We start from the raw sequence: 114,045 nt of genomic DNA, 5'->3' as shown, positions 1-114,045 counted from the left end.
CGCTCGCCCTCAAACGTCTCGGCCTCACCACCCGCAAGCGCCCGGCGGCCGAGCACGCCTGACCCGTCCTCCCACCCCTGCCCATACGGAAAGGAACTGGTAAGGCAATGGAAACTGGTATAGGACGCCGAGCGTTTCTGACGGCCGGCGCCGCCGCTGTCGGCGTCGCCCTGCTGCCCAAGCCCTTTGCTGTGGCGGCTGCCGGCGACGGCAAAAAAGGCGTGATGCTGATCAACCGGATCGGGCCGTCGTCGTCGAATCTGTACATCTCCACCATCGATGGTTCGAACGAGCGCCCGCTGCTGGGAAACGCGGGGTTCGACTACCACGCCAGCCTCGCCGCCGACGGCAGGTCAGTGCTCTTCACATCAGAACGGAATGGCGACGGCAATTCCAGCATCTACCGGGCCCGAATCGACGGAACAGGCATCCAGCCCTTAGTGGTCGGCCCGGCAATGGACGACTCCGCCGTCCTGTCACCGGACGGAACCAGACTGGCCTTCGTCTCCACCCGCGGCGACCACAGAGCCCACATCTGGGTGCTCGACCTGCGCACCAACAAGCTCAAAAACCTGACCGACAGTTCGGTGGTCGCCGGCGACCTGGACGGCCCCGACTGCCACTTCCGCCCTTCCTGGTCGCCAGACGGCCGGTGGATCGCCTTCTCCAGCGACCGCAACACGCAATGGCGGGGGCACAACGAAGGCCGCGGCTGGGAGCACACGCAGGAGCTCAGCATCTACGTCATCCGGCCCGACGGCACCGGCTTCCGCCAGATCGCCTCCAAGGAGGGCTACTGCCTCGGCTCGCCGAAGTGGTCACCGGACGGCCGCCGGATCGTCTTCTACGAGATCACCACCGAGGGAACCTGGGGCGCCCACCGCCCCGAGTACATCGGCAGGGTCGAATCCCAGATCGTCTCGGTCGACGTCACGACCGGCGAGCGCATCGAGCACACCTCCGGCCCGAATCTGAAGGTCTCGCCCCAGTTCGTGAACGCCACCGAGATCGGTTATCTCATCAAGGGCGGAGCCGACGAAGGCCTGGCCTACACCTCGGGCACGCTGCCGGCCGTCAAGCGGGCGCTGCGCTCGCCGGTCTGGTCGCCGGACGGGACGTCGGTGATCTACCAGAAGTTCGGCTACGCGGTGCGCCCGCTCGACAAGCCGCTCTACAGCTGGGACTCGGACTGGGAGTATCGCTTCTGCGACGTGTTCCCCGTCCTGTCCCGGCAGGGCCGCCTCGCGATCACGGACAAGCAGCTCGGCACGTCCTCGATCGTCACCATGCGCCCGGACGGCTCGGACTGGCGCGTCGTCTTCGACACCGCCGGAAAGGGCCTCGACCCGGCGCTGGTGGCCAGGGGCATGGCCGGCGCGTTCCGCCCCGCGTGGTCACCGGACGGCGCATGGATCGCGTTCGGCCTGGGCGGCTGGTTCCAGGAGCGCGCGGTGAGCACGGCCGTGGTGGCGCGGGTGCGCAGCGACGGCTCGGCCTGGGAGGCGCTGACGGACGGCACGACCAACGCCGGCTTCCCGAGCTATTCGGCCGCCGGCGACGAGATCGTCTATCGCGTGTGGGGTGCGGAGAACAAGGGCCTGCGCATCCTCAACCTCACCACCGGGGTGACCCGCGTCCTCACCGGCGAGTACGACAACCTGCCCGACTGGTCCCCGGACGGCAAACTCATCCTCTTCACCCGCAAAACGAGCGCCACCAACTTCGACGTGTGCACCATCCGTCCCGACGGAACCAACCTCCGCCGCCTCACCAGCAGCGGCTCGAACGACGGCCACGCCGTCTGGAACGACGACGGGCGCATCCTGTACAACAGCGGCATGTACGGCTTCCGGCAAGAAGCAGCGTTGTACGACAACACCTTCCAGCCGTACGGCCAGATTTTCATCATGAACGCGGACGGCTCCGACAAGAGACTGCTGACCGACAGCCAGTGGGAGGATTCCATGCCCCTCTACCTCCCGCGGAGCGTCCTTTCCCAGTGACGCGAGATGGCCTCCTTGTTCTCCTTCGTGACGCGAGACGAAGGAGAACAAGGAGGCCATCGGCATGCCCGGCACGTGCCGGCATCGAGACCGGCCGTGCCGCCGCCGTCGGCATCTCCACGAGGCCCAGAGCTCGGAGCCTTTGCCGCACGAGCTGACGCCTACAGGGCATTGACGGGCCACGCTCGCGCGGTTACGGTCGGGACCGTAATCGAGCACAAACGAACACACCGTGGAGGTGGCGCTGTGCAGATTCCCGAGGAGGGCCCCTTAGCGTGGCGGATCCGGCCGCACGCTCAACGGCGGCCTGCCCGCAGGAGAGGCGGAGTCGCGTGAGGCGCGCCCTGCGCGGGGCGGTGGCGGCGGCGTTCCTCGTGACGCTGCTCGCGGCGCCGTTCGCGCCGGCCTCCGCGGCCGACCTGCGGATCGCCAACGGAGGCTTCGACGATGGACTCACCGGCTGGAGCGGCTCGCACAGCCCCGGCGGTGTCGACGCCGTGGCCTGGGACGGCCGCACCACCGCGCGCGTCACCGACACCGACCCGGCCGCCGCCTACGGCAGGGAGAGCCTGCCCGGCCTGCCCGCCGCGGCGGGGACGCGCTACACCCTGAACGCCGTCGTCTGGGCCGACAGCGGCACCGCGCAGCTGTACCTGCGCTTCAGGGACGCCTCCGGCAAGCTCCTGTCGAGCGGCGCGAACGCGTCGGTGACGGGCCGGCGCTGGAACCGCGTCACGGCCTCGGGAGTCGCGCCCACCGGCACGGCCACGGTCTCGGCCCTCATCTACTCGGGGGTGGCCGACGTGGGCACCGCCTACTGGGACGAGGTGCTGATCACGAAGGACGTGACCGACCTGGGCGTGCAGATCGAGAGCAGTGTGCCCAACGCCACCACGTTCGCGGGCGGAAGCGCGTACGCCCTCTACACCGGCACCGCCGACGCCAACCCGCAGCTCGCCGTGATCGACGTGGCCACCGAGAAGGTGACCCGGAAGATCACCATTCCCGACTCGGCGGACGCGCCCACCGTCGGCGGCTGGGCGGCGGCCACGGCCACCGACGGCAGCGTCTACCTCGGCACCTATCCCAACTCCAAGCTCTACCGGCACGTCCCCGGCACGTCCACGGTCACCGACCTCGGGCGGGCGGAAGGCGGTTACTCGTTCATCTGGGACCTGGAGCCGGGAGCGGGCGGGAAGGTGTACGGCGGCACGTACAACGACGGCCGCTACTTCAAGTACGACAACGGCGCCTTCACCACGATCGGCAGCGTGCCCATCGTGACCGGCGCCCAGTACGTGCGCAGCATCGCCCACGACCCGGCCGCCAACGCCACGTACCTGGGCACCGGCACGAACGCCGCCCTGGTCAGGTTCGACAACGTCACGGGGCGGGTGGACAGCCTGCTTCCGGCGGCCTACGCGCACAACTCCATGGTGGGCGGACTCACCTGGACGGGAGGCAGGCTGTTCGCCTGGATCGACCGCACACTGCTCGTCCTGCGCGTCGTCCGCAACACCGACGGCTCGTACGCCGCCACCACCGACGCCGCGATCGACGACGTGGACCTGCACCACTCGCCGGCCCGCGACGGCAAGGTGTGGTTCGTCAAGGACGGCCTGCTGCACTCCTACGACGTGGGCACCGGATCGGTGCAGGCGACCTCCGTCCGGCCCGGACTCGACGTCACCGGCTACACCTGGGCCGACGGCACCCTGGTCGGCCTCGGCGCGGCCTCGGACGGCACCAGGATCTTCAAGTACGACACCGCGAGCGGCGACTGGACCAGCAGAGTCGTCGCCGGCACCCCCGTCCTGCCCGCCGCGATCAACGCGCTCGGCGCGGGGCCCGACGGCCGCATCTACACCGGCGGCTACCTGACCGGCGGCACCGGGATCTACGACCCGCTGCGGGGCGACGGCGACGACGGCCGGCCGGACACGAAGACCCTCAACGGGCTCAGCCAGACCGACAGCCTGCTGGCGCACAACGGCCTGCTCTATATCGGCGCCTACCCCTCGGCCAAGCTCTACAGCTACAACCCCGCGGGTCCCTGGCCGCCCACGCTCAGGTACACCGGCGGCGAGGCGGGCGACAAAGCCGACGACTGCGAGCCGGGCAAGGGACCGCCGCCGCAGGACCGGCCGTACGCGCTGGCCGGTGGGCCGGACGGCACCGTCTACATGGGCACGGTGCCGAAGTACGGCAAGCGCAGCGGCGCCCTGACCATATGGAAGGAGGGCACGGCCGGGCGGACGCTCTGCGTGGTGCCGGACCAGTCCGTCGTCTCGCTGGCCTACGCGGGAGGAAAGGTGTTCGGCGGCACCTCCACACGCGGCGCCCTGGGCGTCGACCCCGTCTACGCGCCGGGGGCCTCGGCCACGCTGTTCTCCTTCGACCCGGCCACCGGTGCCGTGCGCCCGTATCCGCTCCCGTTGACGGCGCCCAAGGCCGTCACGGCCCTCACCGAGGTGGACGGCGACCTCTGGGGCCTGGCGGGCGGCTCGCTGTTCACTCTCGATCCTGCACACCCCGAGGCGATCACGGCGACGCGGCTGTTCCCCGACCCCGACTACGACGCCAAGTCCAGCTTGGCCTGGCGTGACGGGGATCTGCTGACCGTGGCCCAGGATCCCGGCCACGTGTACGGCACGGCCGGCGACCAGATCTTCAAGATCGACAAGTCGACCAAGGCACTGACCGTGCTGCTGACGGTCTCCGGGGCGGAAGGGCTGACGTCCGACGGCTTCGGCAACCTGTACTACAAGATCAATGAGCGGCTGTACCGGCTCGCCATCCACTAGCCCTGAACATTTCGGCCTGAACCGATATCCCGCAAGGAAGCATGCCCGTGCGAAGAATGATCAGCGCGTTACTCACGATCCTGACGGGAGCGGTGCTCGCGGTAATCACCGTCCCCGCGCTCCCCGCACAGGCGGGAATCTGGCACGAATACCCGACCACGTGGAACACGACCTGCAGCGACACCCGCGTCTACAACGGCACCGCCTACCAGGTGTGCCTCGAGTTCAACGGCAACCGCACCCAGGTCCGCGCCGTCGCCTTCATCAATCCGGGCGCGTACACCAATTTCCAGGTCAACCTGCGGCTCTGGTTCGGCGGGGACGGCCCGGACATCGCCGACTCGTGCCCGACGATGACCACGAACGCCAGCAGGGCCTGCTACACCGCGTTCACCGACCTCAGGCGCCCTTACGTCGTCACCGAGGCCAAGTTCGGCATCGCGGGGACGTGGCAGCTCCCGGTCCGGGCCCTGGACATGAGGCTCTCCGCCAAGCAGCAGGAGCGCCAGAACTGGTGCGGCCCGGGCGCCGTGCAGACCACGCTCGCCACCATCGGCATCTCGGCACCGCCGCAGTCGGAGCTGGCCGACAAGCTGCAGACGGACGAGACGCTGTTCGGTGCCACCATGCCGGGCAGGATCCCCGCCGTCATCAACTCCTACATCCCGGCCTCCGACTGGCAGTACAAATGGGAGGAGATAGCGGTATCCAACGGCCAGATGTATGAGGCGGGCATCAGCCGGATCGTCACCTCCCTGTCGCGCGGCAGACCGGTGATGGTCCTCGTGATCCCCGGCAAACTGCCGTGGTGGAACAGCTCTACGCCCACCCTCCGGCACTATGTGACCATCACCGGTTACGGCGGTGTGGTCCACGCCGACGGCTCCGTTCATCCCACGACGTTCAAGGTCGCCGACCCGGCGGACGCCAGCGAGCACTCCATCGACGTGGACAAGCTCCTGCTGGACAATGCCAACCTCGCGTGGAACGGGATCGACTCCGCCGTCATCGTGCGAACCTGACCTCCGGCTGGAACACGAACGGACGGGGCGGCCCTTACGCGGGCCGCCCCGTCCGCTGGTCAGGCGATCGCCGGTTCGCCGGAGCGGCGCGGCGCGCTCGCCGGAGCCTCGTCGAGCGGCTGCGGCGGAGCGTTGAGCACCGCCTCGTCGATCCGGCCCTCGCCGCGGGCCACGAGGACCGGCACCACGATCTGTCCCGCGACGTTGGTCGCGGTGCGGATCATGTCGAGGATCGGGTCGATGGCCAGCAGCAGGCCGACGCCCTCCAGCGGCAGGCCCAGCGTGCTCAGCGTCAGCGTGAGCATGACGATCGCACCGGTCAGACCGGCCGTCGCGGCCGAGCCGACGACGGAGACGAACGCGATGAGCAGGTACTCGCCGACGCCCAGCGGGACGTTGAACACCTGCGCCACGAAGATCGCCGCCAGCGCCGGGTAGATCGAGGCGCAGCCGTCCATCTTGGTGGTCGCACCGAACGGCACGGCGAAGGAGGCGTAGTCGCGGTCGACGCCCAGACGCTCGATCGTGACCTTCTGCGTCAGCGGCAGCGTGCCGACCGAGGAGCGCGAGACGAAGGCCAGCTCGATCGCGGGCCATGCGTTGCGGAAGAACGTGATCGGGTTGACCTTGCCGACCAGCGAGAGCAGCGTCGGGTAGACGACCAGCAGGACGATGAAGCAGCCGACGTAGACGCCGAGGCCGAACTTGGCCAGCGGCGCGAGCAGGTCCCATCCGTACGTGGCGACCGACTTGCCGATCAGGCCGGCGGTCCCGATGGGCGCCAGGCGGATGACCCACCACAGCGCCTTCTGGACCAGTTCGAGGATCGAGCGGCTGAAGGTGAGGAACGGCTCGGCCTTCTCGCCGATCGCGATGGCCGCCGCGCCGAGGACGATCCCCAGGAAGACGATCTGGAGGACGTTGAGCTCGGTGAAGGCCGTGACGATGTTCGTCGGGATGATGCCGGTGATGAAGTCGACCCACGATCCGACGTGCTCGGGCGCCTTCGCGCCCGCCGTGCTCAGGGTGACGCCCTGACCGGGGTTGATGATCAGGCCGAGGCCGATGCCGACGATGACGGCGATCAACCCGGTGGCCAGGAACCAGAACAGCGTCTTGCCCGCCAGCCGGGCCGCGCCGTTGACGTTGCGGAGGTTGGCGACGCTGACCACCACGGCGGTGAACACCAGCGGCGGCACTGCCAGCTTGAGCAACTGGACGAAGGTTGATCCGACTTGGGTCAGGGTGGTGGCCAGCCAGGCGAGGTCCCAGACGCGGGCGGCGAAGCCGAGGGCCACTCCCACGACCAGGCCCAGCAGCAACTGCAGGGAGAAAGAGAATCTCTTCACGATGAGGAAGGCTCCGAAAAACGGCATGCCTGAGAGGGCATGCGAAAAGGGGGTGATAAGGGGTCGGGATCGAGCGCTACGTCAGAGCGCGATCAGCGACAGAGGGAGCCGGTCACACGGCAGAGATCGATGTGCAGCCGCTCAACAAGCCACACCGACAGGACAGAGAACCTCACAAGGTGTGTAAGTCGCATGAATGGTGCAGCATTCCGATCATTAGAGTGATCTACTTCACAAATTTCGATGTTTCCGATCGGGAGTGGGGGTCATTGCGGCCGAGGGCTGTGACCTGGGTAGCCGACGGTGCGGCGGCCCCGGAGGACGGCACGCGGGCGCTGCGCTTCGGCACGCTCGTGCTCTACGGTCTGCTGAGCGACTACTGACCGAAAGGACCCTTTGCGGATGGAACACCAGTACGCCACCGGCGACGGCCTGCGCGCAGGCGCAGCGGGACGCACCCGGTGAGCGGCGGCGAGGAACTGACCGAGCGCGTGCACGCCCTGTTGGCGGCGCCCCGGCCCTGGTCCATCACCCAGGTCGGCGACCCCGTGCTACGCCGCACGACCGAGCCGTACGACGGCCAGCTCTCCGACGGCCTGCTGCGCGAGCTGCTCGATGCGATGTTCCGGCACCTGCCGGGCGTCGGGGTAGGGCTCGCCGCGCCGCAGATCGGCATCCCGCTGGCACTGGCCGTCATCGAGGACCCCGCCGACGTGCCGCCGGAGATCGCCGCGGCGCGGGAGCGCGTGCCCCAGCCGCCGCTGGAACTCGTCAACCCCGTCGTCACTCCCCTGGAGCCCCGGTACCACGCGTACTACGAGGGGTGTCTGAGCGTCGAAGGGCTCACCGCCGTCGTCCCCCGCCACGCGCGGGTCCGGCTGTCGGCCCTCGACGGTGGCGGGCGCGCGTACGACGTAGAGCTGTCCGGATGGCCGGCGCGGATCGCCCAGCACGAGACCGACCACCTGAACGGCGTCCTGTACCTCGATCGGGCCGAGCCGCGCTCGCTGTCGACCGTCGGCAACTACGAGCGCTTCTGGACTCCGGCGCAGGCCGAGCGCTCCCCGGGCTGACGGCCTGGGTGGCGAATCCGCCGGCGGCGCACACCACGAGCACGCACCGCCCGGTGACGCCGAAACGGGGCGTCTCCGGGCGGGTCCTGGATCGTTACCTCTTCGGGCGGAAGTAATGCCCGACCATGTAGGCGGTGACCTGACCGCCGATCTTCGCGCCCTGGACGTCGGCCGTGCGGGTATGGATGCCGCCCCAGACGCGGGCGTTGACGACCTCGGCGAGCGCCTGCGAGAAGCCGCCGAAGTGCCGGGTGGTGCCCGAGTCGGCGCTGTATCCGCTGAAGGAGATGTCGTCCCGGCCGAAGAAGTACGCCAACGCCGACATGCTCGCGGCGGTGAAACAGGCGTGTCCGGACGTGAAGTCGGGGTGCGGCGGCGTAACGAGCAACGGCAGCCAACCGGGGTCGGCCACCGTATCCGGGTTACCGTCGGTGTCGGCCAGTTGGATCGCGGTGACCGGCCGCCAGAAGCTCCACGCCGCCTTCTCGTTGAAGCAGGCGATCGTGGCATCGGCTTCGGCCAGATCCACCATCGCGAACATCCGCGCCGTCTGGAGCGGGTTCAGTCGCTGCGTCGTCGCAAGCTGGCGCTTGATCTCCCATTCGACCAGATGCCGGTCATGCCACCAGATCGCGGCTTGCGTCTGGTCGGCCGTTCTGAGTGTGCTGGTTGCCGAGCCGACCGTCTTGACCTCGTTGAAGTCCCGGGCGTACCGGCGGCTGGTGAGCGATGGCGGGCCGGACGTGCGGAACATGGACGCGCTGGGGAGGAGGAACGGTTTGACGTGACCGACCCATGCTCCGTCGGAGGCGAAGGCGGGAGGCGTGGGCCGCCACTGACCGGGCTGGGTGCCGACGGTCCAGGTCTGGCTGCCGAACGCCCCGTCGTTCTCCCGCGCGGCGATCATCGCATCGGCCGCCTGCGTGCCCACGGTGATCCCGCGCCGCTTCGCGGCGCCATCGGGAATCGCGGCCAGCGACTCGTCGTACTGCGCCGTCAACCTCTCCCGCTGAGCCGGGAACAGCGCGTCCAGCACGCGGAAGGCCGCGGTCGCGACGGCCGCGTTCGTCGACTCGGCGCCGTTGGCGGCCGGTGCGATCAGGTAGGGCTGGTAGGGAGTGCCGGCGATCGCGTTCACCGCGTCGTAAATGGCTCCGTGCACCATCGCGAAGCTGCGCGCCTGGACTTGCGGCTGCTGACCGGCGATGTCCCAGATCGCTGTCTGGGCGTTGCTGTCCCAGACAATGACGGCATTGGCGGGGATGCGGGAATCCGCGGCGTACGCGAATGACGGGCCGAGTCCGACCGGCGACCCGGCGGCGATGACCAGGGCGACGGCTAACCAAACGACCTTGCGTCGTAGGCATGATTTCAGCACTGAAGCAAACTACTATGTCGGCCGCGGCCGCTACAGTGGCCGAGCGGTCGAAAGGTCGATAACGACGTAGCCGAAAACAGCCCCCGCCGATACAAGAACCGAGCGCGGCCATCTGGGCATTGACCGGGCGAAAAACGCGATTCATAGTCACGATATCCGGTTCGATCAGTGAGGACGGTGAGAAAGTCGTGCGACTGCTGCGTCATGTGGCTGCCCGCCTTGTCGGCAAGGTTCGAGTCAGCGGCCGATACATCTACTGGCCCTACCACCACGGCAAATAAAAGCCCCCCGCCAGTTGGACACAGCACGCCCACCAGGGCCTCGCGGCCACTGGCTGCTGGGTAACGTCCTCGAGTACGACAAGGACCGCATCTCTTTTCTACGCCGCCACCATCGTGACTACGGCGACGTGTTCTCCTTCGACGACCGGGTCGTCTTCACCATCGACCCGCGGCTCACCCACCAGGTTCTGACCGCCACCAACCACGACTACGTCACGGAACTGGCGCCGTTCGCCGGCTCGTCGGCGCTGCACGCGGCCGGCGAGATGATCGGCCCGTGGATGCGGGCGCGCCGCGTGGTGCGCCCCGCCCTCGGCGATGCCGCGGCCTCGGGCCTGGACGGCCGGATCGTCGCGATTCTGGACGCCGTGCTCGACCGGACGGCGGGCCGGGACGTCGACGTGCTGCCGGTGATGCTCGACTTCGCCGGGCAGGCCGTGGCCGAACTCTGCCTCGGCGAGGACGCGGCGGGCATCCCCGAGTTGCTCGCGGCCAACCACGCGGCGCTGCTGCCGTTCGAGGACGCCGACTACCAGCTCCCCGCGTGGGTTCCGTCGCCACGCAACCGTCGATTCGTCCGTGTCCACCGCCGCACGGTGGAGACGCTGACCCGGCTGGTCTCCGCCAGACGCGCCGAGCCCACCCGGCGACCACACCGCGACCTGCTCGACGTACTGCTCAGCGCGCATCCGGCGATGACCGACAAGTCGGTGACCTCCACGTTGTGGAGCGTCCTGGTCGGCGGGCACGGCATTCCCGCCGCGGCGTTGACCTCCATCGTCCGCGAACTCGCGATCCGCCCGCGCCTGGCCTCCGACCTCGCGGCCGAGGCCGGCCCACCGGCCGGGACCGAGCCGTACGCGCGGCTTCCGCTGGCCGAGGCCGTGGTCAAGGAGACCCTCCGGCTGTCTCCTCCGGCCTGGATGATGACGCGGGTCGCGTGCACCGCCGTCACGCTCGGCGAGTGGCGGTTACGGCCGGGAGACGAGGTGCTGTGCACCCCGTACCTGATCCACCGCGACCCTCGCTGGTGGTCTCAGCCGGACGTGTTCGACCCGGCTCGATGGGAGACGGCGCGGCCGGCGCCAGGCACGTACCTGCCGTTCGGCTCCGGCTCTCGCTACTGCCTCGGCGCCGCGGTGGCGATGCGCCAGCTCACCCTCGCCACATCCCGGATCGCCCAGCGCTTTCACCTGCACGCGCCGAACGCGGTCGCCGCGGAACCCGCGTTCTGCGGGCGCCTGGCACCGGCGGGCCTGCGCGCCGAGTTCCGTTCAGTCCCGTTCGGACTTTGAATATCACCGCCGTCGGCGGGGAGTGACTGGTATGGCTGGAACCATGATCTTCTTGAGGCGGACGGTCCAAGTCGCCGCACTCACCCTTCTGACCGTCCCGATCGCCGCTGTCACCGCTCCCCCGAGGGCCTCCGCCGACGCCGGCAAGCGACCACAGGCCGATGCCGAGGCGGTGACTGCCCACAGCATGCTGGCCCGGCTGAAAGTCGCCAAGCCCCTGTCGATCCGCGGCTACAGCCACCGGCGCTTCCAGCCCCGATGGGCGCACCACAGGGGCAGGTGCGGCACCCGAGAAGTGGTCCTGGCCCGCGACGGGCGACACGTACGCAGGAACGCGGCCTGCCAACCGGTCAAGGGCGTCTGGTACAGCCCGTACGACGGCAAACGGCTGAAGAGCGAAAAGCAGGTCGACGTCGACCATGTCGTACCACTGTCGTACGCCTGGCGCTCAGGCGCCAGCAAATGGAGCCAGGCGCGGCGGCGCGCCTTCGCCAACGACCTCACCCGCCCCGAACTGGTTGTGGTCAGCCATTCCGTCAACATCGCCAAGGGCGGCCAGGGGCCGCAGAGCTGGCGTCCGCCGCGCCGCGGCTATTGGTGCCGGTATGCCACCTCTTGGATCACCGTGAAGCATCACTACCGGCTCTTCGTGACGCGGAAGGAGAAGGTGAGCTTGCTCAACATGCTCCGCACCTGTCGATGACGGTTCAACCGGCACGGCGAAAGCGCGGACCAGAAAAAAGTGACTGACATCACATGCTCCCAATGTATCTAATTAAGCCCGCAAAATGTCCAGGCACTTGTTCACGTCTTATATCCGTCGCTTTACGCGGTGAAAGCGTTGCCGCCAATGCATTCTTCAAGGGTGAAAGGGCCGCGGAAGGGCCGCGCCCAAGAACCCGAAGGAAAACAGTTATGCGTAACACGACAGCTCGCCGGCGACTGCTGGGCCTCGGCGCCGCCGCGATCGCCACCGGAGCCATCCTCGCCGGCCCAGCCGGCCCCGCCCAGGCGGCCACCTCGGATGTCGAGGTCAAGCTGACCTTGTGCGTGGTCGATCTGGTCACTCCCCGGATCGATTGCAAGGTGGACGCGCGGGTGCCGGTCACGGTGCCGGAGAACGCGCTGTTCGCCCGGAACTTCACGACGACTTTCCAGCCGTCGGGGAGCCCGCTGGAGGCCACGTACAAGGTGCGGGTCACCAGAGCCGCGGCCGGAGCGCCCGTGATCGCGCAGGCGACCCAGGTCCTCCTGCGCAACAAGGTGACCTCTCAGCAGCTCGGCACCACGGCCGGGGCACAGGTCCAGCTCCAGCCCAACCAGCTGGCCGACAACAGCACGACCGTGGTCGACACGGTCAATTTCCCTGCTGGCACTCCCAGCTCACAGGCCAATAACGCGACCGGCAACTTCAAGGTCACCTGGCACTCGAGCTGAGCATTCTCGATCCAGGCCCCGTTCCCGTTGGGGAGCGGGGCCTGTTTGCCGGGAGACTTCCAGGCGGAGACGCAAGCCACCCGGCTGCGGTCAGCCGATGCGGATCGGGAGGGTACGCGGTCCGCGGACCTGGCCCGCGGCCCAGGTCACGGCCGCCGGGTCGGCCAGGCTGAAGTCCGGGATCCGCGCCAGCCAGACCTCGAGGGCGACCCGCAGCTCCATGCGCGCCAGATGCGAGCCCACGCAGCGGTGGATGCCCAGCCCGAAGGCGACGTGCCGGTTCACCTCACGGTCGATGACGACTTCACCCGCCCGTTCGAACTGCGCGGGATCGCGATTGGCCGCCGGGAACGACAGCAGGATCCAGTCGTCGGCCTTCATGTCGCCACCGCGCCAATGCATGTCCTCCTTGACCAGCCGCGCCATCGTGACCGGGGCGTAGGCCCGGAGGAACTCCTCCATCGCGGTCGGCAGCAGTTCAGGCTCGGCGACCAGGCGCGCCCGGTCTGCGGGGGTCTTGGCCAGGTGCCACAGCGACGCGCCGATCGCGCTCCACGTCGTGTCGATGCCGGCGATGAGCAGCAGCGCCATCGTGCCCGCCACGTGGGACGGATCCAGCTTGTGGCCACCGAGCTCGGCGTTGATCAGATAGGTGGTGAGGTCGTCACGCGGGTGGTCGATGTGGTCGCGGATCTGCGTGAGCAGGTAGTCGAACAATTTCTGCGCCCGAGCGAGCCGTTCCTCCGGCGGCAGATTGACCCCTTCGAGCGCGTTCTCGATGAACACCCGGAAACGCGCCCCGTCCTCGGGCGGAAAGCCGAGCATCTCAGCGATGACCCGCATCGGAATGTGCTGGGCATAGTCACGGGCGGCGTCGACGACGTCCTGCCCCTCCAGCTCGTCGATCAGCGTGTGGCAGAACGCCCTGGTGGCCGCCTCCCGCTTGGCGACCGCGGACTTGGTGAACGCCGGCAGCAGCAACTTGCGCGCGTGGTGGTGGAAGGGCGGATCTGAGGAGATCGGCGGCGAAGCCCCCACGGGCGCCATCTCGGGGGGCGGCCGGAAGTTGCTCATGATGATCGCCCGGGACGAGAAGTGCTCGGTGTCGTAGGCGATGGCCGCGACGTCCTCGTAGCGGGTCGGCAGCCACCCGCCGCCGAACCGCTCGGTGTGCGCGATCGGGCAGCGCTCGCGCAGCTCGTCCTGGATGGGGTACGGGTCGGCCGCCCATTCAGGCTCAGCGTGGGAGAAGTCGGTCGCCCAGTCCGAGACCGGGCCGGTGATGATCTCGTTGCGGGCACCGTGGGACCGCTCTTCCAGCGTCTCCCGGTAGTCCTGGCCGAAGCGGTCGTCGACGGTCATGCGAGCCTCCTAGAGGATCTCGATCGCTCGTTCGGGACAGTTGGACACCGCCAGGCCCGCCGCGCGCTCCTTGTCCGGCGGCACGACGCCTTCGCCGACGACCTGCCCGTAGCCCTCGTCGTCCTCGCCGAACAGGTCGGGGGCGAGGTCGTAGCAGCGACCGTGCCCCTGGCATCGCTCGGAGCTGATCCGCACTTTCACTGTGGTGCTCCCCTTCGTGCTGTGCTCTCGGTGGGCGCGAGAGCAGCGACGACACGGGTGAGCAACGCGGTCCACTCCTCGTCGTTCACCGCGTGCAGATCCGGGCTGATGAGCGCGCTGCCCATCGCGATCAGGAGGCAGAAGTGGGCGAGCGCGTCGGGCGACAGCGCCGGGTCGAGCTCGCCGCTACTCTCGCCGACGCCCACGAGCCCCGCGAGCCAGTCAGCGCGCTCGCCTACGTAGTCCCGCATCGGCCGGGCGACCTCCTCGTCACGGCGGGCCGCGACCAACGCCTCGACGATGAGATAACCGCAGGCCTCGCGACGGCGAGGCAGCCGACGTCCGACGACGACGAGCAACTCCGCGATCGACCGGTCGGGATCGGCGGCGAACAGATCCGCCATCAAACGAGGCCCGTGCGCGCGCAGCGCGGCCACCATCAGCTCGGCCTTCGAGCCGAAGTGCGCATACAACGCGCCGTTGCTCACTCCCGCGGCCGCGGCGATGTCGGCTACGCGCGTACCTTCGTACCCGCGTTCGGCGAACACCTCGGCGGCGGCTTGCAGCAGCCGTACCCGCGTCTCAGCGGCGGTGACGCCAGCTATACGCCCCATGAATGAATTAAAAGACCATTCATTTGATTCGTCAACGGCCCGGCAGACGCTGTCTGGATGTCTGTCTGACGCGCTTGCAGATGTCAGCACGGGACAGGAGATGTCAGCGGACTTGGCAGTAGGCCATCGGGGACGTCAGTAGGCGCGTGTACGGCAGGAGGCTCAACCGGGATGGTGATGCTCCCGCTACGGCGGTTGGCGCTGGTGACCGCTCCTGCGCCCGGCGAGTCGTTCGCGTCCTGGGTAGATCGGTTGGCGGTTCGGAACGGATGCCCACCGTGGACGATCGTTGAGTCGCTGGGACTCGACATGCGGGCGGTATCTGGGGATGTCCGCACGCTGGCGTACGGCATAGTTGCGCCCCTGGAGCTCCGTGAGGCGATCAAGGCTGCCACTGGAGTGGGTGCCGAGATGGTGCGCGCTATGCACCTGGAGGTGTTCAACGGCTCGGCCTTGGACCTGGCAGGCGTCCGCGCAGGAGACAAAGAGTCCGTCCGCCGTGCAGAAGCTCGTGCCTGGGTGCAGTTCTTCGGCAGCCGGGCATGTCCGAAGTGCCTGGTCACTTCAGGGGGAGCATGGCAGATGTGGTGGAAGCTGGGCTGGGCCGCAGTCTGCCCCATCCATCGGATGCTGCTCGTGGATCACTGCCCACAGTGCCGTGTCAGCCGGCCACGTGGCCTGTCACGCACACAGTTACCCGAGGTGTTGCGATGTGGCGCAATCCTGAGCGGGACTGTCTGTGATCAGCCGATCGCGAAGATCAGAACGATGGCGGCGAGCAACGAGCTCGCCGAGCGGCAACACCTGATGTTGGAGGTTGCGATGCGCCGCCGCCCTGCACTGATCGCGGCCCTACGATCGCCATGCGGTGGCTGGCGTCGGAACATGGAGGCCGCCGCCGACCTGCTGGCGCTGTCCTTCCACCGTACGCATGGGCTTGACGTGCGGGTGACCCGCTGTTCCAACAACTACGGGCACCACCATTACCCCGAGAAAATCATCCCACTTTTCATCACGAACCTCCCGGACGGGCTCCCCGTGCCCCTGTACGGGACGGGCGGCAACATACGCGACGGGCTGCACATCGACATCCACGTGGCGGGCATCGAACTGGTGCGGCTCGGCGGGCGGCCGGGCGAGGTCTACCACATCGGCGGCGGGCGGGAGCAGACCAACAAGGAGCTGACCGGGCTGCTGCTGGAGGCGTGCGGACGCGACTGGAACATGGTCACGTACGTGGAGGACCGCAAGGCCCACGACACCCGGTACTCACTGGACCACAGCAAGATCACCGCCGAGCTGGGCTACATGCCAGGCAAGGACTTCACCACCGGCCTGGCGGAGAAAGTGTGGTACCGCGACAACCGCTTGTGGTGGGAACCATTGGCGGACCGCCACTGCTGACCCCGCCAATACGTCAGGAACGCTCAGCCCCCAGCAGAGTCAGCGATCCGGTCCGCGCCGCGCTCGTTCTCGTCCATTTCGAACACCGGCAGGTCAGCTGAAATTCAGCGAGAAAACGTTATTGGGTCAGAATGAATGATCGTCTGGCCAATATCGGGACACTGGCGCTCGATGGCCGTCTTCCGTGACGAATTCTCCTCGCATATGGTCGGCGACGGACCAGCCGACCACCTTACGCGTACACCTATCGATAATGGGCGCGCCAGTGGGGCACCCCTAGGGCCCCCTATGATTCTTCCAGGGCCCCTATGCATTCCCTAGGCCGTGTGCGCGGCTGACCGGCGATGGTACGAAAGCGTTCGTGACCAAGCGAAAAATATTATCCCTGACATCCAGCAGAATTCTCGGCGCGGTCGCGCTCACCGCGGGCCTGGCGACCACGAGCCTGGCGACCGCGGCCCCGGCGGGCGCGACACTTGCGCCGGTCTGGGACCACCTGTCCTTTCCCTACGGGTACACCGAATCCGAGAAGCAACTCAAGGAACTCAACGATGTCGCCGCGCTGAGCGGCACCCAAGCTTGGGCTGTGGGGCAGGTGCGGATGGAGGGCTGGCCGTACCCGCCGCCGGGTGTGGTCTGCCCCGACCTGTTCCGCTGGAACGGTCAGAAATGGGTGAACGACCGGCCGGATATCACCTGCCGGGGCGCGCTGACCTCGGTGTCGGCCGCCGCGGAGAACGACGTGTGGGCCACCGGTTCGACCATCGCCTACCACTGGAACGGTATGGCCTGGACCCTCACTCCGTACCCGACCGAACAGAACAACCCTTTCTACCTTGATGATGTCGCCGCGGTGGGCGGCACCGCCTTCGCGGTCGGCAGGTCCGACCAGTCGAGCGGTGAGGTTTCCACGGCGGGCGTGATCCGCTGGGACGGCACCGCCTGGCAGAAGATGAGCCTCCCGCCGTTCGCGGGCAACACCGACCTGAGCGCGGTGCATGCTCTGGCGCCGGACGACGTCTGGGCGGTCGGCACCACCAACCGCTACGGGCCGAGCGCCGACGCGCACACCCTGGTGCTGCATTGGGACGGCCATACCTGGTCCCGGCTGCCGGATCCGCCGAAGGAAGCGCTGGTCGAGACCACCCTGGACGCGGTGGCCGCGCGGCCCGGCGAGGTGTGGGCGGCCGGTCAGCGGACCACCTACGAGGCCAACGGCTTTTCGGTCAAGAAGCGCGAGGCGTTCGCCATGCGTTGGAACGGTAGCGAGTGGACGGTGACGCCGACCCCGGCGACCACCGGCTGGTACGGATCCTCCATCACCTCGCTGGCCTGGAAAGGCACCGAGGTGTGGGCCGGAGGCAGCGGGCAGGACGACGACACCGCGCGCAGCGTCGGTGTGCTGCTGCGCTGGAACGGCACCGCCTGGCAGCAGGCACCGAAACCGCCGCTGCTCGACGACTACCGGATCAAGCAGCTCGGCGCTGTACCGGGCGGCGACCTGTGGGCCACCGGCTACGGCACCCGGGAGACCGACGAGCACGCCAAGGGCCAGTTCCTGGCCCGGGTCACCGGCTGAACCTTCCTCCTTGCGATGGAGTGGGTGATGTGCGCGAGCTGACCGCTGCGCCGGACGCCCTGCCGCTACCGCGCTGTGGCGGGCTGGGGGCGATCGGCGCCGCAGGGCCTCCTTCGTCGGCCCACGGCATCGAGCACGGTCTCCCCGGACCTCGCGACGCGGAGCCAGGCCGCGCCGACGAGCGCATCGGACCTATCCCGGTACGGGAGTCGGCCCTCGGGAGACGAGTCCGGCCGCCGGGGCTTTCTGATGACCGCTAACACCGGTCCGTGGGCGGAGGGTGAGAAGCGGCGAGGTCTGGGCGTTTTGACCACTCGCGATACTTGTCACCTGCAAGCCGTTTCTGTCACCAAGGTCAACTCACCGGGCGCTCCGCTTGGTGAAGTCGGTCAGAGGCGCGGTCCCGCTCTTTCGACCGGCCCGTCTCCTCGGACCGACTTCGCCACTGGACTCAGAGGGAAGCCTGAAGAGATCAGTCCGCTGTGGTGGCCTGAGACCACACGGCCTGCCAGCGTCCCTCGCGCAGCTCATAGCAATCGGTATGCCAGCAGGTAAGGGACAGCAGGTCTCCGTGATCCGCGGAAACGTCGATCCGTGCGCGGTACCGCAGGATGGCCATCTGGTCGCTGCTGCGTACGACGATGTCCGAGACAGCCTCGAACACCTGGTAGCGAAGTTGTCCCGAAGCGATTTCGCCCAGGTACTCCGCCTTCGACAGAGCAATGCCGCGCGGAGTGATCAGCTGATAGTCATCCGCGTGCAGGACGTCCGCGGCTTCCATGTCTCCCGTGACCAGTGAACGCAGGCGCTGCCGCTCGATGTCACGCATCGCCTCGGCTTGTGGCCTCATCCCGCCTCGTTTCTCCGCCTTGTCGGCGTCCTCCGCGCCGAACGATCAAAATTCTATGGTCATGCGGCAGATCGCTGTCAGTCGCTGGAGTTGTACCGCTTTGCCGGGCAGACCGGGCCGCTCGAATGCCGCACCAAGCCCGCTCGCCCTCCTAACCGTGCATCCCGAAGGTGACAACAAGGCTTGCAAACTGCACCTGGTGACAGATAGCTCGAGCAAGGAGTGACAACTGTCGAGGGTTGAACACCCTTCCTGCCAAGCTCACGCTAACCAGCCGGTGACAACTCACGCGAGCGGTCACAAGCGTTCACCGATGGCACTTGATCTTCGACCGGGCACTGCCAACTTCGATGACGCAGCCGCTGGTACTTCGATATCCATCGAACTGACAGTGCCCAGGTCGAGGGCAGGGCTCGCTGCCATCTTCGCCGCGTCCAGACACCACTTGTCCGAGGCACTGGCAGACGTCATACGGCACGCGAGTTGTCAGTGGACTTTGCAGCAGGCCATCGGGATATCAGTAGCGAGCCTCTTATCCCGTCTCGTTGATCATGGCGTGCGCCTCCCACCTTGACCTGGTGGTACGCCAAGTCATCGAGCTCGGATGCGTGATGTCGTCAGCGTGGCGGAGACGAGGCCGGTGCCGATGAGGCGGCCATCCAGCACGTCGGGGCGGGGGGTTCGCCCCCTTGGTCCCCGCCCGGACGACCACATCGCCGCCCGCGCACCTCAAGCAGGAACCGCTACTCCTCCAGGTACCCGAGAACCCCGCACTCGGCGTCCAGGTTGACGGGGAGCGCGGTGATAAGGCCGGTGGGGTGCAGCACGAGAAATGCGCCGTTGTAGGTGTTCGCGTTGTAGGAGTAGAACCACATCGGCCCGTTGACGAAGGAGGGCGACGCGATGATCAGCGGAATCCACTCGTCAGTGAGATTCATCGGCAAAGCCGGCCAGTTCTTGATGTAGGCGAAGGCGTTCTGCCGCGACATGGGAGTACGGACTACGAGAACTCGGCCACTCGGGGTCGCACCGTCACCATGGATGATCTTCTCCTGCTCGTCCTGCATGGTCATTGCAAAATCTCCCGTTCCTGTCAGGAGCGCACACCTTGCACACCCGAACTCCGGATTGTGATATTCCCACTACCAATAGTGACAAACGATGGATTCGTCCCAGGTCACAGCAGGTGATCGGGGCGCAGCTTAGACGCGGTTTCTGTCGGGACAGTGGGATGGATTCCGGCGTTCGCCACGCGACGACGCTGTGCGACATGTTTCCCAGGTCGGCGTGCTCGGTGAGTGTCAGGACGGCCTCTTCGAAGCCCCCGAAGCCATAGCCTCAGCCCACGCACGCTAATGACACTTGATCTTCGGCCGACTACTGCCAACTTCGATGACGCGAGCACCGGTATTTCGACGCCCGTCAAAGTGACAGTTCCCAGGTCAGGAGCAGGTCCCACTGCCATCATCGCTGCGTCCAGACAATGTCTGTCTGGCGGCCTTGAAGACGACAGTGCGTCACGCAAGGTGGAAGTGGACTTGGCAGTGGGCCATCGGAGATGGCAATAGGAGCGTGTACGGCAGGAGGTTCGGCCCCGGCTGTCCGTTCTCACTGGTCCCTTCAGCGTCTCACTGTGTTGCGCGCAGATCTGGCGAATTCTCAGGCGGCGGCCTAGCTGACGGCCTGGTTCGCCTGGTTTGCACCAGTCTGGGCTGATGTGAGCGTCATCGGAGTTGGCGTTTCTCATCAATGTCTGCCGAGGCCGAGGCGATCATGACCATGCCCGTCGCACGCACATGCCGAGTTCAGGGTGTTTGCGGAAGCGTGGACGCGATTTCGGGCGTGCCGATGAGTTTTGTGCGGATCCGTGGTCGATACGGCTGACACACCGACAGCGGTGGGCCTGTGCTGGGAACGTCCCAGCGCGGGAGGAAGCACATGGAGGCAGTGATGAGCGTCGACGACTCCAAGCAGGAGCACACCATCCGGACTGGCGAGCAGGGGACGCGGGTGAGCGGTCCCAGGGTGTTGGTGGCGGGGGCGAGCATCGCGGGACCCGCGCTGGCCCACTGGTTGCGCCGGCGGGGGGCCGAGGTGACCGTGGTGGAGCGGGCTCCCGAGCTGCGTCCCGGCGGGCAGGCGGTGGACGCGCGCGGGGTCGCCAAGGAGGTCATCGGGCGCATGGGGCTGGACGCGGCGGTGCGCGCGGCGTGCACCGACACCGCCGGCGCGCACACCGTGGACGCGGACGGGCAAGTGCTGGAGACCTTCCGTGCCGACGACGACGGTGGCGACGGGTTCATCGCGGACATCGAGATCCTGCGCGGGGACCTGTCCCGATTGCTCTACGACGACACCCGGGACGGTGTCGAGTACGTCTTCGGTGACCGGATCGCCGAGCTCAGCCAGGACGCGGACGGGGTTGACGTGGTCTTCGCCGGCGGCGACCGGCGGCGCTTTGACCTGGTGATCGGGGCCGACGGGCTGCACTCGCAGTTGCGAGCGATGGTCTTCGGGCCGCGCGAGCACTTCATCCGCCATCTCGGGCTCGTGCTGGCCTTCTACAGCGTGCCCAACGAGTTCGGAGTGGACCGCTGGATGATCGACTATCAGGAGGCCGGACGGTCCGCCGGCCTGCGGCCCATCCCGGACGCCACCCGGGCGATGGCCATGTTCTCCTTCCCCGCGGCCGACTTCGACGTCGATTACCGCGACGTCGCGGCGCAGAAGCGCCTGCTGTGCGAGCGGATGGACGGTTTCGGCTGGTTGACCCAGCGCATCCTCGCGCACGTGGACGACACCCCCGACTTCTATCTGGACCAGGTCGCTCAGGTGGTGATGGACCGCTGGTCGAGCGGACGGGTGGGGCTGCTCGGGGACGCGGCGTTCAGCGCGTCGCCGATGTCCGGGGCGGGCACCGGGCTGGCCCTGGTCGGCGCCTACCTGCTGGCCGGAGAACTGGCCGCCGCCGGGTGGGACCCGGAGGCCGGGTTCGCCGGCTACGAGGCTCGGATGCGCTCGTTCGTGGAGGCCAACCAGGAGATCGGCCGGTTGCACGTACACAGCCTCGAGGTCCCGGGGCCGGACGCCGAGCCGAGCCCCGATTTCGCCAGCGAATGGTTCACCGAACTGGTCGAGCGTGCGATCAACGGCGTCGAGCTGCCCGACTACGCAGGGGTGCCGGACTCCGGGGCGTCGGCCGGACTACCGATGATCTCGTCGGCCAAGCCGTAGGTGTCACATAATGTGTCGAAAGGGACCACGCTTCGGTAGGACACCGCCGGACGACCTCCGCTCATGCCGCGTAGTGCGCGTTGGTGCGCCCGTTCGGCGGCCACGCCACCCAGCTGGATTGCTCGCCCGTCTTGTCTCAAGGCAGTTGTCTGTGCGCAGCTCGCCGACATGGCTCCCTGACACGATGGATGAGAACGGACACCGGCGGCTGGCGTTGGTGGTGGCACCGGCGTACGGCGAGTCGTTCGCGTCGTGGGTTGATCGGATGACCCTGCGGAACGGATGTACGCCGTGGACGATGGTCGAGGCGTTAGGGCTGGATGTACGCGCGTCAATGACGTCCGTTCACTGGCGTACGGCATCGTGGGCAGAGGGCCGTGAGTGGGTGCAGTTCTTCGGCAGCCGGGTATGCCCGAAGTGCCGAGCGGCTTCGGCGGGAGGGTAGCCGGTCGGGTGGAAGCTGGGCTGGGCTGCGGATTGTCCCGCGCATCGGATGCTGCTGGTGGATCTCTGCCCGAGATGCCGCGTTTCCGTGCGACGGGGCCCGGCTGGCCGGCGGCGACGCACCGTCAGCCTGCGCTGATCGCGGGCCAGGTGGTGAGTGCCGGTCAGCGGTGGAACCGGGCGGGGCCAGTGGGCCGCTTCGCGATGGCTTCGCGGACGGCGCGTCGTGGGGGTTCAGAACTCGATGAACCCGTACAGCGCGAGATGGTCTGACTTCGTACTGCCGACCGTGTGATCAATGCTCGACGGCCGCACGGCGCCCTTGACGAAGAGGTAGTCGATCTTCCTGGACCCGGCGGTTGCTTTTGCTCCATAGCCGGTCATGCCGAAACCGCCGAGTGTTGCGGAGGCGATGTTCGCGCGATTCGCGTCAATCCCGATCACACGGATCGTTGACGCGTTCATCAGGCTGGTGGCGTCCGCGCCGACGTGGATGCCGGAGTTGGCGATACCCGTGTAGCCCGCGCCCGCGCAGGCGTTCCCTCCGTTCTGTTCCGGGAGATGCATGGTCGCGGCGAAGACGGTTGTCCCCGTTTCTTTGATCGTGAACCTTGCCGCGAGGGCGCTGGTGCGCTTCCATTTGTCTTCGTTGGTGGCGGCGTCGTCGTTGTCCGGCGGCTTGTACAGCGTGCACCCGGCCCCGCCGTTATACGGTGTTCCAGGCTTCAACCAGCCCGCGCTCCAGTATTTGGAGATGTCGGCCGCCGCGAGGCTCAACGTTCTGGTGTTGTAGATGATCCCGTTGGTCTGCTTCTTCTTCAGGTCGCCGAGCGCCTGCTGGCTACAGTTGTGCGAACTGCCCCACTCTTCGGGGTCATCCCAGGCCACGAGCGCCTTGTAGATGCCCGCCGGATAGCCGAACTTGGCCCCGAGCTGGTCGGCGTATGCGGTGGCCTGTCCAGTGCCACGCACCTGTTGCACGATCAGGAGATCGGGAGCCTGCACGTCAGAGGTGCCCGTCTTGCCATTGTCGTCGACGAGCATCGACGTGAGGTGGTCCGGGCCTGAGATTCGGGTGCACGTGCCGTCGGCGTTGTTTCTCACCAGGTTCTCGATGTTGTTGTTGTAGACCCGTAAGACTCGATCCTCCGCGACTGTGGGCGCTTCGTGCGCCTGTGCGATCGAGGGTGTGGTGAGCAAAGCAGCTGTTGCGAGCGCTACCGCGCCAAGGGACCGGTAATGAAATGACATTGTCGAATGATAGTGATGATCGTCGGGCCTGTCGCGAGTCGATGATGTTGACCCGCGGACGTGGCAGCCTGAGCTGGAAGAGTGTTGGCGCACCGGTTGACGGCTGGTCCCCGCCATCAAGCGTTAGTGACGCCGGACAGCCCGCTCATAGATCGCCGAAGAACATCCGCGCCCGTGCCTGCCCACCAGTTCCTGGTCATCGGCAATGCGATCGCCTTCGTCGCGAGGGCGACGGCCGCTCGACGCTGACGTACGTACCTCTTCCGCTCACCCCTGATGAGGGCTGACTCCGGCTGTGGCCAGGCCGAGTAGTCGGCCTGCCTCGGCGGCGGGGTCCGGGTGGTGTTCCGTGGCCAGGGCGATGCCAGTGATCAGGGTGAGCAAGTCGGTGATGGTCACGCCCGGTGTCAGCGCGCCATCGTGCGCGGCGCGACGCACCAGTGGGTCGCCTGCCTCGGTGAGCTGGGCCGTGCAGCAGTGCTCATGCGCCGCGTCGGGGCCGGCCTCTCGGGTCAGTGCGATGGCCAGCCCTCGGATGGTGGCGACGTCCGCGGTGACGGCGCTCAGCCACTCCAGCAGCGCGGCCCGGCTGTCGGTCCCGCCGGTCAGGTCGCGGGCGTGGGCGCACAGGGTCTCGATCCGTTCGCGGAAGACCGCCTCCAGCAGTGCTTGGCGGCTGGGAAAGTGCCGGCGCACGGTGGCGGATCCGACTCCCGCGGTGCGGGCGATCTCCTCCAGGGACGCGTCAGCACCCTGCGCGGCGATCGCCTTCTCGGCCACGGCGAGCAGGCGTGCGTAGTTGCGCCGGGCGTCCGCACGCTGGACGGGCATGGCGTCACCTCACATTTGCTAAGTGGCGGGGTCCGCCGTATCGTACCAAAACATAAACGGCGGGGTCCGCCGTTTAATCTCAGGAGATGCCTCATGTCCACCGATCCCGCACCCGTCCTGGTCACCGGCGCCACCGGACAGCAGGGCGGCGCCACCGCCCGCGCCCTGCTCGCGACCGGCGTTCCCGTCCGAGCTCTGGTCCGCGACCCCGCGACCGACCGAGCGAGGGCGCTCCAGACGCTCGGCGCCGAACTGGTCACCGGCGACCTCCACGACCGCGACTCCGTGATCAGGGCCGCGGACGGAGCCCGAGCCGTCTTCTCGGTGCAGATGCCCGCGATGAAGGACGGTGCCTTCGACTTCGTAGGCGAGCTGGCCCAGGCCGTCAACCTGATCGAAGGCGCGCGGGCCGCGGGCGTGCCGCAGTTCGTGCACACATCCGTCTCCGGCGCGGGGCAGCACACCGAGGCCCCCGGCTGGGCCGAAGGCCGCTGGGCATCGATGGAGCCCGTCTACGCCGCCAAGGCCGGCGCCCAGGACCGTGTGCGCGCGGCGGGCTTCACGCACTGGTCGATCATCAAACCGGGCTTCTTCATGGAGAACTTCCTCCCGTCCGTGGCATACCTGCTGCCCCGCGGCATCAAGGGTGGCCTGGTGACCGTACTGAAGCCCGACACCCGGCTCGCCCTCGTCGCGGTCCACGACATCGGTACGGCGGCCGCCGCGGCCATCGCCGCACCGGAGCGGTTCCACGAGGTCGAACTGCAATTGGCCGGCGACCACCTGGCGATGACCGACATCGCCAAGGTCCTCTCCCGCGCTTGGCGAACCGAGCTGACCGCGCCCGACATGACCATGGACGAGGCCATCGCAGCGGGAGCGCCAGGGCCGGGCGTCACTTCACACGAATTCATCAACGTGGTCGGCCAACCCGCCCGCCCTGAGTACGCGCGGGCCCTCGGCATCCCGCTCACGACCTTCGAGGAATGGGCGCACGAACACCTACCGGCCACAGCCTGACACTGGCCAGTTCCACGGCGACCCCGACACGGACCCGAGTGAAGGGCCTACATCGACGCCGATGCCCTGGAACGCGTCCGCACCTGACGGTTCGACTTGCTGGTGAGAGCTCGAAGGCCATCAGTTCAGTCGAGGATCGCGGTGGCTTCGATCTCGACCAGGTGGTCGGGGACGTCCAGTGCCGCAACGCCGATCAGCGTGGCCGGCGGGGCCGAGGTGACCCCCAGCTTCGCGGCTGCCCGGGAGATGCCTTCCAGGAGCGGGGTCATCTTGTCGGGGGTCCAGTCGACGACGTAGAAGTTCAGTTTCGCCACATCGTCGAAGGAGCCGCCGGCCTCGGCCAGGGCGATGCCGACGTTGAGGTAGCTCTGCTCGACCTGTGCGGCGAGGTCTCCTTCGCCGATCGTGACTCCCTCGGCGTCCCAGGCGACCTGTCCGGCGATGAAGACCAGCTTCGACCCGGATGCGATCGACACCTGCCGGTAGACATCGATCTTGGGCAATCCGCTGGGGTTGAGAAAGGTGATGGCCATGGTGCCTGTCTCCTCGTTCTGAGCGTCTGTGGGCTCGCGTATGCGCCGGCCAAGACGCTCTTGCTCTCTTGTGGTTACTCAGGAACTATAAGAGACTGGCCGCTGACGTGGAAGAACGCACTTTTTCGTGACTGGAGAACCTTATGGTGACCAAGCAGTTCACAGGCTCGCCCGAGGACGCGGACCTGGCGCGTGCGGACTCCTTGGCGCGGGAGATCTTCTCGGACGTGGCCAACAAGTGGGCGTTCCTGATCGTCGAGGGTCTCGGTGATCGCACCCTGCGCTTCACCGAGCTGCGGAGCGAGGTCGAGGGCATCAGTCACAAGATGCTCACCCAGAACCTGCGCATGCTGGAGCGCAACGGCCTGGTCGAGCGCACCGTGCACCCCACCGTCCCGCCGCGGGTCGAATACACCCTCACTGAGCCGGGCCAGGCTCTGCGAGCGACGGTCGATGGGATGTGCGGCTGGACCCGCCAATACTTCGGTCACATAGAGGCCGCCCGCAGTCGCTTCGACGTCTGACTTCCGCGGTCAGCCGTCAGGGTCGCCCGCCGTACTGGGGAGGTCCCTTCCCAGGCGGGCGAGGGGGGAGCGGGCCATGAACAGGGGAGAGAGTGCCAGTGTGACGGCGGTCAGTAACAGGCTCGTGCGCAGCCCCAGCGCGCCGGCCAGATAGCCGCCGAGCAGGGAACCGAGCGGGGTCAGGCCCATGCCGACGAAGTTGAGCGTCGCGACGACGCGGCCCTGGACCGGGATGGGGGTGATGGCCTGGCGTACCGTCGTGATGGTGACGTCGACCACTTGGCTGAAGACGCCGAACAGCAGGTTGACCGCCATGAGCGCGGCGATCGTGCCGGCGGAGGAGCCACGTAGCGCGGGGACGCAGAGCATCACGCCATCGGCGATCAGCGCGGCGGACACCAGCACGACGCCGTAGCCGTATCGCGTCGGCAGCCTGGCCGCCAGCAGGGAACCCACCAGCGCGCCCGGACCCATCGCCGCCAGCACGAGCCCGACCGCGGCGCCCGGCAGGTGCAGCGTGCGCGGCAGGAAGAGCAGGTAGATGGTCATCAGGGCGGCGAAGGAGAACTGGAAGAGGGCCGAGGCGATCCCCACAGCACGCAAGAGGGGGTTGCTGACGATGAGGTGCAGGCCCTCGTGGATCTGCCGCCACACGCGGACCTGCCGTACGGCGGGGCCGGGCATCGACTCAGGACGGCGAATCCGCCGGATCGACAGAAAGGACAAGGCGAAGAACAACGCGCTCGCCACGATGGTGATCGGCGCGGTGAGGAGCGACACCAGCGCGCCACCGAGCGCGGAACCGGCGATCTGTGCGGCGGACCTGCTGCCTTCCAGCGCGCTGTTGCCCTGGGCGAGCCGGTCGCGTCTCACCAGTCGTACGAGGCAGGCCTGGTAGGCCACGTCGAAGTACACACTCAGAGCACCGACGAGCAAGGCGACCAGGACAAGCAGCGGAATGTCGAGCAGGCCGAAGAGATGGACGACGGGCACGACGGCCAGCACCAAGGCCCGGCCGAAGTCGGCCAGCACCATCACGTCGCGCGAGCGCCGGCGGTCCACCCAGGCGCCGACGAAGAGCGAGAGCAGCAGGATCGGCGCCTGCTGGACGGCGCGGAGGATGCCGACCTGCTGGGTGTCGGCGTTGAGCGCGACCACGGCGATGAGCGGCAGGACGACCTGGCTGGCCTGAGCTCCGAGTTGGGATGCGGTCTGGCCCAGCCAGAGCCTGCGGAAGTCACGGTCCTGCCACAGGCTCGACGGAGGCGGGTCGGATGGCTTCATTGACGGCCCAGCGCGAGCACGGCAGGAGAAACGAACGGCACAGGGTGTCCTTGAGTCGCTGAGAACGGTGCCCGTCCCAAAGGATCTGGGCAGGGAAGGTTCGCTGTGCCGCGGAGTGCAGCACGCGGTGACAGGTCGGGAGTGACCTAGAACGTCAGCGCGTGCTCGGTTGACCGGGCATCTCAGCTCCTCAAAAGGATCATTCGCTGTACGGACCCTAACCGCTTGCCGTCGTGACGGACAAGGCAATTAACCGCTCATGCCCTCGCGCGCCGGGGCATCCGAGCAGGCGCCTGGACAGCGACTTGAATCTATATGATCATCAACTCGCACCCTTGACTGACCGTGCGACGGGTCCTGGCGTGATCGCCGGATGGACCGGAGGATGCCATGACCGATGACAGGTCGGCCACGTGGGGATCTGTCCGGCAGCCGTGGTCCGAGCTGGTCGGGCGGGCCGGTGAGATGGCCCGGATCGAGGAGGCCATCGCCGGTGCGGCGGCCGGTGAATGCCGGCTGGTCCTCATCGACGGTGAGCCAGGAGTGGGCAAGACCCGGCTGCTCAAGTACCTGATCGAGCGGGCGCACGCGGCCGGGCGGACCGTGCTCGCCGGCAGCGCCACCGAGTTCGAGCGTCTCGTCCCGTTCGGCATGTACGTGGACGCCTTCACCCGGCTGTCCGACGAGCACGACGCACCGGACGGCGGCGCTCCGGCCACCGGTACCGGACCCGGTGAGCTCGCCGAGGCGGCGCTGCGTACCTTGCTGTCGGCGGGCGAGACAAGCACCACCTTGGATCGCTATCACACCTATCGCGGCATTCGAGCGCTCCTGACCCATCTGGCCACCGACCGCGGCGTCGTCCTGGCGCTCGACGACCTGCACTGGGCGGACGGGCCGTCGCTGGAACTGACCGAGTTCCTCCGCCGCCGCCCGCCGGCCGCCGGATTCCTGCTGGCCATCGCCTGCCGGTCGACCATGATCCCGCCGGTGGTGGGCGATGCCGTCGCCCGGCTGAGCCTGGCCCCGCTCGACGAGAACGCGGTCGCGTCGCTCATGCCGTCCGACGCGGACCCGCGCCGGCGGCGGTTGATGTACAGGGTCAGCGGCGGCAACCCCTTGTTTCTGCGCGCGTTGCTGGACGCCGACGACGACACCCTGGCCGAACTGGCCGACGGCCGGCCCGGGGCGGCGCTCGCCCTGGAGCAGACGCTGCTGGCGGTGCTGCGCGAGGAGCTGGATCGGCTCACGCCGACGGCCCGCCGGGCGGCCCACGCGGCGGCGGTCGCCGGGGAGCTGGCATCGCTCGTCGTCATCGCCCATGTCGCGGAGCTCGACGCCGTGACCGCCGCCACCGCCGTGGACGAGCTGTGCCGGCACGGTCTCGGCACGCTGGCGGGCGCGCGGTTCGCCTTCCACCATCCGCTGGTACGCGGCGCCGCCTACGACACCTGTGGCCCGGGCTGGCGCGTCGCGGCGCATGCCCGGGCCGCCGACTACCTGCGCCGCACCGACGGATCGCTGGCGTTGCTCGCCCACCACACCGAGCGGTACGCCGAGCACGGTGACGAGCAGGCCGCCCGGACGCTGGGCGACGCCGGCATCGCCTACCTGGACTCGGCGCCGGCGACCGCGGTGCGGCTGCTCCGCGACGCCCTGCGGGTGCTGCCGGAACGCGACGACCTCGTGCCGTACCGCGGCCACCTGCTCACCTGCCTGGCCAAGGGCACCGGCGTGATGGGCTCGCTGACCGAGAGCCGGCGCATCCTTCACGAGGTCATCCACCTGCCGCTCGAGGTGGCCGCGGCGGCGGTGGCCTTCTCCTCCGTGATCTCGCGGCTGCTCGGCCGGTTGGACGAGGCACGTGCCCTGTTGAGCGCGCATACCGGACGGGCCGGGCATGACCGGCGGCTACGCGCCCAGCTCTTGCTGGAGCGAGCCTCCGTGGCGGTGTTGCGGGCGCACCCGGGCGAGGCGCGCCGGCACGCGCTCGAAGCCGTCGGGCTCCTGTCGGAAACGGCCGATCCGGCGCTCGGCGCCGCGACGTACGCCGTGCTGGCCCTGGCGTGCCTGCAGGACGGCGACATCACCGAGGCGCGGGCGCACAGCGGGCGAGCCGGATGGCTGATGGACAGCGCGTCGGACAACGCCCTGATCCCGCATGTGGAACTCATCGCGCCGCTCTCCTGGGGCGAGACCTTTCTGCAGCGGCCGGGCGACGCCGCGCGCCACCTCGCCCGGGGGGTCGAGCTCGCGACGATGTCCGGCGGCAGCTACGCGATGCCGTACCTGCTCATCGCCCAGGCCCACCAGCGGGCCCGCGCCGGCCGCCTGGCGGAGGCCATCGAGACCGCGAGGCACGCCGCCGCGGCGTCGGAGTACATCCAGAGCAGCGAGACGCTGGCGATGGCCCGCTGCGTCATGCTGCTGCCGGTGCTGTGGCGGCATGGCACCCGTCCCGCCTTGAAGCTCGCCGGCCAGCTCGCCGAGGCCGCTCCCGGTTCGGCCTGGTGGCAGGCGATGGCGCAGGTGTCGGCCGCCCGGGTCCGTCTCGCCGCCGGCCGCGCCGAGCCAGGTCGCGCGCCGCCGCCGCCATCGGTTCTCACCCGTGACACCGAGGTGGAGCGGCTGGCTATGCAGTCGATCCAGGCCGGCGCCGAGGGCGACGTCGGCACCGCGCTCTACCGGTCGGCGGCCGCGGTCGCCGCCGCCGCCGACGGTCCCGCGTACCGTCTCGGGATCGCCTATGACGCCCGCGCCCGCGCGTTGTGCGGCCGCGACGACCTGGCCGGAGCCGCGGCGGCTGCCCGGATCGCCGCCGAGCGGTTCGCCGAGAGCGGCGCCGTCGGCGAACGCGGCCTGGCTCATCAGCTGCTCGCCACCATCTTCGGCCGTATGGGAGACGTGGTGTCGTCCCGCGCCGAGATCGGCTGGGCCAAGGCCGCCTACCGGGAGTCGGGGGCCGACTGGCTCGCCGGTCAACTGGCTCGGGTGGAGCGGCAGCTCGCCGCGCGCGGCCCCCGGTACGCGGCGCGGAAAGCCGTCGGCCCGCCGGCGCTGACCGCGCGCGAACGCCAGGTGGCCGAACTCGTCAGTCAGGGGCTGACCAACCGGGCGGTGGCCGAGCGTCTCCATCTCAGCCAGAAGACGGTGGAGACCCATGTGGCCCGCATTTTCAGCAAGTTCGACGTGCGCTCCCGGGTGGCGCTGGCCAGACGGATGGCCGGCCGGGGCGACCTCCCGGTCGTCTGGTGACGACGGCTAGCGGCGCTCTCCCAGCAAGGAGGAGCTGAGCCCGTGGATGGCCGTGATCAGGTTGTCGCCCAGCCGGCGCCAGGACCGCTCCGCGGCCGTGTGGTCGGCTCGGCCGTTCGCCAGGTCGGCTTCCAGCTCGGCGCTCATGTGCACGATGAGCTGCCGGATCATCGCGCCCTGCTGGACGACCAGCTCGCGATCCTTGTCCGGCCGGTACGGGTAACCGATCTCTTCGAGGCGCCGGAACGAGGGTGTGTTCAGCTGTGCCCGGATCGTGTACTCACGCAGGGTCGGCTCCACCACGGTCTGCGCGAGGAAGCGGCCGTACCAGGACGGCGTGCCCAGGTCGATGTGGTGTTCGATGCTCGGCTGGACGACGCAGGTGATCCAGTCCCGGAGGGACAGCTCGTCCGGCTCGCCGAGCGCGGCCACCATCGAGATGCGGTGCTTCTCGATGGCGACCATGTGGCGGGCCAGGATCGCGTGGATGAGCTCGTCGCGGGTGCTGAAGTGATACTGCACCACCGACTTGTTGCGCTGGCCCGCCTCCTCGCCGATCTTCCTGATCGACACGTTCGCGAACCCGTGCTCCGCGTAGAGCCGCTCCGCGGTGTGCATCAGCTTGTCCCTGGCGAGCGCGGAGCGGGGAGAGATCGTGGCGGCCGTCTCGGAGAGTGTCATCTCGCACTGACCTTCATGACCGTTCCCTGACCTCGTTCTAGTTCACCGTGCTCTTGAGGCGGCATCAGCCGCCATCGTGGCCAGGCTACCCGCATCGCGCCGACCAGGGACGAACGCGGCGATCAGGAACGCGGCCAGCGCGGCGCCGCAGCCGATGAGCATGGCGACCCGGAAGCCGTTGAGGGACGGCAGTTCGTGGGGACCGAAGCGGGTGACCATGTTGGCCAGCACGACCGAGATCACCGCACTGGAGGTGGAGGTGCCGATCGACCGCATGAGGGCGTTCAGCCCGTTGGCGGCGCCGGTCTCCGACGCGGGCACCGCCGACATGATCAGCGCGGGCATCGCGGCGTACGCGATGCCGACCCCGGCGCTGATGACGCAGGTGAACACGATGATCTGCCAGACCGCGCCGATGAGCACGACGCCCAGGCCGTACCCGATGGCGATCACCAAAGCGCCCGTCATCAGCGACACCTTCGGGCCCCGCGCGGCCGACAGGCGCGCCGCGAACGGCGCCGTGGCCATCATCACCAGCCCGCCCGGCGCCATGCACAGGCCGATCACCAGCAACGACTGGCCGAGGCCGTATCCCGTGGCCTTCGGCATCCCGAGCACCTGCGGCAGCACCAGCGACATCGCGAACATCGAGAAGCCGGCCATGACGGAGGCGAGGTTCGTCAGCAGCACCCGGCGGCCGACGGTGATCCGCAGGTCCACCAGCGGTCGCGGCGACCGCAGCTCCCACCGGCCCCACAGCAGCAGGATGACCACGGCGGCGGCGAACAGCCCCAAGACGGTGCCGCTCGTCCAGCCCCAGTCGCCGCCCTTGGAGATCGGCAGCAGCAGGCACACCAGTCCGGCCGACAACCCGACCGCCCCGAGCACGTCGAACCGGCCACCGGAGCGAAGCGGCGACTCCGGCACCACGGCCAGCACCAGGACGGCGACCACGGCGCCGAGCCCGGCCGAGACCCAGAACAACACGTGCCAGCCGATGTGCTCCGCGAGGAGCGCGGCACTGGGCAGACCCAGCGCGCCGCCCACACCCAGCGAGGAGCTCATCAGGCCGATCGCCGAGCCGAGCTTCTCGGCGGGTAGTTCGTCACGCATGATGCTGATGCCCAGCGGGATGACACCGGCCGCCGCGCCCTGCAGGGCCCGGCCCACGATCATCGGGGTCAGCGAGTCGCTGAGCGCGCAGACGACCGACCCGACCACCAGCAGCCCCAGGCAGAGCACCAGAATGCGCCGCTTGCCGTACATGTCGCCCAGCCCCCCGAACACCGGAGTGGCCACGGCGCCGGCCAGCAGGGTGGCGGTGATGGCCCACGAGGTGTTCGATGGGGAGGCGTGCAGCAGCGTGGGGAGCTGCGGGATCAGCGGTATGACCAGGGTCTGCATGAGCGCGACCACGATGCCGGCGAACGCCAGCACCGCCACTGTCAGACCGCTGCCTGGCGCCTGTTTCTGGGTCCCGGGGACCACCGTCGTCATCGACGTCCTGTCTTGATCGTTGCGGTATGGGGTGCCCTCTATGACCACTCCCCTTTGCTCGCCATGCTCACGCGGTCCACTCGGTGATCTGCGGAATCATGCGGCGGCCAGCATAACCGTAAGGCGACCGCCTCAATCGAGTCAAGCAGTTGACTTAATCGAGGCGGTCACTCTACGGTGCTGCCACTACCGTGGGAAGGTGATAGTGACCACGACCAGGCCCGATCGCGGCGGCGAGACCCGCGAGCTGCTCCTGACGACCGCCGAGCGGCTGTTCGCCGAGCACGGCGTGGCGGCCGTGTCCAGCCGGCAGATCAGCGAGGCCGCGGGGCAGGCCAACAACTCCGCGGTCGGCTACCACATCGGCACGAAGACCGACGTCGTGCTCGCGATCGTCCGCCGGCACACCGCGCCGATGGAGCGGCGGCGCGCCGAGATGCTCGCGACGCTCACCGAGACGTCCGGCCTGCACGAGTGGATCGCCTGCCTCGTACGTCCCGTCACCGACCACCTCGCCGACCTGGGCAGTCCGACCTGGTACGCCCGGTTCGCCGCCCAGATCACCACCGACCCCGCTCTCCGCCAGCTCGTCACCGACGACACGATCACGTCGCCGTCGCTGCGGCAGACCCTCGACGGGATCTCCCGGCTCGTACCCGCCCTGCCCGAGCAGGTACGACGCGAACGCAGCGACATGATCCGGCACCTGCTGGTGCACATGTGCGCCGAGCGCGAACGCGCGCTGCACGAGGGCACGGTCACTCCGCACCCGACGTGGGACGCCGCCGCGACCGGGCTGATCGACGCGATAGCCGGGCTGTGGCTGGCCCCGGTCAGCACATCGGAGTCGCCCTGAAGTCACTCCGAAAGCTGGATGGCCAAAGTAGGACACGCCGCGGCGGCGGCGCGTACCGCCTCGTGTTGGTCCAGCGGTGGCGCCTCGTCCAGCACGATGACGACGCCGTCCTCCTCTCGCTGGTCGAAGACCTGGTCGGCCTTCATCACGCACAACCCGCTGGCGCAGCACAGGTCCTGATCGACGCTGACCTTCATGACGGATCCCCCGGTCACCACGTGACCCAGACGTCCTGCAGCCCGCCGGAGATCCCTCCGGTACGCAGCTGAAGGTCGCCGGGGGCGTCCCGCAGTTGCAGGCTCGGCAGCCGCCGGGCCAGGGTGCCCAGCACGACCTGGAGTTCCATCCTGGCCAGGGGTTGGCCGAGACAGAAGTGCGGTCCAGCGCCGAAGGTGAGGTGCTGGTTGTTCTCCCGGCGCGGGTCGAACCGCTCGGGCTCGGGGAACTTGCGTGGGTCCCGGTTGGCGGCGGGCGTGTTGGGGATCAAGGTCGACCCCGCGGGCACCTCCACTCCGCTCAGGTTCACGTCCTCGGTGATGAACCGGGGCACCCCGCCGATCGCGGACAGCGTGCTGTCCAGGCGGAGGACCTCCTCGACCGTGCCCGGGATCAGCTCGGGGTCGTCGATGACCGCCTCGAAGCGCTCCCGTTCGGAGAGCAGCATCGCCACCATGATCGCGATCATGTTCGAGGTCGTCTCATGGCCGGCGAGCAGCAGCCCGCGTACGGTGGCGATGAGCTCGGCCTGGCTGAGGCGGCCGTCCTCGCTGTCGGAGATCTGCGTCAGCTCGCTGAGCAGGTCGTCTCCCGGGTTCGCCCGGTTCCGGTCGACCAGGTCTGACACGTACGTGTTGAAGCCCTGGTACGCCTCGTCGACCTCCTCCTGGGTGTTACGCGTCAGGGTCAGCATGGTGCGGGACCAGTGGGCGAACTTGTCCTGATCCTCGCTGGGCGCGCCGACCAGCGCGCAGATGACGCGCACCGGAAGCGGCAGCCCCAGCCCGGCCGACAGGTTCCCCGGGGAACCCTTGGCCACGAGGGAGTCCAGCAGTTCGTCGGTCATCGCCTGGATCCTGGGACGCCATACCTCCATCCGCCGGACCGTGAACGAGCGGCTGAGCAGCCGCCGCCACCGCAGGTGCCCCTGCCCTTCGCTGATGTCCTCGCTGCCCATCTTGCGCCGGCTGAACAGGCCGCCGTCCTTCGTGGTGGACAGCCGGGCGGCGCCGTCCCTGGCGAGGTTGCGGCTGAAGCGCGGGTCCGCCATCACCGCTCTGGCGTCGTCGTATCGGGTCACCAGGGCGGCGGTGTCCCCGCTGGGCAGCCGCACATGCGCCACAGGGCACTGCTCACGGAGCTCGGCCAGCTCCGTCGGAGGCTCCAGGGCCGTGGCCCGATCGAAGGGGAAGTCGGGGATCGCCTCAGCAGTCATCGTGTCCTCCAGCTCGGGAACTTGACCCGACTCACCCTAAGTCGCCTGCCTTATTAAGGCAACCTCCTTGAAACAGCCTGCCCTTCCAGCAGCCCAGGCAGGGTCGATCACAATGAGTGATTGTTACTAACTTTAAGTAGTGTTAGTGTGCGAGTGCCCATACACCCACCCAATGGAGGAGTGTCGTGACCTTCGCCGTACCCGACGTTCTCGCCCGGAAATTCGACAAGCGATTCGCCTTGTTCGACGCCGACGCCGACGGTGTGCTCACCAGGGACGACTTCCAGATCGTGGCCACGAGATTCCTGGCGGCGTTCGGCGTGCCGGCCGACTCCGCCAAAGGCCGGGACGTGGTGGCCGCCTACGCGAGCATGTGGAACGCCCTGATCCACAGTGCCGACAGCGACAGCGACGGGCGTCTCACTCGCGCGGAGTTCACCGCCTACCTCGCCGGCGAGGAGTTCCGCACGAGCGGCTACGCGGCGACCGCCGGTCGAATCGCCGAGTCCGTCCTCACCGTCTGCGACACCGACGGCGACGGTCTGGTCTCCTACCAGGAGTTCGCCGCCATCCCCGGCATCTCCTCCCTGCCCGACGACGAGCGCCGCGAGGTGTTCGACCGGCTCGACACCGACGGCAGCGGGCATCTCGACATCAGCGAGATCCACGCCGCACAGCGCGACTTCTACCGCAGCACCGACCCGAACGCACCCGGCAACCTGATCTTCGGCCGACTCTGAGGAGAAGACGTGGAGCACCCCCCGCAGCCGGACGGCCACTGCCGCGTCATCCGTTCCGCCCTGATGTACGAGGGCAAACAGCACCTCCAATTCTTCGCCGGCATCTCCGCCGAGACCGTGGGCGCGCGCAAGATCTGCATGCACCTGCAGACCATCCCTCCCTCCGGGAGCGGCCGAGCCCACAAGCACGACCATCACGAGACCGCCATCTACGTCATCAAAGGCGCCGTAGGCGCCTGGTACGGCGACAACCTGCAGCACTACCTCGAAGCACGCCAAGGGGAGTTCATCTACATCCCCGCCAGCACACCGCACATGCCCGTGAACCTCAGTGACAGCGAGCCCGCCGAAGTCGTCCTCGCCCGCACCGACCCGCGCGAGCAGGAGAGCACGGTGCTTCTGCCCGACCTGGAGAGCCGGCGGCCGCTCTCAACGGACTGAGACGCCGATGCGGTGAAGGCCGGTCACGCCTGACGGGTGGGCGCCTCAGAGCCGACCCGTCAGGCGCTCCCGTTGGTGCGGCGCGTTCCAACCCGCCTCGGCGGGTTCGACGGTGATCCGCTTGGGCCCTTCGTTGCGAGACCACCCCTTCCAGAGCCTTGAGCTTGCGGACGATCGCCGTGCGCGTTTATTTGTCAATGGGCGACTCCGGGCGCGGGGCCATCTCGGAGCGTCACCGGGGAGCTAGGCTCAATAGATCGGAATGTGGGAGCGAAGGGACCCGATCATCGTCAACGACTACTTTCCCTCGTCCGAGGACCCGCCGCGATCGGCGCGCCGTCGCGTGACTCAGGCGGCGATCCTGAGCAGCCACGATCAGAGCCGGGCCGACATCGCCCAGTGGACCTGCCCGCACGGGCAGCACGCCGGGCACGGGTGCGTCACGTGCTACGAGGTCTCGGCCGACGCCGATCCGGCGTTGCCGCTGTGGGAGGTCGCGGTGTGGTTCACCTCGGCGCGGCCCATCCCGATCAGGGCGCTGCACGACGTGCACCGCCATGGCCGCCGCTTCGCGCTCGACCAGCCGTCGACTCCCCTGGTCTACCTCCTGAGCGGAGAGGTACGCGCCGCTCTGGGCTCGGAGGCGGTGGCGGGAATGGTCGGCTTCCTGCTACAGAACCAGCACATCGTCGACGAGTTCACCGTCACCGAGATCCGCGCCGTCCACTCCTGACGCCGGCACCCCACCCCTGCGCGGTCTCAGGGGTGGCAGCCAGCGAAATTCACCAGCGTTCCCGCTGGTCAAAGAGGCGCCGATACGTACGGGATAAGCGGCTGGCTCTTATCCCCCATACGGCAGCGCCCGAGCCGACACCGAGCGGCAATTCCACCGAGAGCAGAACGCCGTGGAGATCGGCGCCGCCGCGCCCGGCTCCGTGCGTTTATCGCGCCGGACTTATCCCGGCGTTTTCCCGCCCGTAACCCGCGGATGAGCACCCTGTCCGATCAGGAAACCGTCCCTTTCAGGCACACCTGACCTGCACTCGCTATAGAGCTCAGCCGCAATGCCAAGGCGATGGCGACAAAAATTCACTTGACAAGCTTCGACAATCCCTGCCGATCGCCTTTCCCTATCACGTGGCGCGCACGAGGCTCATTCACCCGCAAAAATCAAGGACATTACTCTTCCCCACCGGCGGGTCCGTACGCAATATGTAAAAGTTCGTCGAATTCGCTTCCAGAAAGGAAGATCATGCAGCCACGCTCAAGGCACGCCGCAATCGTCTTAGCCACGTTGCTGGCCGTCTCGGGGATGAGCGCGACCGTCTCCACACAGGCATCCGCCGCGGCGGCGAAGCCGTCCGCCCCGGCGACGGGGGTGGCGAACAAGGCCGGCACCCAGAGCCTGCTCGACTTCTGGACCAAGGAACGCATGCGGGCGGCCACGCCGGAGCCGGTGCCGGTGATGGACGCCAAGCAGGTTCAGGAGCAGGTCGAGAACGTCCTGCCGGGCCAGGCTTCCGAGGGCTCGCTGCCCACGAGGAAGCTCAGCCCGCCGGCCGGCCCGAAGACCGGCCTGCTGGCCGGCCAGGTCGCCGAACGCTGGGGGCGGCAGGGCAGCATGCCCGCCATCACCATCGGCAAGATCTACTACACGCGCAACGACGGCACCGGTGGCTACTGCTCCGGCAGCGTCATCAACGCCAGCAACAGGGGCACGGTGTGGACGGCCGGCCACTGCATCCACGCCGGCGGCGGCGGCTCCGGCAACTACTTCAGCAACTTCATCTTCGTCCCCGACGCCGACAACAACAGCGAGCCGTGGGGCCGGTGGACCTGGAAGTACGCCAACACCACGGTCGGCTGGCAGGACAGCGGAAACCTGCACTACGACATCGCCGCCATCGCGTTCAACGCGCAAGCCGCCCATGGCAACCTGCAGGACTGGACGGGCTCGCAGGGTTACAAGTTCAACCAGGGCCAGGCGTGGAGCGGCGTCAACACCTTCGGCTTCCCGCAGGACGGCTACCAGCGCACCGACTTCACCGGCAATGACCTGTGGTACTGCTTCGGCAACACCAGCCGCGTCGGCATCTTCGACGACCTCATCAAGATCAACTGCGACATGCACCACGGCGCCAGCGGCGGCCCCTGGCTGCAGGACCTGCAGCTGAGCAGGGGCTGGGGCTACATCATCGGTGCCTACAGCCACCGCGCCTTCGCCAACAACGCCCCCACCGACATCGTCGCGAAGTCGGCGAACCACGGTGACGGCGCCATCAACGTCTTCAACGACGTCTCGGTCCGCTGATCCCGTAGTCCTGGGCGAGGAGCCGTGCGGGCTCCTCGCTCAGCCGGGACTGGCCTCGCGCATGCGTTCAGTGCTCCAGTAGGACGCGACGTCCTCGGTGGAGCGGTCGTTCCACACCCCCGGGGCCGCGCGGCCGGGATCGCCTGCGCGAATGATCACAATGGTCGCCGCCGCCACCACCAGCGCGGCGGCGACCGCCAGCGACGCGACTGCTCGTCGGCTCATGCCGCCATCGTACGTCGCTCGAAGCGCCTGGCGATCGTCCCGCCTTGACATATTGACCTCAGGTCAATTACTAATGACCTAAGGTCAATAACCGCGCACCCAGGGAGCGTAGATGTCAGAGGCGAACGACAGGGAAATGTCCGGCTTCCAGCTGATCGGCAAGCTGCTCGACCCGGCGTCGAGACCCGACCCGTACCCGATCTACGCCGATCTCCGCGGCCTCGGCCCGGTGTGGATCGAGGAGATGTCGACCGTGGTGGTGGCCCGCTACGGCGAGTGCGAGACTTTGCTCCGGGACCCGCGACTCAGCGCGGAGCGCTGGCGGCGCAACGACGGCGACCAGGCAGACCGCCTCTATCCCCCCGACGCGCCGTCTTCGGTGCACCAGCCCTGGTTCCTCTCCCAGGATCCTCCGGACCACACGCGGTTGCGGCGGCTGGTCAGCAGCGCGTTCACCGCCCGCACCATCGCCCGGATGGAGCCGTCCATCACCCAGTTGGTAGACGACCTCCTCGACCGAGCGTTAGAACGTGACACGTTCGACGTGCTCACCGACTTCGCCTACCCGCTGCCGGTGGCGGTGATCTGCCGCATGCTCGGCGTCCCGGTGGCGGACGAGCCGCTGTTCCAGCGGTGGTCCGCCCAACTCACCCGCCTGGTGGACGGCCTGTCGAACGCCACCGGCACCGATGGCGAGACGCCGGAGTGGGTGCCCGGAATGACCGAAATGCACAGGTACGTCAACGAGCTCATCGCCGAACGGCGCACAAGTCCACGCAAGGACGACCTGATCTCCGACCTCATCGCCGCCAAGGACGGCGCGGACGCGCTCAGCCACGACGAACTCGTCTCCACGATCGTGCTGCTGCTGGTGGCCGGCCACGAAACGACGGTCAACCTCATCGCCAACGGCGTGCTGGCCCTCCTACGGCACCCCCGCCACCTCGCCGCACTCGGCGCCGATCCGAACCTGGCCCCCGCGGTCGTCGAGGAGGTTCTGCGCTATGACCCGCCTGTCCAGCTCACCGCCCGCATAGCCGCCGAGGACATGCGCATCGGAGAGGTGGACGTCCCCAAACTCAGCATGATCATCCTCCTGCTGGCCGCAGCCCAGCGGGACCCGGGAGCAAACCCAGACCCGGACAGCTTCGACCCGCACCGCACCCAGGTGCGTCACCTGGCCTTCGGTTTCGGCCCGCACTTCTGCCTCGGCGCCCCGCTGGCCAGGCTCGAAGGCCGCCTGGCTCTGGCCGGATTCGCCCGACGCGTCCAGGACCCCGAACTCATCGCCGATCCGCCGCCGTACCGCGAGCACCTCAACCTGCGCGGCGTCAGCGAGCTACGCATCGCCCACACCAGCGCGAGCCGACGTCGTGGTGACTGAGAAGCAGTCTGACTTGCCCCGCACGTTCGGTTAGCCTGTCGCCGTGGTCACTTCCAGGAGTCGTCGGCGTCTTTCCCCCGAGGCCAGGCGCGGCGAGCTGATCGACGCGGCCATCCGGCTCCTGGAGTCCGGCCAGGAAGTGACCAACTGGGTCCAGGCCGTGACGGCAGAAGCGGGTTCGGCCAAGGGCACCTTCTACGTCTACTTCTCCTCCTGGGAAGAGATGCTGGTCGCCGTCCGGGACCGGGTCTTGCAGAACTATGTGGACCGGTTCCGCCAACTCGCCGAAAGCACCGACCCGATCGACTGGTGGGCCACCGTCGACGCCGAATGCGATGCCGCCATCGACGCCATCGCCCAGCCCGGCGGCCTGCACCACGCCATCTTTCACACGGCCTCCGGCGCCCCCATCGACGACCGCCTCGACATCATCACCGCCATAGCGAGGGCGCTGAGCCGCGGCATGGCAGAGGGCGTCTTCCGTCCCGTATCCCCCGAGATCGCGGCCACCTTCCTGTTCGCCATCCTGCACAGCGCCGGCGACGCGATCGCCTCCGGTGATCAACCCCAGCCATGGCGCCAAGCCGTCCGCGACCTCACCCGCCACTGGCTCGCTCCGCAACCGACCCGTGAAGGCTAGGAGCGGCCCGGTACGCGATGACTTTTCGCGCCCGCCGGAGTCTGTCCCCTCGACACTCTTGCGATGGCCCTTCCTATCCGGAGGACAGATGAACCACCTGAACGCGGCCGGGCGGACCGCTTTCGGTTTCGACCGCTACTGCGCCGAGATCCTCATGCAGACCGACCTGATGAGGTCCGCGCTCCAGGGCGCCGACCTGACCGCCCCGGTGCCCACCTGTCCAGGCTGGAACATCGGCCAGCTCGTCCGGCACCTGGGCGGCGCCCACCGCTGGATCGAGACGATCGTACGGTCGCGGGCCACCGAGCCGCCCTCCGACGAGGAGGTCCGCGACGTCTCCTGGAACGGAGCCGAGAACCCGGCCGCCCTGGACGCCTGGCTGGCCGACGGCGCCGGGCGACTGGCCGACACGCTGCGCGCGGCCGGGCCCGACGTGCGGGTGTGGACCCCGATCTTCCAGGGCTTGCGCAACCCGCTGTTCTACGCCCGCCGGATGACGCACGAGACGATCCTGCACCGGGCCGACGCGACCCTGGCCGCGGGCGGGCGGTTCGCCGTCGACGCCGAGGTGGCTCTCGACGCCATCGACGAGTGGATGGAGCTCGGTTCGCTGCCGGAGGTCCTCGATCTGCATCCGCAGCATCGCGAGCTGCTCGGTCCCGGCCGTACGCTGCGCTTCGACGCCGACGACACGGCGGCCGCGTGGGTGGTCGACCTCACCGGCGACGTGATCGCGTGGCGCCGGGCGCACGAGGAGACCGCCGTCGTCGTACGGGGACCGCTGACCGACCTGCTGCTCACCATCTACCGGAGGCAGCCCGCCCACAGCGGGCGAATCAAGATCATCGGCGACACGCAGCTCTTCGACTTCTTCCTGGAGCGGGTCGCGTTCGGCTGAACGCCCACCCTCTACCACCAAGCGGGCGTCAACCTCCGTGCAAGCGGGTGTCGTTAGCGTCGCCGGTATGTCACGACGATGGTTATTCGGTACGGGCGCGGCGACCGCGGTCGCCGCGCTGCTGGTCACATCCTCACCGGCGAGCGCGAACACGAAGGCGGCGGCCCCGGCCGCCACTCCGGCGAAGGTGTCCAACGCGTTGCTCCACGCGTGGCTGCGGCGCGACCGCGCGGCGGCCGCCAAGGTGGCCACGCCTTCGGCGGTCAAGTCGATCTTCTCTTACGCCTATCGCGCGCCCGACGAGTTCGCGGGCTGTGTGGGCAACACGTGCCGGTTCATCCACACCAGCGTCCGAGTACCGGGCGGGCTCAACGGCCTGCTCATGATCGTCTCCGGGTCGAAGGTGACCACGGTCTACCAGTCGCGCCACGTGACCAAGCCGGCGGTGGTCGCCAAGCACCTGTTCACGGCGTGGCAGAAGGGTGACCGCAGCCTCGGCCTCGAGGTCGCCACCCGGAAGGTGGTCACCAGGCTCTTCCGCACCAAGTACGACCCCAAGGGCGTGACGTACTACTTCCAGGGCTGCACGAAGGAGACGAAGGGCTATTCCTGCGCCTATTCCTACGATGGCGGCGCCATGCTGATGCACCTCAAGGGCTCGGTCAATCGGGGGTACGACGTCCAGTCGCTCAGCTACCTCGCCGACTGACACCCCGGGGGGAGGGGGCCACCGACCTCGGTGGCCCCCTGCGCGTATCGGTTACAGCGCGACCGGCAGGCTGCGATCCAGGCCGGACACGTGCAGGAGGCTGGTCATGTACGGCCGGGGCCCGGCCAGGACGAGCGTGACGCCCTGCGCCCGGGCGCGGTGCTGGATGCCGACCAGGATGCCCAGTCCGACGGTGTCGCAGAACGACACCTCCGACAGGTCGATGACGAGCGTGCTCGTGCTCGTCAGCAGAGCGGCCATCAGGCTCTGGCGCAGCGCCTTGCTGGTGAAGATGTCGATCTCGCCGGCCAGGTGGACCGTGGTCTCGGCCGATGTTCGGGCGGCCCTGGGAAGCGGGATGGTGTGGGTGATGGTCATGATGTTCTCCCCTTGGTTGTCGCTGTGGCATCCAGTAGGGCGGGGCGGCACCACGTTCCATCCACGGCGGCTCGACGATCGGGTAGGGGATCCAGGTTGAGCCGGTCCGCGCACTCGATCGTGGGAAGCGCGAAAGCGGCGGCGCTCAGCGGTGTGAGCCGAGCGAGAAGCGTTGGCGTCATGGTGGCCGGGCCTATCCAGGCCTCGAAAGAAACCCGCGAATGGTCGATCGCCGTGGGCGACGCTGACCCGAGTGCCAACGCACGAGATGTCCTCGGTCACCCCAGTTTACCGCACTTCAAGTCCGGTATCCGGAATCAGAGGTCCTGAGGCTCACCTTTCGGGAGGCACACGCCGTCAATGGCGAGGGCGAGCAGCCGGTCCGCCTCGGCCGTGCCGTCGGGTTCCCCTTCGACGGCCAGGGAGATGGCGTTGACGAGTTTGAGGAGATCGGCGATGGCGATGCCGGGGCGTACGGCGCCTGCCCGGCGAGCGCTCACGAGGAGTTCGTCGCCGGCGTTCACGATCATGGTGTGACAGGTGGCACCCCAGGTCGGGTCACCTTCGCGGGCGCCGCGGATCAGTGACGCCGCCAGCCCCCGGTTGGCGGTGGCGTGCGCGGCGACGGCACGGAGCCAGGCGACCAGCGCGGGCCCGGGGTCCTGGGCGGCGGCCAGGTCGCGCGCCTTCGCGCAGAGGCCGGCCACCCGGTCCCGGAAGACGGCCTCCAACAGCGCCTGGCGCGAGGAAAAGTGCCGGTGCAAGGTGGCCGAGCCGACCCCGGCGCGCCGGGCGATCTCCTCCAGGGAGGCCTCGGCCCCGTACTGGGCGAAGGCGGCTCCGGCCGCGGCGAGGATCCGGTCGCGGTTGCGGCGCGCGTCAGCGCGGGGCGACCGCCCGGTGCCGGCTTGGGACACAGGTTCCTCCAGCGGTTGCCAAATGGGGTGGTCCTCCATATTGTAACGCCACAGAACCGGAGGACCACCCCGTTTCAGCGTGAGGAGAGATCGTGGACACGACAGGCAAGACCATCCTGGTGGTGGGGGCGACCGGCCTGCAGGGCCGCGCTGTGACGAAACGGCTGCTCGCCGACGGCTGGCGGATCCGGGCGCTGACTCGGGACCCGGACGCCGCACCGGCCCGGGCCCTGGCGGCGGCCGGCGCGCGGACCGTACCCGGCGACATGGAGGACGTCGCCACCTTGATCGCGGCAGCCGAGGGCGCCTACGGCGTGTTCAGCGTCCAGCCCACCGTCGGCTCCCCCGGCACCGCGCCGGGCTTCACCGCGGAGGACGAGGTCCGCTGGGGCGTCAACGTCGCCGAAGCCGCGCACGCCGCCGGCGTCCGGCACACCGTCTTCACCTCGGTCGCCGGCGCGGGCCGTCACGACAGCGAGGTCCTGCCGCTGAACGTGGTAAGCAAATGGCGCATCGAACAGCACATCCACCAGCTCGGCCTGCCCGCGACGATCCTGCGGCCGGTCTCCTTCATGGAGAACTACACCGGCGGATACCACCTGCACGACGGCACCTTGGCGACCGCGTTCGACCCCGGCGTCCGGCAGCAGATCATCGCCGTGGACGACCTCGCCGGGTTCACCGCGCGGGCCTTCGCCGGGCCGCGGGAGTGGATCGGCCGCACGATCGACCTGGCCGGTGACGAACTGACCCCGATCGAGATCGCCGCGGCCATCGCCGAGGCGATCGGGCGGCCCCTGCCGAACGTTCAGCTCCCGCTCGAGATGATCCGGCAGGCCGGCGAGGATTTCGCGTACGCCTACGAGTGGCTCAACGAACGCGGCTACCGAGCCGACATCTCCCTCGCCCGCCGGCTGCACCCCGGGCTGATGGACTTCCGCACCTGGCTCGCCCGGACCGGCGCGGCGCGGATCGCGGCGTTCCTCGACGCGCCGCGCGCCGGACAAAAGTGATCGTCACTTGCCGAACCCTGCCATCAGGCCGCTGAGGAGCTGGCGGCGGCCCACCACGTACAAGGTCAGGATCGGCAGGGTGGTGAGGACGACCGAGGCGAGCACCGCCGGCACGTTGATGCTGTACTGGCCTTGGAAGGACCACAGAGCCAGCGGCAGGGTCCGCTTGTCCGGGCTCTGCGTGAGGATCAGCGGCAGCAGGAAGTTGTTCCAGATCGTCAGCGCGTTGTAGATCGTCACCGTCACCACGGCTGGCCGGGACAGAGGGAACGCCAAGCGCCAGAGTGTCCCCCACTCGGTGGCGCCGTCCAGCCGCATCGACTCGAACAACTCCTTGGGGACGTCGCGGATGAAGTTGGACAGGACCAGCACCGACAGCGGGATCGCGAAGGCTATCGACGGCAGGATCATCGCCAGCAGGGTGTCATAGAGGTGCAGCCGGATGATGATCAGGTAGATCGGGATGACCGTCGCCTGCAGGGGGATGGCCAAACCCATGAGGAACAGGGAGTTCACCGACCGCAGGAACCGGCCGGAGCCGCCCCGCACGATCGCGAAGGCCGCCATGAAGGAGACGGTGACCGCGGGGACCACCGCGCCGATGGTGACGATGAGGCTGTTGACGAAGTACTGCACGAAGTCGGACTCGATGACCATCCGGTAGCTGGCCAGGGTCGGCTCCCCCGGCGGCACCAGCGGGTTCGTCGCGTAGTAGTTGCTCTGTGTCTTGAAGCTGGTGATGACGATCCAGTAGATGGGCACCACCACGATCACCAGCCAGAGCCACCCGCTCACGCCGCCCAGCCAGTTCCAGTGACGGGCGACCACGCGGCGTTCGTGCCGGGGCTGCTGGGCGCGGGTCCGCGCAGGGCGTGTCGTCAGGGTCGTCCCCATGTCAGGCCCCTTCCAACTGGCTGGTGTCGGACTTGCCGCCGCCGAGCCGGCGGAGCAGCAGCGAGAGGGCGAGGCCCACGAAGACGAGGATGAGGGCGATCGCGCTGGCCGGGCCCATGAGGTTGGCCTGGAACCCCCGCTTGTACATGTCCAGGGCGAGCACCCGGGTGGCGTCGCCCGGACCGCCCGCGGTCAGCACGAAGATCAGGTCGAAGAAGGTCAGCGAGCCGACGACCACGAGGGTCGAGGACGTGATCATCGTGTACTTGAGCTGCGGCAGGGTGATGCTGAAGAACTTGCGGATCCGCCCCGCGCCGTCCAGCTCCGCGGCCTCGTACATCGACCGCGGGATCTGCCGTACGCCGCCCTGGTAGATCAGCGAGTGGAACGGGATGAACTGCCAGGACACCACGAAGACCACGACACTGACGGCGAGGACGGGCCTGCCGAGCCAGTCCTGGGTGAGCAGCCCGATCTTCAGTCCGGCGCCGAGCCCGAAGTTCGGGTCGAGCAGCGCCTTGTACGTGATGGCGATGGCCGCCGAGCTGAGCAGGAGCGGGATGAAGTACAGCACCGACAGCAGCGCGCGGTAGCGCTGGGCGCCGGCCAGGAACACCCCGAGCAGGATGCTCGCCGGCGTCTGCACCAGCCAGGACAGGGCCATGATCAGGAACGTCACCCACAGCGCGTGCGGCAGGCCGGGGTCGGTGAGGACGGCGCGCCAGCTGTCGAAGCCCGAGAAGCGGATGTCGCCGATCCCGTCCCAGGTGGTGAAGCTGAGCGCGAGGACCCCGATCAGCGGGACGACCCCGAAGCCGACGAAGAACAGCAGCGCCGGAACGGTCAGCCACGCGAGGGACCCGTTGCGGGCCCCTCGTGTGCCGGCCTGCGGCGCCCCCCGCCCGTGGGAGGTCGGGAGCGCGGTCACTTGCCGATGACCGCGTTCATGTTCGACGTGAACTGCTGCGGTGAGATCGACAGCTGGAACAGCTTGGCGATGTTGTCGAGCAGCACCTCAGCCGCCGTGGGGCTGAGCGCCTGGTCCCAGGACTGGGCGAAGGTCTTGGCATTGCTGGCGATGCCGTAGACGAACTTCAGCCACTCCGCGTCCTTCGAGGAGCCGAACGCGCTGTCAGCGCCCTTGACGATCGGCACCGAGCCGATGCCGACCCACGCCTTGACCTCTTCGTCCGAGAGCACCGAGGCGAAGAACTTCTTGGCGATCTCCTTCTGCTCCGGGCTCGCCTTGGAGGAGATCGACATGTACTGGCCGGGGTTGCCGACCGTGTCACTGGGGTCGCCCTTGCCGCCGTCGACCGGCGGGAAGTTCATGTAGCCGAGGCTGCCACCGGAGACGAAGTCGCCGCCGTCGGTGGACATGCTCCCGTACGTCCAGCCGCCGTGGAGCATCATCGCGGCCTTGCCGGTGTACAGCAGCGCCTGGTCGGCGTTGGAGTCCGCGGTGATCGAGGAGAAGCCCTTGATGAACCCGTTGGCCTTGATCAGGGCCTGCATCTTGGTCAGGGCGTCGATGGCGGCCGGGTTGGACCAGGCGTCCTTCTGACCGTCGAACACGGCCTGGAACACCTCGGAACCGCCGATGCGGTCGAAGAGGAACTCCAGCCACATCATGTTCGTCCAGCGGGACTGCCCGCCGAGGGAGAACGGCGCGATGCCCTTGGCGTTGAACTTGGGCACCAAGTCCATGATGTCGCCCCAGGACTGGGGCGGCTGGGCGCCGATCTGCTCGAAGAGCTTCTTGTTGTAGTACAGGACGATCGGCTGCACGGTCTCGCACGGCATCGCGTAGATCTTGCCGTCCACCGTCGCGGCCCCGAACGAGGACGGGAACAACCGGTCCTTGACCGCGGCGTTCTGCCCGAACCACGACGTGAGGTCCTCGACCTGGCCGGCCTGCACGTAGCTGCGCAGGCCGCCGCCGCCCCAGCCCCAGATGATGGTGGGCGCCTGGCCGGCCCCGATCGCCGTCTTGATCTTCGTCTTGTAGGCGTCGTTCTGGAAGGTCGTCCCGGCGATCTGACCATTGGGGTTGGCCTTGTTGAACCGCTCCATGGCGGCGGTGCGGATGCCTTCCTGCGGCTGCGTGGAGAGATACCAATAAGTGGCCTTGGTGCCACCACCACTGGCGCCGCCGGGGCGGGTCGGGCCGGAGCTGCCGCAGGCGGCGAGCGCGGCGCCCAGGGGCAGGCCCATCGAGAGGCTGAGGAAGGTGCGGCGAGAGGTGTTCCTGGACTCCACGCTGATCTCCGTACTCGAATGCCGGGGGCTGCGCCGCGGCTCGTTGATCATCGGATGCGGTGGCCGGCGGTCGTGGATCAGCACCCCCGGATGCCTCTCCTCCAATCCGCCCTTTAAGTAGGTTCTCGAAACATTTGCGAAATGACCGCGCGGCCGTCAATCTAGGTTTCGGCTGTTGACGTGTCAAGACCCAGTAATCCACCGGCGATCTCCACGCGCAAAGATCACTGAAGCGCGTCGAAACATTGCGAAACATTGCGGGACTAAGGAGAGCGGCAGATGACAGCTGTAGATCGGACCCCCGCGGCGGACCGGATCCTGCGTCCGTGGCAGGACCGGACGCTCCCTGTGGCCGAGCGCGTCGACGCCCTCCTTGCGGAGATGACCCTGGAAGAGAAGGTCGGCCAGCTCGGCAGCCGGTGGGTCGGCAACGACATGCAGCTCACCGACCAGCCCGATCCGGACCCCGAGGTGAGCCTCAATGTGGCGCCCATGCAGGACGTGTTCGCCGCGTCCGGGACCATCCCCCTTGAGGAGGCGAGCCGTCACGGGCTCGGTCATCTGACCCGGATCTTCGGCAGCGCGCCGGTGACCGCGGCGGACGGCGCCGCGGAGGTCGTCCGGCTCCAGCACACTGTTGTCGAACGTTCCCGGCTCGGCGTTCCGGCGCTGGTCCATGAGGAGTGCCTCACCGGATTCACGACCTACGGCGCGACCGTCTATCCCGCGGCCATCGCGTGGGGCGCGACGTTCGACCCCGAGCTCGTGCAGCGGATGGCCGCCGCCATCGGGCGGGACATGCGGGCCGTGGGCGCGCACCAGGGCCTGTCCCCCGTGCTGGACGTCGTGCGTGACTACCGCTGGGGCCGGGTCGAGGAGACGATGGGCGAGGATCCCTATCTCGTCGCGATGCTCGGCGCCGCCTATGTCCGCGGCCTGGAGAGCTCCGGGATCATCGCCACCCTCAAGCACTTCGCCGGATACTCGGCCTCGCGCGCGGCCCGCAACCACGGTCCCGTCCCGATGGGCCGCCGCGAACTGATGGACATGATCCTGCCGCCTTTCGAGGCGGCCATCGTTCTGGGCGGCGCGCGTTCGGTGATGAACTCCTACTCCGACGTGGACGGCGTCCCGGCCGCGGCCGACTCCTGGCTGCTGACCGACCTGCTGCGCGAGGAGTGGGGATTCACCGGGACCGTCGTCTCGGACTACTGGGCGATCCCGTTTCTGGCGACGATGCACGAGGTCGCCGCCGACACCGACGAGGCCGGGGTCCTGGCGCTCACCGCGGGCATCGACGTCGAACTCCCCGACACCCTCGGCTTCGGCGGGCACCTGGTCGAGCGGGTGCGCCGGGGCGAGCTGCCGGAGTCGCTGGTGGACCGGGCGGCGCGCCGCCTGCTCACCCAGAAGGTGGAACTGGGGCTGCTCGATCAGGACTGGACGCCCGAGGGCTCGGTGTCCGCGGCGGCCGCCGTGGACCTGGACTCACCCTCGAACCGGGCGCTGGCGCGCGAGCTGGCCGAGCGGTCCATCATCCTGCTCGACGGCGGCACCACGCTGCCCCTGCGCGCGGACGAGCCGCGTCGCATCGCGGTCGTCGGACCCTCCGCGGCCGAGCCGCGTGCCTTCATGGGGTGCTACGCCTTCCCCAACCACGTCCTGCCCCGCCACCCCGGCCTCGGGCTCGGCGTCGACGCGCCCAGCCTCCTCGACTCCCTGCGGACCGAACTGCCGCACGCCGAGATCGTCCACGAACGCGGCTGCGACGTGCGGGGCGAGGACCGCTCGGGCTTCGCCGCCGCGACGGACGCGGCCCGCGAGGCGGACCTGTGCATCGCCGTCGTGGGCGACCTGGCGGGCCTGTTCGGGCACGGGACCTCGGGCGAGGGCTGCGACGCCGAGGATCTGCGGCTGCCCGGGGTGCAGGAGGACCTGCTGGCCGGCCTCGCCGCCACGGGGACGCCGGTCGTCGTGGTCGTCGTCTCGGGCCGCCCGTACGCGCTGGGTGAGGTGCACGCCGGGGCCGCCGCGCTCGTACAGGCGTTCATGCCCGGCGAGGAAGGCGCTGCGGCGATCGCCGGCGTGCTCTCCGGACGGGTCCAGCCCGGCGGCAAGCTGCCCGTGCAGATCCCCCGCGGGCCGGGCGGGCAGCCGGGCACCTACCTGCAGCCGCCGCTGGGCGCGAACAGCCACGGCATCAGCAATCTCGACCCGACTCCGCTGTTCCCGTTCGGGTTTGGCACCTCGTACACCTCCTTCGAGGTCGGCGATCTGCGCGTCAGCGACGCCGAGGTGCCCACCGACGGCGAGTTCACCGTGTCGGTCCGCGTCCGGAACACCGGCGGCAGAGCGGGTGAGGAGGTCGTCCAGCTGTACCTGCACGACGTTCTCGCCCAGGTCACCCGGCCGGTGCGGCAGTTGGCCGGGTTCGCGCGGGTGCGGTTGGAGCCCGGTACGAGCACGGACGTGCGCTTCCGCGTACACGCGGATCGGACCTCCTTCACCGGCCGTGACCTGCGGCGGATCGTCGAGCCCGGGGACGTCGAGGTGCTCGTCGGCACGTCCGCGGCCGACCTGCCGTGCCGCGCCGTCATACGGCTGACCGGCCCGCTGCGGATCGTCGGCCGGGGCCGGCGGCTCGTCACGCCCGTGGAGGTGGGCCCTGCTACGGGCGAGCAGGAGGGCCGAGATGCCGGCCAGTCCTAGGCGGGCCACGCTGGCCACCGTCGCAGCCTCGGCCGGCGTGTCCGTCGCGACCGTCTCCAAGGTGCTCAACGGCCGCAGCGACGTCGCGCCGGCGACCCGCTCCCTGGTGCAGTCACTGCTGCAGCAGCACGCCTATGTCGCCCCGGCACCGCGCCGCGTCGAGGCGACCGGGAGCGCCACGATCGAAGTGCAGTTCGACGCGGACTTCACCGCGTACTCCACCGAGATCATCCAAGGCGCGGTCGAAGGCGGGGCCGAGGTCGGCGTCGGGATCGTGCTCAGCATCCGGAGAGGTGAGGACCGTACCGCCGCCTGGGCCCGCGACCTGATCTCCGCCGGGCGGCGGGCGCTGATCGCCGTGACCAGCGAACTGACCTCCGCGCAGCTCGCCGCCCTGTCCCGGGCACGCCTGCCGCTGGTCCTGATCGACCCGCTGAACCTGCCGCGCACCCGCGTGACCAGTATCGGCTCCACCAACTTCGCCGGCGGCCTCGCCGCGACCCAGCACCTGCTCTCCCTGGAGCACCGGCGCATCGCCTACGTCGGCGGCCCGGCGACCGCGGCCTGCAACCAGGCCCGCATGCACGGCTACCGCGCCGCCATGGAGGCCGCGGGGGTGCCCGTGCCTCCCGGCTATGTACGGGCAGGGCACTTCCGCTATCAGGACGGCGTGGTCAACGGCGCGGCTCTGCTCGACCTGGCCCAGGCGCCGACGGCGATCTTCGCGGGCAGCGACGAGACGGCCCTCGGGGTCATGGAGGCCGCCCGGGCGCGGGGCCTGCGCATCCCGGAGGACCTCAGCGTGGTGGGCTTCGACGACACCCAGCTCGCCCGGATGGCCTCACCGCCGCTGACCACCGTCCGCCAGCCGCTGCGCGAGATGGGCGGCGTCGCCGTACGCACGGCGCTGCGCCTGGCGGCCGGCGAGAAGATCGACTCTCACCACGTCGAACTCGCCACCGAGCTGATCGTCCGGGGGTCGACGGCTCCGGCACTCTGACGACCCGCATGTCCGCCTAGTAGTCCCGCACCGTGGTCGCGCATAGACGGCGTGGCAGGCATGAGGACACAGTGACAGGGAACGGAGCAGTTCAGAGGGGCTGCGGACGGCGAGGGGGCGTCGATGGCGCGCTGCCTGGTCACGGGGGCGACCGGTTACATCGGGGGACGGCTGGTCCCCGAACTGCTGGCCGCCGGTCACGACGTCCGGTGCATGGTGCGGTCGGCGGCGCGGCTGCGCGATCTGCCCTGGGCCGGGCGGACCGAGGTCGCCGAGGCGGACGCCACCGACCCTGAGCGAACGGTCCAGGCTCTGCGAGGGGTCGAGATCGCCTATTACCTGATCCATGCCATGGGCACCGCCGGCCGGTTCGCCGACCGGGACCGCCTGGCCGCGTGTACGTTCGCGGCGGCGGCCGAACGGGCGGGAGTGCGGCGCATCGTCTACCTCGGCGGGCTCACCGGCGACCTCACCGACGTGCTCTCCCCGCACATGCGCTCGCGCGCCGAGGTGGGCGAGATCTTCCTGCGGGCGGGCGTACCGGCGGTGGTGCTGCGCGCCGCGGTGATCATCGGCTCCGGTTCCGCGTCGTTCGAGATGCTGCGATACCTCACCGAACGGCTGCCGGTCATGACGACCCCACGCTGGGTACGCAGCCCCACGCAGCCCATCGCCGTACACGACGTGCTGCGCTACCTCGTGGCGTGGGCGGCCGTCCCCGGCACCGTGAACAGGGGCTTCGACATCGGCGGTCCCGACGTGCTGACCTATGCCGACATGATGCACGGCTACGCGTCCGTGGCCGGCCTGCCCTCGCGGGTGATCATCCCGGTGCCGGTGCTCACTCCCAAGCTGTCCAGTCTCTGGGTCGGCCTGGTCACCCCGGTGCCCGCGGGCATCGCGCGTCCGCTGGTCGAGTCCGTGCGGAACGCGGCCGTCTGCCACGAGCACGACATCGCGCGTTACGTACCCGATCCTGAGGAGGGGCTGATCGGGTTCCGCCAGGCCGTCTCCCTGGCCCTCATGAAGATCAAGGAGGCCGACGTCACCACCCGCTGGTCCTCGGCGTCCACGCCAGGCGCGCCAAGCGATCCGCTGCCGACGGACCCCGGCTGGGCCGGCGGCAGCCTTTACATCGACCGCCGCAGCAGCCCGGTGGACGCGAGTCCCGAGGCCCTGTGGCGGGTCATCGAGGCCATCGGCGGTGAGAACGGCTGGTACTCCCTGCCTGTCGCGTGGCGCCTGCGCGGCCTGCTCGACCGGCTCGTCGGCGGCGTGGGACTGCGGCGCGGCCGACGCGACCCCGACCGGCTGCGCGTGGGCGACTCGGTCGACTTCTGGCGGGTGGAGGAGCTGCTGCCAGGCCGGCTGCTGCGCCTGCGCGCCGAGATGCGGCTGCCCGGCCTCGCCTGGCTGGAGCTGGGGGTCAGCGTGGCGCACGGCCGCACGTTCTACACGCAGCGGGCAATCTTCCATCCGCGCGGGCTGCTCGGCCACCTGTACTGGTGGGCGATCTCGCCGTTCCACGGGCTGATCTTCGGGCGGATCCCGGTCAACATGGCCGCCGCGGCAGCGCGGTCGGAGCGGTCCGGCGCCGGCCGCGTCAGGTAGCTCGCCCCGCCACCTGCGACAGGCCGGTGAACGGTACTCCAACGTTGACTTACCCGACGGCGGCGCCATGACGACCAGTGTCAGGAATAGCCCAACGCTCACTTCGTCGCTCGGCAAACCTGGCCATTTATGGACCAACCGGACGCTGTCACCGTCAAGGTGCCCGCCCTCCTCGCCCCCGACGAGGCAGTTGCTCCCGTCCGAGGACGGCGGCAGAAGGGCCACCCCTCATGCACCTCAAGCGTGCGTTATCGGCTGCCTTCAGCATCACCTGCGCGACCGTCCTGACCCTGGCCATCACCACGCAACCGGCCGCGGCGATCCCGCCGAACATCCCGTCCGCCGCCACCGCGGCCTCCCGCCTCGGGACCCTGACCGTCGCCGCCGAATCCCACAGCAGTACGTACGACCGCGACCTGTTCCCGCACTGGATCACCCAGAGCGGAACCTGCAACACCCGCGAGGAGGTCCTCAAGCGGGACGGCACCAACGTGGTGACCAACTCCGCCTGCGCGGCCGTCTCCGGCACCTGGTACAGCCCCTACGACGGCGCGACCTGGACCGCCGCCTCCGACGTGGACATCGACCACATGGTCCCCCTGGCCGAAGCGTGGGCCTCGGGGGCATGGGCGTGGACGACCGCCCAGCGCCAGACGTACGCCAACGACCTGGGCGGCCCCGAGCTGTGGGCCGTGACGGACAACGTCAACCAGTCCAAGAGCGACCAGGACCCGGCCGAATGGCAGCCGCCGCTCACCGGCGAGCGCTGCCGCTACGCCCGATCCTGGATCCAGGTCAAGTGGTACTACAGCCTGAGCCTCGACAGCGCGGAAAAGACGGCGCTGAGCAGCATGCTCGCCTCCTGCTGACCCTGCCCACCCCAACGGCACAGCCGTTCTGGGGGCAGTCGCTCACGGCACAACGCCTCCGAGGAAGCGGGGGCGTTGTGCCGCCCGCCGGGTTTGATCGCCTTCGGTGACGGAGACGCCGTCGTTGAGGAGGCGCCCGCGTGAACTTCGGGTACGCCGTCCGGTCGATCGACGCCACCCGAATCCCCGGAAACCGTCACCGACCAGCGCGCTAACGACCGATGATCAAGGGCACCCGCAACGTGATCAGTCGTAGCAATCTCGCGGGCGTGGGTTGGGCTGCTTGTTCACCAGTTCGCAGGCCGGGCTGGCAGCAGGGCGGCGAGCACTCCTCATTCCACCCGGAGCCCGCTCCCGAGGCCACCTCCGGGGTCGCCCGCGAGGCCGACCCGGCCTCCTGATGCGGTGGGCGACGGCGGGTAGTCATCGACGGTCATGGAGTTGTAGAGGCGTGCACTCTTGGTGGTGAGGCGGAGGAGGGCGCGGCTGGGTCCTGCGGGCAGGGCGGAGATCAGGCGGGCGCCATGGGCCAGTCCCGAGACGCCGAGGCGGGACGTGGGGACCAGGGTCTTCGCCACGCTCAGCGCGACCGCGCGGCTGCCGCGCACATGCTCCGCCATCGCCCGCTCGTACGCGGGGAAGGCTCGTTCGTGGTCGCCGCCCGCCCGCGCCAGTTCCCCGGCGAGGACGTACGCGCCGACGACGGCCAGGCTGGTGCTGCCGCCGACGGCCGGGCCGGGGCAGTAGCCCGCGTCGCCGACGAGCGTCACTCTCCCCCGCGACCAGGTATCCATGCGGAGCTGGGTGATCGAATCGAAGTAGAACGCCGGGGTGCGGTCGAGCTCGTCCAGCCAGCGGTCCACGTCGGGGTGCATTCCCTCGAACGCACCGCGCAGCAGCTCCTTCTGCCGGGGCACGTCGTGGTGGTGGTAGTCGAGCTCGCGCTCGCTCCGGAACAGGAACAACGCCCGCGCGTCGCCGAGGTGCCGCGCGCCGTACATGCCGGCAGTGCGGCCGACGCCGACGTGCATGAGGAGCTCGCCGCCGAGGCCGGAGACGTTGGGCAGGGTCAGCACCCCGAGGTAGGCCCCGATGAAGGCGCTGAAGCGGGACTCGTCGCCGAAGACGAGGCGACGCACGTTGGAGTGCAGCCCGTCCGCGCCGACGACGAGGTCGAAGCGGCGCGGCGCGGCGTTCTCGAACCGCACCTCGCCGTCGGGCGAGATCGCGGTGATCGAGTCGCCGAAGACGTACTCGACGTCGTCGCACGCGGCGTCGTAGTAGATCTCGCTCAGGTCGTCGCGCATGATCTCGACGTGCCGGTCGGAGGCGGCGCTGAAGATCTTGGAGAGGTTCACCCGGACGGGACGCCGTGCGCCCTCCCGGCAGAGGGTCATCCGGTTCGCGCCGGTGGCCCGCTCCTCGACGCGCGGGAGCACGCCCATCTTCTCCGAGATGTTCATCGCGGGCCGGAACAGGTCGACCGCGTGGCCGCCAGTGTTGCGCAGAGCCGGCGCGCGCTCGACGACGGTGACGGAGAAGCCGTGCCTGGTGAGCCAGTACGCCAGCACCGGACCGGCGACGCTGGCGCCGGAGATGAGAATCCGCATGAGTATGTCTCCTTACACCCAAATGTCTCGTTCAGCCCGTCTGTGCGGCGTGGCTCGCGCTGAAGGCCAGGAGGGGTGTGGCGGTCCGCGGCGGATCCTCGAGTATGGGTGAGTGTCCGAGACCGGGCAGCAACTCGACGTTCGCGCCTGGAACGGTGCGGTAGTCGGCGGCGGAGGAGGATCGCCATCTGCGGTCGTCCTCGCCGAAGATCACCAGGAGCGGCTTGCCGAGGGCCGTCAGCCGATCCGGGAGCGCCTGCTGCTCCAGGTAGTGGCGGGTGCCCTGCATCGTCGCGGTGAGCGTGTGGTAGGTCATGGCGCGCACCTCGTCCAGGAGCTCTTGTGGGATCTGGTAGCCCGCGCGGCTGAATCCGGTGCTCGCGAACTGGCGGATCTGCTCGTCGGTCGGCGGCCACTGCGCGGGTTCGATCGCGGCGGACTCCGATGGGATGAAGGCGTTCAGGCTGGGTCCGGTGTTGATGAGCGCGAGCGCGGTCACGAGGTCGGGTCGCTGTTCGGCGAGGGCGGTGGCGACCGCGCCGCCGCTGGAATGGCCGACGACTATGGCGTGCTCGATGCCGAGCCGGTCCATTGCCTCGCCGACCCGGCGTCCCTGGTCCGGGGTCGCGTAACTACGATCGGCCGGCTTGGCTGACCGGCCGTGCCCGAGCAGGTCGATCCGGATGACGCGATGGGATCGGGTCAGCAGCGGTACCTCAGAAATGGTCATGAGCCCACTGTCGCCGCCGGTGCGCAGTGGTGGATTGGACGAATGTTCCCCTCAGTCGGCCCGCGCAGCATGGGACGGTGCGGACATTTGTGCACGGTGCGGCTGTGTGGGACGTCGCCTGCCCGCAATTCGTCTAGGCGAGCCGACTGTCCGGAACATTTGTCCAAGATACCGGCGCGCACCGGCGGCGACAGTAGGCCCATGATTATTTCCCTGGGGCTCGATGACTCCGCTGTTTCGACAACGCTGACCTGCGGTTTCCGCACCGGCAGGCTGATGTGAGCCGCGCGGCACGGCGCCGGCGGCGCCTCTTGATCGCCTCGGCTGTCCTCTTCGTCGTCGTCGGGTTGCTTCTCGTGAACGCGGAGGTGGTGACGCGGCAGAGCGCCGAGGCCAGTGGGAATCCGACCCTGCCCCTCGACGGCGGGAACATCTACGTGCGCCAGGACGGCCCCGCCGATGCCCCGGCACTCGTACTGATCCACGGGCTCGCCGCGTCGACCCGCTCGTGGGACGCGCTCGTTCCGCTGCTGACCAAGTCCCATCGCGTCATCCGGATCGACCTGCTCGGGCACGGCCAGTCGGCCAAACCGGCCGGCGGTGGCTACGGAATGCCGGAGCAGGGACGCCGGGTCGGTGAGGCAATGGACCTGCTCGGCGTCGGGCACGCCACAGTGGTCGGCCATTCCACCGGTGGCGCGGTCGCCACCGCCCTCGCCGAGCAACGCCCCGACCTGGTGACCTCGCTCGTGCTCATCGACACCGCGCCCCGTTTGGACGCCGCCATGTCAAGCGGCGGCGTCGGCGGGCTCTTGTACGCCCCCGTCATCGGACAGCTGCTGTGGCGGCTTCGGACTGACAGCCTGATCCGCAACGCCGCGAGCACCGCGTTCAGCCGCCGCGACTACGAGGTCCCGCAGGCGGTCGTGGACGACGCCCGCAGCATGACCTACCACGCCCTCATCGCGACAACGCAGACCGGCGACGACTATGTGAAGCAGCGCGCGCTCCCCGATCGGCTGATTCCCCTCGGCAAGCCGCTGCTAGTGATCTTCGGTGAGGACGACCGGAGATGGCGATCCTCCTCCGCCACCGACTACCGCGCCGTTCCGGGCGCGAAAGTCGAGTTGCTGCCCGGCGTTGGGCACTCGCCCATCATGGAGGATCCGCCGCGGACCGCCGCGCTTCTGCTGGCCTTCACCGCGAGCCACACCACCCAGGCGCACTGAACGAGATGATGCGCCCATGGCGGGACCCGGCTACGGTGCGGTACCTGGCGCCGGTGGCGTTCAGCATCCCATAGGCGCTGGGTGCGCTCATTCAGGGGGACGGCTCCCTGGTTTGCCGAGCGCATGGTGGACGCCAGGTGTGAGCGGCGACCGCAATCGCGTCATCGTGCCGACGGCTCTGCCGTCGCTCGAGTTGTGCGGCAGGTCGATGGTGATGTCGAGGCCACCGCCGGTGTGGGCAGTGACCACCATGTGCCCCCGGTGAGCGAGGGTGATCGCGCGGACGATCGTCAGTCCCAGGCCCAGGCCGTCGGTGCGGCTGCGGATACCTTGCCCGTGCACGAACGGTTCCAGCAGCGTCTGCGCCTCGCCGGGCGGAATCTTCCTGCCGGTGTTGGAGATGCGCAGGACCGCGCGTCCGCCTGCGGTGTCGGTGTCGACGGTCAGGTGGCCGCCGGTCTGGTTGTAGCGGATCGCGTTGTCGACCAGGTTGCCGATCATGCGTTCCAGCAGGACGGGTTCGCCGTTGACCGGTGCCGGCCGGAGCCGGGGTTGTACCGTGACGTCGGCGGCTGCCGCTCGTGCTTGGGCGGTGTCGAGGGTGCTGGCCGCGAGAGTGGCCAGGTCGGCCGGTTCACGTGCGGTGAGCCCGGCCTGGCTGCGGGCCAGCAGCAGCAGCCCGTTCAGGACGCGTTGCATGTGCTCGACGGCGTTACGGACGTCGCCGGCCATCGCGCGCAGTTCGGCGTGGCTGGGGTCTCCGTCCAGGGTTACGTCGATCGCCGTGCGCGCGGTGGTCAGCGGCGTACGCAGCTCGTGGGCGGCATTGGCGGTGAACAGCCGCTGGCTGTCCAGGATCCGGTCCCGCTCGGCGATGCCGCGCTGGATGCGGTCCAGCATGTCGTTGACCGTGCCCGCCAGCGTCGACAGTTCGTCGGCGGGGGTGGTGACCGGAACCCGTTCGGTGAGGTTCTCGGCCGACGACCGGCGGGCGGCGGCGGAGATGACGCGGATCGGCCGCAGCACCCGACCGGCCACCAGCCAGGCCAGTACGGCGGCCAGGGCGGTCACCATGATGAGCGCCAGGCCCGCCTGGGGCAGGAGTGCGGCCAGGGTGTCGGCCTGCACCCGATCGGCGAGATCGTGCAGGTCCTGCGTCTGGGGTGGCACCAGCTGGAGCGTGCCCTGTGGGTCTGGCCCGGTGGGGTCCAGGTGGGTGACGAGGGCGGGGCGCCGCTTCATCAGTAGGTAGGTCAGCCCGGTCAGCGCGGCTCCGGTGGTGAGCACCAGGGCGGTCTGCAGCAGGGCGAGCCGGGCCCGGGCCGTCAGTTTCACGGGCCGATCCGGTAACCGGCGCCGATGACGGTCTCGATCAGCGGTGGGTCGCCGAGCTTGCGGCGCAGTGTGCCGACGGTGATCCGGACCGCGTTGGTGAACGGGTCGGCGTGTTCGTCCCACACCCTCTCCAGGAGCGTTTCCGCGCTGATGACGTCACCGCCGGCGGCCAGCAGTTGCTCCAGCACGCCGAACTCCTTGGGGGTCAGGCGCAGCAGCCGGCCGTCCCGTTCGGCGCTGCGCCGGGCCGGATCCAGGCTCACCCCACCGGTGCGCAGCACCGGCGGGCGGGCCGGCGCGCTGCGCCGTACCAGGGCGTGCACCCGGGCGACCAGCTCGGAGAACGCGAACGGCTTGCCCAGATAGTCATCCGCGCCCAGCATCAGCCCGCTCACCCGGTCATCCACGGCGTCGGAGGCGGTCAGCATCAGCACCCGCGACTCGCCCTGCTGGGCGAGCCGGCGGCAGACGGCGTCGCCGTGCACGATGGGCAGGTCCCGGTCCAGGACCACCACCTCGTACGGGGTGAGCTCGCACTTGTCCAGCGCGCTTTGGCCGTCCAGGGCGACGTCGACGGTGAAGCCGTGCTTGCGCAGCCCCGCCTGGATGTAGCCGGCGAGAGGCTGCTCGTCTTCGACCAGGAGCACACGCATCCGGGCAGTATCGCAACGTCAGCATATGGAACACGTATGGTCCGCCGATCGCCCGCCGATAAGCGCCGGCCGGTAAATGTGATCACCCTCAAGTCCCGCAGAGAGGATCACGACGAGATGAGCCGTGCACGAACGGTCGGCCTGACCGGGCTGGCCTCCGCCATGCTGGCGTTGAGCGTCCCCGCACCCGCAACCGCGGCCGACCAGGCCAGGCTGGGAGACGTCCAGCAAGCGATCAGGAATCTGGCGAAGACGGCTGGAGTGGTGGGCGCCATCGGCGAGGTGTACGTCGACGGCAAGCGGGTGGCCCAGGGGACGGCAGCCTCCTGCCGGGGATGGCCGAACACGACTACGTGGATCGGGCCGGCGAGATCACCGTGCAGCAGCTGATCCGCCACACCTCGGGCATCCCCGATTTCGCCGAAAGCGGGAAGTTCGACGTCTTCGACTTCACCACCTCCTACCAGCCGATCGACCTGGTCAAGGCCGCGCGGACGGGCATGGCTACTACCCCGACGCCAAGGGCAGGCCACGCGACGTCGACCGGCTCAACGCCACCACCGCCCCCGAAGGAGCGATCTCCACCGCGCACGACGTCAGCGCCTTCTACCGCGCACTGAACCAGGGCAAGCTGGTGCCGTCGGACCTGCAGAAGCAGCTGCCGCGGCCCTTCCCCGAGCTGTGTGGCGGAACGGTCTCCTCGGCCTCGGGCGGCCTGCCCGGAATCAGCTCCGTCACCTTCTCCTCGGCCGACGGCCGGACCCAGTTCGCGATGGCCGCCACGCTGAAGGTCGACAACGAGAAGGCCATGGCCGTCGGTGACGCCATGAAGAAGGCCGCCGAAGCCGTGCTCTGCCCCGGCCAATAACCGGGGGTCATCCGCCAAGAATGCCGAGGGCATCCAGCCCCAACCTCGAACAACGTTCATCCGACGGTTCATTCGACAAGGAGAGTTCCCGTGAGACGACGAGTCCTCAGCGCGCTGGTCACGGCACCGTTCGCGCTCACCCTGCTCCTGACCGGCTGCGGCTCCGGCGACGGCGGCGGCGGCGGCGCGGACGTGGCCTCGGTGAACGGCGGCACCGGCACTCAGGCCGCGTCCAGCGCCCAGCCGAGCGCGGACTCGCAGGGCAAGGCGCTGAAGTTCGCCCAGTGCATGCGGGAGAACGGCGTCGACATGCCGGACCCCGATTCCAGCGGCAAGATGACGATGACGTTCGACGCCCCGCAGGAGAAGGTCCAGGCGGCTCAGGAAGCGTGCAGGCAGTACGCCCCCAGCGGCCAGCAGCAGGTCCGCAACGACCCCAAGATGGCCGAGAACCTGCGCAAGCTCGCGCAGTGCATGCGTGACAACGGCGTCGAGGCCTATCCCGACCCCGAGGGCGGCATGATGCGCATCACCCAGGAGGCCGGCGAGGACCCCGACTTCAAGGCCGCGGAAGAGAAGTGCCAGAAGGAGTCCGCTGACGCCGGCCCGGGAGGTTCCTGATGGCGATGGCCACCATCGACGGCAAGACGGAGCCGGAAACCACGCCTCCCAGGCAGCGCCGCCGCCGTGGCAGGGGCAAGGTGGTGGCCGGGCTGCTGATCGCAGTGGCGGCGGCGGGCGGCGGGTTCGTCGCGGTCAACAGCACGGGCCTGCTCGAGGGCGGTGCCGGTCCCACGCAGCCGGCCGCAGCCCTGCCCCCCGCCACCACGACGGTGACCAGGCAGACCCTGAACGACACCAGGGACGCCGACGGCGAGCTCGGCTACGGCCCCGTGACCTCATCGAGGTCGGCAGGTCGCGCTACATCGCCGTCGAGACGGGGATGTTCGCCGGGGGACGGGTCGAGGTCTCGGGGGGCGGGCTCACCGAGGGCATGACCGTGGGGATGCCGAAATGACGTACCCCATGATCGCGCTGACGGACCTGTCCAGGACGTATTCGGGCGGGGTGGCGGCGCTGAAGTCGGTGTCACTGCGGATCGACCACGGCGAGCTGGTCGCCATCGTCGGCCCGTCCGGGTCGGGCAAGTCGACCATGCTCAACGTCGTCGGCACCCTCGACCGGCCGTCGTCCGGGACCATCCGCATCGACGGCTACAACGTCTCGAAGCTGTCCGACAGCCAGCTCTCGGCGCTGCGCGCGACCACGATCGGGTTCGTCTTCCAGTCCTTCCACCTGGCCGCCAGGGTCCCCGCGCTGGACAACGTGGCCGACGGCCTCATGTACACCGGCCTGAGCAGGGCCGAGCGCCACCGCCGCGCGGCGGTGGCGCTCAAGCGGGTGGGCCTCGAGCACCGCATGGACCACGAGCCGCACGAGCTGTCGGGCGGGGAACGGCAGCGCGTGGCCATCGCCAGGGCCGTGGCGGGCGATCCGCCGCTGCTCCTGGCCGACGAGCCCACCAACGTCAGCGGCACAGGTGAGAAGCACCAGATAACACATGGTCCCCCTGGCCGAAGCATGGGCCTCGGGGGCATGGGCGTGGACGACCGCCCAGCGTCAGACGTACGCCAACGACCTGGGCGGCCCCGAACTGTGGGCCGTGACGGACGAGGAAGCGGGGGCGTTGTGCCGCCCGCCGGGTTTGATCGCCTTCGGCCGGGACCGCTGCGAAGCAGTCCGAGGCCTGCCCCTAATCTGCATGGCAGCGTGTTAAAACGGCAGCCTGTGGGTGAAAGAGGTCAATCGTGAACAGCCGAGGCGTACTCGTGACCGGATCGTCGCGTGGGATCGGCCGCGAGATCGCCAAGATCTTCGCCGCCGGAGGCGACCGGGTCGCGGTCCACCACCGGAACTCCCCCGACGAGGCGGAGGAGACCAGAACGGCGCTCGACGGCGACGGCCACGCCGTCGTCCAGGGAGACATTGCGGATCCGGACGCCGTCGCCGCGTTCGTCTCGGCGGCGATCGACGCCCTCGACGGCATCGACGTGCTCGTGAACAACGCCGCCGTCTACCTCTTCCACGATCCGCTGACCGTGGACTACGCCTCCTGGCAGCGAATCTGGCGCAGGACCGTCGACGTGGACCTGATCGGCGCCGCGAACGTCTCCTGGTGCGTGGCCCGGCACATGGTGGAGCGCGGCCGTGGCGGACGCATCGTCAACGTCGCCTCCCGCGGCGCCTACCGGGGTGAGCCGCAGGCGCCGGGATACGCCGCCGCCAAGGCCGGGCTGACCGCGATGGGCCAGTCGCTGGCCATCGCGCTCGCCCCGCATCGCATCGCGGTCTCCTCGGTGGCGCCGGGGTTCGTCGAGACCGACATGGCGGCCTCCATCCTGACCGAGGAGAACCGGGCCGGCGTCGAGGCGCAGAGCCCGTTCGGCCGGATCGCCCAGCCGGAGGAGGTGGCGGCGGCTGTGCGCTATCTCGCCTCGGCCGAGGCGGAGTTCGTCAGCGGCACGGTGCTCGACCTCAACGGCGCCTCTTACCTGCGCTGAAACGGTGCGGATCACGGCCCCGCCGGAACAGCAGCGGTCTCAGTCGTCCTCCGGCGGGGTCAGGAAGTCCTGGAGTTCGCGGTGCCGGAACTGGTAGGTGGCGCCGCTGACCCGCAGCAACCGTGCCTCGCAGGCCCAGTCGAGAAAGGTCCACAGCCGCAGCGGAAGCACCCCACGCGCGGCCGAGACGATCAGGCCGATCATGGTACGGGCCCAGGCGATCGCGCCGAAGGCGAGGCCGAAGGTCACCCCGCCGATGAGCGCGCACGCCAGCGACTCGACGACTCCCTGGCTCATGACGAACACGAGAAAGGCGGCGACGCCGCCGGTCAGGCCGAAGGCCACTCCGATCATCGGATTGCGGTGGAGGGCCTCTCGCGGGTGGGCCAGCTCCGCGTCCTTGCTCCAGCCACCCGTGGTGATCTTGAAGACGACCCCGAGCGCGAAGGCCAGAGCGAAGGCCCCCACGATCTCCGCAGCCAGCGGTAGCGGGCCGGCGCCCGCGAGGCGCAGCGGCGGCAGTCCGGTGAGGGCGCCGCACAGCCCGAAGCCCAGCAGGATGACCGGCTCGGCGCGGACCGCCTCGGATATGGACATGCGCTCGGCCCCCCGCCGCGCGGCGGCGGTCAACCCGAGAACCGCCCCGAACACCCCGCCCCCAGCCGCCCCCGCGGCGACGGCGAAACCGGGGTCGAAGACCTTGCCTCCGGTCAGCACGAACCCGGCCAGGCCGCAGAGCACACCGATCGGACCGCCCGCCAGGGCACCGAGCAGACCACCGATCATGCGCCGGCGGTGCGGAACGTTGGCCCGCCCACCGGCCGCGGCCGGCCACGGCGACAGCGACAGGCCGGTGGCGATGCCCACCCAGCCCGCCATGAGCGCCAAGGTGAGCCCCTCCCCCACGTCGAGCCAGTCGCGCAGGTCACCGGGGCGGTCGACCGCCGACCCCGCCCAGAACGCCAGCATGGCGATGACGGCGAAGATCACGCAGCACAGACAGTGCAACGCCCGGACCAGCCGCCGGCCACCGATCGGCCACAGCAGGTGCGGGACGATGTCGATCGGCGTCAGACCGGGCGGCGGCCGATCCGTCTCGGCGGTGTAGGCGGCCTGCCACCGCAGGTGAGAGGCCAGGTTCTCCAGCCAGGACCGCACCTGTTCCGGACGGTACGGCGTGCCGGGAGCGGTGCGTGGGGTCAGTCCGGTCGCCGCCGGGACGTACGCGTCGAGCAGCCTCCGGGCGATCCGCGCCGCCGCCACCCGCGGATCGGGGTCCGGGCCGGCGCGGAGCAGCTCGGCCGGATCGGCGCCGGACTCCACGGCGGTCACGGTCAGCAACAGCCGCCACGGCGTGGCCAGGGCGGTGCGGATGGCAGTCCCCGACGTTCCGGAGAGTGCCGCGTGGATGCCGTCGCGGTAGGTGTCGCAGGGATGGCCGTCCGGCCAGCGGGTACGCAGGTACGCATTGATCTGTTCGATGGTCAGGTCACGCAGATGGATCCGGGTGGCGTTGTCGAGTCCGGCGCGGGCTTCCGACAGTTCGGTGTAGCGGTCGGCTCGGCAGGTCACGACGACCGCCCCCGGTCGCCGTCTGGAAAGGTCGCTGTAGCGGTTGAGCGCGGCCAGCAGGCCGATCGCCCGGCGGGGCGGGCCCATGGACGGCTCGGGGTCCAGTTCGTCCAGCCCGTCCAGCACCGGCAGCACCTGGCGGTCCCGCACCAGCCGCGCCGCGTCCTTGGCCGCGAGTCCGAAGTCCCGCACCAGTTGTTCGGCCAGCCATGGTTCGAACGGGCTGCCCAAGGTCCATCGTGCGGCGTTCAGGCGTACCGGCACCAGTTGCCGGTGATCGGGTCGTCCGTCGCTGGTCAGGAGGGGCTCCAGCAGTCGCAGCACCAGTTCGATGGCGAGCACCGTCTTGCCCGCTCCTGACTCGCCCACGACCAGCAGGCGCTGCGGGTGCAGCTCGCTGAAGAACCTCGCGATCGAGTGCAGGTCGTCCTTCACCTCGCCGGTGGCGTCGTCGTGGTGCGCCGCGAACGAGACCGGCGCGATGCTGTAGCCGCCGAGCAGCCCTTTACGCGCCCTGTCCTCCTCCCGGGCCACGCGTCGCGCCAGGAGTTCGACGGCCTGGTCCCGACCGGTGGCCTCCGCATGAGCCGCCTCGATCTCTGTGATCGCCGCGGACGCCTCCGCCAGGGTCTCTGTACGAGCGACCGGCTCGGTCAAGGCGGTCCTGGCCACCCGCCAGCGTTCGAGCTCAGCGGGAATCAGCTCGTTCGGATAGTCGCGGTAACGGAGGCAGGCGGTGACGAAGGCGTTCACGAAATCCCACCGCGGCAGCCTGTCGGTCTGCCGGAGCACCTGCGAGGTCGTGCTTTTGGGCAACGCGTCGATCGTGACGCCGTCCGAGGTCACCGTCTGGCCGCCGAGAGAGCGCAGCCTGCTCAAGGATGGCTCGCCCGCCCACTGTTTGAGCCGGACCAGCGACCGGACGAAGTCCGCGGCGCTGCCGGCCTCGGTGGGATCGGGTGGACGGGGGTGGTCCGCGGTCATCAGCGCGTCGTCCTCACCAGCGACCACTCGAACACCGCCCTCCCGCGCCGGCGCCGCCGGCCATCCCAGCACGTGCCCACCAGCGTCTGGACATGACGTGACTCCATCAGGAAATTGCGCGCCTCATCGGACTCCACCAGCTCCCGGCCGACCGCGATGGGCACGAACCCGTGCCGGGGAATGTAGACCCATCGGCCGCGGTCCCAGTCATAGGGATCGAACCAGTGGTGGCGGACCGTACCGGACGCCCGCACCTCCGGTCCGGTCCGGGTCAGGACGAACGAGCCCTGCGAGCGCAGCAGGCTCATCCTGCTGACGTAGAAGAGCTCCGTGCCGATGAACGCGTTGATCCGCGCGTCCCAGTAATCGTGCAGCCAGGTGGAGCCGCCGTCGCGCAACAGTCCGGCCTCTCGCACGAGCTGCCGTTCGAACCGGCGCTGGTTCTTGCGCTCGGCTTTCTTGATCACTTTGAACGAGCGGAGCCAGCGCAGCGACATCGTCCTGGAGGCGCCGACGCCGTCCATGAAGTGCTCCAGGAAATCGGACGCCATCGGGTGGACCTGCCGGCCGTCCGCGACGATCGAACGGAACAACGCGGCCAGTTCCGGGACGGGCTTGCCCGTCCGTCGCCGTAAACCTCGCAGGAACATGCTCGCTGCCTCCGTGGTGGGGTCCAGGGTCACGGACACGTCTGCTGGTAATCCTCGTCCTGAACGTAGTTCTCCCATTCGTCGCGGGTGAGGGAGCGGCCCGCGTTGGCGCACGCCGCGGCCACCAGGTCGGCGGGTGTGGCGACGTTCCACAGCCGCGCGGTCCCGTCGCCGGCCACCGTGGCGACGGTCGTCCCGTCCCGCCCGTAGGCGAGCGCGGTCACGCCGCGGGTGTGGCCGACCATCAGGGCACCGAGCGGCCGGTACGCCAGCAGGTCCCAGAGCTGCACATCGCCGCCGGTGGAGCCGGTGGCGAGGACCTGGCTGTCCGGGCTGAACTCGAGCGCGTTGACCGGGCCGTCCTTGACGATCAGGCCGATGCCGACCTGACGGCGGCGCACCACGTCCCACAGCCGGACGGAGTGGTCGCCGGCCGTGAAGGCCAGCCGCCGGCCGTCGGGGCTGAACGCCAGGTCGTTGATGAACCCGCCGTCGGCCGCGGCCGACGGGCCCGCGAGCTGGCGGCGGGTGGCCACGTCGAAGAGCCGCACCCGGTTGTCGAAACCCGTCGTCGCCAGCGTCGCGCCGTCGGGGCTGATCGCTATCGCCGTGATCACGTCGGTGTGGTCGGTGACGCGGATGCGCGGCCCGCTCTCCCGGCGGCGCGCGACGTCCCAGAACGCGATGGCCTCGTCCTGCTGGACGGCCACGAATCTGCCGTCGGGACTGAGCTTGGCCACGCCCGTGAGTGTTCCGTCATGGGCGAGCTCGCGGCGGCTCGCGACGTCCCAGAGCCGCAGGCCGTCTGAGTTGGAGGTCAGGAGCGTCCGCCCGTCGGGGGTGAAGGCGATCGTGGCCGCGGAGAGGCGAGGGCCCTTGGGACGCAGCGGGCCGCCGATGGGATGCTGGGTGGCCACGTCCCATAGCTGGATCGCGGGGTCCTTCTCGTCGCCCACGCCGGCGGCCAAGGTCCGTCCGTCAGGGCTCAGCGCGACGACGCCGCGTGCGGGCATCGGGGTCCCGATCTGCAGGTGGACCTGCGGGTCGGCCAGCCGTACGACGCCGTCGTCGCTGGCGGCGGCGAGCAGTTTCCCGTCCGGGCTGAACGCCACGCGGTCGACACCGCTGAGATTGTCGGCGAGCGCGATCAGCTGTTGCCGGCTGGCCGTGTCCCACAGGACGGTGCGACCGCTGGACCCGGCGGTGGCGAGCCGGGTGCCGTCCGGGCTGAAGGCGATCGCGTTGAAACCGGCGGAGCGGTCCTTGAACACGGCTGTCTGCTTCCGCGTGGCGATGTTCCACAGCCGGGCGGTTCTGTCGTAGCCCACGGTCGCGAGGGTGGCACCGTCCGGGCTGATGGCGACACCGTAGACCCCCTTGGCGTGCCGGGCGAACGGGGTGCCGATCTGGCGGGATGTGGCGGTGTCCCAGAGCCGTACGGTCTCGTTGCCCGCGCTGGCCAGGGTCTTTCCGTCCCGGCTGAAGGCCACCTCGCGGATGACGCTGGCGAGTTGCTGCCCGTCGTCGGGGCGGCCCATGGGAGTCCCGTGCGGACGGTGCGTGACAGCGTCCCACTGCCGGACGACGCCGTGGAAGTCACCGGTCACGAAGGTCTTTCCGTCCGGGTTGTACGCGATCGCCGACACGACCTCCTCGTGCTCCAGCTCGACGCCCAGCTCGCGATGGGTGGCCACGTCGTAGAACCGGACGCTGTTGAGACACGCCGTGGCCAGGGTCCGGCCATCGGCGCTGAAGGCCAGCTCGACGCTTGAGCAGTCGTATTTCCGCCGGGTGATCGGGGCGCCGAGCTGCCGCCGCGACGCCGTGTCCCAGAGCCGCGCGGTGCCGTCGTCGCTTCCTGTCGCGATGATCGAACCGTCGGGGCTGAACGCCAGTGCCGTGACGCCTCTCGTGTGCCCGGTGAGGGTCCCCCGGCCGGTACGGGTCGCCGCGACCAGGACACGGTTGCGGGCTTCGTCGGTGTGAGCGATCCGCCACGCCGCCACGGCCAGCATCGAGGCCAGGGCGGTGTCACCGGTCACCTCGCTCTGCGCCGCCAGTCGGCGCGAGTCCGCCACCCTGCGTTGCGCAACGGCGTCGTTCGCCGCGTTGACGGCGGCGCCGGCCGCGATGAGGGCGAGAACCGACAGCACCGCGAGGCCGGCCATGACGAGGCGCCGGCGGCGGCCGGCCCGCCGCGCCGCCCGCGTCGATGCCGTGAGGAAGCGCTCCGCTGTGGGGCCGGGCGGCGGGAAACTGTCGGGGTCGCGGTCCCAGCGGGGCCGGCTGTCCTGGACTGCCAGCAGCCGACCGCCCCGGTAGAGGAAGGCGGGGTCGCGGTGGTTCTCGGCCCACTGGGCGGCGTCGTCGATGAGCCGGTCGTACACCGTCTGTGCGGTGAAGTCGGGTTCGAGCCATTGGCGGAGGGTCGGCCACGCGATCAGGAGGGCGTCATGGGCGATCTCGACGGTGTCCTCGTGCAGGGTGAGCAGGCGCTGGTCGGCGAACGCGGAGAGCAGCGCCTCCGCTCGGTCTCGCCGCTCCGCCGAGTTCGCCGACGCGGCGGCGTGGATCTCGGTCAGGGTGGCCCTGCGGCGCGCCACCCGCCCGCCCGTGGTGATCAATGTCATGCGCCGGAAGAGTCTGAGCGCGGTCTTGCGGTCCTCGGCCGGGAGCCGCCCGAGTACCTCGTCGGCCGTGCGCCGCACGGAGTCGCGGACCCGGCCGGACTCCTCATATCCCCGGACGGTCAGCCGACCGCCCTCACGTCTCTCCCAGGTGTTGCGCAGAGCCTGCGACAGCAGGGGCAGGGCCCCGGCCTCGTAGCGATCGCCGGCGGCCTGGCCGGCGCGTAACTCCCCCAGGATGGTCTCCACCAGACCGGGCTCGATCTCCAGCCCCACCGCGGCCGCGGGGCCGGTGATGGCCAGCCGCAGATCCGACTCCGCCATCGGCTCGACGATGACCTGGCCGTCCTGGATGGCCTCGGCGAACTGCGGGTAAGCCGCACAGCGGTCCCAGTAGTCCGCGCGTACCCCGATGATCACCCCGGCGCCCCGCGGGCCTTCGGCCAGGGCGTCCAGGACCCGCACGAACGCCTGGCGCTCCTGCTCGTCGGTCACCAGAACGAACAGTTCCTCGAACTGATCGACCACCAGGACGAGACGGCCGTCCGTGGAGAGAGCCCCCGACAGCGTCCGCCGCGGATCGTCCCGCAGGTGCTCGTACGCCGTCTCGACGCGCCCGCCGAACGCCTCCGCCCACCCTTCGGCGAGTGCCCACAACGGCCTTGAGGTCGGCGTGATGAGCAGGCGGCGCCAACGCTGCGATCCGGCGACCGGCAGCATCCCCTTCGCCAGCGCCGGCATCAGCCCCGCCCGTAACAGCGACGACTTGCCCACACCCGAGGCACCCGAGATCAGCAGGATGGACCCGTGCTCGTCCAGGCGCGGTCCCAGGCGCTCCAGAAGGCTGTAGGTCGCCCGCGCACGTCCGAAGAAGAACTCGGTCTTCTCGGTCTCGAACGGCACCAGCCCTTGGTAGGGGCACACCTCGCCGGACGGCGAAAGCAGGGCGCCGTGGCTCCTCAGCGGCCGGAGACCCGACTGCGCCCGCGCGCCATCCTCGTCACCCTCACCCATGGCCTTCATTCTGGCTAATCACGCCGATGCTGATCAAACACAGTTAAACGCGATGATCCGGCCCCTCAGACCGTCCGATTCCGTTCGCTTTCGTCTGACCAGTGGTTTGAACCGCCCGAACGCGCTTTTCATGTATCTGCGGATCTCACCGGTCAGGTCCGGCAAACACTATCCAACCTGATGAGCTCGGAGTTGCCGTGACCATCTCCACCGTTTCCGCGCTGGCGGAAGTCATAGATTTTTCTTTGGGAACGCTGCTGCGCACGTGGCGGAAGCGGGCGTTGCTGACTCAGGAGCAACTGGCCGAACGGGCCGGCCTGAACGTTCGGACCGTCCGCCGGTTGGAACACGACGGACTTCAGCAGCCTCGTACCAGGTCGATACTGCTGCTGGCGGAGGCGTTGGGACTGAACGGCGAAGAGCGCGCGATGCTGGTCGCCGTGGCTCGCGGTCCGTCGGTTTCCACCGAACGCGATGATCCGGCGGGAACCGGCCCACCGCCGATTCCGCGACAGCTACCGGCGGGCGTGGCGGCATTTGTTGGCCGACGGCGTGAACTGATGGCTTTGGCAGATTACTACGAGAATGCGACCACGATGACGGTCGTCGCCATTGACGGCATGGCCGGAGTCGGTAAGACGGCACTGGCCGTTCATGCCGCCCATCGTCTTACCTCTCGTTTTCCCGACGGGCAGCTGTTCGTCAACCTCCACGGCCATACCGAGGGAAAGTCACCGGTCGATCCAGGTGACGCGCTCGCCCGCGTCCTGCGCACACTCGGTGTCCTTGACGAGTGCGTCCCCGAGCACCTCGATGACCGCGCCGCGCTGTATCGCAGCGTGATGGCCGACCGCGAAGTCCTGATCGTGCTGGACAATGCCGCCGATGAAGACCAGGTCCGCCCGCTGCTGCCGGCCGACCCGGGCTGTGGGCTGATCGTCACCAGCCGGCGCCGGCTGATCGCCCTGGACGACACCCGAACCTTGTCGCTGGATGTCCTGCCGCTGAAGGAGGCGGTCGACCTGTTCACCCGCACGGCCGGGGAGGAGCGGGTCACGGATGCGCCGGCGACGGCTCTGGTGGAGATCGTGGAGCGCTGCGGGCTGCTCCCGCTCGCCATCCGCATCGCCGCCGTCCAGCTTCAGGCGCGTGCCACCTGGAGCCTCGGACATCTGCTGAACCGGTTGACGGATGATCGGCTGGCCGAGTTGACGGCCGGGCCGCACAGCGTCGCCGTCGCCCTGGACCTGTCCTATCAGCGGCTTCCCGAGGACCAGCGACGGGTGTATCGGCTGCTGGGTGCGCGCGTCGGCACCGAGTTCGGCGTCACCGAGGCCGCCGCCGCGCTGGACACGACCGTGGTGCGCGCGAGACGGCTGCTGGACCAACTGCTGGACGCCCACCTCCTTCAGGAGTCCGCCCCCTGCCGGTACCGATTCCATGAGCTGGTCCGCGACCATGTTTCGGCCCTGCCGCACCCAACGGATGCCGTTGATGACCTTCAGGGCGTGGAAGGCGGTGTCAGATTCCGAGTCGTCAAGGGGCTGGGCGAACGGGCCGGCCGGTCGTGGGTGTAGGTCGGGCTCGGTTGGGCCGAGCCGAAACCCGGGTGCGCTCGGTCGGGCGGATCTCGTAGGCTGCGCCCGTGCTCCCCGACGTGCCCTGGCCTTCGATGACTCACCGCGAGGCCACGGCCGAGCTGGTGCTGGCCGGCTGGACGCCGTGCGGCGTCGGCGACTGGGCGATCGGCCTGCGCTCTCCCGACGGGCTGTGGGCGGCCAGGGTGTGTCCGTTCGATCCGGCCTACGCCGCCTTCCTCGAACTGTGCCGTCGCCGGCGCGGTAACCCCTACCTGCCGCGCATCGCCTTCGACAGCCCGCTGGACGGCGGCGGCACGCTGGCCGTGCTGGAATTCCTGGCACCGCTCGAACCGGTGCGGGCCAAGGAGGTCGCCCGCCAGTGGCGGGCGGGCGAAGGCGATGTGGCCCTGGCCGAGGTACGGCAGGCCGCCGCCGCGGTCGACGCCGAGTTTCGGGCCCGGACGCCCTGGTGGGACGGCATCGACCTGAACTCCGGCAACCTGCGGCAGGCCCTCGATGGGCGGGTGGCGGTCATCGACGTGTTCTGCATGGACGGGGCCTCCGTCTACGCGCAGATCCTCCAGGACGCCGGGGTGGTCCGCGCCAAGTTGCCCGGCAGCCGCCACATCCTCGACATCCCGTACATCGCCCGGGAGAGCACCCCCGAAGAGATCCAGGCCCTCCGCGCCGCATGGCACCGCACAGCACATGGCGCCGGTGCCGACTGACATTCGGCGACTTGAGGCGAGCACAGCCTGCCGTCACAGTAAGTAGTTCCTCCATCACTTTCCGTACATGATGGGTGGCGTCCTGCGGCAAGCCCGGCTTGCCGAGCAGAACCTTGCACCCAAGGAGCAGTGTGAAGAGAATCCTCCTCGTCCCCGCCCTGACAGCCGGAATCATCGCGCTCACCGCCAGTGCCGCCTACGCCTCGCAGTACGTCGCCTACGAGGGGCGGGGCTTCACCGGCAGGTCCGTCGTCATCGACGCGTGCGGGCCGTCCAACATCCCCTTCCACGGGTCCTACAAGTGGTACGGCGACGGCCAGTCGGGGCGCATGTACAACCAGCCCAACGCGCAGGGTGTGACGCACTTCGAGCTGCCTTCCAACCGCAACGCGGAGCAGCGGACGCCTGTCGGCTGGCAGAGCATCTTCATCGTGTGCTGATCGTGACCGCCCACTGATCGGTGCCCGGTGAGATCTCACCGGGCACCGATTCGTGTGCCGTCCCTCAGCGGGCCGCGGCGGTGATCTAATCCACCTCCGCGACGGGCTGGGCGAACTGGGCCGAGTACAGCCGGGCGTAGGCGCCGTCCGCGGCCAGCAGCGACTCGTGCGTGCCCTGCTCGACGATCCGCCCGTTCTCCATGACCAGGATCAGGTTGGCGTCGCGGATCGTGGACAGCCGGTGGGCGATCACGAAGCTGGTACGTCCCTCGCGCAGCGAGCTCATCGCCCGCTGGATGAGCACCTCGGTCCGGGTGTCGACCGAGCTGGTCGCCTCGTCCAGGATCAGGATCGCCGGCTCGGACAGGAACGCCCGGGCGATCGTGATCAGCTGCTTCTCCCCCGCGCTGACCGTCGAGCCGCTCTCCTCGTCGATCACCGTCTCATAGCCGTCGGACAGCGTGTGCGCGATGCGGTCCACGTGGGCGGCCTCCGCGGCGGCCTCGATCCGTTCGGGCGTGGCGCCTTCCGCCCCGTAGCCGATGTTCTCCGCGATCGTGCCGGCGAACAGCCAGGTGTCCTGCAGCACCATGCCGATGTTGGCGCGCAGCTCCTCCCTGGACATCTCGGCGATGTCGACGCCGTCGAGCGTGATACGGCCGCCGGTCACCTCGTAGAAGCGCATGATGAGGTTGACCAGCGTCGTCTTGCCCGCTCCCGTGGGGCCGACGATGGCCACGGTCTGGCCGGGCTCCACGGTCAGCGACAGGTTCTCGATCAGCGGCCTGTCCGGCGTGTAGCGGAAGGACACGTTCTCGAACGCCACGCGGCCCCTGACCTGCGCGGGCCGTGCGGGCTTGGCGGGCTCCGGGGACTGCTCGGGAGCCTCCAGCAGCTCGAAGACCCGTTCGGCCGAGGCGACGCCCGACTGCACCAGGTTCGCCATGCCGGCCACCTGGGTCAACGGCTGGCTGAACTGCCGCGAGTACTGGATGAAGGCCTGCACGTCGCCGAGGGAGATCGAGCCCGAGGCCACCTTGAACCCACCCACGACGGCGACCAGCACGTAGTTGAGGTTGCCGATGAACATCATGGCCGGCTGGATCATCCCGGAGATGAACTGGGCGCGGAAGCTGGAGGTGAACAGGGCCTGGTTGTGCTCGGCGAAGATCTCGCCGGCCTCCTTCTGCCTGCCGAACACCTTGACCAGCGTGTGCCCGCCGTACATCTCCTCGATGTGGCCGTTGAGCTTGCCCGTCGAGGACCACTGTTTGATGAACTGCGGCTGCGACCGCTTGCCGATGATCGCGGTGACGTAGATGGACAGCGGCACCGAGACCAGCGCGATGAGCGCCAGGATCGGCGAGATCCAGAACATCACCACCAGCACCCCCACGACCGTGAGCACCGACGTGATGAGCTGGCTCATCGTCTGCTGCAGTGTCTGCGCGATGTTGTCGGTGTCGTTGGTGGCGCGGCTGAGGGTCTCGCCGCGCGGCTGGCCGTCGAAGTAGCTCAGCGGCAGCCGCGCCAGCTTGGCCTCGATCCGCTCACGCAGCCGGGACGCCGCCCGCTGCACGATGGTCGTGGTCAGCCGGAACTGCGCGATGCCGAGCAGCGAGGCCAGCAGGTAGATCGCCAGCACCCAGCCCAGCACCTGGGCCAGCGCGGTGAAGTCGACGCCGTGGCCGGGCACCACGCTCATCGACGACACCATGTCGGCGAACGTGCCCTGGCCCTTGGCGCGCAGCCCCGCCACGGCCTGCTCCTTGGTGACCCCCGCGGGCAGCCGGGCCCCGATGATGCCGGAGAAGATCAGGTCCGTGGCGTGGCCGAGGATCTTGGGACCCGTCACGCTCAGCGCGACGCTGGCCGTACCGAGGGCCAGGACGATCCCCAGCAGCGCGCGCTCGGGGCGCAACAGCCGCAGCAGGCGGCGGAGCGAACCGCCGAAGTCGAGGGCCTTCTCGGCGGGCCCGGACATCATCCGCCCCGGGCCGAAACCAGGCTGAGGGCGGCGCGCGGGCGCCTGGGTAGTCATGCTGCCTCCTGTTCGGTGAGCTGGGACAGCACGATCTCCCGATAGGTCGGGCAGCTGGTCATGAGCTCGGCGTGGTTGCCGCTGCCGACCACGCGGCCGTCGTCGAGCACGAGGATGCGGTCGGCGTCGCGGATCGTGTTCACCCGCTGGGCCACGATGACGATCGTGGCGTCGGTGATCTTCTCGGCCAGCGTGGCACGCAGCCGGGCGTCGGTGGCGTAGTCGAGGGCGGAGAAGGAGTCGTCGAACAGGTAGATCTCAGGCCTGTGCACCAGTGTCCTGGCGATGGCCAGGCGCTGGCGCTGGCCGCCGGAGACGTTGGTGCCGCCCTGGGAGATCGGCTCGTCCAGGCCGCCGGGCATCGCCTCGACGAACTCGCGGGCCTGGGCCACGTCAAGGGCCTGCCACAGCTCCTCGTCGGTCGCGTCCGGCTTGCCGTACCTCAGGTTGGAGGCGACGGTGCCGGAGAAGAGGTAGGGCGACTGCGGGACCAGGCCGACCGCCCGGGAGAGCGCGGCCGGATCGAGGTCGCGCACGTTCACGCCATCGACCAGCACATCGCCGGCGGTCGCGTCGAACAGGCGGGGGATGAGGTTGAGCAGCGTCGTCTTACCACTGCCCGTGCTGCCGATGATCGCGGTGGTATGACCCGGCCGCGCCACGAAGCTCACGTCGCACAGCACCGGCTCCTCGGCACCCGGGTAGCGGAAGTCCACGGAGCGCAGCTCCAGCTCGCCGAGGTGTCGTTCGGGGGTGATGGGGCTGGCCGGCGGGTGGACGGTCGGCTCGGTGCCGAGCACGTCGTCGATGCGCTCGGCGCAGACCTCGGCCCGCGGGATCATCATGAACATGAACATCGCCATCATCACCGACATCAGGATCTGCATCAGGTAGGAGATGACCGCGGTCAGCGCGCCCACCTGCATGGTCCCGTCGGCGATGCGGTGGCCGCCGAACCACACCACGGCGACGCTGGACAGGTTCACCACCAGCATGACCGAGGGGAACATCAGCGCCATCAGCCGCCCGACCCGCAGCGACACATCGGTCAGCTGCTCGTTGGCCACGGCGAAGCGCTCGCGCTCGTGCTTGTCACGGACGAAGGCCCTGATGACCCGGATGCCGGTGATCTGCTCGCGCAGCACCTGGTTGATCCGGTCGATGCGCTCCTGCATCGCGCGGAACAGCGGCCGCATCCGCATCACGATCAGGCCCACGATGACGATCATCACGGGCAGCACGATGAGCAGCAGCGACGACAGCGTCGCGTCGATGCGCAGCGCCAGCACGATGCCGCCGACGCACATGATCGGCGCCGCCACCATCATCGTGAACGTCATCAGCACGAGCAACTGGACCTGCTGCACATCGTTGGTGGTCCGGGTGATCAGGGACGGCGGCCCGAACCGGTTGACCTCCTGGGCGGAGAAGTCCTGCACCCGGTGGAAGATCGCGGCCCGCAGATCCCGGCCCAGGGCCATCGAGGTCCGGGCGCCGTAGTAGACGGCCACGATCGAGCAGGTGATCTGGATGAGCGTCACACCGAGCATCACCAGCCCGATGCGTGCGATGTATCCGGTGTCGCCTTTGACGACGCCGTTGTCGATGATGTCGGCGTTGAGAGTGGGGAGATAGAGCGTGGCCAGCGTCTGCACGAACTGGAAGAGGACGACTAACGTGATCTCTTTCCCGTACGGCCTGAGCTGGGCGCGCAGGAGACGGAGCAGCATCAAGAAGTGCTTTCTGTGGAAGGGGTGGGGGCGGGCCGTACGAGCAGCCCATCGAGCAACACGGAGACGATCTCCTCGTCGTCCATGTCTCCGGACTCGCCGCCCTGGCCGAAGCCGCGGTGCACACTCACCGCGATCAGCATGAGCAGCAACTGTGCCGTGGCCTCGGGAGAGCGGCGCAGCCGGTCGCGGTCGGGCTCGACCAGAGCGGCGAGCCCGGCCTGTATGCGACGCCGGTTGTCCATCATCCGCTCGCGGAACCCGGCGTCGTCGGCCATCAGTTCATTGGGCCCGGCCAAGAGTTTGGCGTTGGCGCTCATCCCTGCCCGCAGCATCGCGACCGCCTCGCGCAGCCGCGCGCGCAGCTCGATGTGCGTGCCGATGGCCGCCAGCGCGTCCACCGCCGGCTGCGGGTCGAACGCGCTCATCAGCGCCGCCCGCAGCAGCGAGGCCTTGTCGGGGAAGACGCCGAAGATCGTGCCCTCGGCCACGCCCGCGGCCTCGGCGATCTGACGGGTACTCACCTCGGTGCCGTACTCGCGCAGCAGGGGAAGCGTGGCGGCGATGAGCGCGGCACGGCGGTCTTCTGGTGCCATGGCCGGCACCCGTCGCCTCTTGGTCATGCGGGACACTCTAATGAGCGAGTACTCACTCGTTCAAATGGTTATTCTCCCGGCGAATTCTGCTCTCCCGGACGGACGAGGCCGCTCTCGTAGGCGAAGACGACCGCCTGAACGCGAGTGGTCAGGTTGAGCTTCATCAGGACCCGCGACAGGTGGGTCTTGACCGTCGCCTCTCCCAGGAAGAGCCGGGCGGCGATCTGGGTGTTCGTCAGGCCCTGGGCCAGCAGCTTCAGCACGTCCGTCTCCCGGCTGGTGAGCGCCTCCAGCTCGGCTGCCCGGCTCGTGGTGCGGGAGGGATCCGGCTGGCCGGCGAACGCGGCGATCACCCGCAGGGTCACCGCCGGGTCGAGCAGCCCGCCGCCGGCCGCCACCGTCCTGACCGCCTCGACCAGATGCTCGGGCGGGGCGACCTTCAGCAGGAAGCCGCTGACTCCCGCGCGTAGTGCGGCAGCGACGTGCGCGTCCTCGTCGAAGGTGGTCAGCACGACGACCTTGCTCTCGGGGTGGTCGCGTACGAGCCGCCGCGACGCCTCCAGCCCGTCCATCTTCGGCATCCGCACGTCGATCAGGACGACGTCGGGCCGCGTACGCGCGACCAGGTCGAGGGCCTCGACGCCGTCGGACGCCTCGCCGACGACCTCGATATCCGATTCGCTGCTGAGCACCAGTCGCAGGCCCACACGGATCATCGCCTCGTCGTCGACGAGCGCCACCGAGATTGTCATGCCGCTTTTCCTACCATGTGCGAGGAATGGGGAACCGGGCGCGGACCGCGAACCCGCCGTCCGGCTCGGCAGCGGCGTGCAGGCTGCCCTGCACCATCGCCAGCCGTTCACGCATGCCGACCAGCCCGTGGCCGCCGCGCCCGGCGACCTGACGCGCCGCCCGTCCGGGTCTGTTGCGTACCTCAAGCGTGAGGGCCTGGTCGGTGTAGCCGATGGTGACCTCGGTCGGCACCTCTCCGGCGTGCCGCAGCACGTTCGTCAGAGCTTCCTGAAGCACCCGGTACGCGGTGAGATCCAGGACCGGCGGCAGCCGGGGCGGCTCGGCGGGGGAATCCAGGGTCACCTTCAGGCCGGCGGCGCGGACATCCGAGATCAGCTCGCCGACGCGGGCCAGCGACGGCGCCGGGACCGGCCGTTCGCCGTCGACGTGCTCGCGCAGGATGCCGACCAGACCGCGCATCTCCTCCACCGTCTGCCGTCCGAGACGCTCCAGCCCGGCCACGATCTCCTGCTCGGCCGGGCGTCCGTCGAGCAGCCGGCGCAGGCCGCCCAGTTGCAGGGTCATCACACTGACCGAGTGCGCGACCGCGTCGTGCACCTCCCGTGCGATGCGCGTACGCTCCTGCGCGACCGCGGCCTGGGCGTTCGCCTCGCGTTCGGCGTCGAGAGCGGCGGCCAGTTCGGCGAGCTTGGCCGCCCGCTCGCCGCTGCGGCGGGCCAGCAGCCCCATGCCCAGGCCGGGCAGCAGGATCGCCGGGATGAAGAACAGTTCCCACAGCGATTCGCCGGCGGCCATCGAGGTGCTCGCGAAGGACACGGCCGCGGCGCAGAACGCCAGGGCCGAACGCCGGGGCGGCTCGCGCCAGCCGACCCACGCCACCACCCCGATCAGCCCGATCATCGCCGCGCCACCGACTCCTGGCGCGTCGAACGCGACCACGGGGATCGGCAGGCAGGCGGCCGCGATGACCGTACCGGCCAGTGGGTACCAGGCCGCGACCACCACCCCGGCCCCCAGCAGGACGCCCCAGATCCAGGTGACGGTGGCGCTGGCGCCGAAGAAGTCGTCGAGCCGGGTCTCCATCACGGCCAGGAAGCCGATCAGCGGGCCGGCGACCAGGGGGATGAGGCGGACGTCCCTCAGCCGGGTCATCGTCATGGCCACCGATCGTAACCAGGCGCGCCGTCGGCCGACTCCCCCGGATGGCGGACTACCGCAGGCCGCGGGATCCCCCGTTCGGTGGACCCGGCCGAGGTGCCGTCCGCCGGATCGGGGATCGATCACGGTGCGCGATGGCTGACGCGCCACAGGGTGCCGCGGCGGAAGAGTTCTCACCGCAACGATCCACCCCAGCGACACGGAGGTACGACATGACCCCCCTTGCCCACACCGCCACGGCCGCCTCGGATGTGCTCCCCGAGGGCGCCGACCGGGCGAGCCGGTTCCTGCGGCGCGCCGGCGGCACCGCCCTGATCAGCAGTCCCCTGCTGATGTTCGCCGGCATGATGGCGTGCCCGCCCCAGGACTCGAACTCGACGATCGACTACGTCACCTCGCTGGCCCGCGACTCGTTCCTGACGGAGCTGTCGGCGATCCTGCTGCACTACGGCCTGATCGTCGGCGCGCTCGGCGCGCTGGCGGTGCCCGGTCTGGTCCGCGGCCGTAAGGGCCGGTGGCCGACGGCGTTCGGTGTGCTCGCCACCGCGCTGGGACTGCTGAACGTGTCCGGGGCGGTGCGCGACGACTGGTGGCGGATGGTCACCGGGCAGCAGCTCCCGATGGACGTCGCGGTGCGGATCTCCGACACCGTGGACGGGTCGGCGTTCATGCCCCTGTGGAGCGGGACCGAGATCTTCGCCTTCCTGGGCCTGCTCGCGCTGTGCGCCGGGCTCGCCCGGGCGGGTGTCGTGGGCTGGTGGCTGACCGCGGTCTATCTCGGCGCCTTCGTCGCGATGATGTTCATCCCGGCCGACCTGACGTATGTGATCGGCAGCGCGTTCGCCGCGCTGTACCTGCCCCTCGGGGTTGCCGGCGTGCGGGTCTTCCAGCGCGAGCGCGCCGCGGCCGCTGCTGCGTGACGTCCTTGGCACCCTGAGTTTGCCAATACGGCAAAGCGATTCGTGATGGTCTCACCGTACGCCGGATGCTTGGCGCGGGTGCCGTCGGACGGCGGACTGACTGGTCTCGGCCGGCCGCGCGGCACCCACGTGGATCAAAGCTAGGGAGGATTGATGTCGCAGCCTGATCCGGTCGCGGAGATGACACACCGTCTGGTCTTGTCTCGTACCGGCCGCATCCACCTGGTGGAGCAGGGCTCCGGGCCGCTGGTGCTCTTGGTGCACGGGTTCCCTGAGTCCTGGTACTCCTGGCGCCACCAGTTGCCGGCGCTGGCCGCCGCCGGCTATCGGGCCGTCGCCGTGGATGTCCGCGGCTATGGCCGCTCCGCCAAGCCTGAGGGCGTGGCCGCGTACCGGATGCTCGACCTGGTCGAGGACAACGTCGCCGTGGTGCGTGCCCTGGGCGAGCGGACGGCGGTGATCGTGGGTCATGACTGGGGTGCGACCATCGCCGCCGACTCCGCTCTGGTCAGGCCCGACGTCTTCCGCGCGGTCGGGCTGCTGAGCGTGCCGTACGCCCCGCGCGGCGGGCCGCGGCCCAGCGAGGTGTTCGCGCGTATGGGCGCGGAGGAGGAGTTCTACGTCAGTTACTTTCAAGCACCAGGCCGGGCCGAGGCCGAGATCGAACCCGACGTCCGCGGCTGGCTCGCCGGCTTCTACGCCGCCCTGTCCGCCGACACCATGCCGCCCGCCGACGCCCCCGATCCGCACTTCGTGTCCCGGGGCGGGACGCTGCGCGACCGCTTCCCCATCGGTCGGCTGCCCGCCTGGCTCAGTGAGAACGACCTCGATGTCTACGCCGCGGAGTTCGAGCGGACCGGTATGAGCGGGGCGCTCAACCGCTACCGGAACATGGACCGGGACTGGGAAGACCTCGTCGGCTTCGACGGCTCCCCCATCACCCAGCCGTCCCTGTTCATCGGCGGCGCGCTAGACGCCTCCACCACCTGGATGGCCGACGCCATCACGGCATATCCCGCCACCCTGCCGGGCCTGGTCTCCTCGCACATCCTCGACGGGTGCGGCCACTGGATTCAGCAGGAGCGCCGCGAGGAGGTCAACGAGATCCTCCGCGGCTGGCTCGCCTGCCTGCCCACCTGAGGCAGCCGCCTCCTGCGGCTCGCCCGCATGCGTGCCCGCGATGAGCCCTCGAGGAAGCGTGAGCTGCGGCCGGCGCTCGTCTTGCGGTACACCGCCTTGAGATGCGCGGGGATAACGACAATTATCTCGGAGAATCAGAACGTTCAGCCGTTGGCGCGAATGATGCCGGAGGCCAGAAAAGAGGGTTGGGGACCCTGCAGCTTTCTTGAGTCTTTTTGTCCGGCTCCGGCCCAGCGGTCTTTGGTCGCTACGGAAACCCGCGACCAAAGACCGCCAGCGTTCTCCTGCCGGGTCAGGCCACGACCGAGATGACCCTGCCGATCGCCTGGCCGGCGGCGACCACCTTGATGATGGCATCCAGGAAGACCCCGAAATCGGCGTTGACCCTGGCCTCCCAGCGCCAGGCCCAACGCCGGTTCAGGTCGGCCCAGCCGTCGTGCAGGGCGGGCAGGATCTCGGACTTGCCCCAGTCGTCGTCCCGCGAACCGGGTTCGAAGGTGCCGTGCACCCGCCCGGTGTGCGCGAAGGTGTAGACGTTGGGGCTGGGCTCGAGGAAGTCCCTGACCGCCCAGATGAACGACGTGTCGTAACTGATCGCGCCGGACACATGGAAATGCCCGCTGAAGTTGTACGACCCGGTGTCATGCAGGGCCAGGTTGGCGAAGCCGCCCACGGCGACACCATCCCTGAACCCGATCCGCGCATCAAAGGGACCGATCGTTCCAGCGGCCGCCATCGCCCCCGGCAGCCCGATCCCGGCGGCACTGGCGACACGCCGGCCAAGGCCGCCCGGACCGGGCGACGACGGCATTTCCAGCGAGGCACCGACAGACGCGTGCAGGTTCGGCGCGGAATCGAGGTCATGGAGGAAGGCGGCCAGTTGGTTCTGCTCTTCGGTGGTGAATTGTGACATTTCGGGGTGGCTCCTTTTGCGCCGCGAATCTCCGGGGCCCATCCGTTGGGAGGGCCGTGTCTTGCCTTTTCAGAATGGGAGATCCGGCGATGGAGAGAAATACCTAACGTTGGGGATTACCGGGAACCGTTTGCCGCATTCGTGCGCGTCGGCGCCCGCGTACGCGACCTCCTGAGCGAGCTTGCATCTCGCGGGCGGGGTGTACCACCGGAACCGCTCGAGCTGTCGGCCCGCGTCAGGGCATAATCTTGCGGCTGACCCCTTGCCTAGAATCGGGTTCTAGAAGCAGGGTTGCCCCATGATTATCGAGTACGCCGAACGCGTGTGGCGCGGCGAATCAGACGACAGCGTCGTGGACGCGGGCATGCAGGGCAAGGGCGTACAGCCGATCACCGACGGTCTCGGCTGGTGGCCGGGGTTCGGCAACGTGACCGCGTTCGAGACCGAAGGCGAGTTGGTGTTGTTCGACACCGGCGGCTCGTTCTCGGCGGCGAAATTGCACGAGGACGTCCGGGCCTGGACGCGGGCACCGCTGACCGCCGCGTTCTACTCGCACGGGCACATCGATCACGTCTTCGGGACGGGGCCGTTCGAGGAATCGGGGCCGTCGGCCACGATCTACGCCCACCAGGCGGTTGTTGATCGGTTCGAGCGTTATGTATTGACCAATGGCTACAACTCGGTGATCAACCAGCGGCAGTTCCAGGCCGCCGGGCTCCGCTGGCCCACCGACTACCGCCGTCCGGACGTGACCTACACAGACGCGCTGACCGTGCGGCGCGGCGGGCTCACGTTCGACCTCGTGCACGCCAAGGGCGAGACCGACGACGGGACCATCGGCTACGTACGCGAGCACAAGCTGCTGTTGCCCGGAGACCTGTTCATCTGGGTGACGCCCAACTGCGGCAACCCGCAGAAGGCGCAGCGCTATCCCCGCGAATGGGTGCACGCGTTGCACCGGATGGCCGCCATGGACGCCGAAATCATGCTTCCCGGCCACGGCGCCCCGATCTTCGGCCGTGACCGCATCCGGCAGGCGTTGCTGGAAACGGCCGAATGGCTGGAGTCGCTCGTCACGCAGACCCTGGAACTGCTCAACGCGGGCGCGCGGCTCGACGAGATCGTCCACTCCGTGAAGGCGCCGGAGCATCTCGCCGACCGGCCCTATCTGCGGGCACGGTACGACGAGCCGGAGTTCGTCGTACACAATCTGTGGCGCCTGTACGGCGGCTGGTACGACGGCAATCCGGCCCATCTGAAGCCCGCCCCCGAGGCGGTGCTGGCGAAAGCGGTCGCGGAGCTGGCGGGCGGGGCGCGAGCCCTCGCGGACGCGGCGCTCAAGGCCCTTTCCGGCGGCGACGAGCGGCTGGCCGGGCATTTGGCGGAAATGGCCGCCCTGGCGGCTCCGGATGACGCGGGGGTGCATCGCGTACGCGCGGAGGTCTTTTCCGCCAGGGCGGCCGGCGAGCTGTCCCTCATGGCGAAGGGCATCTTCGCCTGGGCCGCCACGGAGTCCAGGCAGCGCTCGTGAGAGCATCGCCTTGTTCACCGGCGCTTGGCGACGGTCAGCATGTGGCGGGCGCCGCGCTGGAACTCGTACGGGACCTCGCGGACCGCGCACGCCAGCCCTTCGGCCCGCAGATCCGCTCGAAGCGTGTCGAGAAACGGGACCGGCTCGCCGTCGCCCATGCGGACCAGCGGGAAGATCCTCACCTCGCGCCGGCTGACCCGGCTCATTTCCATGATCGCCGCCCGGTGCCACTCCTGATCCAGCCGGTCGGCCCAGGTGAACAGCAGGTGTGAGCAGAGCACCAGGTCCGCGCTTCCATCGGCCAGCGGGAGGTGTGGCAGGCGGGCGGCGAGATAAGCGCCGGGCCGCCGGTGGATGTCGGCGATGAACGCGCTCCTGGCGCGCAGCCGCAGCTCCCGGCGGCGTTCGGCCGAGCCGTACCACTCCCATACGAACCGGTCGGCGTTCGCGCTGATCATGGCGTTGCCCTGCTCCAGGTCGGCCGACAGGCGCTCGGCGAGCACGGCGGCGCCATGCGCGTAAAGCGGGTCCGCCGCCAGAGCCCGGACGCCCATCGCGCCGGCCTCGGCGACGAAGCCGGACGCGCCCCCGGCGCAGTCGAGGAGGACGCCGTCCAGGTCACGTTCGTCGAGCGCGAACATGGCCCGGTATTCGAGGAAGGAACGAGACGACATGATCATGTCTGCGTGAGCCACATTCCGATGGTGCCAGGAACCGCGTGGAGGCCTGGACGTCTGGGTCACCACAGTTCGATCGAGCGGGCGAAGATGCCCGCCACGTCGTCCTCGGTCACCGGCAGCGGAGCGGTCGCGAGCAGGCGCTGCTGTCTCATCGCCCCTTCGACGAGTGCGTCTATGTCGCCCGTGCCGTAGCCGACGGCGCCGATCCCGTTGGGGAGGCCGATGTCGCTCATGAGGTCGATGAGGACGGACGGCAGGAACTCGGCCGCCTCAGCCGGTTCCCGCCGGTCCGGGGCGAGCAGCCGGGCGGCGCGCAGGTGGCGTTCCGGCGCCGCCCGGAAGGTGAACTTGAACGCCTCCGGCGCCGTGAGCGCGACCGACATCCCGTGCGGGACCATCGGCTCATGCCCGGGATACCCCTTCGGGTGGAAGTCGCGCACCTGTCCGGCGATGGGGTAGGCGTTGGCGTGCGGGATGTGCACGCCGGCGTTGCCGAACCCCATCCCGGCGAACGTCGCGGCCAGGGCCATCTCGCCGCGGGCCGCCGCGTCGTCGCCGTGGCGCACGGCCCGCCGGAACGACCTGGCCAGCAGCCGCATGGCCTGCTCGGCCCACATGTCGGAGATCGGGTTCGCACCGCAGTAGGGCACTCGCTGCTCAGGGCGTTTACGCTCGCCGCCGGTGTACCAGCGGGCGGTGTAACTCTCGACCGCGTGGCAGAGGATGTCCATGCCGGCTGAGGCGGTCACGAGCGCGGGCTGGGTCAGCGTCAGGTCGGGGTCGACGACGGCGAGTGCCGGGCGCAGCCTGGCGTGGCTGATGCCGGTCTTGACCTTGAGTGACAGCACGTCGAGCACGCAGATGGTGGTGCTCTCCGCGCCGGTTCCGGTGGTCGTGGGTACGGCGATGAGCGGCTTGAGCGGATTGACCGGGGCTCTGCCCAGCCCGACCGGGGCGTTGACGTAGTCCATCAGCTCGCCGGGGTTGGTGAGCATCAAGTTGATCGCCTTGGCGGTGTCGATGCTGGACCCGCCGCCGACGCCGACGATCGCGTCCCAGGGGCCGGTGGCATGGGCGTGTGCGACGGCGGCGTCGAGGCTGGCGTCGGTCGGTTCGACGTGGACCTGGTCGTAGAGCTGGGCGTCGAGGCCATGGGCGCGGATCTGATCGGCGATCCGATGCGGGGTGCCGGTGGCGGCGACGCCCTGATCGGTGACGATCAGGACGCGCCGGACGCCGCCGTACCGGCTGAGGTCGAAGCCGATCTCGTCGGCGGCGCCGTTGCCGAACTTCAACTGGGGCGCGCCGTAGGTGAAGACGGTCTCGGGGTTGACCGGAGGCGTGGTCGTCATGCTGGTCCCCTTACCCGTCCTGGAGCATCACGCCTCCGGCAGGGAGCCCGGCGCTCGGGGTCAGCGCTTCAGTCCCTCGCTGAAGAGCGTGACCGGGCGGTCCTGCTTGACGCCGTCGACGACGATGTCCACGGCCTCGTTGTAGAAGGCCACGTGCCCCTGGATCGGTGCCGTGGCGGGGATGGGGTCGGGGTAGGCCCAGGCGAGGTCGCGCGGCGCGCCGCCGTCCTTGAGCGACCAGTAGGAGGCCACCCCTTTGTACGGGCAGCGGGTGTGCGTCTCGGTGGGCTCCAGCAGGTCGAACCGTACGTCGGCGGGCGGGATGTAGTAGCGGGTCGGCAGGCCGGTCTCGAACAGCAGCACCGGGTCGCGCGTCTCCGCGACCACCCGCCCGCCGATCTCGACCACGACGTGCCGGGAGCTGGGTATCGGGTCCACCCGCTTGTACGGGTCGCGGGGGTGCACGAAGATCTCCTCGTCCTCCTCGTACCAGTGGTCGAGCACCACCTCGGGATGCCGGAACCACGCGAAGGCGATGTGATCGGGCAGTTCCGGGTACCGCCAGGCGGCGTCGCGCACGAGCGCGTCCCCGACCGCGAGGTCGTAACGGACGCCCGGCGGCTCCCCGACGTCACGCAGCAGGTCGGTACGTACGTCACCGGCCGGGAAGGCGTACCGGGGCACCGGGTGGTCCGGCTCCCAGACGAGCACGGGAGCGCGGGTGTCGACGACCACGACGCCGTCGCGGAGGCCGCGCACCCAGCGCTCGCTCGGCTCCCAGTTGAAGGTTCCGGACGCGGGCACGGTCAGGCCTCCGCCAGTTCGGCGACGTACGGGCGGCGCTCGCGCCACGCCGCGATCTGGTCGGGCCGGCCGAACACCTCCAGGTACTCCTCGACCTGCCGCTTGGCCCGGTCCCACAGCAGCGCCGGCTCGTAGTCCGAGCCCTCGGGGCCGACGAACGGGGCCAGCGGCTCGATCACCGTGTCCAGGCTGGGATGCCAGAACACGCCGGTCGAGCGCCTGGTGACCGAGCCGCCCGCGACCACTCGGTGCGTGCCCGCGGACAGACGGCCGTTGGTCCACTTGGTGAGGATGTGGCCGGAGAACACCTGCAGGGCTCCGGGCACGATCGGCACCGGTATCCACTCGCCGTCGGGGCCGCGGCCCTGCAGCCCGGCATAGTCGCCGCGCTGGTGCAGCACCGTGAGCGCGGAGCCGTCGGCGTGCTCGAGCAGCAGCAGCTTGTCCTCGTCCGCCTCGCCGCCGTCGTGGGTCCAGGTCGGGTAGTCGTTGACGACGAAACTGGTGTAGTAGGGACGTCCGGAGGTGGGGAAGGTCTCGGCGGGGACGCCGAGCAGCCGCGCGTACAGGGTGAGCACCTTCTCGGCCACCCCGACCGAGGCGTCGTGGTAGCGCGCGGCCAGGTCCTTCAGCCCCGGCTCCTGCTCCGGCCACACGTTGGGGTGAGCGTAGAGCTGGGCGTACTCCTCGCTGAGTCCGGCCACCTCGGCCTCCTCGACGCTGCCGAACTGGCCGATGTTGAAGCGTTCCAGCTCCAGGCGGCCGAAGTCGTCCGGCCACTGCCGCCAGCCGCGGTAGGGATGGCCGGTGGGGCTGGCCAGCTCCGCCTTCTCCTCCCGGGGAAGGGCCAGGACACGGCCGATGGAGTCATGGAAGCCGTCGATGAGCTCGTCGGGCACTCCGTGGTTGGTCACCTGGATGATGCCGATCCGCTCGGCCGACTCGCGTGCGGCGGCGAGCAGTTCGGGCGGGGCGTCGTCGCTGAGGGCGAGTTCGAGGTCGATGACGGGGATGCGGGCGGTCATGCGGTACTCCTTGTGGTGGTGCCGGTCAGCAGGAGGTCGGCGAGTTCGGCGGCGGTGTCGAGCCGCCCCGCGGAGAGGAGCCGCGCGGCGGGGACGCGGTCGCGGAGCTCGGCCACGGCGGCGTCGGACAGGTCGGCTCGGACCACGGTGATGGGCGTTCCGGCGGCGGCCAGGCCGGACAGGCCGTTCCAGAGGTACTCGTCGTCCGAGGGATCAGGGTGGCCGGGCAGGGTTCCGATCAGGATCAGAGCGGGAACCAGATGGGGATGCCGGGCCGCCAGCGCGACGGCGGTGAGCGCGCCGAGCCCGGCCCCGGCCACCGCCTTGGCCTTCGGGGCGAACGACTTGATCGCCTCGGCGACGGGAAGGACGAGCTTGCGCGGCGCGTAAACGGCCGCGTGGCGGCTGGACCTGCCGTGTCCCGGCAGGTCCAGGGCGAGCGCGGGGCGGCTGAGCCCGGACAGCGGGCCGTCCCAGTCGCGGGCGCTGCCACCGGCGGCGTGCAGCAGCACGGCCTCCGGCGGGCCGGACCCCCAGACGACACCGCTCACGTGCTCGCCGGTGGAGACGGTGACCCAGCGGCGCTGGACCGGTCCTGGCAGGTCTGCGAATTCATTGTCGGATTGGGCGGATGTGGACATGCTGCCTCCTGGAGAGAGGGTCAGGGCGCCGTGCTCCCTTGGGCGCGGTGCGGGAGACGGGCGGGGTCGAGGTGGCAGTGGACGACATGCTCCTGGCCGAGGTCGCGCACCGGGGGCACGCTCGTGTCGCACAGCCCGTCGACGCGGCTCGGGCAGTCGGCCGCGAACCGGCAGCCCGTACCGGCGCCGTCCCCCTGCCCCGGGGGTGCGGGCGGGTGGCTGCCGACGAGGACCGCCGTGTAGGGGTGGTGCGGGCCGTGCAGCACTTGCTCGGCCGGCCCTTGCTCGACGACCTGACCTCGGTACATCACCGCGATCCGGTCCGCGAGATAGCCGACGACGGCGAGGTCGTGCGAGATGAACAGGTACGACGTGCCGCTCGCCCGCTGCCGGTCGTCGAGCAGCCGCAGCACCCCGGCCTGCACGCTCACGTCCAGCGCGGACACCGGCTCGTCGCACACCACCAGGTCGGGGACCCCGGCGAAGGCGCGGGCGATGGCCGCCCTCTGCCGCTGCCCGCCGGACAGCCGCTCGGGCCGGGCATCGAGAACGTGCGCGTCGAGCCCCGCCTCATGCGCCAGCCCCGCCGGATCGAGCGGCCCGCCGAGGCTGCGCGCGGCCTTGGTGAGGATGGTGCGGATGGTGTGGCTCGGGTTGAGCGAGGAGTAGGGGTTCTGGAACACCATCTGGATGGCGCGCCGCTGCTCGGGCGCCCGCCGCGTCGCGGAGGGATGCAGCGGCCGGCCACGCAACGTGATCGTTCCCGGTCCGCGTCCGCCCAGCCCGGCCACCGTCCTGGCGAGGGTGGTCTTCCCGCTGCCGGACTCGCCGACCAGCCCGACCACCTCACCCCGCCGGATCACCAGATCGACGCCGTCCACGGCAACGGTCTTGCCGTAGCGGCGGGTCAGTCCACGGACCTCCAGCAACGGCCCGCCGTCCGGCGGGAGGGGCGAGGGCTGGGACACGGCGGACTCCGGCCGACGATCCGACTCGGCCGACCGCGACGCGGCCGACTGCGGCTCCGGCAGCGGCTCCGGCTGGGAGACGGCTTGCGCGGTCTGGCCTGGATGGTGGCAGCGCACCAGGTGAAGGCCCGCTGTCGATCCGTCGGGCGCGGTGGACAGAGTGGGCACAGTGGATCGGCACAGGTCGTCTGCCAGGGGGCAGCGTGGCGCGAAGGAGCAGCCGTCCTGCTGCTCCCCTGGCGCGGGCGGGTGGCCCGGGATGGCCGTCAGCGGGTGCGTGCGCCGGTTCCGGCCCAGCCCCGGCGTACTGGCCAGCAGTGCCGCCGGGTACGGGTGCGCGGGATCGGACAGGACCTTGCCGGCCGGGCCCTCCTCCACCAGGCGGCCCGCGTACAGGACCCCCACCCGGTCACACAGCCGCCCGACCAGGCCGAGGTCGTGGCTGATCAGCACCACCGCCGCCCCGAGTTCGGTGCGCAGCTCTCCGATGAGGTCGAGGATCTCCCGCTCGACAGCGGCGTCGAGACCGGTCGTGGGCTCGTCGAGGACGAGCAGCCGAGGGCGCGCGGCCAGCGCGGCGGCGATGACCACCCGCTGTTGCTGCCCGCCGGAGAGCTGGTGCGGGTAACGGCGGGCGATCGCGGCGGGGTCGGGCAGCCGGACCCGCTCCAGCAACTCGGGCACCTCTTGGCGCGCGGCGGCACGATCGCGTCCCCGTGCGCGCAGCGCCTGCGCGAGCTGCGTGCCGATCCGCATGGTCGGGTCGAGCGCGGCGCTCGCCTCCTGCTGGACGACGGCCAGCGCCTCGGCCCGCCAGCGCCGCAGCGCCGCGGGCGACAACCCGAGCACGTCCACGTCGTCAACGACGATCCGGCCCCCGGTGATCAGACCGCTCCGCGCGACCTGGCGCCCGAACGCTCGCCCGATGGTCGTCTTGCCGCACCCCGACTCCCCCACGAGCCCGTACGTCTGACCAGGCGCCACTGTGAACGACACTCCGTTCACCGCGACCTTCCCGCCATAGGCGACGGACAGCTCTTCGACGCGGAGCCCGCTCACGATCGCCCCGCCTCCCAGCGCCCGCGCAGGGCGTCGGCGACCAGCGCGATCCCGACCACGAGTGAGGCGATGGCCAGCGCCGGCGCGAGCACCGTCCAGGGCGCCAGCTGCAGCCACAACCGGTTGTCCGACACCGACGCCCCCCAGTCCGGTGAGCCGGGTGGCTGCCCCAGCCCAAGAAACGACAGCGTGGCGGCGGCGAAGATCGCGTCGCCGAAGCGGGACGTCGCCTCCACGATCACCGTCGAGGAGACGTTCGGCAGGATCTCGCGTACCGTCAGCCCCCAGGACCGCTCACCGCGCAGCCGGGCCGCCTCGACGTACGACTTCTCCCGCTCCACCAGCGTGGCCGCGCGCACGCTGCGCGCCACGATCGGCACGAACGAGGCGGCGATGACCAGCACCATCACCGTGACCGACCGTCCCGCCAGCGCCACGACCAGCACGGTGGCGATGATGGAGGGAAAGACCACGACGGCGTCGAGCACCCGCATGACGATCTCGTCCACCACGCCGCCGTAGGTGCCGGCCGCCAGCCCCACCAGCGCCCCGGCCACGACCGCCAGCGCGGTCGCCGCCGGCGCCACCAGGAGCACCGGCCTGGACCCGGCGAGCAGCCGCGAGAAGGTGTCCCTGCCGAACTGGTCGGTTCCCAGCCAGTGCGCGCTGCCCGGCGGGAGGAAGCGGCTCGCCGGATCCAGCAGATCCGGCTCGTACGGCACGAGCTGCGGCCAGAACGCCGCGACCACCGCCCACGCGACGATGATCGCCGCACCGATTCCCAGAGCGGCCCCGTGGCGCCGCCGCGCGTACGGGAGCGCGATGGCGGTCACGATGCCGCCCCCAGCCGGATCCGCGGATCGAGCAGCCGGAACGCGACGTCGGCCGCCAAGACGATCAGCATGTAGAGCAGGCCCAGCACCATCGCCGTCGCCTGCAGCGTCGGCAGGTCCTTGTCGACCGCGGACGACAGCAGCAACGCCCCGATGCCGGGATGGTTGAACAGCAGCTCCACCGTGACCAGCCCGCCCAGCAGGAACTGCAGCTGCACGCCGAGCGCGCTGGTGGCCGAGATGGTGGAGTTGCGCAGCACGTGCCGCCGCACCACCTGCCACCTGGTCAGACCGCGCAGCTCGGCGGCGCTCGCGTACGGGCTCTCGATCGCGGTCACCGCGCCGGCTCGGACGTGCCGGGCGACGTACCCGGTGCAGAGCACCACCAGCGAGAACGCGGGCAGCGCCAGGTGGCCGAGCCTGGCGAGCAGCGAGGAGCCGTCCGGCGCCTTGGCCGAGGCGGGGAACCAGCGCAGCCGCACGGCGAACACCACCAGCAGAATCACGCCGGTCACGAACTCCGGAGTCGCGCCCAGCGCCAGCCCCGTCACGCTGACCAGCCGGTCCATCGGCCGGTCATGGTTGACGCCCGCGACCAGACCAAGCGTGACCGCGACCGGCACGAGCAGCGCGAACGCCAGCGCGGCCAGCAGCATCGAGGCCGACAGCCGGTCGAGCACGAGGTCGCGGACCGGCACCCGCAGCGTGTAGGACTCGCCCCATCTGCCGGTGACGAAGCCGCCCAGCCAGTCCGCGTACCGCGCTGGCAGGGGCCGCTCCAGGCCGAGCTGCCCGCGCAACCGGGCGACCGACTCCGCGCTCGCCTCACGGCCGAGTATCGTGCGCGCGACGTCGCCGGGCACCAACTCGGTCGTGACGAACACCAGCACCGACACCCCGAGCAAGGTGAGCGGTACGGCCACCAGCCGGCGCAGCAGGAACCGCATCACACCACCTGGGAGACCGAGCTGAAGTCGACGTAGCTCGACGGATGCGCCTGGATGCCGGTGAACTTCCCGGCGTTGTAGGCCCGTACGGTTCCGCTCCACACCGACACGATCACCGGCACGTCCTCGTGCAGCGCCTTGGCGATGATCTCAGCCTGTGCCTTGCGTTCGTCGTCGGTCTGGGCCGCGTCGTAGGCGTCGGCGGCGGCGTCCAGGGCGGAGTTGGCGTACTTGGAGCCGTTCCACACGCCGCCGCCCTTGACCATGGGAATGACGAACTGGCTGGGGGTCGCGCGCCCGGCCCAGCCGACCAGGTTCGCGGTGGAGAACAGCCACGGCGTGTCCTTGTCCTGGTCGCCGCCGTAGAAGTCGGCCGAACTGCGCTGTTCCAGCTCGACCTGGATGCCCGCCTGCTTGAGCTGGTTCTGGACGGTCAGCGCGTAGTCCTTGCTCGGCGGGTCATACGTCAGCGTGAACGACAGTGGCTGCCCGCCGAGCAGTTCGGCGACCTTGGCCGGGTCCTTCGCCCGCTGCGGGACATCGCCCGGCGCGGCGGGGAACAAGGGGGCGAACAGGTGGTCGTTGCCCAAGGCTCCGATGCCGTCGTAGACCGTGGCGTTCACGCCCGGCCGGTCGAGCGCGTACGCGACGGCCTGCCGCGCCTCCTTGCGGTCGAACGGCGCCCGATCCGTACGCAGCGTGAACGCGGTCAGCCCGGTGCCCTGGACCTGGTCGACGGTGATGTCGCCGATGCCCTTGAGCGGGCCGACGAGCTGCGGGCGGCTGAGGATCTGCGCGTCGATCTCGCCGCTCTGCAGCGCCAGCAGGTCCGCCTGGTCGTCGGCGTAGAACTTGATCTGCACCCCGTCGAGGTACGGCTTGCCCGGCTCCCAGTACTTCGGGTTACGGGTGAACGTCGCCCCCGACGCGGCGTCGTACGACTCCAGCAGGAACGGCCCGGTGCCGATCGGCTTCTTGGTGAAGTTCCCCGCGTAGTCCTTCTTGAGGATGACCGCGTTGTAGTTGCCGGCCGAGACCAGGTACGGGAAGTCGGAGAAGGCCCGTTCGAGCGTGAAGACGACCGTGGCGGCGTCGCGGACGCTCACCCCTCCCTTGGCCAGCACCGTGTCGAACGCCGACAGGGCGGCCGACTTGGAGTCGGGGTCGAGCAGCCGGTCGAAGCTCGCCTTGACGGTCTCCGCGTCGAGCGGCGTGCCGTCGGAGAAGGTGACGCCCTGGCGCAACGTGAACGCCCACCGCTTGCCGCCCTCCTCGGACTCCCATTTCTCGGCCAGCCTCGGCTTCAGGCTGAAGTCCCGGTCGAGCCAGATCAGGTACTCGGCGACGAGCTGCACGATGGCGATGGCCGAACCGTCGTACATGGTGACCGGGTCCACGGCGGTGGGCGGCGGGGGCGATCCTGCGCGGAGGGTCCCGCCCGGGCGGGGTGGCGCGGACGCTTTGGCAGTCGTGTCCGCGCCGGTCTGTGAGGCCACGCCGTCGCCTGTTCCGCAGGCGGCCAGCAGCAGCGCGAGAGCGCCGCCTCCCGTCCCGGCGAGCAGGGTCCGCCGGGTCATGGCGGGCACCGCTGCGGCGCTGATGACGTGCTTCGCCGCGACGGGTGGGCCGGGCCTGTCGAAGGGACGGGGCAATTCCCTCATTGGAGCTCCTTGGTGACGTTCGATATCCCACTATTCAGGTAGGGATAGAATGTTGTCAATGGAGAGCTCCCCACTGTCGGCGAACTGCGGGGGACGTCCTCGCGGGGGCGGGGGCGGCGGGGCGGGCGCGTGTCCGGCGACTCCCCCACGAGGGGAGCGTTGGTCTCGCCGATGCCGAACGCCGAGACACCGGCCCTTCGCGGCAGGTCACGACGCGGCCGCTTTTCCCGGCGCCCACGAACAGGCCGGAAACGCCATTTCCGCCGGCCGGCGCGCCATGGCGATGGAAAAAGCTCCAGCAATAACGGGGCTCGTTGGCGGAATCGCTCGATGATTATTTCCGCGTCCTTTTTCTCGACGACCGCGTGCCACCTCGCGCAGTCGCGCGGAAGCGACCGACCTGCTGGTCCAGCGGTTACAGAGGCCTGCTTAATTTTTGCATCGGAGCCACTCCTTCCTTTCGATGCCCTACGTGAGTGCGCTTGTCCACTGGCGCCCGGGAATCGGTCTCTCACGGCACCCGGCGAGTTACCGAGATAAGTTTGCTCGCCATGCGATACTTCGAGCTGGACATCCTTGTCGTCGCCGACCAACTCACCGAGGCATACGTCGAGATCTTCACCGCCCCGCCCTGGCAGCACCGGGACGCCGAGGCGACCCGGGCGGCGTTCCGGGAGCGGATCGAGTCGGACGCGCACCGCCCCGGTTTCCGGGCCATGCTGGCGATGTCAGACGACGGTGAAATAGATGGCTTCGTCACGGGCTGGACCACCCAAGCCCCGTTCCGCACCGACCGCGCCTACGGGAAGGTGACCACGCGACTCGGCGCCGACCGGGTGAGCGATCTGCTGGTGGGCGCCTTCGAGGTCGACGAACTGGGAGTACGGTCACACGCCCGCGGCACCGGTCTAGGACGGCGGCTGCTGTCCGCCCTCACCGCCACTGCGCCCGGCGGCCGGGCGTGGCTGCTGGCCTGGAACCAGGCGCACGACACGCTCGCCTTCTACCGCCGCATCGGCTGGCAGGAGCCCGAACCCCTCCCGGGCAACGAGACGGACGTCGTCGTGTTCCTGTCTCCAAGCTGATCCGGCGATCGGCAAACTCCACCTTATTGCAACTAGTTTGCAATAACGAGATCTTCGCTTTAATGTCGCCTGCATGGCGCGTGGATGGGCACTGCCGGGGGCGATCGTCCTGGCGTTGACCGCTTGTTCGGCTCCTTCGCGGACGGCGGCGTCGTCGCCGGAGGATGCGGCGATGCCGGGGCTGGGGTCGGGGCCTGACACGGTCAATCCAGTGCTCGGCGCGCGGCCGAATCAACCGCGACAAGGGAGAAGGGAACATATGAGCCAGTACACGCTGCCCGACATGCCCTACGACTATGCGGCGCTGGAACCCGCCATCACCGGCGAGATCCTGGAACTGCACCACGCCAAGCACCACGCCGCCTACGTCAAGGGCGCCAACGACACCCTGGAGCGGCTGGCCGAAGCCCGGGACAAGGGAGAGTTCGGCGGCCTGGTGGGGCTGGAGAAGACGTACGCGTTCCACCTGTCCGGACACGTCCTGCACACGATCTTCTGGCAGAACCTGTCCCCCGATGGCGGTGACCGCCCCGACGGCGAGCTGGGCGACGCCATCGCCGAGCACTTCGGCTCCTTCGAAGCGTTCCGCAAGCAGCTCACCACCGCCACCAGCACCGTGCAAGGCTCCGGCTGGGGTGTGCTGGCCTGGGAGCCGCTGGGGCGCCGCCTGGTGGTCGAACAGGTCTACGACCACCACGGCAACATCGGCATGAACACCACCCCGCTGCTGGTCTTCGACGCCTGGGAGCACGCCTACTACCTGCAGTACCGCAACGTCCGGCCCGATTACGTCGAGAAACTCTGGGGCCTGATCAACTGGAACGACGTCATCGCCCGCTACGACGCCGCCCGCGGCGTCACCTCATGAGGCCGTCCTGCTGATCCCCGCATCGGCCCGTGACAACCTCTCAGCCGGGCCCTCCTGAACTCGGCGCCCGCACGCCGGCCTTCCTTGATGATGGTCCACCCGGCGTGCGGGCCCGTGGCACATCCAGGCCCTGGGCTCCGGCTGCCCAGATCGCCCGCCGACCCCGCCGCGACAGCGATCCGGGGGCGGCGGTCAGCGGGACATCGGCAGCAGGCGGGCACCGGCGCGTTTGACGTTGCGGGCGATCAGCGCGGTCTCCACCTTCAGCACTCCGGGCAAGGCGCCGATACGGGTGGCGAGGTAGTCGTACAGGGCGCTGGGGTCGGCGCACACCGTGAAGGCGATCATGTTGGGATCGCCGGTCGTGGCCGCCGCGAAGGCGATCTCGGGGTGGCCGGCCAGCGCCTGGGCCACCGCGGTCAGTTCGGAGGGGGCGACGGTCAGCCACAGCACGGCCTCGGTGGCGTACCCGAACAGCATGGGATCGATCTCGACCTCGAAGTGGAGCACGTCGTTGCGGCGCAACTCCTCAAGGCGGCGGCAGACGGTGGACTCGGACCATCCGGTGGCGGCGGCCAGCTGGTCCGCAGGGCCACGCCGGACGACCACCGAACCCCTGACGACCGTACGGCGATCCCCGCCGATCCGATCGCCCCCTGAGAGCATCTTTCACGAGAACATGCCTTGACGCTGGCCGTTATTTGAGCGATCGTTCGACTACTTAAGACCTGAGGGGCGATGGGCGGTTTCAGATGCAAGGCTGGCGAAAGCGGAGTGTCGCCACTGGAGTGGTGGCGCTGGTGATGATCACCTCGGGCTGCTACAGGGACGGCGGAGGGGTTGCGGGCACGGCGGCTCCGGGGAGCACGCCCGAACAGGACCTCGTCACGACGACCCCCGCCGGGGTCGGGCAGGTCGACAAGGTCACCTGGGCGCTCTACCGGGGCACCACCTCGATCGACCCGATCACCGCGGGCGACTATCCCGAGATCACCGTGACGAGCCTCATGTGCGAGTCGCTGTTCCGCCAGGCGCCGGACGGATCGGTGGAGCCCGGCCTCGCGACCCGGCTGGACTTCCCCGACCCGAAGACCGCCGTTCTGACGCTGCGCAAGGGCGTGACGTTCTGGGACGGCTCCCCCATGACCGCCGAAGACGTCGCCTTCAGCATCGAGCGCAACCGCGACCCCAAGGGCGGCGGCTACTGGGTGCCCGTCCTGAACCGGGTGACCTCGGTCGAGGCCTCCGGCCCGCTGGAGGTCACCCTGAAGCTGAAGCAGGCGGACTACTGGCTGCGCAACGTCCTGTCGTACATGCCGGGCATGGTGGTGTCGAAGGGCTACGTCGCGGCCAAGGGCAAGGACTACGGCACGGTGAAGGGCGGTGCCATGTGCACCGGCGCCTTCAAGCTCGGCCAGTGGCGCACCGGCGACGTGCTGTCCGTCGTACGCAACGACGCCTACTGGAACCGCGCGGAGTCCCCGCTGGTGCGGCAGATCGACTTCAGGGGCATCCCCGACGAGGCCACGCTGACCGCGGCACTGCTCACCGGAGAAGTGGACGGCGCCTACCTCGAGCTGCCGCTGTCGACGATGGAGCAGATCCGCGCCGGCGGCACGGTGAAGGTCTACCACGGCCCGTCGTACCTCATCGACGCGCTGATCGTCGCCGACGTGGGCAAGGGGACGCTCTCCGACGTACGCGTCCGCCGCGCCCTGTCGCTGGCCATCGACCGCGAGGCGTACATCAAGACCCTGTACAAGGACAGCGCCCGGCCGGCTCGAGCCCTTGGCACCCCCGGCACCTGGGGGTACGAGCAGCAGATCTTCCAGTCCGCCTGGGACGGCCTGCCCGACCCCAAGACCGACCTGGAGACCGCGCGCAAGCTCGTCCAGGAGGCCGGCGCGACCGGCAAGACCGTGACGTTCGGCATGAGCAACGAGCTGAACAAGCTCGCCACCGAGGCCAACCTCTTCAAGACGGCGGCCGAGAAGATCGGTCTCAAGGCTCGGCTGAAGGCGGTGTCCACCGACGCCTACAGCGGGTTCTTCCTGGATGCGAAAGCTCGCGCCGACGTGGACGGGTTCTTCACCACCAACTACCCCAACTGGGCCGATCCCGGAGCCCTCTACGCGACGCTGTCGCTGCCGGGCGGCCCGCAGGACTACGGCCGCTACCGCAACCCGGCGGTGGCCGACCTGCTCGAACGAGCCCGCGGCACCGAGGACGCACGGCAGCGGGCCGAGAGCACCGTGCAGGCGCAGAAGATCGTGACCGGGGACCTGCCGTGGATACCGATCGTCGCCCCCGACACGGTCCTCGTGCTCAACGCCAAACTCACCGGGGCCACGGTGTCCTCCCAGCACCTGTTCGCGCCGTGGGCCGGCAAGCTCGGGGCGGTGGGCTAGGCGCATGGCCGCGTACCTCATGCGGCGGGCGATCATGCTGGCGGCGACGCTGCTCGTGTCGAGCTTCGTGGTGTTCGCCGGGCTGTCGGTCGCACCGGGCAATCCGCTGGCGACCCTGTCGGGCGGCCGCTCGCTCCCGCCGGAGAGCGTCGCGGTCCTCGTGCAGCGCTACCACCTGGACGAGCCGTTCTTCGTGCAGTACGCCACCTGGCTGGGCAACGCCGTACGGGGCGACCTGGGCATGTCGATCACCCTCCGGCACGACGTGTCGGAGCTCATCGGCTCCCGCTCCGGGACGACCATCGCCCTGATCCTCTACGCGGCCCTGATCGTGCTGCTCGCAGGCGTGTCGCTCGGACTGCTGGCGGCGCTGCGTCCGGGGATCGTGGATTCCCTCGTGGTGATGTCGACGGCCGTGGTGGTGGCCGTTCCGCCCTTCGTCGCCGCGATCGTGCTCATCGGGATCTTCGCCGTGAACCTGCGGTGGCTGCCGGCACTCGGCAACGGCTCCGGGCTGTGGGACGGCATCCGCCACCTCACGCTTCCGGCCTTCGCCCTGGCAGCGGCCTCCACCGCGGCCGTCGCCCGGGTGACCCGGACCACCGTGCGCGCGGAGCTGGGCCGCGAACATGTGCAGACGGCGGTCAGCCGCGGCATCCCCTACCAGGCCGTGGTACGCCGCCACGCCCTGCGCAACGCCGCCGTCCCGATCAGCACGCTGGCCGGCATGACCGTGGCGTCGATGATCGCGCTGGCGGCGGTGGTGGAACGGGCCTTCAGCCTCAATGGCCTGGGCTCCTACCTCGTCACTGCTGCGCTGTCCAAGGACTTCGCCGTCGTGCAGGGCATCTCGCTCGTGCTCGTCACGTCATTCGTCCTGATCAACACCCTGGTCGACGTCGTGGCCGCGGTCCTCGACCCCCGGATCAAGCTGGGGAGACGAGCATGACCGCGATCACCGCGCTCCTGGGAAGCAGCCGCCCGAACAGGTGGGGACCGCTCGGCACGACGGCCGCCATCGTGATCCTCGCAGCGGTCGCCCTCTCAGTACTCGGACCGGCGCTGTCCTCCGCCGACCCGAACGCCAGCGACTTCGCCAGTGCCTACGCGGCCCCCGGGGCGGGACACCCGCTCGGGTACGACGGCCAGGGACGCGATCTTCTCGCCCGCCTGCTGACCGGCTCGCGAACCTCGCTGCTCGGCCCCCTCTGGGTCGTCGCACTGAGCATGGCGGCCGGAACGATCATCGCGATCGCGGCCGCCTGGGTCGGAGGGTGGCTGGACTCCGTCGTGTCGGCGGCCCTCGACGTGGTCTTCGCCTTCCCGGGGGTCCTGCTCGCGATGCTCGTCGCCGCCGTCTTCGGTCCGGGCCTGAGCGCGGCGGTGCTCGCGCTGTCCGTGGCCTACGTCCCGTACATCGCCCGGCTGCTGCGCAGCGCGGCCCTGGCCGAGCGGCGCAAAGCCTACGTCCAGGCGCTGGAGGTGCAGGGATTGGGGGCGGTGGCGATCTGCCTGCGCCACCTCGTGCCCAACCTCATACCGCTCATCGCCGCCCAGGCCACGCTCTTCTTCGGCTACGCCATGGTGGATCTGGCCATCGTGTCGTACTTCGGCCTCGGTGTTCAGCCGCCCGACGCCGACTGGGGCGTCATGGTCGCCGGCGGGCAGTCCGGTGTCCTGCAGGGGTACCCGGCCGAGTCGTTGCTGGCGGGCGGCTGCATCGTCGTCCTGGTCGTGGCGTTCAACGTGCTCGGTGAACGGCTGTCCGACGGCTCCGGGCAGGGCGGGACGTTCGGCCCGTCGCGCTGGTGGCGTCCCAGGCGAGGAGGCGCCGCGTGAACGACCTGCTCCGCATCAGCGGCCTGACGGTGAGGCTGCCGCTCGACGGCGAAATGAGGACGGTCCTCAGCGACGTGTCGCTGAGCATCGCCGCCGGAGAGGCGGTCGGCCTGGTCGGCGAATCGGGGTCGGGAAAATCCATGACCGCCCGCTCGATCGTGCGACTGCTCCCTCCGGGCGCGCTCGTGGAGGGGACGATCCGCTACCGCGGGAACGACGTCCCATCGCTACGCGGGCAGAGACTGCGCGACCTTCGCTCCAGCGTGTCCATGGTCTTCCAGGACCCGCGCGCCCACATCAACCCGGTCCGCACCGTGGGCGACTTCCTGACCGAGGCGCTGCGCGTCAACCAGCGGGTCGCCCGGCGGGAGGCCGAGGGCCGCGCGGTTCGCGTCCTCGACGAGGTGGGTGTGGCGGACGGCCCGCGACGCTTGCGGCAATACCCGCACGAGCTCTCCGGAGGACTGCTGCAACGCGTCATGATCGCCGCCGCGCTGCTCACCGAGCCGCACCTGCTGCTGGCCGACGAGCCCACCACCGCGCTCGACGTCACCACGCAGGCCGAGGTGATGGCCATCCTCGACGAACTGCGCCGCGAACGCGGGCTGGCCATGCTGTTCATCACCCACGACCTCGAACTCGCGGCGGCCGTCTGCGACCGGACGGCGGTGATGTACGCGGGCCGCGTCATGGAGATCCGCGCGTCGGCACTGCTGCACGACCATGCGCTGCACCCCTACACAGCGGCGCTGGCCGCCGCCCGTCCCTCCCTGGAGCGGCGGGCCGAGCGCCTGGTGACCACCCCGGGCCGGCCGCTGTCGGCGTTCGAGGCGCCGGACGGCTGCCCGTTCAGCACCCGGTGCCCGCACGTACGGCAACGCTGCCACGACGAACGACCGGACCTTCGCCCCCTGGATGGCGGCCAGGTGGCCTGCGTACGAGCCGAGGAGCTGGCGGTTTCCCATGACTGACGCGATCCTCGAGGTCGAAGGACTCCGCAAAAACTTCGGGGAGGCGACCGCCGTACGGGATGTGAGCTTCTCGCTCCCCCCGGCAGGCGCACTGGCCATCGTCGGCGAGTCGGGATCCGGCAAGACCACCGTGGCCCGCATGATCGTGGGCCTCGAACGGCCGACGGCCGGGCGTGTCACCGCGTGCGGGCGCGACCGTTCCCAGCCGGCCCGCTCGGCGCGGGAACGCCGGGACCGCGGCGGCCAGGTCCAGATCGTCTTCCAGGATCCCTACTCCAGCCTCGACCCCCGCCAGAGTCCCGCCGCCGCGGTGGAGGAGGTCCTGCGGCTGCACACCCGTCTCGATCGAGGGCGGCGGCGCGCCCGGGTGGCCGAGCTGGCCGACCTCGTCGGGCTCGACGAACGCCAGATGGCGGCACTCCCGTCACGGCTGTCCGGCGGACAGCGTCAGCGGGTGGCCATCGCCCGGGCGCTGGCCGCCGAGCCGCGGATCCTCATCCTCGACGAGTCCGTCGCCGCGCTCGACGTCTCCATCCAGGCGCAGGTCCTCAACGTGCTGGCGGACGTACGTGAACGCACCGGCGTGGCCTACCTGTTCATCAGCCACGACCTCGCCGTGGTCCGTCAGGTCACCGATGACGTCGTCGTGATGCGGCACGGCGCGATCGTCGAACGCGGGCCGACCGACCGGGTGCTCGACGCGCCCGAGCACCCGTACACGCAGCTGCTGCGCGCGAGCGTCCCCCGCCCCGGCTGGCAGGTGCCGAAGACACGATGACCGATACCGGCCAATGGTGTGGTCTGAAACATGCCGGTGCCTGAAGCTTCATCACTGCTTGTCTGGTTACCTACTCCACGCCTTCGGCCTGAACGGGAACCATGTCAACGATCACGCCCATCCGAACACGCTCGCCACTCATCGACTGGCTGGCGGTCATCGCGCTCACGCTGGGCATCTTCGCGATCGTCACCAGTGAAATCCTGCCCATCGGCCTGTTGACCACCATCGGCGCCGACTTCGGCCTCTCCGACGGCATCGCCGGGCTGACCATGACCCTGCCCGGCATCGTCGCCGCGATCGCCGCGCCCGCCGTCACGCTGGCCACCGCCCGCCTGGACCGGCGGGTCATGCTGTGCGTTCTCATGGCGGTCCTTGCCACCGCCGACGTGCTGGCGGCCGCGGCCGGCTCCTACTGGATCATGCTGGTCTCCAGAGCGCTCGTCGGCCTCACCATCGGCGGCTTCTGGTCGATCGGGGCCGGGCTGGCCGCCCGCCTGGTGCCGCCGCCGGCGGTCGGCACCGCCACCGCCCTGATCTTCTCCGCCGTGCCGCTGGGCTCCGTACTCGGTGTGCCGGCCGGAACCTTCATCGGCCACCTCGCCGGCTGGCGCACCGCCTTCCTCACCCTGGCCGCGCTGGCGATCCTCGTTCTGATCGCCCTGCTGGCGCTGCTGCCACCGCTGCCCGCCCACCAGGTCACCAGCCTCCGCGTCCTGCTCGACCTGCTACGCCACCGGGGCACGAAGATCGCTTTGCTGGCCACCTTCCTCATCGTCCTTGCGCACTTCGGCACCTACACCTACATCACGCCCTTCCTCCAGCACATCACCCACCTGTCCCCCGCGGCCGTCAGCGCGGCGCTCCTGGCGTACGGCATCGCCGGAATCGCCGGCAACTTCCTGGCGGGCAAAGCCATTGCCATAAGCCTGCGCGGCGCCTTCGTGGCCACCGGCTGCTTGATCGCGCTCACCACCTTGATGCTGCCCGTGGTCGGCACCACAGCGCTCGGCGCTGTCGTGCTGCTGGTGCTGTGGGGTCTGGCCTATGGCGGCGTGCCCATCTGTTCCCAGGCATGGTTCCTCGACTCCGCCCCGCGGACGCCGGAAGGCGCCACGATCCTCTTCACGTCCTCGTTCCAAGCGACCTTCGCCCTCGGCGCGCTCCTCGGCGGCGGCATCGTCGATGCCTTCACGGTCTCCACCGTGATGATCTGCGGCGGGCTGACCGCTCTCCTCATGGCGGCCTCCCTGTGGTCGCTCACCAAGCCCCGCTGATCCCGCGCCCTGACGACCGCATCCGGCGACACGGAGCCGTCGGGTCCTTTCGGCCGGTTGGGTCGTGAGAAAACTTCATCTTTACGTGTCGCCACAGTCGCTCTCCGCATCTGCAAAACTACAGTGAGTGCTGGCTTTGGAACGGCCGGCAGCTCATCGCCTGGCCTGATGAGAAGCCGGTCCCGTACAGTCCCTTGCTCGAAAGAGAGCCGCATGCCTCGCATCAAGAAGACCACCATGGCCGTGACCCTGACCGCCTGCGCCGGCGCGCTCGGCGCCTTCGCTGTCCCGGCACTGGCCGATCTCGGCGGCGCCTCCGGCCCGGGTGTCCGCGCCGCCGCCATCATCAACGCCAACGGTTCCGTCGTCCGCTCCAAGGGCGTCACCGCCGTCCGCAGAATCGCGGTCGGCCAGTACTGCATCCGGCTCGACGCCGACATCAACGCCTCGAACACCGTCCCCGTCGCCACCGCCCAGTGGACGGGCGCGCCCTGGGACTCCAGCATCTTCATCCGCCACGACGGCAACGCCTGCGGAGACGTCCGCGACGTGTTCGTCGGCACCGGCACCGCCGCCGGCGCCCGCGACACCGGCTTCCACGTCATCATCCCCTGACCGAGGCTGTCCTTGGGCTGTCGGCCAGTTCGCCCAGGCGGCCCGCCGCCTGGGCGACGCTTCTTCTGGTGGCAGCTCCCGCCGTGGCCGACGATGCCACGGGCGGCGAACACGCGGACCGGTCAGCTCCAGATGCCGGGCAACTCGTACGGCAGCTCCTCCTCCTCGAGCTCCTGCCTGTCGATCACATCGCCGTTCAGGGGCAGGAGTACGGTGACCTGGCGCCCCCAGTCGGAGTAGCGGGTGTCTGACTCGATCCGGACGGAGCCGTCGTAGATGGGCAGGACGGCGATGGCCGACAGCCGCTCCACCAGGCCGGTCGGGCCCAGCCGGATGGTGTAGGAGACCTTGCCGACGCGCCCGCTCTTCGAGCGGATGCCGAAGTGCGAGACGAAGGAGGGGGACACCTTGGCCAGCTTGTCGGTCTTGATCGTCCCTTTCAGCACCCCGTCACGCCAGGACGTGCGGTGCGCCAGGAGGGTCTTGAGCGTGGCCGGCTCCAGGACCTCGAGCAGCAGGTCGCTGGCCGGTAGATCCGTGTCCCGGTAACGCACCCATCTCGTCCCCTGGGGCAACGCGTCATTTACCAGGGGACCTGAGACGTAGTCGTCGTACCCCGAAGAGATCATTCTGAGGGGCGCCTGCTGCAGGGCGGCGTCGTCCGCCATGCCGACCTCTTTCGCGGTGCCCATCAGCTTCTTGCTGTACTTCAAGGTCTGGGACAGGTCGGAGGCGATCTCGCCCCGTGGGCCGAACCCGATCGTGCCGTCCATGCCGGCGCTGATGGAGAGGCCGCTGCCGTAGTTCACCTTCGCGGTGGACACGACGTTGACGGCCTTGCCGCGCGTCAGCTCGGCCTTGAGCGCCTTGACCGGGTCGACCCTGGGTGCTGCCTGCGCCGGGGTGGCGGTGAGCTGCATCAGGCCCGCGACCACGGCGACGCCGACGATGGTTCGCTTCATGGGATTCCTTGGATGGTCCGAAAAGACGCGAACAATCTGGTGCACCTTTGATCAACCGTCAAGCCAAAGCACGAATGCCTCCACGATCTGAGGATCAAACGCGCTGCCCGCCCCCTCGTGGAGTTCCGCCACTGCTTCCTCAAGGGAGCGTGCACCCCGATACCAACGTCCAGTCGTCATCGCGTCGAACGCGTCGGCAACAGCGATGGCGCGGGCGATCTGAGGGATCTCCTCGGCCACCAGCCCCAGGGGATATCCCCGGCCGTCGAACCGTTCGTGGTGATGCAGGATGCCGTCGAGTGCCCGAGCGATGTGGGGATGGGCGGCGGCGGCGCGGCGCGTACCCCCAAAGAGGTCCGCTATCTGGCGGACGATGCTCGCACCATGCGTGACGTGCATCTTGATGAGCGTGAACTCTTCTTCGGTGAGGGCCCCGGACTTGAGGAAGACGGCACTGGGGACCGCGAGCTTGCCGACGTCGTGAAGCAAGGCGGCGAGGCGGGCCGCCTCGACATCGTCGGGCGTCATCCCGAGTTGGTGCCCGATCATGGCCACCAGTTGGGACATGCGCTCGCTGTGCCGGCGCAGGTAAGGGTCTTTGAGCTCCATGGCCGTCGTCAGCGCTTCGGCTATGTCGGTCGTGAAAGTCGCGCCCCCGTCAAGGGTAGTGAGGGGCCACAGCGCCCGCGCTTCCTCAGTCTGGCCCTGGCCGACGAGTAGTCCCGTCAGCCGGATGGCGGCTGATCGGTCGCCGGTTTCTGCCTGGCGGCGCCATGTCGAGGCTGCTGCCGCGGCCCTGTCCTGCTCGTCTCGCAGGTCCGCCAGCGCGGCGACAGCGGACGGGTCGCCTGCTTCCGCTCGGTGGCGCCACATCGCCACTGCCTCCCGCATCCGGCCCTGGCTGACCAGCAGGCTGGTCAGAAGACTCACCGCCTGGCTGTCGCCGGTGTTGACGGCCTGGCGGTAGAGAGGTTCGGCGTACTGGTTCATGAGGCGGTTCTGCGCGGCGTAGGCGGTCCGGGTCTGATCGCCGGAGTCGTTGAGATGGTCGATCATGGCCTGCCAGCAGGTGGCGGGCACCTGGAGGAGGCGGCGCTGTTGTCCAGCGTGTTGTTGCAGGTAGTCGGCGACCAGGTAACCGCTGATCTGCCCCATGCTGGTGTGGTCGGCGACCGGGGCGAGTGCGGCGGCGGCACCGTTCAGAGTGGCGGTGGCGTAGGCCAGGGCTGTTTCGAACCAGTTGGCAGGCGCCGCGGCGCGCTGGCGCGGATCGCAGTAGCCCGGTGCGGCGGCTCGTAACAGGTCCGCGCTGAGCGGGGAGACGACACCGAGACGGGTGGCGTCGATCGCGGCGTCCAGAATCGCGGCGGCGTAGGGGTCGGCCCCGCGCCACCGGTCCACCAGTTGCGGAGCGGCGGCCATCGTCTGGGTCAGCCCGTAGTCCGCCGATCGCAGGGCCACGGCGATGCGCTGGTCGCCGGCAGCCGCGGCCGCCTGGGCTCTTGCCTGTTCGGCGACGCTGAAGGAGGCCGGAAGGTGAATGACGTCAGCCAGATCAAGCAGTTCGCGTTCAGCCGCGTACAGGTCGGACCGGTGGGATGCCGGGGACGCCGTGTAGGTGGTGTAACGCTCGGGCCACAAGGTGGCGATCATCACCGTCCGTGCGTGCAGCAAGGTACGCACGGTCGCGGCCTGCAGACCGGCCGATCCGCCCAGGTAGCGCTGTAGTTCGTCCAGCCATACCACCAGTCGGCCAGGGGGCGCCGTGGCGACCTGGCGGATCCGCGCCGCGTCCGCCGGATGCCAGAGCCACCAGTGCGGCACGACCGCCCGCAGCGCCTCGAAGGCGCAGCGGGACTTGCCCACCGATGAGCCGCCCACCAGGAGGACCAGGCCGCCCCGCGCGGCCGCTCTGCCCACCAGAGCGCGCACACCGTCCGGGCCGGCGTCCACATCACGGGCGACGTAGGTGGGCAGGTCACCGGGTGCGCCCTCCACCTTGATCGCGGCGTGTACGCCAAGCCGGCGCTGATCAGCGTGTGCCACGCGCACCGTGTCCGGCAGCCCCTGCGGAGCGCTCGAGGCTACTCGCTGCCTGGCGGCGTACCAGGCCGAACGCTGCTCGCGCGGCACCCCGCACGCACGCAGGTATCGCTCCAACGTCTCCTGCGTCGGCAGCGTCGCGCCTGACAGGAGATTGTTGAGGGTGCTCGACGGCAGCTTGTCCGGTCTCACCGCCTTGTCCAACTCAGCGTACGAGCGGCTCGCTCGCAGCTCATCAAGTGTCTGCGCGAGCTCGGTCAACGTCTCGACAGTGGTGGGGTCAGGTCTGGAGGTCATCGCGAGCTCCGGCTGGTCAGCTCCTGTCCGCATGGGGTTCGCCACAGCACGGTCGGCAGCGGCGGACGCCTTCACCTCGCAGTATGACGCGCCGGTGACCATCCCGCCGGTGGACCACGAGGGCGGTGGCCAGGTTGAGGGTGGCCACGGCCAGAGTCAGGAGGGCGAGCAGGAGATCCATCGCATTCGCTCCAGGGTTTCGGCCGAGCCGAGTGCACGGCGCTTCGCCCTCAAGCACAGCCTGGCGAGGATGGGTCCGGCACCCCATCCGGACCAGGTCGGACACACCATCTCGAATGACCGCGAGTTCGGGCAGGCTGGAGCGGTTGCCGGAACGCGGATCAACGTGGTGACCGGGCGCGTCCGGTGCTGTCCGTTAGTCACCCCGGGCAGTTCCGGGGGCCGACGCTCTGCCCGGCACCGACGACGGTGACCTGGGCAGGGCTTTCCGGCGGCGTGGCGGCGGCGGCCGTGCACACGATCTGCTGGATGGCCAGTGTGGACAGTTCGCCAGCCGGAGTGGACAGGGTCACCACCAAGTGGCCGGCCGGATCGGCGGTTACCGAGAACGGGCCGGCTTGGGGCGGGAGGTCGGTGGTGAATCCGTGCTCCTGTTCCCTCGCGGTGGGTCCGGCTGCCAGCAGCGCGAGGGTGTCCGCGCGGAACAGGGGACGACCACCGGGCCCGGGCCGCGTTACCGCGCGAAGTCGGCCGTTCTTGACCAGGTAGAGGGTGATCGGCGTGGTAGGTGCGACGGCTCCGCTCGGCGGGTCGCCGGCGGGGATGACGTCGCTGGGTCGCACGCCGCAACCGGCCATGGCGACGAGTGACAGGAGGCCCGCGGCGAGCATGCGGCGGGTGAGCCCGGTCCTCACTCGGGGCCTCCGTCCGGATCGGGTGCCCGGCGTGGCAGGCGCAGCGTGAACATGGCGCCGCCGTCGGGGGCGTTGGTGACGGTGAGGCCGCCTTGGTGCAGGCGCGCGTTCTCCTGCGCGATGGCGAGGCCGAGGCCGCTGCCCTCGGATCTGGCCCTGGCCGCGTTGGCCTTGTAGAACCGGTCGAACACGTGCGGCAGCACCGCTTCGTCCAACCCCTGTCCGTGGTCGCGGACCTCGAGAGCGATCCAGTGCGGGTCGGCGGAAAGCCGTACCGACACCGGTGGCTCGCCGTGCCGCAGGGCGTTGCCGACCAGGTTCGCCAGGATGACGTCCACTCGGCGCGGGTCCAGCCGCGCCGTCACCGCGGGTGGAAGCTCGGTCTGCACCAGCTCCGACCAGCCCCGGACACGCAGGGTCGCGCGCACCAGCTCGGCCACGTCGACCTCGTTCAGCGTGAGGGCCGCGACGCCGGAGTCGAACCTGCTGATCTCGATGAGGTCGTTCACCAGCCCGGTGAGGTTGAGCGTCTCCTGGCTGACCAGCTTGGCGGCCCTGCCGGCGGGCTCGGGCAGCCGGGCCGCCTCCTCGTCGAGGACGTCGGCGACCGCGGTGAGCGCGGCCAGCGGGGTGCGCAGCTCGTGGGACACATCGGCCACGAACCGGCGGGCGTCGGCCTCCATCTCGCGCAGCTGCTTGACGTACCGTTCCAGCTCCGCGGCGGTGTTGTTGAACGTGCGTGCCACGTCGGCCAGCTCGTCGGAGCCGCGCACCTCGATCCTGGTCCGCAGCTCGCCCTCGCCCAGCAGGCGTGCCGCCCGGCCGAGCTCGCGCACCGGGCGCAGCACGCCACGGGTGGCCAGCAACGCGAGCACGACCGCGAACGCCAGGGCCGCCCCGCCGGTGAGCCAGGCGCGCGCGGCGAGGTCGTCGATGCTGCGCTGTTCGGCGAGCAGGCTGCGCGCGGCGTAGACCTCGATACCCGACACCCGGGCCGTCCGATCCGGCTCGGCGATCAGCAACGGCGCGCCGATGATCAGCCAGGGCGTGCCCTGCAACACCACACGTTGCCACGCGATCTGGCCGCCGGCCACCACCAGCCGCAACTTTGGGGAAATCACCCCGAGTTCCAAGGCCAGCACCTTCCCACCCAGCCTCAAGTGCCCCGGCGGGGCGACCGGCGAATGTATCTCGCCGTAGCTGGCGACCGCGAACTCCACGTTGTTCTGGTCGGGCACGGCGGCGGCGATGTCGCCGAGCTCGTCTGGGCCCGGCGTCGCACTCCGCAGCGGGTAGAGCGCCTCCAGGCGGCTCTTCATCGCCTGCACCGCGCCATCCTGGGTCCGCTGCAGGATGGCGTTGCGGGCCTGGACGTAGATCCCGCCGCTCACCGCCGCCGCGGTGACCACGCACAGCAGTGCGAACGCGAACAACAGCCGGGCACGCAACCCCAGGCTCGGCCGAGGTGTCATCGGCGGCTCACACCGGCCCGAACCGGTACCCGAACCCCCGCACCGTCTGCACGTAGACAGGCGCCGCCGAGTCGTCCTCTATCTTCGCGCGCAACCGCTGCACACACGCGTCCACGAGACGCGAGTCGCCGAAATACCCGTGCTCCCACACCGACTCCAGCAACTGCTGGCGGCTGTGCACCCGGCCCGGCGTGCCGGAGAGCTCGAGCAGCAGGCGCAGCTCGGTCGGGGCGAGGCTGACCGGCACGCCGCGGTTGGCGACCACCAGCCCGGCCCGATCGATGGTCAGGTCCCCGTGCCGCTCCAGTTCCGCCTGTTCCCGGCCGGTCCGCCGGAGCACCGCGCGCATGCGTGCCTCGAGCACTCTGGGCTGCGCCGGCTTGACCACGTAGTCGTCGGCGCCCGCCTCCAACCCGGCCACCACGTCCATGTCGTCGCCGCGCGCGGTCAGCATGATGATCGGCACCTCCCAGGCGGACCGGATGCGGCGGCAGACCTCGAACCCGTCCATGCCAGGCAACATCAGATCGAGCACGACGACGTCGGGAAGGTCCGTACGCAGCCAGTCCAGCCCCTGCTCGCCGGACTCCACCGCGCGCACCCGGTACCCATGCCGGGTCAGGGCCAGCTCAAGGCCCTCCCGCACGGCCGGGTCATCCTCGATCAACAACACTCGCGACACGCCGCCGAGTTTCACCGCACGCTCCGTAACTCGCCCGCCGGTCAACTCCGTCCACTGTCGGCCGACCATGTCCCCGTCTCGTCAGCGCCGTGTCATGGTCGTGTCACGATCGCGGCGACGGTGGCCGCCGACGGTGTCCGCCGCCGTCGACAAACGGTGACATGCGGCTGACAACGCGCGCACATTCGCCGCCAATCGTAGTTCGTCATGAACGAACCACGCACCATCCCAGCTCGGCCCCGAGACCGCCTGTACGCCGCGGTCACGCTGGTGCTGGCCGTGCTCCTGCTGCCCGCGGCGTTCGTCCGCCATCCCGGCCGCGCCCGCGAACTGGCCTGCCGCTGGGCGTTACGGATGCGATTTCCCGCCGAGGACCTCGCCGGGCTCACCGACAGCGCCATGGCGGCGTTCACCGCGGCGCGCACCGAGGCGCTCTGGCGTCACGGCCAGCTCATCGGCCTCACCTCGGGATACCGCGATCCCCTTGTCCAACTACGGATGTTCGAGGAGGAGGTGCGCCGCTCCGGCTCCGCGGCCTCGGCACGCATGCTCGTGCTCCCACCGGCGGAATCCAGCCACGTCAAGGGCGTCGCGCTGGACGTGCGACCCCACGAAGGCGCGCGCTGGCTCGAGGAACACGGCGCCCGCTACGACCTCTACCGCATCTACGACAACGAGTGGTGGCACTTCGAGTACCGCCCGGACAGCGGCGGCACGCCACCACGACGACGACCCCACCCCGGCGTGGGAAATTGACGTCGCTGGGATGGCGCGTGCAAGCAGCGCGCGAGCTGGCGTTCGTGGGGCGGGAGGAAGAGCTCGCGGTTTTCCACGCGGCGCTGTACGGCGGCGGGTCCAGTGTCCTGTACGTGCACGGTCCCGGCGGCATCGGGAAGTCGGCCTTGTTGTGGCGGTTCGCTCACGAGGCGGCGGTGGCGGGGCGGCCGGTGTTCATGGTGGACGGGCGCATGTTGGAGCCGTCACCGGCGACGTCCGAGGCTGAGGCCGAGCCGGTGTTACGCGATGCGGACGCGGTGCTGCTGGTCGACAGCTTCGAACGCATGCAGGGCTTGGAGGGATGGCTGCGCGAGCGGTTCCTGCCGCGGGTGCCCATGGGGGCGCTGGTGGTGATCGCGGGGCGAAACCCGCCGGATGTGCGGTGGCAGGCGGATCCGGGATGGGCTGGGGCGCTGGAGGTGCTGCCGCTGCGCGACCTGCGGGCCAAAGATGCGCAGGCCCTGGTGGATTCCTCCGGGGTGCCGGCCGAGTTGCGCGAGCCGCTGCTGGCCTTCGCCGGTGGTCATCCGCTGGCGCTGCTGCTGGGGGCGGCCGTGGCGGTGAAGGACGGCGAGGCCGGCCGGCGGTGGATGCCGAACCAGGACGTGGTGGCCACGTTGCTGGATCAACTGGTGGGCGAGTTGCCTTCGGCGGCGCATCGGCATGCTCTGGAGATCTGCGCGCATACGTACATGACGACGGAGGACCTGCTGCGGGCGGTCTTGCCAGAGGACGCCGGGATGTTGTTCCGGTGGTTGCGGCGGTTGCCGTTCGTGGAGTCGAGCAGTCTCGGGCTGTTTCCGCATGACGTGGTACGGGAGCTGCTGGAGGCGGACCTGCGATGGCGGGATCCCGAGGGCTACGCGGTGATGCACGACCGCGTTCATGCGCATCTGGCGGACAGGGTGCGCACGGCGAGCGAGGTGGACGTGCTCGGCGCGGTGGCGGCACTGCTCTACCTGCATCGCGGCAACGGGGCGCCGGCCGATTGCCACGACGAGGGCGAGTTCCACGAGGAGGTGTTGCGGGAGGAGGACGTCGGCACGTTGCTCCGGGTGGCGACGGCGGCGGAGGGTGCGGCCTCCGCGGGCTGCGCCGCCTTCTGGGCGGAACGTCAGCCGGAGGCGTTCCGGCTGTATCGACGGACCGAAACCGGCGAGCCCGTGGCTTTCTCCGCGTGGTTGCGGCTGGCGGAACTCGATGAGGAGGAGCTGACGGCCGATCCCATCGTGGCGATGGCGTGGGCGCATGCGCGTGCCACCACACCGTTGCGCGCCGGTGAACATTTGGCGGTCAGCCGGCTATGGGCGCTGCCGCCGTATCGCGGGAACTCGCCGGTGATGGATTTGATCCAGTGGCGAGTGATCGGCAATTGTCTGCGGGCCGAGCGGATGGCATGGTCATATATCGAGATACGGCATCCGAACCAGGCGTGGGTGGAGCATTTACGGCAGTACGGAATGCGTGCCATCTCCGAGCAGCCCCGGCTGGGGGATGACGCGTACACCCTGTTCGTTCATGACTGGCGCGCGGTGCCGGCGCAGGCGTGGCTGGAGCTGCTCGTCGCGGGGCCCACCGGCGGCCCGGGTGCCGCGACGGCGAAACTGGCGGTGCTGTCCCAGGCGGAGTTCGCCGAGGCGGTTCGCAAGGCGTTGCGCCAGTTGTCGCGGCTGGACGCGCTGGCCGCTTCCCCGCTGACGCGCACCAGGCTGATCGCCGAGCGGGCCGGGCAGGATCCGGCCACAGCACTGGGTGACGTGTTACGCCAGGTGATCGAGGACCTGCGCGAGGATCCGCGCTCGATCAAGTTTCACCGGGCGCTGTCCGTCACGTTCCTCCGCGGCGCGCCCACCCAGGAGCTGGCCGCGGAACGACTCGGCCTCCCTTTCACCACCTACCGCCGCCATCTGACGGCCGGCATCGAACGTGTCTGCGCCGACCTGTGGCACCGTGAGCTGTATGGCGCCAACGCACCCACCTGACCGGGCGAGCACCTGGCCGTCGGCCCTACCCGGGTGCGCGGGCCCCACCGCCGTGAACGAACGCGACCGAGGGCGTGTCAGTCGGCAAGCGCGAAGCCGGCCGCCGCCTCCGCGTGCAGTCGAGCGCTCGGCAGCACCGGGATGGCGCTGTCCTTCTCACTGATCAGCAGCTCGATCTCCGTGCAGCCGAGGATGACGCCTTCAGCGCCGTCGTCTGCGAGATCATCGATGATCTGGGCGTACGCGTCCCTGGACGATTCCCGGAGCACCCCGCGCACCAGTTCGTCGAAGATCACGCGATGGACCAGTTCCCGCTGCTCACGCCGCGGGACGAGCACGTCGAAGCCGTGGGCGGCCAGCCGATCCCGGTAGAAGGGCTGCTCCATGGTGACGTGAGTGCCCAGCAGACCGACCTTGCGCATGCCCCTGGCGCGGACCTCGGCGCCCAAGACGTCGGCGATGTGCAGCACGGGCACGCTCACGGCCCGCTCCACGTCGTCGCTCACCCGGCTGAAGGTGTTGCTGCAGATGAGCAGGAGGCCGGCGCCGAGATCCTCCAGTTTCCGGCCCGCACCGGTCAGCAACGTACTCACCTCTTCCCAGCGATCGGCGAAGATGAGGTCCTCGACGGTCGTGTAGTCGACCGACCAGACGAGGCTGTTGGCGGAATGGCTGCCGCCGAGCCGCTCGCGTACCCGCTGGTTGATGATCTGGTAGTAGATCACCGTCGATTCCCAGCTCAACCCGCCGATGAGACCGATAGTGCGCATGGAACTCCGTTTCTCTGCGGTGCGGTCAGGCGCCGGCCAGCGCACGGGCGCAGGCACCGAGCCCGATCTCGCTGGAGGCTTTGACGAACACCACGTCTCCCGGTTCGAGCAGCGCGGTGGCCAGCCTGAGGGCCCCGGCCACGCCCTCGACGGTATGGACGGCCACGCCCTGGTTCGACGACTCCGCTGCCTCCGCCATCGCGAGCGGATCCCCTGCTCCGACCGCGATCAGCACGTCGAAGCGGAGGTCGGCGACGAGCCGGCCCATCTCCGCGTGCCTGGCGCGGGAGGCGTGCGCCTGCTGCCCCATCGCGCCGAGCACGGCGACGGTACGACGGGTGCCGGCCAGAGCCTTCACCGCCCGCAGCCCGGCCCGCATGGATTCGGGGCTGGCGTTGTAGGCGTCGTTGACGATGGTGATGCCGTCAGGTCGTTCGACGATCTCCAGCCGGCCCGCGGAGCGCCGCCGTGCGGCGTTCAGCCCCTCGGCGATCTCGGTGACGCCCAGGCCGAGTGCGG

105 protein-coding genes and 1 pseudogene (2 of these 106 only partly in view) are annotated in these 114,045 nt (G+C 69.5%); 54 read left to right on the top strand and 52 right to left on the bottom strand.

Features of this window, described 5'->3' with window-relative positions; translation table 11 throughout:
* The 4 genes from KLK06_RS18375 to KLK06_RS18360 form a co-directional block, all read left to right on the top strand.
* Window positions 1-62, top strand: the end of a protein-coding gene (locus KLK06_RS18375) for an ABC transporter permease (RefSeq protein WP_214636688.1). Its footprint begins 802 nt before the window's first position; only the last 62 of its 864 coding nucleotides appear in the window; the start codon falls outside the window, past its left edge; its stop codon occupies window positions 60-62.
* Window positions 63-107: 45 nt separating this feature from the next.
* Window positions 108-2,003, top strand: a complete 1,896-nt coding sequence (locus KLK06_RS18370) for a DPP IV N-terminal domain-containing protein (protein WP_214636686.1) — start codon at window positions 108-110, stop codon at window positions 2,001-2,003.
* Between the two features lie 332 nt (window positions 2,004-2,335).
* Entirely contained in the window at window positions 2,336-4,807 is a 2,472-nt protein-coding gene (locus tag KLK06_RS18365; protein ID WP_214636685.1) for a hypothetical protein, read from the top strand.
* Window positions 4,808-4,848: 41 nt separating this feature from the next.
* The gene (locus KLK06_RS18360) at window positions 4,849-5,829 is read left to right on the top strand and encodes a C39 family peptidase (protein ID WP_214636684.1); all 981 of its coding nucleotides are present in this window, start codon (window positions 4,849-4,851) and stop codon (window positions 5,827-5,829) included.
* A 59-nt stretch (window positions 5,830-5,888) separates the two neighbouring features.
* On the opposite strand, the gene KLK06_RS18355 is transcribed toward KLK06_RS18360, so the two are convergent.
* The gene (locus tag KLK06_RS18355) at window positions 5,889-7,178 is read right to left on the bottom strand and encodes a dicarboxylate/amino acid:cation symporter (RefSeq protein WP_308168316.1); all 1,290 of its coding nucleotides are present in this window, start codon (window positions 7,176-7,178) and stop codon (window positions 5,889-5,891) included.
* A 92-nt stretch (window positions 7,179-7,270) separates the two neighbouring features.
* Window positions 7,271-7,372 (bottom strand): putative leader peptide, encoded by a 102-nt coding sequence (locus KLK06_RS63090; protein ID WP_374197124.1) that lies wholly within the window; start codon window positions 7,370-7,372, stop codon window positions 7,271-7,273.
* A 267-nt stretch (window positions 7,373-7,639) separates the two neighbouring features.
* On the opposite strand from KLK06_RS63090, the gene KLK06_RS18350 reads away from it, so the two are divergent.
* Window positions 7,640-8,251 (top strand): peptide deformylase, encoded by a 612-nt coding sequence (locus KLK06_RS18350; protein ID WP_214636682.1) that lies wholly within the window; start codon window positions 7,640-7,642, stop codon window positions 8,249-8,251.
* A 94-nt stretch (window positions 8,252-8,345) separates the two neighbouring features.
* Here the strand turns inward: KLK06_RS18350 and KLK06_RS18345 are convergent, their stop codons facing one another.
* Window positions 8,346-9,629, bottom strand: a complete 1,284-nt coding sequence (locus KLK06_RS18345; RefSeq protein WP_214636681.1) for a vanadium-dependent haloperoxidase — start codon at window positions 9,627-9,629, stop codon at window positions 8,346-8,348.
* 295 nt (window positions 9,630-9,924) lie between these two features.
* Here KLK06_RS18345 and KLK06_RS18340 point away from each other — a divergent pair, with 295 nt between their 5' ends.
* The 3 genes from KLK06_RS18340 (at window position 9,925) to KLK06_RS18330 (ending at window position 12,642) form a co-directional block, all read left to right on the top strand.
* Window positions 9,925-11,205, top strand: a complete 1,281-nt coding sequence (locus tag KLK06_RS18340; RefSeq protein WP_214636680.1) for a cytochrome P450 — start codon at window positions 9,925-9,927, stop codon at window positions 11,203-11,205.
* 43 nt (window positions 11,206-11,248) lie between these two features.
* A complete protein-coding gene (locus tag KLK06_RS18335; RefSeq protein WP_214636679.1) occupies window positions 11,249-11,908 on the top strand; it encodes an HNH endonuclease family protein in 660 nt (219 codons plus the stop codon).
* Window positions 11,909-12,120: 212 nt separating this feature from the next.
* The gene (locus KLK06_RS18330) at window positions 12,121-12,642 is read left to right on the top strand and encodes a hypothetical protein (RefSeq protein WP_214636678.1); all 522 of its coding nucleotides are present in this window, start codon (window positions 12,121-12,123) and stop codon (window positions 12,640-12,642) included.
* A 90-nt stretch (window positions 12,643-12,732) separates the two neighbouring features.
* Here KLK06_RS18330 and KLK06_RS18325 read toward each other — a convergent pair whose 3' ends face one another.
* The 3 genes from KLK06_RS18325 to KLK06_RS18315 are packed head-to-tail and all read right to left on the bottom strand — an operon-like array spanning window position 12,733 to window position 14,819.
* Entirely contained in the window at window positions 12,733-14,004 is a 1,272-nt protein-coding gene (locus tag KLK06_RS18325; RefSeq protein ID WP_214636677.1) for a cytochrome P450, read from the bottom strand.
* A 9-nt stretch (window positions 14,005-14,013) separates the two neighbouring features.
* On the bottom strand, window positions 14,014-14,205 hold the full coding sequence (locus tag KLK06_RS18320; protein WP_214636676.1) for a ferredoxin: 192 nt from the start codon (window positions 14,203-14,205) through the stop codon (window positions 14,014-14,016).
* A complete protein-coding gene (locus KLK06_RS18315) occupies window positions 14,202-14,819 on the bottom strand; it encodes a TetR/AcrR family transcriptional regulator (RefSeq protein ID WP_214636675.1) in 618 nt (205 codons plus the stop codon). The genes KLK06_RS18320 and KLK06_RS18315 overlap by 4 nt, the downstream gene beginning before the upstream one ends.
* A 171-nt stretch (window positions 14,820-14,990) precedes the next feature.
* Between KLK06_RS18315 and KLK06_RS63085 the strand changes: the two are divergent.
* The 3 genes and pseudogenes from KLK06_RS63085 to KLK06_RS18305 form a co-directional block, all read left to right on the top strand.
* Window positions 14,991-15,443 (top strand): annotated as a pseudogene (locus KLK06_RS63085) (TniQ family protein); the annotation flags it as partial.
* Between the two features lie 261 nt (window positions 15,444-15,704).
* Window positions 15,705-16,223 (top strand): GDP-mannose 4,6-dehydratase, encoded by a 519-nt coding sequence (locus tag KLK06_RS59940; protein WP_250905561.1) that lies wholly within the window; start codon window positions 15,705-15,707, stop codon window positions 16,221-16,223.
* 361 nt (window positions 16,224-16,584) lie between these two features.
* Complete coding sequence (locus tag KLK06_RS18305) at window positions 16,585-17,802, top strand: hypothetical protein (protein ID WP_214636674.1); 1,218 nt, start codon at window positions 16,585-16,587, stop codon at window positions 17,800-17,802.
* A gap of 472 nt (window positions 17,803-18,274) precedes the next feature.
* Here KLK06_RS18305 and KLK06_RS18300 read toward each other — a convergent pair whose 3' ends face one another.
* Window positions 18,275-18,631 carry a nuclear transport factor 2 family protein gene (locus KLK06_RS18300; RefSeq protein WP_214636673.1) on the bottom strand — a complete coding sequence of 119 codons (357 nt, stop codon included), beginning with the start codon at window positions 18,629-18,631 and terminating at the stop codon, window positions 18,275-18,277.
* 764 nt (window positions 18,632-19,395) lie between these two features.
* Window positions 19,396-19,725 (bottom strand): hypothetical protein, encoded by a 330-nt coding sequence (locus tag KLK06_RS18295; protein ID WP_214636672.1) that lies wholly within the window; start codon window positions 19,723-19,725, stop codon window positions 19,396-19,398.
* 877 nt (window positions 19,726-20,602) lie between these two features.
* Between KLK06_RS18295 and KLK06_RS18290 the strand changes: the two genes are divergently transcribed.
* Entirely contained in the window at window positions 20,603-21,886 is a 1,284-nt protein-coding gene (locus tag KLK06_RS18290; protein WP_214636671.1) for an FAD-dependent monooxygenase, read from the top strand.
* A gap of 678 nt (window positions 21,887-22,564) precedes the next feature.
* On the opposite strand, the gene KLK06_RS18285 is transcribed toward KLK06_RS18290, so the two are convergent.
* Together KLK06_RS18285 and KLK06_RS18280 are read right to left on the bottom strand one after the other, a co-directional pair.
* Entirely contained in the window at window positions 22,565-23,581 is a 1,017-nt protein-coding gene (locus KLK06_RS18285; RefSeq protein WP_214636670.1) for a hypothetical protein, read from the bottom strand.
* A 267-nt stretch (window positions 23,582-23,848) separates the two neighbouring features.
* Entirely contained in the window at window positions 23,849-24,412 is a 564-nt protein-coding gene (locus KLK06_RS18280; RefSeq protein WP_214636669.1) for a TetR/AcrR family transcriptional regulator, read from the bottom strand.
* 93 nt (window positions 24,413-24,505) lie between these two features.
* On the opposite strand from KLK06_RS18280, the gene KLK06_RS18275 reads away from it, so the two are divergent.
* A complete protein-coding gene (locus KLK06_RS18275; RefSeq protein WP_214636668.1) occupies window positions 24,506-25,432 on the top strand; it encodes an NmrA family NAD(P)-binding protein in 927 nt (308 codons plus the stop codon).
* 125 nt (window positions 25,433-25,557) lie between these two features.
* Here the strand turns inward: KLK06_RS18275 and KLK06_RS18270 are convergent, their stop codons facing one another.
* A complete protein-coding gene (locus tag KLK06_RS18270; protein ID WP_214636667.1) occupies window positions 25,558-25,965 on the bottom strand; it encodes a RidA family protein in 408 nt (135 codons plus the stop codon).
* A gap of 143 nt (window positions 25,966-26,108) precedes the next feature.
* On the opposite strand from KLK06_RS18270, the gene KLK06_RS18265 reads away from it, so the two are divergent.
* The gene (locus KLK06_RS18265) at window positions 26,109-26,489 is read left to right on the top strand and encodes a helix-turn-helix domain-containing protein (protein ID WP_214636666.1); all 381 of its coding nucleotides are present in this window, start codon (window positions 26,109-26,111) and stop codon (window positions 26,487-26,489) included.
* 9 nt (window positions 26,490-26,498) lie between these two features.
* Here KLK06_RS18265 and KLK06_RS18260 read toward each other — a convergent pair whose 3' ends face one another.
* Window positions 26,499-27,773: an MFS transporter gene (locus tag KLK06_RS18260; RefSeq protein ID WP_214636665.1), complete on the bottom strand. Its 1,275-nt coding sequence runs from the start codon at window positions 27,771-27,773 to the stop codon at window positions 26,499-26,501.
* A gap of 390 nt (window positions 27,774-28,163) precedes the next feature.
* Here KLK06_RS18260 and KLK06_RS18255 point away from each other — a divergent pair, with 390 nt between their 5' ends.
* Complete coding sequence (locus KLK06_RS18255; protein ID WP_214636664.1) at window positions 28,164-31,028, top strand: helix-turn-helix transcriptional regulator; 2,865 nt, start codon at window positions 28,164-28,166, stop codon at window positions 31,026-31,028.
* 6 nt (window positions 31,029-31,034) lie between these two features.
* Here the strand turns inward: KLK06_RS18255 and KLK06_RS18250 are convergent, their stop codons facing one another.
* Together KLK06_RS18250 and KLK06_RS18245 are read right to left on the bottom strand one after the other, a co-directional pair.
* Complete coding sequence (locus tag KLK06_RS18250) at window positions 31,035-31,709, bottom strand: TetR/AcrR family transcriptional regulator (protein WP_214636663.1); 675 nt, start codon at window positions 31,707-31,709, stop codon at window positions 31,035-31,037.
* Between the two features lie 42 nt (window positions 31,710-31,751).
* A complete protein-coding gene (locus KLK06_RS18245; RefSeq protein WP_214636662.1) occupies window positions 31,752-33,206 on the bottom strand; it encodes an MFS transporter in 1,455 nt (484 codons plus the stop codon).
* A 199-nt stretch (window positions 33,207-33,405) separates the two neighbouring features.
* Between KLK06_RS18245 and KLK06_RS18240 the strand changes: the two genes are divergently transcribed.
* A complete protein-coding gene (locus KLK06_RS18240; protein WP_308168314.1) occupies window positions 33,406-34,062 on the top strand; it encodes a helix-turn-helix domain-containing protein in 657 nt (218 codons plus the stop codon).
* A 2-nt stretch (window positions 34,063-34,064) separates the two neighbouring features.
* Here KLK06_RS18240 and KLK06_RS18235 read toward each other — a convergent pair whose 3' ends face one another.
* A complete protein-coding gene (locus KLK06_RS18235; protein WP_214636660.1) occupies window positions 34,065-34,259 on the bottom strand; it encodes a ferredoxin in 195 nt (64 codons plus the stop codon).
* Between the two features lie 14 nt (window positions 34,260-34,273).
* Window positions 34,274-35,494, bottom strand: coding sequence for a cytochrome P450 (locus KLK06_RS18230; protein ID WP_214636659.1), 1,221 nt, complete (start codon window positions 35,492-35,494; stop codon window positions 34,274-34,276).
* Between the two features lie 185 nt (window positions 35,495-35,679).
* Between KLK06_RS18230 and KLK06_RS18225 the strand changes: the two genes are divergently transcribed.
* The 4 genes from KLK06_RS18225 (at window position 35,680) to KLK06_RS18210 (ending at window position 38,986) form a co-directional block, all read left to right on the top strand.
* Window positions 35,680-36,234, top strand: coding sequence for an EF-hand domain-containing protein (locus tag KLK06_RS18225; RefSeq protein ID WP_214636658.1), 555 nt, complete (start codon window positions 35,680-35,682; stop codon window positions 36,232-36,234).
* A gap of 9 nt (window positions 36,235-36,243) precedes the next feature.
* Window positions 36,244-36,675, top strand: coding sequence for a cupin domain-containing protein (locus KLK06_RS18220; RefSeq protein WP_214636657.1), 432 nt, complete (start codon window positions 36,244-36,246; stop codon window positions 36,673-36,675).
* Between the two features lie 262 nt (window positions 36,676-36,937).
* A complete protein-coding gene (locus KLK06_RS18215; RefSeq protein WP_214636656.1) occupies window positions 36,938-37,408 on the top strand; it encodes a hypothetical protein in 471 nt (156 codons plus the stop codon).
* 519 nt (window positions 37,409-37,927) lie between these two features.
* Window positions 37,928-38,986 carry a serine protease gene (locus KLK06_RS18210; RefSeq protein WP_214636655.1) on the top strand — a complete coding sequence of 353 codons (1,059 nt, stop codon included), beginning with the start codon at window positions 37,928-37,930 and terminating at the stop codon, window positions 38,984-38,986.
* Between the two features lie 39 nt (window positions 38,987-39,025).
* Here KLK06_RS18210 and KLK06_RS18205 read toward each other — a convergent pair whose 3' ends face one another.
* Window positions 39,026-39,211, bottom strand: coding sequence for a hypothetical protein (locus KLK06_RS18205; protein WP_214636654.1), 186 nt, complete (start codon window positions 39,209-39,211; stop codon window positions 39,026-39,028).
* 112 nt (window positions 39,212-39,323) lie between these two features.
* Here KLK06_RS18205 and KLK06_RS18200 point away from each other — a divergent pair, with 112 nt between their 5' ends.
* The 4 genes from KLK06_RS18200 (at window position 39,324) to KLK06_RS18185 (ending at window position 42,842) form a co-directional block, all read left to right on the top strand.
* Entirely contained in the window at window positions 39,324-40,595 is a 1,272-nt protein-coding gene (locus KLK06_RS18200) for a cytochrome P450 (protein WP_250905560.1), read from the top strand.
* Between the two features lie 43 nt (window positions 40,596-40,638).
* Complete coding sequence (locus KLK06_RS18195) at window positions 40,639-41,235, top strand: TetR/AcrR family transcriptional regulator (RefSeq protein WP_214636653.1); 597 nt, start codon at window positions 40,639-40,641, stop codon at window positions 41,233-41,235.
* A gap of 88 nt (window positions 41,236-41,323) precedes the next feature.
* A complete protein-coding gene (locus tag KLK06_RS18190) occupies window positions 41,324-42,133 on the top strand; it encodes a maleylpyruvate isomerase family mycothiol-dependent enzyme (RefSeq protein WP_214636652.1) in 810 nt (269 codons plus the stop codon).
* Window positions 42,134-42,200: 67 nt separating this feature from the next.
* Complete coding sequence (locus KLK06_RS18185; RefSeq protein WP_214636651.1) at window positions 42,201-42,842, top strand: hypothetical protein; 642 nt, start codon at window positions 42,201-42,203, stop codon at window positions 42,840-42,842.
* A 51-nt stretch (window positions 42,843-42,893) separates the two neighbouring features.
* Here the strand turns inward: KLK06_RS18185 and KLK06_RS18180 are convergent, their stop codons facing one another.
* Together KLK06_RS18180 and KLK06_RS18175 are read right to left on the bottom strand one after the other, a co-directional pair.
* Entirely contained in the window at window positions 42,894-43,220 is a 327-nt protein-coding gene (locus KLK06_RS18180; RefSeq protein ID WP_214636650.1) for an STAS domain-containing protein, read from the bottom strand.
* Between the two features lie 317 nt (window positions 43,221-43,537).
* On the bottom strand, window positions 43,538-44,137 hold the full coding sequence (locus KLK06_RS18175; RefSeq protein ID WP_308168313.1) for a TetR/AcrR family transcriptional regulator: 600 nt from the start codon (window positions 44,135-44,137) through the stop codon (window positions 43,538-43,540).
* Between the two features lie 92 nt (window positions 44,138-44,229).
* Here KLK06_RS18175 and KLK06_RS18170 point away from each other — a divergent pair, with 92 nt between their 5' ends.
* Entirely contained in the window at window positions 44,230-45,150 is a 921-nt protein-coding gene (locus tag KLK06_RS18170) for an NmrA family NAD(P)-binding protein (RefSeq protein WP_214636648.1), read from the top strand.
* Between the two features lie 3 nt (window positions 45,151-45,153).
* On the opposite strand, the gene KLK06_RS18165 is transcribed toward KLK06_RS18170, so the two are convergent.
* From KLK06_RS18165 to KLK06_RS18155, 3 genes are read right to left on the bottom strand one after another with little or no spacing between them, the layout of a single operon-like run.
* The gene (locus tag KLK06_RS18165) at window positions 45,154-46,044 is read right to left on the bottom strand and encodes a carbohydrate ABC transporter permease (protein WP_214636647.1); all 891 of its coding nucleotides are present in this window, start codon (window positions 46,042-46,044) and stop codon (window positions 45,154-45,156) included.
* Window position 46,045: 1 nt separating this feature from the next.
* Window positions 46,046-46,972, bottom strand: coding sequence for a carbohydrate ABC transporter permease (locus tag KLK06_RS18160; protein ID WP_374197123.1), 927 nt, complete (start codon window positions 46,970-46,972; stop codon window positions 46,046-46,048).
* A complete protein-coding gene (locus KLK06_RS18155; RefSeq protein WP_308168312.1) occupies window positions 46,969-48,387 on the bottom strand; it encodes an extracellular solute-binding protein in 1,419 nt (472 codons plus the stop codon). Before KLK06_RS18155 ends, KLK06_RS18160 begins: the two co-directional genes overlap by 4 nt.
* 195 nt (window positions 48,388-48,582) lie before the next feature.
* Here KLK06_RS18155 and KLK06_RS18150 point away from each other — a divergent pair, with 195 nt between their 5' ends.
* The 4 genes from KLK06_RS18150 (at window position 48,583) to KLK06_RS18135 (ending at window position 54,492) form a co-directional block, all read left to right on the top strand.
* Window positions 48,583-51,012: a glycoside hydrolase family 3 N-terminal domain-containing protein gene (locus KLK06_RS18150; RefSeq protein WP_214636646.1), complete on the top strand. Its 2,430-nt coding sequence runs from the start codon at window positions 48,583-48,585 to the stop codon at window positions 51,010-51,012.
* The gene (locus KLK06_RS18145) at window positions 50,996-52,012 is read left to right on the top strand and encodes a LacI family DNA-binding transcriptional regulator (RefSeq protein WP_214636645.1); all 1,017 of its coding nucleotides are present in this window, start codon (window positions 50,996-50,998) and stop codon (window positions 52,010-52,012) included. The genes KLK06_RS18150 and KLK06_RS18145 overlap by 17 nt, the downstream gene beginning before the upstream one ends.
* Before the next feature lie 123 nt (window positions 52,013-52,135).
* Window positions 52,136-53,623: an SDR family oxidoreductase gene (locus KLK06_RS18140; RefSeq protein ID WP_214636644.1), complete on the top strand. Its 1,488-nt coding sequence runs from the start codon at window positions 52,136-52,138 to the stop codon at window positions 53,621-53,623.
* A gap of 230 nt (window positions 53,624-53,853) precedes the next feature.
* A complete protein-coding gene (locus KLK06_RS18135; RefSeq protein WP_214636643.1) occupies window positions 53,854-54,492 on the top strand; it encodes an HNH endonuclease family protein in 639 nt (212 codons plus the stop codon).
* A gap of 332 nt (window positions 54,493-54,824) precedes the next feature.
* Here the strand turns inward: KLK06_RS18135 and KLK06_RS18130 are convergent, their stop codons facing one another.
* Window positions 54,825-56,102 carry an FAD-dependent monooxygenase gene (locus tag KLK06_RS18130; protein WP_214636642.1) on the bottom strand — a complete coding sequence of 426 codons (1,278 nt, stop codon included), beginning with the start codon at window positions 56,100-56,102 and terminating at the stop codon, window positions 54,825-54,827.
* Between the two features lie 31 nt (window positions 56,103-56,133).
* Complete coding sequence (locus tag KLK06_RS18125; protein ID WP_374197129.1) at window positions 56,134-56,859, bottom strand: alpha/beta fold hydrolase; 726 nt, start codon at window positions 56,857-56,859, stop codon at window positions 56,134-56,136.
* A gap of 329 nt (window positions 56,860-57,188) precedes the next feature.
* Between KLK06_RS18125 and KLK06_RS18120 the strand changes: the two genes are divergently transcribed.
* Window positions 57,189-58,061 carry an alpha/beta fold hydrolase gene (locus KLK06_RS18120; RefSeq protein ID WP_308168311.1) on the top strand — a complete coding sequence of 291 codons (873 nt, stop codon included), beginning with the start codon at window positions 57,189-57,191 and terminating at the stop codon, window positions 58,059-58,061.
* Window positions 58,062-58,148: 87 nt separating this feature from the next.
* Here the strand turns inward: KLK06_RS18120 and KLK06_RS18115 are convergent, their stop codons facing one another.
* Both KLK06_RS18115 and KLK06_RS18110 read right to left on the bottom strand, forming a co-directional pair.
* On the bottom strand, window positions 58,149-59,396 hold the full coding sequence (locus tag KLK06_RS18115; protein ID WP_214636639.1) for a cell wall metabolism sensor histidine kinase WalK: 1,248 nt from the start codon (window positions 59,394-59,396) through the stop codon (window positions 58,149-58,151).
* Entirely contained in the window at window positions 59,393-60,049 is a 657-nt protein-coding gene (locus tag KLK06_RS18110) for a response regulator transcription factor (RefSeq protein WP_214636638.1), read from the bottom strand. Before KLK06_RS18110 ends, KLK06_RS18115 begins: the two co-directional genes overlap by 4 nt.
* Window positions 60,050-60,166: 117 nt before the next feature.
* Here KLK06_RS18110 and KLK06_RS18105 point away from each other — a divergent pair, with 117 nt between their 5' ends.
* From KLK06_RS18105 to KLK06_RS18075, 7 genes are all read left to right on the top strand, one after another.
* Window positions 60,167-60,439 (top strand): hypothetical protein, encoded by a 273-nt coding sequence (locus tag KLK06_RS18105; protein ID WP_214636637.1) that lies wholly within the window; start codon window positions 60,167-60,169, stop codon window positions 60,437-60,439.
* The gene (locus tag KLK06_RS18100; RefSeq protein WP_214636636.1) at window positions 60,385-60,669 is read left to right on the top strand and encodes a hypothetical protein; all 285 of its coding nucleotides are present in this window, start codon (window positions 60,385-60,387) and stop codon (window positions 60,667-60,669) included. Before KLK06_RS18105 ends, KLK06_RS18100 begins: the two co-directional genes overlap by 55 nt.
* A 14-nt stretch (window positions 60,670-60,683) precedes the next feature.
* Window positions 60,684-60,917 (top strand): hypothetical protein, encoded by a 234-nt coding sequence (locus KLK06_RS18095; protein WP_214636634.1) that lies wholly within the window; start codon window positions 60,684-60,686, stop codon window positions 60,915-60,917.
* A 90-nt stretch (window positions 60,918-61,007) separates the two neighbouring features.
* Complete coding sequence (locus KLK06_RS18090; protein ID WP_214636632.1) at window positions 61,008-61,538, top strand: hypothetical protein; 531 nt, start codon at window positions 61,008-61,010, stop codon at window positions 61,536-61,538.
* Window positions 61,538-61,915: a hypothetical protein gene (locus tag KLK06_RS18085; protein ID WP_214636630.1), complete on the top strand. Its 378-nt coding sequence runs from the start codon at window positions 61,538-61,540 to the stop codon at window positions 61,913-61,915. The genes KLK06_RS18090 and KLK06_RS18085 overlap by 1 nt, the downstream gene beginning before the upstream one ends.
* Before the next feature lie 16 nt (window positions 61,916-61,931).
* A complete protein-coding gene (locus tag KLK06_RS18080; protein WP_250905559.1) occupies window positions 61,932-62,729 on the top strand; it encodes an ABC transporter ATP-binding protein in 798 nt (265 codons plus the stop codon).
* A complete protein-coding gene (locus tag KLK06_RS18075; RefSeq protein WP_214636629.1) occupies window positions 62,726-63,478 on the top strand; it encodes an SDR family NAD(P)-dependent oxidoreductase in 753 nt (250 codons plus the stop codon). The genes KLK06_RS18080 and KLK06_RS18075 overlap by 4 nt, the downstream gene beginning before the upstream one ends.
* 39 nt (window positions 63,479-63,517) lie before the next feature.
* Here KLK06_RS18075 and KLK06_RS18070 read toward each other — a convergent pair whose 3' ends face one another.
* The 3 genes from KLK06_RS18070 to KLK06_RS18060 are packed head-to-tail and all read right to left on the bottom strand — an operon-like array spanning window position 63,518 to window position 70,325.
* Window positions 63,518-66,061, bottom strand: a complete 2,544-nt coding sequence (locus KLK06_RS18070) for an NACHT domain-containing NTPase (protein WP_214636628.1) — start codon at window positions 66,059-66,061, stop codon at window positions 63,518-63,520.
* A complete protein-coding gene (locus KLK06_RS18065; RefSeq protein ID WP_214636627.1) occupies window positions 66,034-66,723 on the bottom strand; it encodes a hypothetical protein in 690 nt (229 codons plus the stop codon). Before KLK06_RS18065 ends, KLK06_RS18070 begins: the two co-directional genes overlap by 28 nt.
* On the bottom strand, window positions 66,714-70,325 hold the full coding sequence (locus KLK06_RS18060) for a WD40 repeat domain-containing protein (protein ID WP_214636626.1): 3,612 nt from the start codon (window positions 70,323-70,325) through the stop codon (window positions 66,714-66,716). The genes KLK06_RS18065 and KLK06_RS18060 overlap by 10 nt, the downstream gene beginning before the upstream one ends.
* Window positions 70,326-70,522: 197 nt before the next feature.
* Between KLK06_RS18060 and KLK06_RS18055 the strand changes: the two genes are divergently transcribed.
* The 3 genes from KLK06_RS18055 to KLK06_RS18045 all read left to right on the top strand — a co-directional run bounded on the left by KLK06_RS18055 (window position 70,523) and on the right by KLK06_RS18045 (window position 73,073).
* On the top strand, window positions 70,523-71,902 hold the full coding sequence (locus KLK06_RS18055) for a helix-turn-helix domain-containing protein (RefSeq protein ID WP_214636625.1): 1,380 nt from the start codon (window positions 70,523-70,525) through the stop codon (window positions 71,900-71,902).
* 95 nt (window positions 71,903-71,997) lie between these two features.
* The gene (locus KLK06_RS18050) at window positions 71,998-72,633 is read left to right on the top strand and encodes a hypothetical protein (RefSeq protein WP_214636624.1); all 636 of its coding nucleotides are present in this window, start codon (window positions 71,998-72,000) and stop codon (window positions 72,631-72,633) included.
* Between the two features lie 131 nt (window positions 72,634-72,764).
* Window positions 72,765-73,073, top strand: coding sequence for a MiAMP1 family antimicrobial peptide (locus tag KLK06_RS18045; RefSeq protein ID WP_214636623.1), 309 nt, complete (start codon window positions 72,765-72,767; stop codon window positions 73,071-73,073).
* 85 nt (window positions 73,074-73,158) lie between these two features.
* On the opposite strand, the gene KLK06_RS18040 is transcribed toward KLK06_RS18045, so the two are convergent.
* From KLK06_RS18040 to KLK06_RS18020, 5 genes are read right to left on the bottom strand one after another with little or no spacing between them, the layout of a single operon-like run.
* Entirely contained in the window at window positions 73,159-75,114 is a 1,956-nt protein-coding gene (locus KLK06_RS18040) for an ABC transporter ATP-binding protein (RefSeq protein WP_214636622.1), read from the bottom strand.
* Entirely contained in the window at window positions 75,111-76,844 is a 1,734-nt protein-coding gene (locus tag KLK06_RS18035) for an ABC transporter ATP-binding protein (protein WP_214636621.1), read from the bottom strand. The genes KLK06_RS18040 and KLK06_RS18035 overlap by 4 nt, the downstream gene beginning before the upstream one ends.
* Window positions 76,844-77,467 carry a TetR/AcrR family transcriptional regulator gene (locus tag KLK06_RS18030; protein WP_214636620.1) on the bottom strand — a complete coding sequence of 208 codons (624 nt, stop codon included), beginning with the start codon at window positions 77,465-77,467 and terminating at the stop codon, window positions 76,844-76,846. The genes KLK06_RS18035 and KLK06_RS18030 overlap by 1 nt, the downstream gene beginning before the upstream one ends.
* Window positions 77,468-77,508: 41 nt before the next feature.
* Entirely contained in the window at window positions 77,509-78,192 is a 684-nt protein-coding gene (locus tag KLK06_RS18025; protein ID WP_214636619.1) for a response regulator transcription factor, read from the bottom strand.
* Window positions 78,193-78,202: 10 nt separating this feature from the next.
* Window positions 78,203-79,351 carry a sensor histidine kinase gene (locus KLK06_RS18020; RefSeq protein WP_214636618.1) on the bottom strand — a complete coding sequence of 383 codons (1,149 nt, stop codon included), beginning with the start codon at window positions 79,349-79,351 and terminating at the stop codon, window positions 78,203-78,205.
* A gap of 212 nt (window positions 79,352-79,563) precedes the next feature.
* On the opposite strand from KLK06_RS18020, the gene KLK06_RS18015 reads away from it, so the two are divergent.
* Entirely contained in the window at window positions 79,564-80,271 is a 708-nt protein-coding gene (locus KLK06_RS18015) for a hypothetical protein (protein ID WP_214636617.1), read from the top strand.
* 153 nt (window positions 80,272-80,424) lie between these two features.
* Window positions 80,425-81,411 (top strand): alpha/beta fold hydrolase, encoded by a 987-nt coding sequence (locus KLK06_RS18010; protein WP_250905557.1) that lies wholly within the window; start codon window positions 80,425-80,427, stop codon window positions 81,409-81,411.
* A 292-nt stretch (window positions 81,412-81,703) separates the two neighbouring features.
* Here the strand turns inward: KLK06_RS18010 and KLK06_RS18005 are convergent, their stop codons facing one another.
* Complete coding sequence (locus KLK06_RS18005) at window positions 81,704-82,324, bottom strand: hypothetical protein (RefSeq protein ID WP_214636616.1); 621 nt, start codon at window positions 82,322-82,324, stop codon at window positions 81,704-81,706.
* 298 nt (window positions 82,325-82,622) lie between these two features.
* Between KLK06_RS18005 and KLK06_RS18000 the strand changes: the two genes are divergently transcribed.
* Entirely contained in the window at window positions 82,623-83,855 is a 1,233-nt protein-coding gene (locus KLK06_RS18000) for an alkyl sulfatase dimerization domain-containing protein (RefSeq protein ID WP_214636615.1), read from the top strand.
* Window positions 83,856-83,869: 14 nt separating this feature from the next.
* Here the strand turns inward: KLK06_RS18000 and KLK06_RS17995 are convergent, their stop codons facing one another.
* Genes KLK06_RS17995 through KLK06_RS17955 form a run of 9 tightly spaced genes read right to left on the bottom strand, consistent with a single transcriptional unit; the run spans window position 83,870 to window position 93,825 of the window.
* Window positions 83,870-84,550, bottom strand: coding sequence for a class I SAM-dependent methyltransferase (locus KLK06_RS17995; RefSeq protein ID WP_214636614.1), 681 nt, complete (start codon window positions 84,548-84,550; stop codon window positions 83,870-83,872).
* A gap of 44 nt (window positions 84,551-84,594) precedes the next feature.
* On the bottom strand, window positions 84,595-85,887 hold the full coding sequence (locus KLK06_RS17990; RefSeq protein WP_214636613.1) for a hydroxyacid-oxoacid transhydrogenase: 1,293 nt from the start codon (window positions 85,885-85,887) through the stop codon (window positions 84,595-84,597).
* Window positions 85,888-85,947: 60 nt separating this feature from the next.
* Window positions 85,948-86,691, bottom strand: coding sequence for a DUF427 domain-containing protein (locus KLK06_RS17985; protein ID WP_308168310.1), 744 nt, complete (start codon window positions 86,689-86,691; stop codon window positions 85,948-85,950).
* 2 nt (window positions 86,692-86,693) lie between these two features.
* A complete protein-coding gene (locus KLK06_RS17980) occupies window positions 86,694-87,716 on the bottom strand; it encodes a 2-oxoglutarate and iron-dependent oxygenase domain-containing protein (RefSeq protein ID WP_214636612.1) in 1,023 nt (340 codons plus the stop codon).
* On the bottom strand, window positions 87,713-88,357 hold the full coding sequence (locus KLK06_RS17975; protein ID WP_214636611.1) for an alpha/beta fold hydrolase: 645 nt from the start codon (window positions 88,355-88,357) through the stop codon (window positions 87,713-87,715). Before KLK06_RS17975 ends, KLK06_RS17980 begins: the two co-directional genes overlap by 4 nt.
* 20 nt (window positions 88,358-88,377) lie before the next feature.
* Entirely contained in the window at window positions 88,378-90,384 is a 2,007-nt protein-coding gene (locus KLK06_RS17970) for an ABC transporter ATP-binding protein (RefSeq protein WP_214636610.1), read from the bottom strand.
* Entirely contained in the window at window positions 90,381-91,217 is an 837-nt protein-coding gene (locus tag KLK06_RS59935) for an ABC transporter permease (RefSeq protein WP_214636609.1), read from the bottom strand. Before KLK06_RS59935 ends, KLK06_RS17970 begins: the two co-directional genes overlap by 4 nt.
* The gene (locus KLK06_RS17960; protein ID WP_214636608.1) at window positions 91,214-92,164 is read right to left on the bottom strand and encodes an ABC transporter permease; all 951 of its coding nucleotides are present in this window, start codon (window positions 92,162-92,164) and stop codon (window positions 91,214-91,216) included. Before KLK06_RS17960 ends, KLK06_RS59935 begins: the two co-directional genes overlap by 4 nt.
* Entirely contained in the window at window positions 92,164-93,825 is a 1,662-nt protein-coding gene (locus tag KLK06_RS17955; RefSeq protein ID WP_214636607.1) for an ABC transporter substrate-binding protein, read from the bottom strand. Before KLK06_RS17955 ends, KLK06_RS17960 begins: the two co-directional genes overlap by 1 nt.
* A 551-nt stretch (window positions 93,826-94,376) precedes the next feature.
* Between KLK06_RS17955 and KLK06_RS17950 the strand changes: the two genes are divergently transcribed.
* Complete coding sequence (locus tag KLK06_RS17950) at window positions 94,377-94,910, top strand: GNAT family N-acetyltransferase (protein ID WP_214636606.1); 534 nt, start codon at window positions 94,377-94,379, stop codon at window positions 94,908-94,910.
* Window positions 94,911-95,169: 259 nt separating this feature from the next.
* A complete protein-coding gene (locus KLK06_RS17945) occupies window positions 95,170-95,778 on the top strand; it encodes a superoxide dismutase (RefSeq protein ID WP_214636605.1) in 609 nt (202 codons plus the stop codon).
* A gap of 192 nt (window positions 95,779-95,970) precedes the next feature.
* On the opposite strand, the gene KLK06_RS17940 is transcribed toward KLK06_RS17945, so the two are convergent.
* Entirely contained in the window at window positions 95,971-96,444 is a 474-nt protein-coding gene (locus tag KLK06_RS17940) for an Lrp/AsnC family transcriptional regulator (RefSeq protein ID WP_214636604.1), read from the bottom strand.
* Between the two features lie 137 nt (window positions 96,445-96,581).
* Between KLK06_RS17940 and KLK06_RS17935 the strand changes: the two genes are divergently transcribed.
* The 7 genes from KLK06_RS17935 to KLK06_RS17905 all read left to right on the top strand — a co-directional run bounded on the left by KLK06_RS17935 (window position 96,582) and on the right by KLK06_RS17905 (window position 103,666).
* On the top strand, window positions 96,582-98,186 hold the full coding sequence (locus KLK06_RS17935; RefSeq protein ID WP_250905672.1) for an ABC transporter substrate-binding protein: 1,605 nt from the start codon (window positions 96,582-96,584) through the stop codon (window positions 98,184-98,186).
* 4 nt (window positions 98,187-98,190) lie between these two features.
* On the top strand, window positions 98,191-99,135 hold the full coding sequence (locus tag KLK06_RS17930; RefSeq protein WP_250905556.1) for an ABC transporter permease: 945 nt from the start codon (window positions 98,191-98,193) through the stop codon (window positions 99,133-99,135).
* Window positions 99,132-100,025 (top strand): ABC transporter permease, encoded by an 894-nt coding sequence (locus KLK06_RS17925; protein WP_214636602.1) that lies wholly within the window; start codon window positions 99,132-99,134, stop codon window positions 100,023-100,025. Before KLK06_RS17930 ends, KLK06_RS17925 begins: the two co-directional genes overlap by 4 nt.
* On the top strand, window positions 100,022-100,996 hold the full coding sequence (locus KLK06_RS17920) for an ABC transporter ATP-binding protein (protein WP_308168309.1): 975 nt from the start codon (window positions 100,022-100,024) through the stop codon (window positions 100,994-100,996). The genes KLK06_RS17925 and KLK06_RS17920 overlap by 4 nt, the downstream gene beginning before the upstream one ends.
* On the top strand, window positions 100,989-101,774 hold the full coding sequence (locus KLK06_RS17915) for an ABC transporter ATP-binding protein (RefSeq protein ID WP_214636601.1): 786 nt from the start codon (window positions 100,989-100,991) through the stop codon (window positions 101,772-101,774). The genes KLK06_RS17920 and KLK06_RS17915 overlap by 8 nt, the downstream gene beginning before the upstream one ends.
* A 101-nt stretch (window positions 101,775-101,875) precedes the next feature.
* A complete protein-coding gene (locus KLK06_RS17910) occupies window positions 101,876-103,051 on the top strand; it encodes an MFS transporter (protein ID WP_214636600.1) in 1,176 nt (391 codons plus the stop codon).
* Window positions 103,052-103,264: 213 nt separating this feature from the next.
* On the top strand, window positions 103,265-103,666 hold the full coding sequence (locus KLK06_RS17905) for a hypothetical protein (protein WP_214636599.1): 402 nt from the start codon (window positions 103,265-103,267) through the stop codon (window positions 103,664-103,666).
* A gap of 122 nt (window positions 103,667-103,788) precedes the next feature.
* Here KLK06_RS17905 and KLK06_RS17900 read toward each other — a convergent pair whose 3' ends face one another.
* The 5 genes from KLK06_RS17900 to KLK06_RS17880 all read right to left on the bottom strand — a co-directional run bounded on the left by KLK06_RS17900 (window position 103,789) and on the right by KLK06_RS17880 (window position 109,997).
* Window positions 103,789-104,628 (bottom strand): hypothetical protein, encoded by an 840-nt coding sequence (locus KLK06_RS17900; RefSeq protein WP_214636598.1) that lies wholly within the window; start codon window positions 104,626-104,628, stop codon window positions 103,789-103,791.
* Window positions 104,629-104,679: 51 nt separating this feature from the next.
* The gene (locus tag KLK06_RS17895) at window positions 104,680-106,968 is read right to left on the bottom strand and encodes an HD-GYP domain-containing protein (RefSeq protein ID WP_214636597.1); all 2,289 of its coding nucleotides are present in this window, start codon (window positions 106,966-106,968) and stop codon (window positions 104,680-104,682) included.
* Window positions 106,969-107,348: 380 nt separating this feature from the next.
* On the bottom strand, window positions 107,349-107,843 hold the full coding sequence (locus tag KLK06_RS17890) for a hypothetical protein (protein ID WP_214636596.1): 495 nt from the start codon (window positions 107,841-107,843) through the stop codon (window positions 107,349-107,351).
* Complete coding sequence (locus tag KLK06_RS17885; RefSeq protein ID WP_214636595.1) at window positions 107,840-109,315, bottom strand: HAMP domain-containing sensor histidine kinase; 1,476 nt, start codon at window positions 109,313-109,315, stop codon at window positions 107,840-107,842. The genes KLK06_RS17890 and KLK06_RS17885 overlap by 4 nt, the downstream gene beginning before the upstream one ends.
* A gap of 7 nt (window positions 109,316-109,322) precedes the next feature.
* Entirely contained in the window at window positions 109,323-109,997 is a 675-nt protein-coding gene (locus KLK06_RS17880) for a response regulator transcription factor (protein ID WP_214636594.1), read from the bottom strand.
* 207 nt (window positions 109,998-110,204) lie between these two features.
* Between KLK06_RS17880 and vanY-N the strand changes: the two genes are divergently transcribed.
* The gene (gene vanY-N, locus KLK06_RS17875) at window positions 110,205-110,753 is read left to right on the top strand and encodes a D,D-peptidase/D,D-carboxypeptidase VanY-N (RefSeq protein WP_214636593.1); all 549 of its coding nucleotides are present in this window, start codon (window positions 110,205-110,207) and stop codon (window positions 110,751-110,753) included.
* Window positions 110,754-110,770: 17 nt separating this feature from the next.
* Window positions 110,771-112,756, top strand: a complete 1,986-nt coding sequence (locus KLK06_RS17870) for an ATP-binding protein (RefSeq protein WP_214636592.1) — start codon at window positions 110,771-110,773, stop codon at window positions 112,754-112,756.
* Window positions 112,757-112,833: 77 nt separating this feature from the next.
* Here KLK06_RS17870 and KLK06_RS17865 read toward each other — a convergent pair whose 3' ends face one another.
* Window positions 112,834-113,526, bottom strand: a complete 693-nt coding sequence (locus KLK06_RS17865) for an aspartate/glutamate racemase family protein (RefSeq protein WP_214636591.1) — start codon at window positions 113,524-113,526, stop codon at window positions 112,834-112,836.
* Between the two features lie 25 nt (window positions 113,527-113,551).
* On the bottom strand, window positions 113,552-114,045 hold the 3' end of the coding sequence (murF, locus tag KLK06_RS17860) for a UDP-N-acetylmuramoyl-tripeptide--D-alanyl-D-alanine ligase (RefSeq protein ID WP_214636590.1). Its footprint extends 886 nt past the window's final position; the window shows 494 of its 1,380 coding nt (coding positions 887-1,380); its start codon lies beyond the right edge, outside the window; the stop codon is at window positions 113,552-113,554.

This window comes from Nonomuraea sp. NEAU-A123, assembly GCF_018603905.1.
Lineage (GTDB): Bacteria > Actinomycetota > Actinomycetes > Streptosporangiales > Streptosporangiaceae > Nonomuraea.
This window is presented reverse-complemented; position numbering and strand designations above follow the sequence as displayed.

Bases quoted from the DNA above. Each gene is read 5' to 3' on its own strand.
- KLK06_RS18370 (WP_214636686.1), top strand. From the start codon at position 108: ATGGAAACTGGTATAGGACGCCGAGCGTTTCTGACGGCCGGCGCCGCC.
- KLK06_RS18360 (WP_214636684.1), top strand. From the start codon at position 4,849: ATGCCCGTGCGAAGAATGATCAGCGCGTTACTCACGATCCTGACGGGA.
- KLK06_RS63090 (WP_374197124.1), bottom strand. From the start codon at position 7,372: ATGCGACTTACACACCTTGTGAGGTTCTCTGTCCTGTCGGTGTGGCTT.
- KLK06_RS18335 (WP_214636679.1), top strand. From the start codon at position 11,249: ATGATCTTCTTGAGGCGGACGGTCCAAGTCGCCGCACTCACCCTTCTG.
- KLK06_RS18330 (WP_214636678.1), top strand. From the start codon at position 12,121: ATGCGTAACACGACAGCTCGCCGGCGACTGCTGGGCCTCGGCGCCGCC.
- KLK06_RS18325 (WP_214636677.1), bottom strand. From the start codon at position 14,004: ATGACCGTCGACGACCGCTTCGGCCAGGACTACCGGGAGACGCTGGAA.
- KLK06_RS18315 (WP_214636675.1), bottom strand. From the start codon at position 14,819: ATGGGGCGTATAGCTGGCGTCACCGCCGCTGAGACGCGGGTACGGCTG.
- KLK06_RS59940 (WP_250905561.1), top strand. From the start codon at position 15,705: ATGGAGGCCGCCGCCGACCTGCTGGCGCTGTCCTTCCACCGTACGCAT.
- KLK06_RS18300 (WP_214636673.1), bottom strand. From the start codon at position 18,631: ATGCGTGACATCGAGCGGCAGCGCCTGCGTTCACTGGTCACGGGAGAC.
- KLK06_RS18295 (WP_214636672.1), bottom strand. From the start codon at position 19,725: ATGACCATGCAGGACGAGCAGGAGAAGATCATCCATGGTGACGGTGCG.
- KLK06_RS18290 (WP_214636671.1), top strand. From the start codon at position 20,603: ATGAGCGTCGACGACTCCAAGCAGGAGCACACCATCCGGACTGGCGAG.
- KLK06_RS18285 (WP_214636670.1), bottom strand. From the start codon at position 23,581: ATGTCATTTCATTACCGGTCCCTTGGCGCGGTAGCGCTCGCAACAGCT.
- KLK06_RS18280 (WP_214636669.1), bottom strand. From the start codon at position 24,412: ATGCCCGTCCAGCGTGCGGACGCCCGGCGCAACTACGCACGCCTGCTC.
- KLK06_RS18275 (WP_214636668.1), top strand. From the start codon at position 24,506: ATGTCCACCGATCCCGCACCCGTCCTGGTCACCGGCGCCACCGGACAG.
- KLK06_RS18270 (WP_214636667.1), bottom strand. From the start codon at position 25,965: ATGGCCATCACCTTTCTCAACCCCAGCGGATTGCCCAAGATCGATGTC.
- KLK06_RS18265 (WP_214636666.1), top strand. From the start codon at position 26,109: ATGGTGACCAAGCAGTTCACAGGCTCGCCCGAGGACGCGGACCTGGCG.
- KLK06_RS18260 (WP_214636665.1), bottom strand. From the start codon at position 27,773: ATGAAGCCATCCGACCCGCCTCCGTCGAGCCTGTGGCAGGACCGTGAC.
- KLK06_RS18255 (WP_214636664.1), top strand. From the start codon at position 28,164: ATGACCGATGACAGGTCGGCCACGTGGGGATCTGTCCGGCAGCCGTGG.
- KLK06_RS18250 (WP_214636663.1), bottom strand. From the start codon at position 31,709: ATGACACTCTCCGAGACGGCCGCCACGATCTCTCCCCGCTCCGCGCTC.
- KLK06_RS18245 (WP_214636662.1), bottom strand. From the start codon at position 33,206: ATGACGACGGTGGTCCCCGGGACCCAGAAACAGGCGCCAGGCAGCGGT.
- KLK06_RS18235 (WP_214636660.1), bottom strand. From the start codon at position 34,259: ATGAAGGTCAGCGTCGATCAGGACCTGTGCTGCGCCAGCGGGTTGTGC.
- KLK06_RS18230 (WP_214636659.1), bottom strand. From the start codon at position 35,494: ATGACTGCTGAGGCGATCCCCGACTTCCCCTTCGATCGGGCCACGGCC.
- KLK06_RS18215 (WP_214636656.1), top strand. From the start codon at position 36,938: ATGTGGGAGCGAAGGGACCCGATCATCGTCAACGACTACTTTCCCTCG.
- KLK06_RS18210 (WP_214636655.1), top strand. From the start codon at position 37,928: ATGCAGCCACGCTCAAGGCACGCCGCAATCGTCTTAGCCACGTTGCTG.
- KLK06_RS18205 (WP_214636654.1), bottom strand. From the start codon at position 39,211: ATGAGCCGACGAGCAGTCGCGTCGCTGGCGGTCGCCGCCGCGCTGGTG.
- KLK06_RS18200 (WP_250905560.1), top strand. From the start codon at position 39,324: ATGTCAGAGGCGAACGACAGGGAAATGTCCGGCTTCCAGCTGATCGGC.
- KLK06_RS18190 (WP_214636652.1), top strand. From the start codon at position 41,324: ATGAACCACCTGAACGCGGCCGGGCGGACCGCTTTCGGTTTCGACCGC.
- KLK06_RS18185 (WP_214636651.1), top strand. From the start codon at position 42,201: ATGTCACGACGATGGTTATTCGGTACGGGCGCGGCGACCGCGGTCGCC.
- KLK06_RS18180 (WP_214636650.1), bottom strand. From the start codon at position 43,220: ATGACCATCACCCACACCATCCCGCTTCCCAGGGCCGCCCGAACATCG.
- KLK06_RS18165 (WP_214636647.1), bottom strand. From the start codon at position 46,044: ATGGGGACGACCCTGACGACACGCCCTGCGCGGACCCGCGCCCAGCAG.
- KLK06_RS18150 (WP_214636646.1), top strand. From the start codon at position 48,583: ATGACAGCTGTAGATCGGACCCCCGCGGCGGACCGGATCCTGCGTCCG.
- KLK06_RS18145 (WP_214636645.1), top strand. From the start codon at position 50,996: ATGCCGGCCAGTCCTAGGCGGGCCACGCTGGCCACCGTCGCAGCCTCG.
- KLK06_RS18140 (WP_214636644.1), top strand. From the start codon at position 52,136: ATGGCGCGCTGCCTGGTCACGGGGGCGACCGGTTACATCGGGGGACGG.
- KLK06_RS18135 (WP_214636643.1), top strand. From the start codon at position 53,854: ATGCACCTCAAGCGTGCGTTATCGGCTGCCTTCAGCATCACCTGCGCG.
- KLK06_RS18130 (WP_214636642.1), bottom strand. From the start codon at position 56,102: ATGCGGATTCTCATCTCCGGCGCCAGCGTCGCCGGTCCGGTGCTGGCG.
- KLK06_RS18110 (WP_214636638.1), bottom strand. From the start codon at position 60,049: ATGCGTGTGCTCCTGGTCGAAGACGAGCAGCCTCTCGCCGGCTACATC.
- KLK06_RS18105 (WP_214636637.1), top strand. From the start codon at position 60,167: ATGAGCCGTGCACGAACGGTCGGCCTGACCGGGCTGGCCTCCGCCATG.
- KLK06_RS18100 (WP_214636636.1), top strand. From the start codon at position 60,385: ATGGCCGAACACGACTACGTGGATCGGGCCGGCGAGATCACCGTGCAG.
- KLK06_RS18085 (WP_214636630.1), top strand. From the start codon at position 61,538: ATGGCGATGGCCACCATCGACGGCAAGACGGAGCCGGAAACCACGCCT.
- KLK06_RS18080 (WP_250905559.1), top strand. From the start codon at position 61,932: ATGACGTACCCCATGATCGCGCTGACGGACCTGTCCAGGACGTATTCG.
- KLK06_RS18060 (WP_214636626.1), bottom strand. From the start codon at position 70,325: ATGGGTGAGGGTGACGAGGATGGCGCGCGGGCGCAGTCGGGTCTCCGG.
- KLK06_RS18050 (WP_214636624.1), top strand. From the start codon at position 71,998: ATGACTCACCGCGAGGCCACGGCCGAGCTGGTGCTGGCCGGCTGGACG.
- KLK06_RS18040 (WP_214636622.1), bottom strand. From the start codon at position 75,114: ATGACTACCCAGGCGCCCGCGCGCCGCCCTCAGCCTGGTTTCGGCCCG.
- KLK06_RS18035 (WP_214636621.1), bottom strand. From the start codon at position 76,844: ATGCTGCTCCGTCTCCTGCGCGCCCAGCTCAGGCCGTACGGGAAAGAG.
- KLK06_RS18030 (WP_214636620.1), bottom strand. From the start codon at position 77,467: ATGACCAAGAGGCGACGGGTGCCGGCCATGGCACCAGAAGACCGCCGT.
- KLK06_RS18025 (WP_214636619.1), bottom strand. From the start codon at position 78,192: ATGACAATCTCGGTGGCGCTCGTCGACGACGAGGCGATGATCCGTGTG.
- KLK06_RS18020 (WP_214636618.1), bottom strand. From the start codon at position 79,351: ATGACGATGACCCGGCTGAGGGACGTCCGCCTCATCCCCCTGGTCGCC.
- KLK06_RS18015 (WP_214636617.1), top strand. From the start codon at position 79,564: ATGACCCCCCTTGCCCACACCGCCACGGCCGCCTCGGATGTGCTCCCC.
- KLK06_RS18010 (WP_250905557.1), top strand. From the start codon at position 80,425: ATGTCGCAGCCTGATCCGGTCGCGGAGATGACACACCGTCTGGTCTTG.
- KLK06_RS18005 (WP_214636616.1), bottom strand. From the start codon at position 82,324: ATGTCACAATTCACCACCGAAGAGCAGAACCAACTGGCCGCCTTCCTC.
- KLK06_RS18000 (WP_214636615.1), top strand. From the start codon at position 82,623: ATGATTATCGAGTACGCCGAACGCGTGTGGCGCGGCGAATCAGACGAC.
- KLK06_RS17990 (WP_214636613.1), bottom strand. From the start codon at position 85,887: ATGACGACCACGCCTCCGGTCAACCCCGAGACCGTCTTCACCTACGGC.
- KLK06_RS17980 (WP_214636612.1), bottom strand. From the start codon at position 87,716: ATGACCGCCCGCATCCCCGTCATCGACCTCGAACTCGCCCTCAGCGAC.
- KLK06_RS17975 (WP_214636611.1), bottom strand. From the start codon at position 88,357: ATGTCCACATCCGCCCAATCCGACAATGAATTCGCAGACCTGCCAGGA.
- KLK06_RS17960 (WP_214636608.1), bottom strand. From the start codon at position 92,164: ATGCGGTTCCTGCTGCGCCGGCTGGTGGCCGTACCGCTCACCTTGCTC.
- KLK06_RS17955 (WP_214636607.1), bottom strand. From the start codon at position 93,825: ATGAGGGAATTGCCCCGTCCCTTCGACAGGCCCGGCCCACCCGTCGCG.
- KLK06_RS17950 (WP_214636606.1), top strand. From the start codon at position 94,377: ATGCGATACTTCGAGCTGGACATCCTTGTCGTCGCCGACCAACTCACC.
- KLK06_RS17945 (WP_214636605.1), top strand. From the start codon at position 95,170: ATGAGCCAGTACACGCTGCCCGACATGCCCTACGACTATGCGGCGCTG.
- KLK06_RS17940 (WP_214636604.1), bottom strand. From the start codon at position 96,444: ATGCTCTCAGGGGGCGATCGGATCGGCGGGGATCGCCGTACGGTCGTC.
- KLK06_RS17935 (WP_250905672.1), top strand. From the start codon at position 96,582: ATGATCACCTCGGGCTGCTACAGGGACGGCGGAGGGGTTGCGGGCACG.
- KLK06_RS17930 (WP_250905556.1), top strand. From the start codon at position 98,191: ATGGCCGCGTACCTCATGCGGCGGGCGATCATGCTGGCGGCGACGCTG.
- KLK06_RS17925 (WP_214636602.1), top strand. From the start codon at position 99,132: ATGACCGCGATCACCGCGCTCCTGGGAAGCAGCCGCCCGAACAGGTGG.
- KLK06_RS17915 (WP_214636601.1), top strand. From the start codon at position 100,989: ATGACTGACGCGATCCTCGAGGTCGAAGGACTCCGCAAAAACTTCGGG.
- KLK06_RS17910 (WP_214636600.1), top strand. From the start codon at position 101,876: ATGTCAACGATCACGCCCATCCGAACACGCTCGCCACTCATCGACTGG.
- KLK06_RS17905 (WP_214636599.1), top strand. From the start codon at position 103,265: ATGCCTCGCATCAAGAAGACCACCATGGCCGTGACCCTGACCGCCTGC.
- KLK06_RS17900 (WP_214636598.1), bottom strand. From the start codon at position 104,628: ATGAAGCGAACCATCGTCGGCGTCGCCGTGGTCGCGGGCCTGATGCAG.
- KLK06_RS17895 (WP_214636597.1), bottom strand. From the start codon at position 106,968: ATGACCTCCAGACCTGACCCCACCACTGTCGAGACGTTGACCGAGCTC.
- KLK06_RS17885 (WP_214636595.1), bottom strand. From the start codon at position 109,315: ATGACACCTCGGCCGAGCCTGGGGTTGCGTGCCCGGCTGTTGTTCGCG.
- vanY-N (WP_214636593.1), top strand. From the start codon at position 110,205: ATGAACGAACCACGCACCATCCCAGCTCGGCCCCGAGACCGCCTGTAC.
- KLK06_RS17865 (WP_214636591.1), bottom strand. From the start codon at position 113,526: ATGCGCACTATCGGTCTCATCGGCGGGTTGAGCTGGGAATCGACGGTG.